This window comes from Dyadobacter sp. CY347 (assembly GCF_021502655.1).
Lineage (GTDB): Bacteria > Bacteroidota > Bacteroidia > Cytophagales > Spirosomataceae > Dyadobacter.
In genome coordinates, this window is sequence record NZ_JAKFFT010000005.1 from 57,672 (window position 1) to 142,019 (window position 84,348).

Annotated in this window: 68 protein-coding genes (1 of these 68 cut by a window edge); 30 read left to right on the plus strand and 38 right to left on the minus strand. The window is 46.1% G+C overall.

What is annotated here, in order from left to right; translation table 11 throughout:
- The 3 genes from L0659_RS14605 to L0659_RS14615 form a co-directional block, all read left to right on the plus strand.
- Window positions 1–284 carry the 3' end of a sugar phosphate isomerase/epimerase gene (locus tag L0659_RS14605; protein ID WP_235126963.1) on the plus strand. The gene continues 595 nt to the left of window position 1, outside the view, so 284 of the gene's 879 nt are visible here — the last part of the coding sequence; the start codon falls outside the window, past its left edge; it ends in the stop codon at window positions 282–284.
- A gap of 84 nt (window positions 285–368) precedes the next feature.
- Window positions 369–2,612: a heavy metal translocating P-type ATPase gene (locus tag L0659_RS14610; RefSeq protein WP_235126964.1), complete on the plus strand. Its 2,244-nt coding sequence runs from the start codon at window positions 369–371 to the stop codon at window positions 2,610–2,612.
- A gap of 118 nt (window positions 2,613–2,730) precedes the next feature.
- Window positions 2,731–3,858 (plus strand): metallophosphoesterase, encoded by a 1,128-nt coding sequence (locus L0659_RS14615; protein ID WP_235126965.1) that lies wholly within the window; start codon window positions 2,731–2,733, stop codon window positions 3,856–3,858.
- A gap of 1 nt (window position 3,859) precedes the next feature.
- Here the strand turns inward: L0659_RS14615 and L0659_RS14620 are convergent, their stop codons facing one another.
- The 8 genes from L0659_RS14620 to L0659_RS14655 form a co-directional block, all read right to left on the minus strand.
- Window positions 3,860–6,685, minus strand: coding sequence for a PQQ-dependent sugar dehydrogenase (locus L0659_RS14620; RefSeq protein ID WP_235126967.1), 2,826 nt, complete (start codon window positions 6,683–6,685; stop codon window positions 3,860–3,862).
- A 58-nt stretch (window positions 6,686–6,743) separates the two neighbouring features.
- The gene (locus tag L0659_RS14625; protein ID WP_235126969.1) at window positions 6,744–7,526 is read right to left on the minus strand and encodes a LytTR family DNA-binding domain-containing protein; all 783 of its coding nucleotides are present in this window, start codon (window positions 7,524–7,526) and stop codon (window positions 6,744–6,746) included.
- Window positions 7,527–7,537: 11 nt separating this feature from the next.
- On the minus strand, window positions 7,538–8,647 hold the full coding sequence (locus L0659_RS14630) for a sensor histidine kinase (RefSeq protein WP_235126970.1): 1,110 nt from the start codon (window positions 8,645–8,647) through the stop codon (window positions 7,538–7,540).
- A gap of 140 nt (window positions 8,648–8,787) precedes the next feature.
- Window positions 8,788–9,831, minus strand: a complete 1,044-nt coding sequence (locus tag L0659_RS14635) for a sensor histidine kinase (protein WP_235126971.1) — start codon at window positions 9,829–9,831, stop codon at window positions 8,788–8,790.
- A 101-nt stretch (window positions 9,832–9,932) separates the two neighbouring features.
- Window positions 9,933–10,472, minus strand: coding sequence for a hypothetical protein (locus L0659_RS14640; protein WP_235126972.1), 540 nt, complete (start codon window positions 10,470–10,472; stop codon window positions 9,933–9,935).
- A gap of 54 nt (window positions 10,473–10,526) precedes the next feature.
- Entirely contained in the window at window positions 10,527–12,632 is a 2,106-nt protein-coding gene (locus L0659_RS14645; RefSeq protein WP_235126975.1) for a HAMP domain-containing sensor histidine kinase, read from the minus strand.
- Between the two features lie 2 nt (window positions 12,633–12,634).
- Entirely contained in the window at window positions 12,635–13,357 is a 723-nt protein-coding gene (locus L0659_RS14650) for a LytTR family DNA-binding domain-containing protein (RefSeq protein WP_235126977.1), read from the minus strand.
- 136 nt (window positions 13,358–13,493) lie between these two features.
- On the minus strand, window positions 13,494–15,311 hold the full coding sequence (locus L0659_RS14655; RefSeq protein WP_235126979.1) for a DUF1420 family protein: 1,818 nt from the start codon (window positions 15,309–15,311) through the stop codon (window positions 13,494–13,496).
- A gap of 137 nt (window positions 15,312–15,448) precedes the next feature.
- Here L0659_RS14655 and L0659_RS14660 point away from each other — a divergent pair, with 137 nt between their 5' ends.
- Window positions 15,449–17,176, plus strand: coding sequence for a serine hydrolase (locus L0659_RS14660; protein WP_235126982.1), 1,728 nt, complete (start codon window positions 15,449–15,451; stop codon window positions 17,174–17,176).
- 12 nt (window positions 17,177–17,188) lie between these two features.
- Here the strand turns inward: L0659_RS14660 and L0659_RS14665 are convergent, their stop codons facing one another.
- Window positions 17,189–17,995: a hypothetical protein gene (locus tag L0659_RS14665; RefSeq protein ID WP_235126984.1), complete on the minus strand. Its 807-nt coding sequence runs from the start codon at window positions 17,993–17,995 to the stop codon at window positions 17,189–17,191.
- 170 nt (window positions 17,996–18,165) lie between these two features.
- Here L0659_RS14665 and L0659_RS14670 point away from each other — a divergent pair, with 170 nt between their 5' ends.
- Window positions 18,166–19,431 (plus strand): MFS transporter, encoded by a 1,266-nt coding sequence (locus tag L0659_RS14670; RefSeq protein WP_235126986.1) that lies wholly within the window; start codon window positions 18,166–18,168, stop codon window positions 19,429–19,431.
- A gap of 18 nt (window positions 19,432–19,449) precedes the next feature.
- Here the strand turns inward: L0659_RS14670 and L0659_RS14675 are convergent, their stop codons facing one another.
- Window positions 19,450–20,253, minus strand: coding sequence for an MOSC domain-containing protein (locus tag L0659_RS14675; RefSeq protein ID WP_235126988.1), 804 nt, complete (start codon window positions 20,251–20,253; stop codon window positions 19,450–19,452).
- Between the two features lie 146 nt (window positions 20,254–20,399).
- Here L0659_RS14675 and L0659_RS14680 point away from each other — a divergent pair, with 146 nt between their 5' ends.
- Both L0659_RS14680 and L0659_RS14685 read left to right on the plus strand, forming a co-directional pair.
- Window positions 20,400–22,106, plus strand: a complete 1,707-nt coding sequence (locus tag L0659_RS14680) for an FAD/NAD(P)-binding protein (protein WP_235126990.1) — start codon at window positions 20,400–20,402, stop codon at window positions 22,104–22,106.
- 98 nt (window positions 22,107–22,204) lie between these two features.
- On the plus strand, window positions 22,205–22,930 hold the full coding sequence (locus tag L0659_RS14685; protein WP_235126992.1) for a DUF1080 domain-containing protein: 726 nt from the start codon (window positions 22,205–22,207) through the stop codon (window positions 22,928–22,930).
- Window positions 22,931–22,950: 20 nt separating this feature from the next.
- Here L0659_RS14685 and L0659_RS14690 read toward each other — a convergent pair whose 3' ends face one another.
- Entirely contained in the window at window positions 22,951–23,727 is a 777-nt protein-coding gene (locus L0659_RS14690) for a sugar phosphate isomerase/epimerase (RefSeq protein WP_235126996.1), read from the minus strand.
- A 285-nt stretch (window positions 23,728–24,012) separates the two neighbouring features.
- Between L0659_RS14690 and L0659_RS14695 the strand changes: the two genes are divergently transcribed.
- Window positions 24,013–24,762, plus strand: coding sequence for an ImuA family protein (locus L0659_RS14695; RefSeq protein ID WP_235126998.1), 750 nt, complete (start codon window positions 24,013–24,015; stop codon window positions 24,760–24,762).
- Here the strand turns inward: L0659_RS14695 and L0659_RS14700 are convergent.
- The 5 genes from L0659_RS14700 to L0659_RS14720 all read right to left on the minus strand — a co-directional run bounded on the left by L0659_RS14700 (window position 24,740) and on the right by L0659_RS14720 (window position 27,966).
- Window positions 24,740–25,609 carry a PHB depolymerase family esterase gene (locus tag L0659_RS14700; protein ID WP_235127000.1) on the minus strand — a complete coding sequence of 290 codons (870 nt, stop codon included), beginning with the start codon at window positions 25,607–25,609 and terminating at the stop codon, window positions 24,740–24,742. The two genes, L0659_RS14695 and L0659_RS14700, sit on opposite strands and share 23 nt — an antisense overlap.
- 93 nt (window positions 25,610–25,702) lie before the next feature.
- On the minus strand, window positions 25,703–26,125 hold the full coding sequence (locus tag L0659_RS14705; RefSeq protein WP_235127006.1) for a VOC family protein: 423 nt from the start codon (window positions 26,123–26,125) through the stop codon (window positions 25,703–25,705).
- Window positions 26,126–26,218: 93 nt separating this feature from the next.
- The gene (locus L0659_RS14710; protein WP_235127007.1) at window positions 26,219–26,728 is read right to left on the minus strand and encodes an SRPBCC domain-containing protein; all 510 of its coding nucleotides are present in this window, start codon (window positions 26,726–26,728) and stop codon (window positions 26,219–26,221) included.
- A gap of 1 nt (window position 26,729) precedes the next feature.
- Window positions 26,730–27,101, minus strand: coding sequence for a helix-turn-helix transcriptional regulator (locus tag L0659_RS14715; RefSeq protein WP_235127011.1), 372 nt, complete (start codon window positions 27,099–27,101; stop codon window positions 26,730–26,732).
- A gap of 91 nt (window positions 27,102–27,192) precedes the next feature.
- On the minus strand, window positions 27,193–27,966 hold the full coding sequence (locus tag L0659_RS14720) for an NYN domain-containing protein (protein WP_235127012.1): 774 nt from the start codon (window positions 27,964–27,966) through the stop codon (window positions 27,193–27,195).
- A gap of 245 nt (window positions 27,967–28,211) precedes the next feature.
- Here L0659_RS14720 and L0659_RS14725 point away from each other — a divergent pair, with 245 nt between their 5' ends.
- From L0659_RS14725 to L0659_RS14735, 3 genes are all read left to right on the plus strand, one after another.
- Window positions 28,212–28,712 carry an SRPBCC domain-containing protein gene (locus L0659_RS14725; protein WP_235127014.1) on the plus strand — a complete coding sequence of 167 codons (501 nt, stop codon included), beginning with the start codon at window positions 28,212–28,214 and terminating at the stop codon, window positions 28,710–28,712.
- Between the two features lie 203 nt (window positions 28,713–28,915).
- Entirely contained in the window at window positions 28,916–30,415 is a 1,500-nt protein-coding gene (locus L0659_RS14730) for a DNA polymerase Y family protein (protein WP_235127016.1), read from the plus strand.
- 3 nt (window positions 30,416–30,418) lie between these two features.
- Window positions 30,419–33,649 carry an error-prone DNA polymerase gene (locus L0659_RS14735; RefSeq protein ID WP_235127019.1) on the plus strand — a complete coding sequence of 1,077 codons (3,231 nt, stop codon included), beginning with the start codon at window positions 30,419–30,421 and terminating at the stop codon, window positions 33,647–33,649.
- Between the two features lie 15 nt (window positions 33,650–33,664).
- Here L0659_RS14735 and L0659_RS14740 read toward each other — a convergent pair whose 3' ends face one another.
- From L0659_RS14740 to L0659_RS14760, 5 genes are all read right to left on the minus strand, one after another.
- Window positions 33,665–34,882, minus strand: a complete 1,218-nt coding sequence (locus L0659_RS14740) for a hypothetical protein (protein ID WP_235127020.1) — start codon at window positions 34,880–34,882, stop codon at window positions 33,665–33,667.
- Window positions 34,869–35,453 carry an RNA polymerase sigma factor gene (locus tag L0659_RS14745; protein ID WP_235127023.1) on the minus strand — a complete coding sequence of 195 codons (585 nt, stop codon included), beginning with the start codon at window positions 35,451–35,453 and terminating at the stop codon, window positions 34,869–34,871. Before L0659_RS14745 ends, L0659_RS14740 begins: the two co-directional genes overlap by 14 nt.
- 55 nt (window positions 35,454–35,508) lie before the next feature.
- Complete coding sequence (locus L0659_RS14750) at window positions 35,509–36,399, minus strand: hypothetical protein (protein ID WP_235127024.1); 891 nt, start codon at window positions 36,397–36,399, stop codon at window positions 35,509–35,511.
- Window positions 36,400–36,528: 129 nt separating this feature from the next.
- Window positions 36,529–37,179 (minus strand): hypothetical protein, encoded by a 651-nt coding sequence (locus L0659_RS14755; RefSeq protein ID WP_235127025.1) that lies wholly within the window; start codon window positions 37,177–37,179, stop codon window positions 36,529–36,531.
- A gap of 95 nt (window positions 37,180–37,274) precedes the next feature.
- On the minus strand, window positions 37,275–38,585 hold the full coding sequence (locus L0659_RS14760) for a hypothetical protein (protein ID WP_235127027.1): 1,311 nt from the start codon (window positions 38,583–38,585) through the stop codon (window positions 37,275–37,277).
- Window positions 38,586–38,818: 233 nt separating this feature from the next.
- Here L0659_RS14760 and L0659_RS14765 point away from each other — a divergent pair, with 233 nt between their 5' ends.
- From L0659_RS14765 to L0659_RS14780, 4 genes are all read left to right on the plus strand, one after another.
- Entirely contained in the window at window positions 38,819–39,211 is a 393-nt protein-coding gene (locus L0659_RS14765; RefSeq protein ID WP_235127029.1) for a response regulator, read from the plus strand.
- Window positions 39,212–39,314: 103 nt separating this feature from the next.
- The gene (locus L0659_RS14770) at window positions 39,315–43,529 is read left to right on the plus strand and encodes a hybrid sensor histidine kinase/response regulator (protein WP_235127031.1); all 4,215 of its coding nucleotides are present in this window, start codon (window positions 39,315–39,317) and stop codon (window positions 43,527–43,529) included.
- Between the two features lie 69 nt (window positions 43,530–43,598).
- Window positions 43,599–43,991, plus strand: a complete 393-nt coding sequence (locus tag L0659_RS14775) for a response regulator (protein ID WP_235127034.1) — start codon at window positions 43,599–43,601, stop codon at window positions 43,989–43,991.
- An 8-nt stretch (window positions 43,992–43,999) separates the two neighbouring features.
- A complete protein-coding gene (locus L0659_RS14780) occupies window positions 44,000–47,020 on the plus strand; it encodes an ATP-binding protein (RefSeq protein ID WP_235127037.1) in 3,021 nt (1,006 codons plus the stop codon).
- 78 nt (window positions 47,021–47,098) lie between these two features.
- Here L0659_RS14780 and L0659_RS14785 read toward each other — a convergent pair whose 3' ends face one another.
- On the minus strand, window positions 47,099–48,118 hold the full coding sequence (locus L0659_RS14785; protein ID WP_235127039.1) for a ScyD/ScyE family protein: 1,020 nt from the start codon (window positions 48,116–48,118) through the stop codon (window positions 47,099–47,101).
- Between the two features lie 195 nt (window positions 48,119–48,313).
- On the opposite strand from L0659_RS14785, the gene L0659_RS14790 reads away from it, so the two are divergent.
- Entirely contained in the window at window positions 48,314–49,174 is an 861-nt protein-coding gene (locus L0659_RS14790; RefSeq protein WP_235127049.1) for a sugar phosphate isomerase/epimerase, read from the plus strand.
- A 48-nt stretch (window positions 49,175–49,222) separates the two neighbouring features.
- Here the strand turns inward: L0659_RS14790 and L0659_RS14795 are convergent, their stop codons facing one another.
- Together L0659_RS14795 and xth are read right to left on the minus strand one after the other, a co-directional pair.
- Window positions 49,223–50,218: an ankyrin repeat domain-containing protein gene (locus L0659_RS14795; protein WP_235127051.1), complete on the minus strand. Its 996-nt coding sequence runs from the start codon at window positions 50,216–50,218 to the stop codon at window positions 49,223–49,225.
- 81 nt (window positions 50,219–50,299) lie between these two features.
- Window positions 50,300–51,082 (minus strand): exodeoxyribonuclease III, encoded by a 783-nt coding sequence (gene xth, locus L0659_RS14800; protein ID WP_235127053.1) that lies wholly within the window; start codon window positions 51,080–51,082, stop codon window positions 50,300–50,302.
- Between the two features lie 172 nt (window positions 51,083–51,254).
- Here xth and L0659_RS14805 point away from each other — a divergent pair, with 172 nt between their 5' ends.
- Window positions 51,255–52,067: a sugar phosphate isomerase/epimerase gene (locus L0659_RS14805; protein WP_235127055.1), complete on the plus strand. Its 813-nt coding sequence runs from the start codon at window positions 51,255–51,257 to the stop codon at window positions 52,065–52,067.
- Between the two features lie 50 nt (window positions 52,068–52,117).
- Here L0659_RS14805 and L0659_RS14810 read toward each other — a convergent pair whose 3' ends face one another.
- Window positions 52,118–52,420, minus strand: a complete 303-nt coding sequence (locus L0659_RS14810) for a hypothetical protein (RefSeq protein ID WP_235127057.1) — start codon at window positions 52,418–52,420, stop codon at window positions 52,118–52,120.
- A gap of 27 nt (window positions 52,421–52,447) precedes the next feature.
- The gene (locus L0659_RS14815) at window positions 52,448–52,597 is read right to left on the minus strand and encodes a hypothetical protein (protein WP_235127059.1); all 150 of its coding nucleotides are present in this window, start codon (window positions 52,595–52,597) and stop codon (window positions 52,448–52,450) included.
- A gap of 283 nt (window positions 52,598–52,880) precedes the next feature.
- On the opposite strand from L0659_RS14815, the gene L0659_RS14820 reads away from it, so the two are divergent.
- On the plus strand, window positions 52,881–53,687 hold the full coding sequence (locus L0659_RS14820) for a hypothetical protein (RefSeq protein WP_235127063.1): 807 nt from the start codon (window positions 52,881–52,883) through the stop codon (window positions 53,685–53,687).
- 42 nt (window positions 53,688–53,729) lie between these two features.
- On the opposite strand, the gene L0659_RS14825 is transcribed toward L0659_RS14820, so the two are convergent.
- The 3 genes from L0659_RS14825 to L0659_RS14835 all read right to left on the minus strand — a co-directional run bounded on the left by L0659_RS14825 (window position 53,730) and on the right by L0659_RS14835 (window position 54,930).
- Window positions 53,730–54,086 carry a type II toxin-antitoxin system HigA family antitoxin gene (locus L0659_RS14825; RefSeq protein WP_235127064.1) on the minus strand — a complete coding sequence of 119 codons (357 nt, stop codon included), beginning with the start codon at window positions 54,084–54,086 and terminating at the stop codon, window positions 53,730–53,732.
- 3 nt (window positions 54,087–54,089) lie between these two features.
- Window positions 54,090–54,398: a type II toxin-antitoxin system HigB family toxin gene (locus L0659_RS14830; RefSeq protein ID WP_235127069.1), complete on the minus strand. Its 309-nt coding sequence runs from the start codon at window positions 54,396–54,398 to the stop codon at window positions 54,090–54,092.
- A 115-nt stretch (window positions 54,399–54,513) separates the two neighbouring features.
- A complete protein-coding gene (locus L0659_RS14835) occupies window positions 54,514–54,930 on the minus strand; it encodes a DUF6157 family protein (protein WP_235127071.1) in 417 nt (138 codons plus the stop codon).
- 97 nt (window positions 54,931–55,027) lie between these two features.
- On the opposite strand from L0659_RS14835, the gene L0659_RS14840 reads away from it, so the two are divergent.
- The 3 genes from L0659_RS14840 to L0659_RS14850 are packed head-to-tail and all read left to right on the plus strand — an operon-like array spanning window position 55,028 to window position 56,484.
- Complete coding sequence (locus L0659_RS14840; RefSeq protein WP_235127074.1) at window positions 55,028–55,783, plus strand: MBL fold metallo-hydrolase; 756 nt, start codon at window positions 55,028–55,030, stop codon at window positions 55,781–55,783.
- A gap of 60 nt (window positions 55,784–55,843) precedes the next feature.
- A complete protein-coding gene (locus L0659_RS14845) occupies window positions 55,844–56,047 on the plus strand; it encodes a hypothetical protein (protein WP_235127076.1) in 204 nt (67 codons plus the stop codon).
- Window positions 56,044–56,484 (plus strand): PIN domain-containing protein, encoded by a 441-nt coding sequence (locus L0659_RS14850; RefSeq protein WP_235127077.1) that lies wholly within the window; start codon window positions 56,044–56,046, stop codon window positions 56,482–56,484. The genes L0659_RS14845 and L0659_RS14850 overlap by 4 nt, the downstream gene beginning before the upstream one ends.
- 92 nt (window positions 56,485–56,576) lie before the next feature.
- Here the strand turns inward: L0659_RS14850 and L0659_RS14855 are convergent, their stop codons facing one another.
- Genes L0659_RS14855 through L0659_RS14865 form a run of 3 tightly spaced genes read right to left on the minus strand, consistent with a single transcriptional unit; the run spans window position 56,577 to window position 60,838 of the window.
- Window positions 56,577–57,344 carry a LytTR family DNA-binding domain-containing protein gene (locus tag L0659_RS14855; RefSeq protein WP_235127080.1) on the minus strand — a complete coding sequence of 256 codons (768 nt, stop codon included), beginning with the start codon at window positions 57,342–57,344 and terminating at the stop codon, window positions 56,577–56,579.
- A 17-nt stretch (window positions 57,345–57,361) separates the two neighbouring features.
- On the minus strand, window positions 57,362–58,381 hold the full coding sequence (locus L0659_RS14860) for a sensor histidine kinase (protein WP_235127081.1): 1,020 nt from the start codon (window positions 58,379–58,381) through the stop codon (window positions 57,362–57,364).
- Window positions 58,382–58,441: 60 nt separating this feature from the next.
- Window positions 58,442–60,838, minus strand: a complete 2,397-nt coding sequence (locus tag L0659_RS14865) for a TonB-dependent receptor (protein WP_235127082.1) — start codon at window positions 60,836–60,838, stop codon at window positions 58,442–58,444.
- 259 nt (window positions 60,839–61,097) lie between these two features.
- Between L0659_RS14865 and L0659_RS14870 the strand changes: the two genes are divergently transcribed.
- From L0659_RS14870 to L0659_RS14885, 4 genes are all read left to right on the plus strand, one after another.
- Window positions 61,098–61,511, plus strand: a complete 414-nt coding sequence (locus tag L0659_RS14870; protein WP_235127083.1) for a VOC family protein — start codon at window positions 61,098–61,100, stop codon at window positions 61,509–61,511.
- A gap of 192 nt (window positions 61,512–61,703) precedes the next feature.
- On the plus strand, window positions 61,704–64,835 hold the full coding sequence (locus L0659_RS14875) for a TonB-dependent receptor (protein WP_235127085.1): 3,132 nt from the start codon (window positions 61,704–61,706) through the stop codon (window positions 64,833–64,835).
- 11 nt (window positions 64,836–64,846) lie between these two features.
- On the plus strand, window positions 64,847–66,742 hold the full coding sequence (locus L0659_RS14880; RefSeq protein ID WP_235127089.1) for a RagB/SusD family nutrient uptake outer membrane protein: 1,896 nt from the start codon (window positions 64,847–64,849) through the stop codon (window positions 66,740–66,742).
- Window positions 66,743–66,804: 62 nt separating this feature from the next.
- Window positions 66,805–67,491 (plus strand): DUF3823 domain-containing protein, encoded by a 687-nt coding sequence (locus tag L0659_RS14885; RefSeq protein ID WP_235127091.1) that lies wholly within the window; start codon window positions 66,805–66,807, stop codon window positions 67,489–67,491.
- 345 nt (window positions 67,492–67,836) lie between these two features.
- Here the strand turns inward: L0659_RS14885 and L0659_RS14890 are convergent, their stop codons facing one another.
- Window positions 67,837–68,064, minus strand: a complete 228-nt coding sequence (locus tag L0659_RS14890; RefSeq protein ID WP_235127093.1) for a hypothetical protein — start codon at window positions 68,062–68,064, stop codon at window positions 67,837–67,839.
- A gap of 84 nt (window positions 68,065–68,148) precedes the next feature.
- On the opposite strand from L0659_RS14890, the gene L0659_RS14895 reads away from it, so the two are divergent.
- Window positions 68,149–69,459 carry a glycoside hydrolase family 71/99-like protein gene (locus L0659_RS14895; protein ID WP_235127094.1) on the plus strand — a complete coding sequence of 437 codons (1,311 nt, stop codon included), beginning with the start codon at window positions 68,149–68,151 and terminating at the stop codon, window positions 69,457–69,459.
- A 17-nt stretch (window positions 69,460–69,476) separates the two neighbouring features.
- Here L0659_RS14895 and L0659_RS14900 read toward each other — a convergent pair whose 3' ends face one another.
- From L0659_RS14900 to L0659_RS14910, 3 genes are all read right to left on the minus strand, one after another.
- Complete coding sequence (locus L0659_RS14900; RefSeq protein ID WP_235127095.1) at window positions 69,477–71,993, minus strand: galactose oxidase; 2,517 nt, start codon at window positions 71,991–71,993, stop codon at window positions 69,477–69,479.
- Window positions 71,994–72,235: 242 nt separating this feature from the next.
- Window positions 72,236–72,952: an outer membrane lipoprotein-sorting protein gene (locus L0659_RS14905; RefSeq protein ID WP_235127096.1), complete on the minus strand. Its 717-nt coding sequence runs from the start codon at window positions 72,950–72,952 to the stop codon at window positions 72,236–72,238.
- Window positions 72,953–73,012: 60 nt separating this feature from the next.
- A complete protein-coding gene (locus tag L0659_RS14910) occupies window positions 73,013–75,565 on the minus strand; it encodes a TonB-dependent receptor domain-containing protein (protein WP_235127098.1) in 2,553 nt (850 codons plus the stop codon).
- Window positions 75,566–75,764: 199 nt separating this feature from the next.
- Between L0659_RS14910 and L0659_RS14915 the strand changes: the two genes are divergently transcribed.
- From L0659_RS14915 to L0659_RS14930, 4 genes are read left to right on the plus strand one after another with little or no spacing between them, the layout of a single operon-like run.
- On the plus strand, window positions 75,765–79,019 hold the full coding sequence (locus L0659_RS14915; protein ID WP_409019102.1) for a DUF1553 domain-containing protein: 3,255 nt from the start codon (window positions 75,765–75,767) through the stop codon (window positions 79,017–79,019).
- Between the two features lie 3 nt (window positions 79,020–79,022).
- Window positions 79,023–80,537 carry a DUF1501 domain-containing protein gene (locus tag L0659_RS14920; protein ID WP_235127100.1) on the plus strand — a complete coding sequence of 505 codons (1,515 nt, stop codon included), beginning with the start codon at window positions 79,023–79,025 and terminating at the stop codon, window positions 80,535–80,537.
- 3 nt (window positions 80,538–80,540) lie between these two features.
- A complete protein-coding gene (locus tag L0659_RS14925) occupies window positions 80,541–81,077 on the plus strand; it encodes a hypothetical protein (RefSeq protein ID WP_235127102.1) in 537 nt (178 codons plus the stop codon).
- Window positions 81,078–82,892: a M64 family metallopeptidase gene (locus L0659_RS14930; RefSeq protein ID WP_235127105.1), complete on the plus strand. Its 1,815-nt coding sequence runs from the start codon at window positions 81,078–81,080 to the stop codon at window positions 82,890–82,892.
- 118 nt (window positions 82,893–83,010) lie between these two features.
- Here the strand turns inward: L0659_RS14930 and L0659_RS14935 are convergent, their stop codons facing one another.
- Window positions 83,011–83,313 (minus strand): hypothetical protein, encoded by a 303-nt coding sequence (locus L0659_RS14935; RefSeq protein WP_235127107.1) that lies wholly within the window; start codon window positions 83,311–83,313, stop codon window positions 83,011–83,013.
- 4 nt (window positions 83,314–83,317) lie between these two features.
- Window positions 83,318–84,082 carry a ParA family protein gene (locus L0659_RS14940; RefSeq protein ID WP_235127108.1) on the minus strand — a complete coding sequence of 255 codons (765 nt, stop codon included), beginning with the start codon at window positions 84,080–84,082 and terminating at the stop codon, window positions 83,318–83,320.
- Window positions 84,083–84,348: the final 266 nt, after the last annotated feature.

The following is an 84,348-nucleotide window of genomic DNA, read 5'->3' on the forward strand; positions in this document are numbered from 1 at the left end:
CAAATCATCCGAATGCCAGGATCTGCTGGAACTGCAACAAAGAAGATCTCATAGGCGACGGCTTTCAGCATAATTTCGACCTCGTAAAAAAATGGTTTGGAGACACCATCCACGTCCGCGAACTGGACCGTACGGATTATCCTTACAAAGAGCTGCTTAGTAACCTGGCAAAAATGAACTACAAAGGCTGGGTTTTGCTGGAATGTCACACGAATCCTGATGACAAAGTGAAAAGCATGATGGAACAGCGCGCCGTTTTTGACCGGATGGTTAAGGAGGTTTGATGCAATAATTATACAAAGCATCGACTGAATTGTGTAAGACTTTGCGGGGCGGGCTGTGATACATTTGTAAAAATGAAAACAGCGATGGCAACGATAGTTGAAAACAATATAAAAGAAACCTTTCCCGTGCTGGGCATGTCGTGTGCGGCCTGTGCGGTGAGTGTTGAGAGCATGCTCAAATCCGTGAAAGGTGTGCATGATGCGGGCGTAAATTATGCTACGCAAACCGCCTGGGCGGAATATGAGGATACGGTCACTCCCCTCGAACTTCAAAATGCGGTGCGCGCGGTCGGTTATGACCTGGTTGTGAATGTTGAAGATCCGCAGCTAGTGCAGCAGGAAGCGCAACTCGCGCATTATAATGATCTGAAAATAAGGACGATCTGGGCTTCTGTGCTATCCCTGCCGATCGTCATCATCGGAATGTTTTTTATGGAAGGATCCGCCCGGGCGCTGCCTTATGGGAACTGGATCATGATGGCATTGGCTGCGCCGGTTGTGTTTATTTTGGGTAGGAGCTTTTTTATTAATGCATATAAGCAAGCCCGGCACGGGAGGGCGAATATGGATACGCTTGTTGCGTTAAGCACGGGTATAGCATTCATTTTCAGTGCATTTAACACATTTTATCCCGAGTTCTGGCATGCACGCGGCTTGCATGCGCATGTGTATTTTGAGGCGGCTGCCGTTGTGATCGCATTTATTTCGCTGGGCAAACTGATGGAGGAAAAGGCGAAGTCCAACACGACTTCGGCGCTTAAAAAGCTCATGGGTTTGCAGCCCAAAACGGTCACCATTATCAGTAGCGGAGTGGAAACGGAAATTCCTGTTGCCAGTGTCAAAGTGGGTGATATCATTGTAATCAAACCTGGTGAAAAGATCCCGGTGGACGGCCTTGCGACGGAAGGAAGTTCTTTTGTGGACGAAAGCATGATCAGCGGCGAGCCGGTTGCCGTGGAGAAAAGGGTAGGGGAAAAGGTGTTTGCGGGGACGATCAATCAAAAAGGGAGTTTTCTGTTTGAGGCCAAAAAAGTCGGAGGCGATACGATTCTGGCGCAGATCATTAAAATGGTTCAGCAGGCGCAGGGAAGTAAAGCGCCGGTGCAGAAGCTGGTAGACAAAATCGCCGGAATTTTCGTGCCCGTTGTGATCGCTATTGCGATTCTTACATTCATTGGCTGGATGGTTTTTGGTGGAGAAAATGCATTTACGCATGCCTTACTAACGTCGGTGACCGTTCTTGTCATTGCTTGTCCGTGTGCGCTCGGTCTTGCCACGCCTACTGCGATCATGGTTGGGGTAGGGAAGGGTGCAGAGAATAATATTTTGATCAAAGACGCTGAAAGCCTGGAACTTGCACATAAAGTGAATGCCATTATCCTGGATAAAACCGGAACCATTACCGAAGGGAAACCAGCAGTAACGCAAATGGTCTGGGGCGAACAAATCCGGGAAAAAGCGCTCTTCGAACAAATTTTATTAGCCATGGAATCGCGCTCGGAACACCCGCTGGCCGATGCTGTTGTGCAGTATTTAAAAAAGGGTGATGTTCAAAAAGTGCCGTTGGTGTCTTTTGAAAGCATTACCGGCCAGGGTGTGCGGGCTGTGAGTGAGGGTGTTACCTATTTTATCGGGAACAAAAACCTGATTTCAGAGTCTGGCGCGGTTTTGGGCCAGGAGTTGAAAGCAACGGCTGAAATGTGGCAAGCCGAAGCGCAGACAGTCATTTATTTTGCAAATAACAGCCATGTACTGGCGATCATTGCCATTGCCGATCAGGTTAAGGCGACTTCAAAGCTAGCCATTGAAAATTTGCAAAAAATGGGCATTGAGGTGTATATGCTCACGGGAGATAACAAGCAAACCGCCGCTGCTGTGGCTGAACAGATTGGTTTACAACATTATAAGGCAGAAGCGATGCCTTCGGACAAAGCGGATTTTGTAAAACAATTGCAAGCGGAAGGCAAAGTGGTGGCGATGGTTGGTGACGGGATCAATGATAGCCATGCGCTTGCGCAGGCAGATGTGAGCATTGCGATGGGAAAAGGCTCGGACATTGCGATGGATGTCGCCAAAATGACACTGATCACCTCCGACCTGAATATGATCCCGAAAGCATTAAACCTGTCCGCAAGAACAGTCAAAACGATCAGGCAGAACCTTTTCTGGGCATTTATATATAACCTGATCGGCATTCCAATCGCTGCGGGCGTGCTTTATTCTGTGAACGGATTCCTGCTGGATCCTATGCTGGCTGGTGCTGCGATGGCATTGAGTTCCGTGTCGGTGGTGGGGAATAGTCTGCGGTTGAAGGCGATGAAACTGTAAGTATTTGTTGCGTAAATGGTTGGGATAATAAGAACCAAAAGTGGCGGTAACCCGTTGTAAAAATGTGCATTTGCTTCGTTGCGATGCACATTTTGAATGTTCAGTTACTCGCACCTTAATGAATTCATTCCTTAGTAAGAAATACGACAAACCGGTTATCAAGAAACATCAGCCGGATGACTCCTACAAATTCCAACCACTGCCTGCGCCGACAGGAAAATATCCTTACCACTTTGATTTAGAGTCAGTTCAAACCTTGAACGACCGCAATAAGCTGGCATTTCACGTGCTGGGTGACACGGGCAGCGTTCGCAATCCGGACTTTCAAAAGCTTGTGGTTGCTGAAATGATCAAACAATATGAGCAGACAGATGGCACGGGCAAAGAACCCATGTTCCTCTATCATCTTGGTGACATTGTCTATAATTTCGGAGAAGCAAGTCAGTATAAAAGGCAGTTTTTTGATCCTTACCAAAAATATCCCGGACCGATTTTCGCGATCCCCGGAAACCACGACAGTGACGTAAATCCGGACAGCCGCGTTTCCTACAAAAGTCTGGACCCGTTCAAGGCCGTATTTTGTGATAAACAGTCTCAAACCGTCAGTTTCAGCGGTGGTGCGGAACGGAAAAGCATGACGCAGCCCAATGTTTTCTGGTCGCTCATAACGCCGGTTGCGCGCATTATTGGCATGTATGGCAATGTAACCAAGTTCGGCGTAGTTACGCCGGATCAGCGGAAGTGGTTATTGGAAGAGCTCAGAAGCGCCGATGCCGAGCGTCCTGAAAAGGCCATCATTCTTTGCATTCACCACGCACCATATTCTGCGGATATCAACCACGGATCGAGCCTGCCTATGATCCAGTTTTTTGATGGTGTTTTTGAACAAACGGGCGTGAGGCCGGATGTTGTTTTCAGTGGTCATGTCCACAACTACCAGCGCTTTTCAAAGCGATATTTTGATGGTAAAACCGTTCCGTTTATCGTTGCCGGAGGTGGCGGTTATGATGAACTTCATCCTGTTGCGTCCGTTTCGGATAGCCGTTTTACCGCCAATAATGCCGCTTTTAATCATGTGACCCTCGAAAATTACTGTGATAACAAGCACGGATTTTTGAAAGTCTCGCTCGAAAGAACAGAAAAAGGAATACGCATTACGAGCGAATTCTATACGCTTCCGCATGAAAAAACGATCGAACCAGGAATGAATGCCATCCTGGCCGACCGTTTTATTATCGAAACCTGATTTACTGCTTGAAAGTGATCTTGGAAAGCGTCATCAATGGTTCGATGGGCTTCGCCGTTTCATTTTTAAACAATATATAAATGTCATGTTTGCCCGTGGTAGGTTTAATGTTCACCAAAACAGGTGCGCGGGTAGGGCGGCGTGGCGGTTTTACGGTCTCACCAGGCTTTTTCTGGCTTTCCAGTTCGGCCATCAGTTTGGCCATATCCACTTCCGGAGCGATATCCACATTCTGTTCACCAACGAGCGTTCCGGTGGGTGAATCCAGGCGAATCTCGATCTTCCCACCCATGGCGCCTTCGCGTTTCTGAGCCGCGGCATTCATTTCAAGTGCCTTAATATCAGTGAGATCTGTTTCTTTGAAAGCCAGAAAACTGTTTGCAAAAGTCACCACACTGAATCCTAATCCCGCTGTTCCCAATGCTTTCATATCTGCACCTTGTACAATAGGCGCTTCGGCAGCATTGAGTTCCGGGCTTCTCAGGACGATCATTTCTTCCGTTGTCTGGGCCGGGATAGCCTTGTTGCCGCTCATAGAACGGTCGGTAAATGCCGCCCTGATCAATACTGATCCTTTTCCGTTGTCCTGAGCAGGAATTTTTGGTGTAAATTCACCCTTAACAGGCAATGTGCTCAATGTTTTATCCGTGCTGCTCAGAATGTATTTTACAATCGTTTCTGCATCCGCAACGGGCAATGCAGGGTGCGCGGGCATAGCAACTTCTCCCCAAACGCCGGCTCCGCCTTTCAGGATTTTTCCTACCAGTGTTTCGTTAACCCCGGGTTTTCCTTTGTATTTGTTGGAAATGTCTGCAAATGAAGGTCCTACGGATTTGGCATCCACCTGGTGGCAGACTTTACAATCGCTTTTTCCGATTAAAACCTGGGCTACCGCAAACTGCGTGCTCGCATCCACGCTGCGCTGACTCTGAATGACTTCGGCATAATCAAATCCTTCGGAAGCATAGTCAATGCTCACTGCAATTTCTTCGGGCTTGATTTTTCCTTCCAGCAAACTTCCGTCTTCTTTATCCGTTACATCAATAGAATAAGGAATGGGTTTTCCGGCGAAAAAGAATGTTTTATTTCCTTCCACGTTCACCGAAACCTTCGGCGGCTCATTACCGGCGATAATTTTAAGCGATTGCGAATTGGAAGCGCCTTTGGCATCACTCACGGTAAGAGTCGCTGTGTAAACGCCCGGTTTATCAAATGTTACGATCGGTTCAGCTGTGGCGAATGTTTTTGCAGCTCCGCCGTTGCCTGTGATCTTCCAGCTGTATTTCAGTTTATCCCCGTCAAAATCTTTGGTTCCGGCAGAGGAAAGCTTCGCCTGAAACGGAACTGTGCCGCCTTTTTTATCCGTAGAAACCTGAACGATCGGTTTGCGGTTGCCGCCATTGTATTCGATGCGTATTAATCTCGAATTTTCGCTCTTCCTGAACCAGTTACTGCCATATTCCAGCACATATAGGTCGCCATTCGGGCCAAACTTAATGTCGATCGGCTGCACGGGATGGTAAGCAGGCAGCACGCGCTCCATGGATTCATAATCACCATTCGGGCTCATGGAAATGGCCATGATCCAGCCGCGGGAGAAGTCCGCCGCGATCCATTTGTTCTCATAGTAAGCGGGCCACGGTCTTTTTGGCGCTTTGAAATCCGAGCGGTGGTAGACTGGCCCGCCAGTAGCGCTCCTTGAACCGGAACCCACTGCAGGGAATTTTTCGGAAATGCCGTAGGGATAGTAAATGAAGCTCGGAGCCGTTGGCAAAAGCTCTTTCAAGCCTGTATTATTGGGCGAATTGTTGACCAGATTTTTTGGATCTTTTTTGGCCAATGGCTTATTAGCAGCATAATCATATACCGGAAATGCCTGATCGTCGCCTACAAACCAGGGCCAGCCGAAGTTACCCGGCTTCCTGGCCTGGTTCATTTCATCATAACCTCTCGGCCCGATCTCCGAATCTTCGCTGGCATCCGGCCCCACTTCGCCCCAATATAAAAAGCCCGTTTTGCTGTCAACCGAAATGCGCCATGGGTTCCTATGACCCATTGAGTAAATTTCAGGACGCGTTTTAGCCGTTCCTTTTGGGTAAAGATTGCCTTCGGGAATGGTGTAGGAGCCGTCCGGTTCCGGATGGATCTTTAAAATTTTCCCTCTTAAATCATTCGTGTTACCCGCATGTCCCTGATCATCCCAGCTGGCGCGTCCTTCGCGCTCGTCGGTCTGTGCGGCTTTCTGGTTTCCGGTGTTGTTTCCAACCGTCAGATACAGGTTACCGGCTTTGTCCCAGGTCATTCCGCCGCCCGTGTGGCAGCAAACTTCACGCTGCGTAACAACCTCGATCACGTCCTTTTTAGAACTTTCAACGAGTTTGTCTTCACGCAGTTCGTAGCGTGAAAGAATGTGTTTCTTCTCCGTAGGATGCGCGTAATAGAGATAAATCCAATGGTTTTTTTCAAAATTCGGGTCCATGGTGAAACCCATTAATCCTTCCTCAGCTTCCCTGGAAACGCCCTCCGCGCTAACATATTTGGTGTTAACCGGGATCATGGCGATCAGGTCGGTGGACTTGGTGGACACATTGTATTTTTTCAAAGCGCCCTTCCTTTCAATAATGTAAGCCGAACCATCCGGAAGCACTTCGAAAACCATAGGTTCGTCCAGGTTCTCGGCCACGACAATGGGCGTAAAGCGGCTTTCATCCGGTTTGGGCGGATTGTCTTGAATGGTAAATGCTGCGATGAGCAAAAAAGCGGGAATTTTGGCCGTGTTTTTAAGGACGCGCGAAATTCGCCGAAAACGGGGGGAAAGGTTTGTCATAGGTCGTAAACAAGAGTTTACTGGAAATATAACAAATTATCGTTAAAAATTCTTATTCCTATTTTCCCATCCAATGTTTAAAATCGCCCACTTTTTCACGGCTTACCAGCGCTTCCTTATTATGCGAGGGCCGCAGACTTAAAGCCAGACGATTTCCGAAATATGGGTCAATTTTGTCGACCGCTTTGTGCGTCACCATCATGCCACGGTTAATGCGGAAAAAACGAGCCGGATCGAGCACATCTGCGAGCTCATCTAATGTATAATCCACGAGCAATTTCTGGTTGTTATCTGTTACAAAAAAGCTGTAACGCTCTTCTGTGAAGAAATACGCGATCTCATTCACCTCAATTGATAGCATTTTTTGCCCTTGTTTTACCAAAAATCGTTGCCGGTATTCTTTTTTGGTGGTTTTTTGAAATCCTTCCAGCAGTTTCTTTATTCCTTCCAGCGAGTCTTCGGAAGGCAGGGCGCGCATATTTTCGTATTTCTGCAAGCTTCGCTGCAAGTCGTCGCGGTGCACGGGTTTCAGCAGATAATCAATGCTATTCAGTTTAAAAGCCTGCAATGCATATTCATCATAAGAGGTCGTGAAGATGATGGTGCTGGTCACCTGCACGCGGTTAAATATCTCGAAACTCTGTCCATCCGACAATTCAATGTCCAGGAAAATAAGGTCCGGATCTGCATTTCCGGCCTTCTGGTTGCTTTGAAGCCACTCCACGGTTTCTTCAATGCTGTCTGTCACGCCGCTGATGAGCAGGTCGGGCGCAGTTTCATTCAATAACTTTCTTAACCTTCTGACAGACAGGTCTTCGTCTTCTACGATCAGTGCGTCCATAGTTTGTGATTTCAGGCTATTAATGGCAGTGTTACGGTAAAAAATTCATGGTTACTCTCCACCACAGGTTGCGAAATGTCCTTTTGGTGTTCATTCAGGATTTTGTATTTGGTGATAATGTTGACCAATCCCACGCCGGTTGATTCCAGGTTCTCGGCACCGGCGGTTAATGTCTTCTTTTGCAGATTATTACGCACCATTAGATTTCCTTCCTGCGTGCTCAATATGAAAATAGTGAGCGGCCGGCTTGCGCGGATCACATTGTGCTTCACGGCATTCTCGACGAGTAGTTGCAATGTTAACGGAGGTATCCTGCGGTTCATTAAATGTTTCTCAACATGCACGTAAAGCTTCATACCGTCGCCGTATCGTGTTTTTAACAAATGTCCGTAGGATTCAATGAAGGAAAGTTCTTTTTGTAACGTGGTCAGCTGGCTAAAATCGCTGTCGTCCAGGGAGGCATGATTGGTTTGCAGCAAATAGCGGTAAACCCGCGCCATCTCGTCCACAAACTGCTCGGCTTTCTGCGGATCTTCGGCAATCAATGTAGACAGGGAATTTAATGTATTAAACAAAAAATGCGGGCTGACCTGCGCTTTCAAACTTTCCAGTTGTCCGTTAACATTCTCTTTCATCAACCTTTCGCGGTTGACTTCATGGTGTTTCCACCGTCCAATGGCCTTAAAAGATTCCTGAATGCCCATAACCAGCATGATTGCGCCCATATTGATCAGGTAAATCGTCAGGATTTTTTGAATGGTGAGCGTGGATCCGAAGAGCTTGAAACCAATATATAACCATGCGATGAGCACTAAGAAAATTCCGGAAAGTCCTGCGTGCGCGGCTATGGATACGAAAATGCGCCTGATGGTCTGATCCAGTTTCGGATAACGGTGGGCGATGTTTTCATTGATTCCGGATTGGATAAAAAACGTTACGGTCAGCAACGAACCATTCAGAAATGTGCTTCCAACGAAAGTTTTCCAATTGCTGATGAACGCCGGGCCTACCGTCAGATAATTGAAAAAAAGCAGGAAAACAGGCATGGTCAGCACGTACGACCAGCGTGTTTTGGGGCTCAATGCACCCGACAGTCCTGCTGTTAATTTTCCTTTGTTCATTTTGCGCCGGCCGGGGATTTTGGCCGCGATTTCCAGTTTGTTAATGTATTCAAAAATATATCTGCAGCACCAGACGCAGAAATGCAAGTTGTATCAATTGAACTAATAAATACATGAATTGTACAGGTTCAAACCATATGTCAGGCACGAACGCGCGCAGAAAGCAAAGGCACGGTGACCGTAAAATATGCCTCTGTTTCTTCCACGCGCAGCTCGCGATTGCTTAGCGCGTGATATTTCGCCCGCAGGCCCGCAAGTCCGCCGTGGTCGGTTACCATTGTCCTTACTTTGCTTTGCACATTGTTTTGGACCAGAAGCCGCTGGCTGAAAGCAATTTCAACCTTAATTGTAAGTGGTTTCGCTTTGCTCATCGTATTGAATTTGATCGCATTATCAATCAAAACCTGTAACACCAGCGGCGGAACGAGCAATTCGCCCGCGTAAGGCCCGGGCTCAATGATATGCAGGCTATCGCCATAGCGCGCACCCAACAGCCGCGCATAGGTATGCAGGAAAGTAAATTCAGCCTGGACCGGGACAAGCTCAATCTTGGATGCCTGTAAAATGTAGCGGTAAATTTTGGCCAGATCCTCCACAAATTCTTCGGCTTTATCCTGATCATCGCCGATCAATGCAGAAAGTGTATTGAGGCTGTTGAACAAAAAATGCGAGTTAACCTGTCCTTTGAGCGCGTCAAACTGGTGTTGCAGCGATTCCCTTTCCAATTTTTCGCTTTCAGTCTGGTTCTTTTTCCACTGTTCCAAAGAGTAAAAAAGGCCCAGCATGGAACAGAGAAAAATGTCAAAAAAGCCGCCCAGGATCATGATCGGCCAAATGTTTTGCCAGGTGAATCGGACATCGAGACCGGGTGTAATGCTGTAAGCCCACACATCAAAGGCAGCAAGTCCCATCGTAAGCGTGCCCACAGCCATCAACATGGTCAGCAAGCGCGGTCTGGTTTGGTCAACATCTGGGAAACGGCTGATGATCCAGCGGACCACAAGGGTTAGCGCGACGATCGAGAACCAGTAGAGCGCCAGCACCAGCAATGTAGCTTTGATGAAAACAGGAAATTCCTGAAAATAGGCAGTTCCTATAAAGTAATAATTACCGACAGCGCAGAACACGGGCATTATGGCCAGATGATACCACCATTCATATTTCGAAAAAAAGCGCGGCCTCACGATAATTCAGGAAGGGTTTTGCAAGATAAATTCAAAAATAAGCAACCCTAAATAATTACTTATCAGCCCGCTGCTGTTTTTTGTAGTCCATCGGGTTCTTTTCAGCGCCAGGCCATGGCGAGCCCCACGCCTGCATGGGAAGCGATTGGATTGGAAACTAACGGTGGCGTGTATCTGATCTTTAAAATGTATATCCATCGGTCGGTTACGAGGTTGAAACGCAATCCCGCAATTCCCGATGGTGTTAATGCTGGCTGTCCGTTGACTCCCGAATGCAACCCCCGGTCATAGCGATCTACGAAAAAGGAAGCTAAACCCGCTTCTAAGTAGGTTTCGACGGCATAATGGTCGGGATGCGGCGTGCAGGAATTTCGCTTATAAGGATTTAAGATAAAGCAATGCGTTAATGCTGCCGAAAATGCAGGACTGCGAAAATCCGGCTGGCTTACCGCACCAATTCCCGCCTGGATATCCCAAAACGCCCTCTTAGTATATCCAAATGCTGCCTCGGCGACGAAAGCGCCTTTGGGGGCAATGCCAAAAATTTCCGCACCAAAAGCCCCGCGAAAGCGCGTGTAGTAAGGCTGCGCGACAGCGCATGATGCACAAAGGATGAAGATCAGTAACAGTCTGGTGAACACGGAGTAAGGCTTTGCCTTTCAACGGTTGAATGTGTAAAATAAGTATGTTAAAAGTTACATTTGAAATATAACCATACTTCGCGTCACCGATTCCCCCGGATTTTCGAACCGGACCCCAAGGCCGGTTTTTACGGATAGTTCATCCACAAGTTTCAATCCCAAGCCGGAAAGCCCTTTTCCGACGTCTTTTTGAGCCAAAATAACTTCGTAATCTTCCTGGCTGAATGCTCGGCCACCGTTTTCAATGAAAAACGTGAGCTGATTTTCGAGGTCCTTTATTCCAAGCCGGATCAAACCATTTTCATCAGATGCTTTCACGGCATTTTGCAGCAGGTTACGGATAATTGCCTGCAAATAGTAAGGATCAGTCCTAACCATTGTGTCGGCTGGAACATCGTTTTCGATCCGAATATTTTTTGAGTCAATGTTCAGTTGCAGCAATTTTAAGCTTTGCGAAGCAATGTAGGAGACATCAACGGGTTGAATGTCAGCCTTGAACTGGTTCATCTGGGTTTTGGACCAAAGCAATAGATCTTCCATTGTTTCCAGCAATGATCCCGTGGCCGTCTGGATTTTTTCACTCAATTCGGCCTTTTGCAGATCAGAAAGCAGCTTGGGGTTGAGCTGTTGTAATTTCAAAAACTGGTAAACCTGGCTAATCGGTGAACGGAGATCATGGCTTATAATGCTGAAAAGTTTGGCTTTGGTACGATTGGCTTCTTCCAGCTCAGCGATCAGCTTGGCCAGTTCTTTGTTCTTATGATCTAAAATCTCTGCATTTTTTTTCTTATTCCTGTATATAACGCCCAGCAAAACCAACGATAAGGCCAGCAAAGCTAGTCCGGAAATGAGCCAGATCAGCTGCTTTTTTGCTTTATCGATCTGAATGTTCTTCATCTCGATCTGCTGCTGCTTGTCCTTATTCTGATATTGCGCTTCGGCATCCGCAATGCTTTTCCTGGACGATTCTACGTATAGCGAATCACGGATGGGCGCATATTTGTCATAATATGCATATGCTTGCTGCCATTGACCCGTGGCGGCGTAGCATCTGGCAAGGGATTGTAATAGTGAAGCATGGATTTCGAAGCCAAATGCCGTGCTGTTCGGTTCTGCTGCTTTCAATAACGGGAGCGCCTTAGCATATTGCTTCTGGGCCATATACAATTCCCCCGTCATGTAGTTAACCTGAGACATTAGGAATTCACTTGCCCATTTCGGCGCGAGGTCGTTGGCCCGTTTGATAAAAATGGCTGCGCTATCCAGTTTTTTATTGGATAAATAGTAGTCTGCAAAACCAAGATCAGCCGCTATTTTATTGGTGCGGCGGCCTGCATTCTGGTTGTCGGGAGTGATCATTCCGGCCAGACTGTCGTAGTAAATTTTTGCCATTTCCGGTTGTTTCAGCAAGATGTAAACATCCGTCATGTCTTTGTAATGATGATTGAGATAGGGTTTGTAGGCCACAATGTATTTTCTACCTTCTTTGGCGTAGTAAAGGCCTTTTTCTCCCTGTGCCATCTGAATATAGATCTCTGAAAGGCTCATCAGGTCCACCACCACATCTTCCCGGTCTTTGGTCACACCTTGCTCAATGAGCTTCTTTTTGATGGCAATGCTTTTTAACAAATATTGGATCTGCGTGTTGTACTGCCCCTTCACCGAATAATAATTGCCTATCGTGGCATATAGAGCCACTTTTGTGTTTTCATTTTTGGTGGTATCAATGCTCGCCAGCATTTCCCGGAGGGTGTTTTCGCTTTTATGCGTATGGCCTGCCGTATTATAATAGGAAAACAAAAGCCGTTGTAAAACCATGACAATGCGTGTAGGCAACTTTCCTTTGCGGGCATCTGCCAGTGATTGTTCGTTAAAATATATCGAGCTGTCCGGATCAGAGCTTTCATAGGTGAAACCCAGATTGTAATGGAAAACCGAACGAAAGTACCAATCGTTGGCGGGAGCGAGCTGCAATGCGTATTTGGAAATCGCTTTCTCGCGTTCCACATCCTCCGCAAGGGCCAGGCTGTCGCACAAGTCGGCAAGCGCTTTGAGTTTTTCTTTGGTGGTTTTATAGCGGGACAGGTCAGGGATTACCTGCGCGTAAATATTTGATAATAAAGTAGTTGAGAGAAATAGAATCAGTAGAATTTTTTTCATATTCAAAGTCTGAGCTTTGCAATGGCTGATCGATACGTTTTTCCAACGGGGATAATGGTGTTATTGCAGACCACTTCCGAATGCCGCAATTCTTTAATCTGATTCAGAGAAACGGCATAACTGCGGTGCACGCGCATGAAGCGGTCCGAGGGAAGCTGCTCCATGAAACAGGTAAGCGTGGATAATGTAATGTAGTTTTTTTGTGGTGTAATGATTTTGGTATAATCCTGCATGGCTTCCAGATAAATGATGTCTTTTTGCGACAATTTTACCTGGTTATGGCCTTCTTTAATCATCAATATGTCTTTCTCAAAAAGCACTTCGTAAGCCTCGGAACGGTGCTTCATCAACGCATACTCCCGGATTCTGCGCGCCGTTTCGTCAAACCGCTCTTTGGTAAGGGGTTTCAAAATGTAATCCAATGCTGACAGTTCGTAACCGTGGATTGCAAATTCCTGGTGCGAAGTGATGAAAACCGACATATCAACCTCTGCCCGGACTTTTCGCAAAAGTTCCAGTCCGCTGAAACCAGGCATTTCAATGTCCAGAAAAATAAGGTCGGGCTTAATGTATTGCTGTGCCTCATAACCTTCCAGTGCGCTCGAAAAGGCCCCGCAGTTTTGCAGGAAAGGAAATGCTTTGGCGAATTCGGTTACAAAAAGAAGATCAAGCGGATTATCGTCAATTGCAATAAAACGTACATTCGGAAGCGTACTGCCGTTCATAAAGGAATTAGTAAATAACGATTCAATATATGCAAAAGGATCGGCCTGCAATATCCACTAAATAAAAAAGGTTGGAATCGGGAACGCTGGCTGCGCTGAGAGATCGAATGCCGGCTTTTTTTTAAATTTATATCATTTATTTAGCACGCTCTGTGCCGCGAGAAGTCGTGTCTGTTCTGAATATGGAAACGCTGTAAACTTTTCGGTTGAACGGATTCCTGGTTGCAAGCGGGAATGTTTTTCGAACGAACGGTGGCCCTTCCGCGAACTCCGATTGTATTGATTCAGCGCCTCTTTCCGGTAAAACGATATAGTCAATGCCATAATTAACCAGCTTTTTTCGAAGCAGCAGCATTTCTTCCGGCTTGTGGGTTGAGGTAAAAACCAGATATTCCCAGGGGAAAAACGGCCTGTTCAGAAAGGCCCGTGCGTGGCTCGTCGTAGCGATTTTTGCATTATTGGGCAATTCCTGATCCAGCCAGACGCTTTCTGAGTAGCCATTGGCTGAATTCAATAATACTTCCGTTCTCCGGGAATCTGAGAAAAGGGAAGGGCCTAACGAATATAATCCCAACGCAATAAATGGTAATACGCATAGCAACTGCAATCTCGAAAACCAGACAAAAAACCTGAAATTCCGGACCTGTGAATAGGCCATTGCAAATGGGGGAATTGTCCATAAAATCGGTTCCATCAAAAAACGGGACGACAATTGGCTTCCCAGCGAAATAGCAGCGATCAGGAAAATGATGCTCACAGTTTCAGCTTTGGCATTTCGAAAAAGAAATGGCAAAAATCCGAGGACTAGAACACCGGGACCCAGGATCGTGGAAACCTTTCCCGGGCTGTCTGTCAGGGTCAGGTTAGCGGGATAAGGCATTGACGACTCCCGGAAGGTTTTGATATAATGATAAAATCGTTGAACAACAGGATCAGGATCAGCGAAGAGGCCCTCAAATATCGGTGAAAACGGATCATGAAAATGCAGCCACCGGAAAACCAGTTGCGGCCCTAACACACATAATGTGAGCAAGGCGAAGTTCAGCGCGACTTTTGGAAGCGAAACGTCATCTTTTCTTTTAAGTAAAAATAAGATAATCAGCGCAATGCCACTGATCAGGAATGAGTATTTGATCCCCGATGCAAAAAGCATAACCAATATGAGCAGTCGTATGCGGGACAATGTCAGGCCCGCTGAATTACTGATAAAAAGAAAGCATACTGTCGTACAGAGGATGCCCGTTAACTGGTGTTTTTGATTTGGTAAAAGGAATAATAATGTGGGAATTCCAGCTACAAAAGCGCCAATGGTGAGTTTCGGGCCGATCTGCAAACGTGCTGTTAATGCATTCAATGTATGCCCCAATGCAATCATTTGTATCACCGAACCCAGTTGCGGACACCCGTTCGCGACACCCAGCACATTGATCATTTCCCCAAAACCTGCCAGGCGATAATGCAAATTGTCACGGTTAAACCACAGGCTGCCTTTCTGCAACATTTCAACAGGTAAGGCAAGATGATAGTTTAAGGAATCGGAATCTGTTGGGACTGTCAGAGAAAGTAAAAGGTAACCGACCATTGCGACGAGCAATGTTAGCGCGGTTAATAATTCAAAGGATTTTAGATTTTTTAGTACGGATAATTTCCTATCAAAAGGGCTCCAAAATTTGGCAGGGTTCGCCGCAGCAATGCCAATTCCACAAAGAATAATAGACCAGAAAATGACTTTGAGCAAAATCACAGAAACCATTCCAGCAAGACTGATCAGCCAGATTAGCCAGGATATGGCCAGCAATCCTGCAAAGAAATACAACGCGCTATGGACTGGTTCCTCTGTTTTGAAAATCCATTTCCCAATGCGGTCACTAAGCAGGGCAAGGCTTATCCCCAGGCTCAGCGTTAGCAATGCGGAGAGTGGAGCCGAGATAAAATAGTCGCTTAGCGAGGTCATGGGTCATTTTTGAAGCAATATAGGATTAATGCCTTACCGGTGGTTATTAATATTGTGTACAGAACTTCAATTTTATTACTTTCATACGACCATAAATTGATTGGTTCGATCCTTCGCAAAAAATACATTCATTTGAAATGAAATCTTTACTTTACCCGATGATCCTGGCGCTGCTTTTTGTTGCGCAAATCTCACCTGTATCTGCCCAGCCAGACAAGCTTTCGGCCAAACTTTCGGCCAGGGCCGATTCGCTGTTTTCGGAATGGAACAAACCTGGCAGCCCGGGGGCGGCGGTAGGAGTGGTGCATCAGGGGAAATTGATCTATGCCAAAGGTTTTGGTGAATCGGATGTGGAAACCGGCGCGAAAAATGGTCCGGAAACGATCTTCCATGTGGCGTCTGTGTCCAAACAATTTACGGCTTATGCTATTGTTCTGCTGGCGCAGCAGGGGAAGATTTCGCTGGACGACGACATTCATAAACACATTCCCGAAGTCCCGGACTTTGGCAAAACCATCACGATCCGACACCTTATCCACCACACGAGCGGCCTGCGCGACCAGTGGAACCTCTTGTGCATGGCAGGCTGGCAGCTCGACGATGTCATTACCAAAGAACACGTTTTCAACCTTATCAAACGGCAAAAAGAGCTGAATTTTGAGCCGGGATCGGCCTTTGCTTATTGCAACACGGGTTATACTTTACTGGCTGAGGTTGTCAGCAGGGTTGGCAAAAAGCCATTTCCCGAATGGATGGAGCAGGAGGTTTTTAAGCCGCTGGGCATGAAAAATACATTGTTCTACGATAACCAGGAGCAGATTGTAAAAGGACGTGCCTACTCCTTCCATAAATCGCAGGAGAAGGCGGGCAGTTTTGAAAAGGCCATTCTGAGCTATGGGAATGTGGGTGCAACGAGCTTATTTACAACGGTTAATGATCTTTTGTTTTGGATAAATAATTTCCGCACTTCAAAAATCGGCGGCCCTGCGGTAATGAAACAAATGCTGGAACGAGGCCGCATTACTAAGGGCGACACATTGCCCTACGCTTTCGGCCTGGCGCATGGAACCTACAAAGGATTGGCTTACTATGGCCATAATGGTGCCGATGCGGGTTTCCGGTCATCCATAACATACTTTCCGAAAGAGGATTATGGTTTTATTGTGCTGAGCAATCAGGCGGAGTTTGCGCCTGAGAAAAAGGCATTTGATGTGGCGGGAATTTACATGGCATCTTTGTTTAAAGAAGATAAAACCGTAGCCAAAAAACCTGCTGAAAGTCCGAAAAATGAAAACTATAAGTTTGATTCCACACTTTTCAGGCAGTACGCAGGCTCTTATGAACTGTCGGAAGCGCCGGGTTTTATATTGAATTTCAGAAAGGAGGGCGACCGTTACATGACCCAGGCAACGGGGCAGCAGGCATTCGAAATGTTCCCTTCTTCCGACACGACCTTTTATCTCAAAGTTGTGGAAGCATCCATTGTTTTTCACAAGCCGAAAGAGGGGAAGGTTACCAAAGTGACATTGCGGCAAAATGGCGAACATCCGGGAAACCGCGTGGAGCCAAACCAGAATAAGGATGTGAAGAAAGCGGATTTTGCGGGTCAGTATTACAGTCCGGAACTGGAAACAATTTACACCATTAGCTTCAAAGATGACAAGTTAAAGCTCGTTCATGTGCATCACGGCGAAGTAGACCTGAATGTGGTTAATAAAGACAAGCTCAATGCGCCATGGTGGTTTGTCCAGAATATAGACATGGTGCGTGGCAAGGCCGGCGAGATTACCGGGCTCCGCATGACCAACGGACGTGTAGTGAATTTATGGTTTAAAAAACTACCGGAGAATTTCGCTAAGGACTGAGCCGGACGGCATTTATTTGCATTTATACTGCATAGCAAGCGCCCGCTGGTTCATATAAAATCCATCTTTTGGATAGCCGGCCGCATTGTAATTGAATGTGTAATCCAGCACCGTAATCTTCCCGCTCATGGCGTTGGTTACGGTGACTTTTGTCCTGTTATTGTTGGAGAGCAAATGTTCCTGATCGTCGAAAAAGGCCGCCTGGATTCTGTATAGGTTTTTAAATGGGTTCGGATTATTGTCATATGCGTATTCGCTCACTGAAATGAGCTCATTATTAAACGAATATCGTTTAAGTTTCGCGAGATTTCCTTTTGTATCCATTTCCAGTTCAATGTAGTCGTGCGCTTTCTCCGTGTAATTTTTGGGGTCGCCAGCGTTGCCGTTTAGCTCAAAAAGGCTTCTTTTAACCCGGACAAGCTGGCCGTTTGACCATTCCAGATTGACCCTTTGCCGCGGGATCGTTTTCTTTTCGTACCAGGTTTTTTGAGCTAAAAACCCTTCACCGTTATATTCAAAACGAATGACATTTTCATTGTCAGAATTACTGATCGAGGACGGCTTGTCCTCATTGTAATAATAACTGATGGTGCTTTTTAATTTTGTTGTATCCCCAAAATAGCCCGTATACGCAAATGTGGTTCCGGTAATGAGGTTTTCTTTGTCATAATTGATTTCAAATTTCGCCCCGCTGCCGGTTGTATCAGTTACATAGCTCAGGAGCTGACAGGGATCATTTTCAACAGATGTTTTGTCAACTTCCTTGTCCTTGCAGGCAATGAATGTAATTGTCAGGATGATCAGAAAGAGCGTTTTCATCTGCGGCAGGATTAGAACTGATGGAGTTAGCACACAATTAGTTAACAAAGACATTCAACACATTGATATACCATTCCGGATTTATGACAGCGGCTGTTCAGATAGTATAATCCTTCTTATGGTGACTTAACGTTATTGATAAAATTCATTAAGTCCAGAAATAAAGACGCATGAAACCACAATTGGCGCAGGTAAGATGGTATCGGATCATTCCGGTTGTTTTTATAACATATAGTCTTGCTTACCTGGACAGGGCCAATTTCGGATTTGCGGTTGCGGGCGGGATGGCCGATGACCTCAACATTACTCCCAACACGTCCACATTGCTGAGCTCGCTGTTTTTCCTGGGTTATTTCTTTTTCCAGATCCCGGGTGCACAATACGCAGCGCATAAGGCAGCCAAGAAATTGATATTCTTCTCATTAATCCTGTGGGGCGGATTAGCCGCGGCCACGGGAATCGTGAATGATACAACCACGCTGATCGTGATCCGGTTTATGCTCGGCGTTGTGGAAAGTGCGGTTATGCCAGCCATGCTAATCCTGCTGAGCCAATGGTTCACAAAAGAAGAGCGCTCCCGGGCAAACACTTTTCTGATCCTCGGAAATCCCGTTACCGTGCTTTGGATGTCGGTGCTGTCGGGTTATCTGATTGATTCGATGGGCTGGCGGTGGATGTTCATCATTCAGGGTGTGCCGGGGATTCTCTGGGCTTTTATCTGGTGGAAACTCATCGACGAACGTCCAATGGAGGCAAAATGGCTTTCAGAAGATGAAAAAACAGAGTTGGAGAGACGTTTGCAGGAAGAACAGATCGGCATTAAACCGGTCAAAAACTATGCGGAGGCGTTTCGTTCGCGGAAAGTGATCTTATTGTCGTTGCAATATCTTCTGTGGAGCGTGGGCGTTTACGGATTTGTGATGTGGCTACCGTCGATCATTAAGGCTGCGCCAGACATGAATATGGTGACCACGGGCTGGCTGTCATCCGTTCCGTATTTGCTTGCTGTTATCGGTATGCTGAGCGCTTCTTATTTTTCTGATAAATCCGGCAACAGAAGTCTTTTCATCTGGCCGTTTTTGCTGGTTGCGGCCATTTGTCTGTATGCAACAGTGTGGCTTGGTCCGGAGAAATTTTGGTTGTCATATGTGCTGCTGGTGATCGCGGGCGGAGCCTTATACACGCCATACGGGCCATTTTTCGCTGCTATTGCCGATGTTCTGCCCAAGAATGTCATTGGCGGGGCCATTGGGCTTATCAATAGTTTGGGAGCGTTGGGTTCGTTTGCAGGATCCTATCTGGTGGGTTATCTGAACAGTGAAACGGGAAATTTCAATGCTTCCTATACATTAATGTCCGGGGCGCTGGTGCTCGCGACGATCATCACACTGCTTGTAATCCCGGCTCCTAAAAAGGTGCATATTGTGCCTGCCTGAGAATTGCCGGATATGCATTTAAATGTTCAAGGACAAGGTTACCGCATCGCCCTCGCGGACAACGCCTGTTTCCAGCCCGACGACATTTTGTCCGAAAAATATATCCTTACCCTCTTTGCGATAGCCCATTAATGCTTTCAGCGTCTCCGGGCTTTTGTTCCCGGTGTTTGGGTCAATGTTGACCATTACGCAGCGTTCGCAGGGTTTGGCAACCTCAAAACGTGTATCTCCAATCGTTATGCCTTTCCAAAGATCTTCCTCATAGGGTGTGGTGCCGCTAATAACAAAGTTGGGGCGGAAGCGCTTCATTTCCACGGATTGTGAAAGTCGGCTGTTCAGATCGTCCAGCGATGCCTGGGAAATCAGAAGACAAGGGAAGTCATCCGCAAAGCTCACCGTGCGGTCAGTGTCGGCATAGAGCGAGCCCATTTTGCGATGTGTATCGGGGGTCATTTCCACGATCCTGACGATCTTGCCGAGCCTTTCCGTTAACCATTCGTCTGCCAGTTTTGAAACCGTTCTTGCAGTGACAACATCATTCCAAATCTTCACTTCCAAATCCTCGTCGTCTTCACGCAAAAATGGGACAAGCATTTGATTAACAGGGTCGTAACGGTGTGACAGCATGAGTCCTTCGTCCGAAAATGCAACATCCAGCAAAGCCATTTGCGCATTGGTCCGCTGCGTCAGAAAAGTGCCTTTTTCGTCAACGATCACCCAGCGCCTGTCATATTTCAAACCACGTTCTTCAACAAGCGATTCTCTCAAACGGATTCCTCCTAAGGACTTGACGGGATATACCCATATTTCGGATAAATGCATTGGTGAAGGTTGGGTTGTGTGAGCTGAATTTTGGTTTAGTCATGTAATCCAGCTAAAAAACCATTCCCAGAATGTTATTGGTACAATTGTTTATTACATTCAAAAAATTATAATCGGATTAATTACACCTAACATTTTATAAAGCATTGAAGACGCGTATCGCTATCCTCGGCGGAGGCCCAAGTGCATTGTTTGTTTTTAAAAGATTTGTAGAGGCGGGTCGGAAAGATCTTGAAATACACATTTTTGAAAGTAAAAAACTATTAGGCGCCGGGATGCCTTATAGTTACGAAGGCTCTAACCAAGAGCATGTTACCAATGTATCAGACAACGAAATTCCCGAAATTGTAACTTCAATCCAGGATTGGATCCAGACTGTTCCTGAGGACGTCCTGATCCGTTTCGGTGTTGACCGGGAACGGTTTAATGAGTACAAAGTGTTGCCCCGGCTGCTGTTTGGGCAATATTTATCTGCACAATTTGATCTGCTCCTTAAAAAAGCCGAACATATAGGATTGCAAACCCATGTTCATAAAGGTTGCAGGGTGATTGACATTATCGACGTTCCCGGCGAGAAGAAAGTGGATGTTGAAATTGAGCGGTCCGGCCTGTCGCGTTTTAACCGTGTCATTATTTGCACCGGGCATAACTGGCCAGCCAAACATGAAGGAACAACGCCCGGCTATTATGATTCCCCATATCCGCCTGCAAAGCTCAAACTGGTCCTGAATCACCCAATAGCAATCCGGGGATCTTCCCTGACGGCCATTGATGCCATGCGCACGCTGGCCCGGAATAACGGATCATTTCATACGGATGAGGATGGAAAGGTCGTATTCAACCCGTCGGAAGAAAGTCCGGATTTCAGGCTGGTCATGCATTCCCGGAATGGCCTTTTGCCCGCTATACGCTTTCATTTGGAAGATCCGCTGCTTTCGGATGAAGCCTTGCTGACAGAGGAGGAAATTGAGCAGAACAGAAATCAGAACGACGGTTTTCTGGAACTGGACTATATTTTTGAAAAGGCATTTAAAGACTTGTTCCGTGAAAAAGATCCCAAATTTTACGAAAGGATCCGGGAGCAGAACATTGAGCAATTTGTGGAATCCATGATGGCTGCGCGGGAAAAAATGGAACCGTTCAAGCTTTTCCGTAAAGAATATGCTGAGGCTGAAAAGTCGATCCGAAATGAGGAATCGATACATTGGAAGGAAATTCTGGCTGTTTTGAGCTATGCGATGAATTATCCTGCCAAATATTTATCGGCTGAGGACCGGTTGCGGCTGCAAAAAGTGTTAATGCCGCTCATTTCGATCGTTATCGCTTTTGTCCCGCAAAGTTCTGCTAAGGAAATGCTGGCACTGGATGATGCCGGTAAACTGGAAATTGTTTCGGTAGGAGATGACAGCGAGGTCATTCCGGAAAGCAAAGGTGGGATAACCTACCGCTATACGGACGAGGCGGGGGAAGAAAAGGCCATTTATTACAACACATTTGTTGATTGCATCGGTCAGCCGCATTTGCCATTTGAGAGTTTTCCATTCAAAACCCTGATCGCCGATGGGACTGTAAGACCAGCCCATTTAAAATTCAGGTCTTCGGCGGAAGGCGGTGCAGCCATTGCAGATGGGAACGAGAATGTAGAACAGACGGCGCGGGAAGATTTTTACCTCAAAGTGCCCGGCATTGCCATAACGGATCATTTTCAGGTTGTGGAGCGTTCAGGCGGTATCAATCACCGCATTTACATTATGGCTGTTCCTTATATAGGCGGCTATAACCCGGATTACTCAGGCCTGGATTTCTGCGAAAACGCCTCATCAACGATTGTCGACAGCATTTTTAAAGAATAACGCGCCTTATGGAAGAATGTCAGTCAAGTATTTTTTGAACAAATCAGTATTTTACTTGCGCTACGCGCTTGTTCTTTCACAAAAATTCCAAATTTATCATGTTCAAACCCGCCTTATTTGCCCTGTTTTTGAGTTTTACTTTCGTAAGTGCAAATTCACAAGCGCTTAACACACTGTCTGCCACTGAAAAGAAAGACGGCTGGAAACTTTTGTTTGATGGAAAGGACTTCAAAGGCTGGCATGCCTACGGAGGCAAACAGGTCGGGACGGCATGGATCATTGACCAGGGGGCCATTAAACTGAATGTGCCGGAGCGGGCAGGTAACAAAGCCAAAAATGGCGGCGATATTGTTACCGACGAGGTGGTAAGTGGAGATTTTGAATTTAAGGCCGAATGGAAAGTGAGCAAATACGCTAACAGCGGCATTTTCTTTTTCGTGACAGAAGCAGCCAAATATCCGAATATGCATACAACGGGGCTGGAATTGCAGGTAATCGATGATAAAATTTATGAAGGCGCTAAGGAAAATACCCATCGCGCCAGCGACTTTTTTGGCATTGCGAATGCTCGTTTACGCGAAGGAAATCCGGAAGGCGAATGGAACAAGGTCCATTTTATAGTTAAAAAAGGCAAGCTTACCGTCTATCAGAACGAATTCATGGTCCAGGAACACGACCTGAACAGCACCGACTGGAAACAAAAAGTTGCGAACAGCGGCCTGAAAGCTGCCCCTATTTCCACTGGATCTTATGCCGGACGGATCGGATTGCAGGATTGGGGCAGCACGGTTTGGTATCGCAACATTAAGTTGAGAAAGCTCTGATTATCAGTAAGGAGCGTTGTTTATTTTAAGCCGAGGGTTTTGTTGTAATACTGGACCGTCTGAATAACCGATTGCAGATTGCTCGGCTTTTCCTGGCGGTCGCGCTCGATAATGATGTGGCCGTTGAATTTTTGTCTTTCCAGCTCTTTAAACACCGCCGGAAAGTCGATTACACCGGTTCCTACCACCACATCCACAAGTTTGGGGTCATTATAAGCGGCGATGTCTTTGAGGTGGATTGCAATGATGCGGCCTTCCAGTTTTTTCAACGCTTCCACGGGTTTAATGCCGCTTTTAGGCATATGCCCAAGATCTGCACAAACGCCGAAATTCGGGTGACCTTTTAATGCGGCCAGCACGGAATCGGGATGCCAGTATGCACTTGTTCCTTTCCAATGATTGTGAATGGCCAGTTTCACGCCATAAACGCCGGCAAGGCTGTCGAGGCTATCCCACATTTTTACAGGCGGCTCGGCAGTCACATATTTCACATTAAACTGTTTGGCAATCTCAAATTCCTTTTTCCAATCATTTACCGTCGCGCCGCCCACGAGGTAAATGCTTTCCATTTTCAAATCTGATTTATCCAGTATCGTTTTCAGTTTTGCGATCCCGGAAGGGGATAATTTCATCATGACTGAGTCCTTCAATTCCGGGCCGGCTTTGGCAAATGTGAAACCCTCCACATATTTAAGGCCGGCGCTATCGGCTTTTGCCAGTTGCCCTTCGAAAGAATATGGATTGAATGTATAGAGCGCCACACCCAGCTTCCAGTCACGAGGCCCAAAATGGCTCATTGCCATCCATGTAAAACAAACAACAAGTAGAATAGCAGATTTTAACAGTATAGATCGGGTCATCGGATTAAGTTTATTTGAGTAAGCACATTCTTTGTGGTTTTTACTAGTAAGGTTGTATTCAAATATGATAATGCTTGTTTACAGCCTGCAAACCTGGTTTTGGATTAAATGCGTTTATTATGCAAGTATAAAATTATAAAATATTTTGCGGTTATAAAAGTTAATTGGTACTTTTGGAATCATAAAATTGTTACTTAAAATAACAATTACTCAACTTCCATCATGAACCAACCGACGCCTAAAAGCGATCTTGCTAAACGGCTGCAAAAAGAGATTCTTTCTTTGCAGGGTTTTAAGACGGGTTCTGAAGGGCCACAGCGTTCATTTGATTTTGGCGCATTGGAAACGGCCTTTCCGAACCAGGTTTTTCCAACCGGGGCGGTTCATGAGTTTTTAAGCAGCGCCAGGGAGGACGCAGCGGCGACAACCGGTTTTATGATGGGGTTGCTGGGTAAATTATTACAAAAGGGTGGGGCGTGTCTCTGGATCAGCATGAACCGTACATTATTTCCACCGGCGATGAAATTTTTCGGCATCGAGCCGGATAAGGTTATTTTTATTGATCTGCTGAAAGAACAGGATGTATTATGGGCGGTGGAAGAATCATTGAAATGCGAAGCGCTTACTGCTGTGGTAGGAGAGCTCAACGAAATTACTTTAACCCAGTCCAGGCGACTGCAACTGGCTGTGGAACAGAGCCGCGTGACTGGCTTTCTCCATCGATGCAACCCCCGGAGCCTGAACACATTAGCTTGTGTTTCGCGATGGAAAGTGACACCCATTCCCAGTCAGCTGGAAGACGATATGCCAGGAGTAGGCTTTCCCCGCTGGCACGTCCAGCTCTTGAAAGTGCGCAACGGGGAACCCGGTGAATGGAAAATGGAATGGTCCGATGGACAGTTTAATTACTTGGAAAAAGAAGTGAAAATTGCAACTGAGTTCCGCAAATCTACTTCACCATCTGCCGCTTAAAAAATGCCCAGGTTTCTTCAAAAATGTCGAAATCGGTCAGGAATTCGTGTTTGCCGTTGATGACTTTTAATAATGTCACTTCTGGTTTTCCTTTCTTTTGATAAGTGTATTTTTCTACGGTGATATTGTTGGTTTTGTCATTATCCGGCATGATGGATTTAACCGGCTCACCACTGTAACCATCCAGCTTTGCCCAGTATTGAAATGACTGATCCGTCGCGCGTACAGTGCCAAGCGTTACCCCGGATGTTTTCACTTCGCCGCCATCATACGGGTTGGTTTCATCCGCAGTTCCGTTGGTGATCATTACGGGCAGAGGTTTGTTCATAGCTGCACAATCCATGTTTTCATCCGTCGGAAGATTGGCGACTATAGCAGAAATCGCCCGGATTTTGTCAGGCATGGTCAGCGCCAACTTATACGACATATGCCCGCCTCCGGAAAAGCCGGTTGCAAAGACGTTTGCTTTATTAATCTTGTATTTTTCGGAAAAGAAGTCGATCATTCCGGAGAAAAACGCTTCTTCATTCAAATTTTCCTTGTTCGCAACTGCTGTTGAGGCTTTTCTGCATTCATTCCAATATCGCTTATAGCCGGCCGGATATACCAGAACCAGGTTTTCGGCCTCAGCTCTGGCCTGTAATTTTGCAGCTCTCGGCGCAAATCCCATCGGCTCACCACCCGAGCCGTGCATTAAAAAAATAAGGCTCGCGCCAGGCTTGACCTTGACTGATTTGTCATAAACAAACACGCGGTGATGGCCTTCAATCAGCAAAGAATCGGAAACTAATTGTGCATTTGCAGTCAGCGAAATAGAAAGCAGCGTAGGAAGAATGAACTTCAACATGTTGGAAATAGGGGCTAAAATGTTTTGCGCAAGTTACCTTTTAGCCGATATTTTCACTATAAATCCGTCAAATAAACTCAGGAAAGCCATGTACTAGGCGTTTTCCAGCGCAGCAATATCAAACTTCCTCATCTGCATAAATGCCTCGATCACGCGAGGTGCCCGTTCGGGATCCGACAATAATTTGGACAGAACACTCGGCACAACCTGCCAGGACATCCCGAATTTATCATCCAGCCAGCCACATTGGTTGTATGAACCGCCTTCACCCAATTTCTCCCAGTAGTAATCGATTTCTTCCTGCGTATCACATTCAACCACGAAAGAAGTAGCGGGCGAAAACTTATAATGCGGACCGCCGTTCAACCCCATAAATTTAAACCCATTTAGCTCAAACGTCACCACCATCGGGTTTTCGGAAGTGATTTTTGAACTTTTGAAAATAGAGCAATAGTAATCCGCAGCTTCCTTCGCATTCCCGTCATACCAAAGGCAAGGATAAAGTGGCTTGATCATGTTTTTTGGCGTTTTAATGGTTTATACGTTGTCGTTTTACCTTATTAAGATGGAAATTGGATTTGCTACTGATCGATTGTGAATAACCTTCCTTCACGCTTGCAGCTTCGCAAGATACGTTTCCAACTGATCAAATGTTCCGTTGAATCCTTGGTGCATACTTTCCATAATTGATAGGTAAGTTTCTTCCTGTGCAGGTGTAGCGTTGATCGGATGACCCTGGATAGTTAATGTTGTGACGCCGTCTTTTTCTTCTAATGTAATCTTATTGGATATCTCCAGTGGAAAATCCATGGGAAAGGGTGAAGTAATGATGTTTCCTTCGGCATCGGCAAATGAGCTGATGAATTCCAGCAGATCGGCACGCTGAACGTTTTTGTATTGAAATAATCCCCACATCACATGTCCGTTTCCTTCCATTTTGTAATGCGTGCTCCCGCCTGTCTGGAAGTCGAAACGCTCCACAGATAGCTGACTGCCAGCCGGTCCCCACCATTCCGCAAATGCTTCGGGTGATGCAAATGCGTCGAATACAAGCGTCTTAGGCGCTCTAAACTCCCTTACAATTTTCAATCCTTCTTTTTTTGTTGTTTGCTGGTCCATATTATTGATTGTTTGATTGGTTCGTGTTTGCATCTTCAATTGACTGATCATTCGACTGCATCCGGTTCAGATAGCTTCCCAAAGAATCCAATTTCTCATTCCAGAACTCTTTGTATTGATCAACCCAAGTAGACACTTCGTTTAGCCCATCCAGCTTAGCCTCGCAAAATCTTTCACGTCCTTCCTGCCGCACAACCACCATTCCGCATTCCGTCAGGATCTTAATGTGCTGAGAGACAGCCGGTCTGCTAATGTCAAAATTGTCAGCAATAGCATTAAGATTCATAGATCTATGAGCGATCAGGCTGATGATCTGGCGTCTTGTAGGATCTGCTATGGCTTGGAAAACATCCCTTCTTGCTTCAATAGACATATATGTAAGTATTTACTTACACAATATTATATGTAAGTATTCGCTTACGCAAATTTGTTTAAAAAAATTGGAGGATATTTTTTTAAATCGGCTATTTTAGCTTAATCAGCGGATGATTAAGCCCGTTGATCTCGTTATTCACGATTTTATATTTGGATAGGCTTTTGAGAAGTTGGGTTAAGGTTTTGAAACCATAAGTGCGGGAATCGAAGCTTGGGTCAATTTTACGGAGGGATGATCCTAATTTGGAAATCAGCGCTTCCTCTTCTTCGTTCGTGGATATTTCGAATGCCTTATCAATGATGGTCATATCAATTTTCGGATACTTGATCTTCGTTTCCGGCTTTTTAGCGTCCTTTTTAACTTTCTCCTGGGGCGTTACATCCACCTTTTTAATCTCTGCTTCTTCTATGATCACGTCCAATTCCTCGATCAGGTTTTCGCTGAAAGTGAAGATTTCGCATGAATTTACGAATGCAATCGGAGTGGTTTTTCTGCCGATGCCCATGACAAAAAGTCCTTCTTCTCTGATCCTTTTAGCCAAACCGGTGTAGTCGCTATCACTGGAAACGATGCAAAACCCATCCACACTTTTGCTGTGGAGGATATCCATGGCGTCGATGATGAGCGAGCTGTCGGTTGAATTTTTGCCGGTTGTGTAGGAAAATTTTTGGATCGGGCTGATCGAATGGTTGTTGACAGTTTCTTTCCAGCTATTCATGTGAGAGCTTGTCCAGTCGCCGTAAATCCTTCTTACCGTGGCTTTTCCGTACTTAGAAACTTCTTCCAGCATTTCCTTCATGAACTTTGCCTGTGCATTATCGCCATCGATCAATACGGCAATGTTGAATTTCGTTTCGCTCATTCGTTTCGACTATTTTATGGATGATCTTGCTTGGTAAAATGGTTTTTGTGGCCTACAAGTTAAGATTATTTGTAAGTAAATAAATGACACCGAATGCTTTGGCAGAACATTTTAATACATGTAAACGGGCAGTTTCAGAACATATAAAAATTTTACCGAATGCCAGCAGGTAAGGTAAGAATCATCTGGCAGGGAAATTTATGATCAACTACATCAAGTATCAATTCACTTAAAGCCAAATGATTATGAACACTAACCTTTTGTTGAATTTCACGGTTGACAAAGAAACTAAAAAGATCCGCGTTGAACGGGAATTTGCTGCTTCCGTGGTGAAAGTTTGGGCAGCCTGGACACAAAAAGAGCTCCTGGAACAATGGTGGGCGCCAAAGCCCTGGAAAGCCAGGACCAAAGAAATGGATTTCCGGGAAGGCGGGCATTGGTTATATGCCATGGTCGGTCCGGAAGGCGAGGAACATTGGGCGCGTACTGAATACAAATCGATCACGACGCAAAAATCCTATTCCGCTTTGGATCATTTTTGCGATGAAAACGGAACACCCAGTGATTTTCTCCCAGGCTCGCAATGGCTCTTATCTTTTAATGAAAATAACAGCAACACGATCGTGGATGTTTTAATAACATTCAACGAACTTTCCGATCTGGAAAAACACCTGGAAATGGGTTTCAAAGAAGGTTTCCTGATGGCATTCGAAAACCTCGATGAAGTGCTGGAATCGCAGCAGTAACAAACCTATATCTGTTCAGAAGCTCCTCAATCGGCATATCCGGTTGAGGGGCTTTTTTGTTGATTACTACCAAAAGAAAAAAGAGAAAATCCTTGCGACTGTTCGTTAGATTTGATATCATTGTGACCAAATAATAGATATCTATAATATCATTCATATATTAAATTGTTGAAAAACAAATGATTATGTGATAAACTACAATTATGCATCAGCGCTTTGCAAACATATGGTTCCGACATTTAATCACCGACTGGGTCGTTAGTGAACGTCCTGAACTTGCAGGCGAGCAGTTTGTTTTGGCGGCACCAGAGCGTGGGAGAATGGTGGTTAGAGCAGCAAGCCCGAAAGCTATTGAAAGCGGAATCGTGATGGGAATGGTTGCTGCGGATGCCAGGGCTCTTTTTCCTGCTTTGGAAGTGATTAATGATGATCCCGGGAAGGCAGCCGAGTTGCTGAACGGGCTGGCGGAATGGTGCATACGCTTCACGCCCATTGTCGCGGTTGACCCTCCTGACGGCCTGATCCTGGACATTACAGGCTGTGCGCATCTGTGGGGAGGTGAACGGGCTTATTTAAAGGATATTATTAAAAGGCTTCGGCACAAGGGATATGATGTAAGCGCCGCTATTGCGGATACGATTGGCTCGGCTTGGGCGGTTGCACATTATGGTCAGGATAAGCGCATTGTGCCGCCGCTTTCGCTGTCGGAAGCATTGTTGCCGTTGCCCCCCGCCGCATTGCGGCTCGAAGCGCCGGTTTTGGAACGCATGCATAAACTTGGGTTCTATCAGATCCGTGACTTTATCAAAATGCCGCGTTCGGTTCTGCGCAGGCGCTTTGGGCAAACGCTTCTGGATCGTTTGGATCAGGCTTTTGGACATGCGATAGAGGTTATTCAATCGGTTAAACCAGCGGTTCCATACCAGGAAAGGTTACCTTGTATGGAACCGATTGTAACGGCAATCGGGATTCAGATCGCTTTAAAGCGACTTCTGGAAATCATATGCCGCCGTCTGGTCAAGGAAGGAAAAGGCTTACGGACAGCTGTTTTTACGGGATATCGCGTGGACGGGAAAATAGTGCAGATTGACATTGTAACAAACCGCGGATCATTCCATGTAATGCATCTTTTTAAGCTTTTTGAGCTGAAAATATCCACCATCAGGCCGGGAATGGGTATCGAGTTGTTTGTGTTGGAAGCCCCGGTTACCGAAGATGTTACCGAGGTTCAGGAGAAGCTTTGGAATACAGAGGCGGGTTCGGAAAATGTAAACCTGGTCGAGTTGCTGGACAGGCTTGCAGGCAGGGCAGGGATGGGGACAATCCACCGGTATCTTCCGGATGAACATTACTGGCCGGAAAGATCCGTTAGAATCGCTGCTTCACTGGTGGAAACGCCCCAAACCGCCTGGCGTGTTGACAGGCCGAGGCCGATCACTTTATTGGCCAAACCACAAGTGATCGATGTGGCTGTGCCTGTGCCGGATTATCCGCCTGTCCTGTTCAAGTTTAAAGGAATAGTGCATTACATGAAACGGGCCGACGGCCCGGAGCGCATTGAAAGGGAATGGTGGCTGGAACAAGGCATGCATCGGGATTACTATTGTGTTGAAGATCAGGATGGTGCGCGATTCTGGATTTTCAGGCTCGGGCATTATGATCATGAAGGTTCCCAGTGGTTTATCCATGGTTTTTTTGCTTAAAATATGTGCTACACGGAATTACAGGTAACGACCAATTTCAGCTTCCTGCGTGGTGGATCGCATCCGGAGGAATTGGTGCAGCAGGCATTGACATTTAAGTATAAAAAAATTGCCATAACAGATCGGAACAGCCTGGCTGGAATTGTTCGTGGCCATGCGGCGGCGAAGGGGAAAGACATCCGTATCATTCCAGCTTGTCGCCTGGATTTGCTGGATGGCCCGAGTCTGCTCGCTTACCCGACCACGCAACAAGGTTATTCTCAGCTTTCTTCTTTATTGACGGAAGGTAACCTGAGGGCCGAAAAAGGACAATGTCATTTGTATAAGGCGGATGTTTTTCGCTATGCCGGCGAAATTAAGTTCATAGTGGTTCCGCCCGCCGCTTTGAACAGCCATTTTGATTTTGAACCTGAATTTAAACAAACATTAAAAGAATATAAGAGGGCATTCGGGAAGGACCTTTACATTGCCGCAACCCGTTCCTATCAGGGTGATGACACCAAAAAGCTGCACAGGATTTCACAGCTGGCAAATCAGATGGATGTTCCTATGGTGGCCACGAATGATGTGTATTACCATAATCCGGTCCGGAGGGAATTGCAGGATATCCTTACTTGCATCCGGGAAAAATGCACGATCCACAATGCAGGTTTTAAGCTTTATCAGAATGGTGAAAGGTTTTTGAAGCCCATTGATGAAATGCAACGGCTTTTCAGGCAATATCCGGATGCGATCCGGCGCACCCAGGAGATTGCGGACGCCTGTCAATTTTCACTGAATGAGCTCAAATATGTTTATCCTGAGGAAATTACGAGTTCCGGCAATTCCGTAATGATAGAACTTGAAACGCTTACCTGGATAGGGGCAAGGGAACGTTTCGGAGATTGCATCCCGCAAAAAGTGGAAGATGCGATAACATATGAAATGAAATTCGTGGAGGAAATGGATTATGCGGCCTATTTCCTGACAGTTTATGACATTGTCCGGTTTGCCCGTGAGCAAAAAATACTCTGCCAGGGCAGGGGATCTGCGGCCAACTCCACGATCTGCTATTGCCTCGGCATTACGTCCGTGGACCCTTTGGAAATAGACCTGCTTTTTGAGCGGTTTATCTCTTCCGCGCGCAATGAACCACCCGACATTGATGTGGATTTTGAGCATGAGCGCAGGGAAGAAGTGATCCAATACATTTACAAAAAATATGGCCGTGACAGGGCCGGTATAGTGGCTACGGTTACACAAATGCACCAACGCGGCGCCATACGCGATGTGGCGAAGGCAATGGGCATGTCCCTGGATGCAATCAATCGGCTCGCTAATTCTATCTGGGAATTTACGGATGAATGGTTTGAGGGAAACCGTGTTGCTGAACAGGGATTTAACCCCAACGATCCGCATCTGCTCAAAATCCTGGACCTGACCAGGCAATACGTTGGATTTCCACGACAGCTGGGGCAGCATACCGGAGGTTTTGTCATTACGCAAGGCAAACTTTCCGACCTGTGCCCGATCATGAATGCGCGTATGGTGGACAGGACCTGCATTGAATGGAATAAAGATGACATTGATACGCTCGGTTTTCTGAAAATTGATGTGCTCGCACTGGGAATGCTGACGTGTATCCGAAAGGCTTTTGATCTTGCTAAAAAACATTACGACAAAGACTATACGCTTGCCACCATTCCCGCTGATGACTCGGAAGTGTATGATATGATCTGCAGGGCAGATACGATTGGGGTGTTTCAGATCGAAAGCCGTGCGCAGCAGTCCATGTTGCCCCGGTTGAAACCAAGATGTTTTTATGACCTTGTTATTGAAGTTGCTATTGTGCGTCCTGGGCCTATTCAAGGCGATATGGTGCATCCTTATTTACGCCGCAGAAATGAGGAAGAAAAAGTGACATATCCTTCCAAAGAACTGGAAGCCATTTTAGGCAAAACGCTTGGTGTTCCTTTGTTTCAGGAACAGGCCATGAAAATCGCCATTGTGGCTGCCGGTTTTACACCTGCCGAAGCGGACGAATTACGCCGGAGCATGGCCACTTTCAAAGTAAAAGGAATGGTGACCCGGTTTGAGCAGAAGCTTGTGGCCGGTATGACGGCACGTGGATATACCGAGGAATTTGCTTTACGGGTTTTCAGACAATTGGAGGGATTCGGGAGCTATGGTTTTCCGGAAAGCCATGCCGCGAGTTTTGCATTGCTGGTGTATGTTTCCTGTTATTTGAAATGTTATTATCCCGACGTGTTCGCAACGGCATTATTGAATAGTATGCCCATGGGCTTTTACCAGCCAGCGCAGATTATCATTGATGCCAGGAAGCATGATGTAGAAGTGAGGCCTGTCGATATTAATTATTCCGAATGGGATAATTTGCTGGAAGCCAAAACCGGGAAATATTGCCCGATCCGGCTCGGTTTCAGGCAGATCAAAGGGATGCGGGAGGAAGATATCCAGGCGTTGCTGGCCGCACGGCAAAAGCCATTTATCAATATTCATACTTTACGGGATGCAGGCGTTTCGCAAGCCGCCCTCGAAAAATTAGCCGATGCCGACGCATTCAGGTCCATAGGGCTGGATCGGAGGCAGGCGCTTTGGGAAGTATCCGCAATGAGTGACCGGCCCATAGGGTTATTTGAAGGCCAGCCTTCGGAAAGCACGTCGGAAGCTGCGGTCAATTTGCCTGTTATGAGCGCGTCGGAGCATGTTGTGCAGGATTATGCTTCTACTTCATTGTCGTTAAAAGCGCATCCGGTAAGTTTTGTAAGGGAGAAACTGGATATGCTTAATGTGTACTCCACCAAAAATCTGGATCTCATTGGCAATACGAAAATGGTGAAAGTGGCAGGCTTGGTAATGGTAAGGCAACGGCCCGGAACTGCTGGCGGCGTTTGTTTTATTACCATTGAAGACGAAACTGGCTTTGCAAATCTGGTCGTTTTTAAAGGTCTTTTTGAAAAATACAGAAAAGAGATCCTGTATGCCAGACTGTTAATGGTCGAAGGGAAATTGCAGCGTGAAGGAGATGTGACTCATGTCATTGTTCAAAAATGCTTTGATCTTTCCATTCTATTAAAAAAATTAACCGCTATTGAGGATGAAAAACCAAACATTCTGACCCTTTCCAGAGCAGATGAGAAGGATGAGTATGCGACAAAGGCAGTGAATAGAAGCAGACAAGACCGAAAGGATGTGCAGACGGAGATTTTTCCCAATGGACGAAATTTCAGGTAGCATTAGGAAAACAGCTTATTTGCCAAACCTCAAACCTGCCGAAATACCAACCCGGTAAGGTTGGTAAAAGAATGGATCGCCCGATCCGGTAAATTTTACCGGACTAAATTCCGCATAGGGGCCAATGTGCAGGGACGTGTTCCGGCTGATCGGGAATTGCTTGCCGATGCCAGCATTCACCCAGCCAATGCTTTGCTTCCTGATCATTCCATACGAATATTCCAGACCTGCGGAAGCATAATATTTGCCTACCGAGGCATTTCCCCATTGCACCTGCTTGTTAACGCCTATTCCCAAAAGGCTGAATTGATTATCCTGGCTTACCCGCGTTCCCTGACGGATTACGACAAATTTATCCTGATCCACAGTATGTACAATGTAATCGCTGCCCGCGATCTCATAAGAATAAGATTGCCGAAAACGGCTGTAATGCAGCATAAACTGAAACCCTTTTTTCTCCGCACCCATACTGACCTTGAATCCCAGAGAACGCAACGAAAATGTAGAAGGAAATTCAAAATTCTGAAAACTCTGACCACCCGCGGGCACCGTCAGGATTTGATAGGATTGCAGCACAGCCGCATTGACAAGCCAGTTGAATTGGCCAATTTGCTTTGGTACAACCGGTTTAATGTCAGCCTTTGGAATATCAATTTTAGGTAAACCGGAATGATTAGTTTCGAATTTATATTGTTGATTAGCAAGCGTATGGGCAGCAATGGCCATTGCCTCATCACCGGATTTATCAGCAGCCGGCTGTCCGCTTTCCGATTCTTCAATGTCGGCTGATGTAACGTTCTCCTCTATTGAAGCTGCCAGACTGTTCTGATTAGCATTATGTGGATTTGGTGTAAATGTTGCTTTTGAGACTGGCACTGTTAAGGCTGGCTTTTCTGATACAGGCTCAGCTAACGCTCGTTCCACTACCAACGGCTTATCCATAACCACCACTTCAACAGGCGATTCCGCTACGGTTTTTTTTACGTCAGCTGAATAGACAACTCCTGTCTTTCCAGCTTTGTTGTCCATGAAATGTTGGTCTGTAATGATGCCTGTAATGGCCAAGCCAACGAATAACAGGCTGAAAAACAGATATCTCCACTGCGGCGCGGGTTTGATATTAGCGCGTATTTTCTCAAATGCAGACGGGTCAGGCGCATTTTCAAAGTTATCAAATTTGCGTTTAAGGGCCGACCGCAGTGCCTCATTGAGTTTATTCTCAGAAGTTTTCATGATGCACGATCCCTTTTAGTTCTAATTTTTTTAAAAGCAAATTACGCCCTCTCATAAACTGCGACCGTGAAGTCGCGTCCGGAATGGACAGTAATTCGCCAATTTCAGCATGTGTATAGCCATCGATGAGGTGCAGGTTAATGATCGTCCTGTATTTGTCGGGCAGATCATTGATGATCGCCAGCAAATCTTCCACATTCAATTGGTCGACGATCTTTTCATAATCGTCGGATTCCAGCTGAATATCCATATTGTGTATAGAACCATTCAGGTCCTGTTGCTTTGTGGTGCGATGATAATAGTTAATCGCCGTCCTGACGACCGTTACCTTAACCCAGCTGTCCACTGAATCCGGGTCTTTCAAATCCTGAAGGTTGTTGAAAATCTTGATAAATGCTTCCTGAAAAATATCTTCCGCCTCCATTTTTGTCCTTGCATAACGCTGGCAAACTCCCGTTAACCGCCCTTTGTAACGCTCGTAAAATGCAGTCTGCGCACTTGGATCCTGCTTTTGGCAAGCTTTCACCAAGGATGACAGATTACTGTATTTCTTTGAGAGAAAAAACTTCATAAAGTCCGGGACGTGAACGCGTTATGAGTAAATTTATAACTATATAATGAAAATTTTACTGGAAATAAATAAAGTATGATTTGCCGACCACGTTTCCGTCCTTATCGAACTGTAAATCGCAGAAATCGAATGTGGTATTATTAAGATATCGGATCCAATAGCACTTTTCGCCACGATATTCGGACATCCACTGCATGGCGGCGATCGGCTGGCTGGAAAACCCTGCAAGCTCAGGCGAAGCGTCCAGATATTGTTGCATTGCATCAGGCAACTTATCATAGTTGGGTGGCCCGGTAAGATCCTGCGGTTCATTAAATGCCCTGCTAAACCACTTTAAATCACCACCTTCACTAAAAATAAAATTTGCATAAGTTTTTACCCCCGCCTGATCAAAACTGACCAGTACATTGTAATACTTTTTGAAATCCAACTCTACTTTTAGCTCCAAACTTTCAAATTTCAGCAGCGGATCAGCATGAATGAATGCTTGGGCTTTTTGGGGCAACAGGCCCATGTCAGAATATAAAATCCAGTAAAGCGTCTCCTCAAATGCTGCACCTGCGACCCGGTTGTCTACAAAAACCCAATTAAAAACATAATCTGTGCCGTGCAGGTTATAAATGAGCCTGTTTCTTTCGTCGGGAGCAACAGTGCCAATCATGTCCCGGTTGGCACTAAACGTTCCGCCTTTGAATGCGCTTTTTTCAACCATCGCCAGCATTTTCGGAGGTGCACTTTCCGCACTGAAACGATAAGTTTCCCAGATTTTCGTGCTGTCGGCAAGTGATGAATGTTTGAATGCTCCTTCATCAAATTTCACTTCCCAAACCAGCTTTTCAAGCAGTGGCTTAAACACCAGATTTTCCGCATTCGGATACCATTGTTTTACTTGTGCAATCACTTTCGAAGGCACTGGTTCCGGTTCAAGTGGCTCTAAATGATTCACTTGGTTACAGGAAACAACGGAAAGCAAGCAAATGACGCACCATACAACCACTCTCATACCAACTATAATCTATAATCTAAAATTGACTTCTAAAAGTTACCGATAAATCAGGCAATCGTTATACCGGCATTAGAACATCACAAAATGCTGATATGCTTGGGCAATAGAATCCCTTTCATAAGACCAAAGCGGCCGCATGGTAATGTGGTTCGATACGGCCCCGAGTTTGGAGTCTACGTCGTCATATATAAATCTGATTTGGCCAGTTCTGTTTGAGGCCTGCGCTTCCTGTATGCTCTTGTGTAAATACACACCTGTTGTGTCTATATATGCTTCTTTTCCGTCTGGAATGATCGGGAAATAGCTGGAAGAACCGGACGACCGGATAATCATGGTTTGTTTCTCCGTGTCCCAACGATAGCTCATGTTGGTAGGGAGCATTATTTTAGTATTTAACGAGAATGTTTGGGCGGGCGCCGGAAATTTGGTGCTCGGATAATTGCTGCTGCTGTAGAAATAGACACGCCCTTCCACAAAAGTCAAGCACACGGCGTTTCTATAAATTCGAATGATTGAGTCGGCTAGCAGATTCACAGAATCTCCGCCAACGATCCGGTAGGCATCTGTTACCCGCATCGGGTAATTTTCAAACTGGGATTGCTGAAAAGGGCCCTTGGCATTTAAAACTATGGGCTCGACCGTTTCAGTATTCACATTGGTACACGAAAAATGCAGGAGCGCAACGGTAAAAAGCGTCAGGAATGTAAATGTTCTCTTCATGGAAATGTAATTTTTTTCGTTTTAGGAATCGTTGGTTTATGTCTTCAAAACCAGAGACACAGGATGAAAGCCAAAGCGTTGCACTGGTGAGCACATTAGCGGATGCTGTTATGAACCCAGTGCATGGGTTCGTTCAACCGGAATGGTTGGGTTTTCCTGCGTAACAGAATGCGCAGCGAGTCGTTACCGCTTTTCCCGGAAAGCAGCATTCGCGTGCTGTCAGGATTCGTGTAATGCAGTATAAAGTTGCGGGTTGAATCCTTGTATTGCATTTCGAATGTCTTTTTGGCCGTATCCGCCTTATATGAGAAATATTCGCGTCCGTATCGCATCAACGGGCTGTCGGCGGGTTCCCGCTTGATGCTGCCGTTATTCCATTTTTCAAAAATAATGTTGTCCCAACGGGTTGTATCTCCATACAGCGTGAGCGGTTTTTGGTTTACTTCAAATGACTCGACATTGAAAAATCCCTCAGCAACAGTCGGTTTGTTTACCGCCATATAGCCACCCGCTAAGTATGCCGACATATTTTCGTAAAAAGAAACCAGGCAGAAAACAATGATGAACAACATTTTCAGGGCGATCCGGGTGATGCGCTGCCAGTTTTTGGTAAGGTTTATAACCGGAATGTTGAGTTTAACATATTGATTTTGAATAAAGAGCGCCCAGAGTTTCTGTATATGCGGCACTAAAAGAAAGATCGCCATGAGCAGCAACGCGGTGCTGTAAAGTTTTACCTGAATATCAAAAAAGAAATTAAGCGCGACTACATGCCCGATCACACCCACCAGGATTATGGCGCCCAAAGCCGTGGTGCGCCGCGAGAGCATCAGCAAGCCTCCAAGCGCTTCACAAATGCCGGAAAATACTTCGTAGGAAGGAGAGGAGCCTATAAAAAGCCAGGCAAAACGCATGGCCGTAAACTCGCCCAGCGGCGTCGCGAGCTGACTGATGCTTGGCTCAGGCATTTGCATCGGGAAAATTTTGATAAATCCATAAGTGAACATGCTCATCGCCAGCTGGTAACGCACAATCACTTGCAGCCACGTGAAAAGTGCATTATACTCGCGTCTTCGCGCATCCGCCACTGACCAGATCAGCGTTCCCAAAACTGCAAACGAAAGCATGATCCCATTCCAGGTCCAGTCGTCAATGGTATCGCCGCTGCCATTGGGTGCGATCTTGATGTCTGTGTGCAGGATATGTTTTTTGGCCAGCTGGATGAGCCATTCGGCCGCACCCCAGTGCAGGTCGTTGAAAAAACTAAGCAAGTCGCCGGTGAAAGGAATGCTGGAAGGCCACGTCCAGGGGGCAATGTAGAGAAGAAAAAAAATGAAGAAAAAACGGAATGCGACTTTTTCTTCCCATTTCCAGGAACGTTGAGTGAGCGTAGCAGAGGCGTCCATAATGAGCTGTTAATATGTGCCGCAAAGTATGCTACCGGGTGGTATTACAACAAATGTTTATGGATATTTTTTAGAAAAAATTTACTACGATAATTCACTGCGAAAAGTTACCAAGTAACTGAGCGGGTACTATAATGTAACTACGTGTAGATATTTTTAGAAAATGGAATTCCTGGGAACAATTATTTTACAGGACAGCATTGAAACTGTGTGTGGAACGGATTACACTAAAAATGAATAACAGTATATTGCTTATCGACGATGATCCGGATGATCATGAGATATTTGAATTTGCACTCGGAATGGTTTTTCCGAAAGCAACTTGCGAGCATTCTTTTAACTGCCAGGACGCAGTTGAGAAAATAAAGGAAAGGCTTTCTCCGTTGCCGGATAACATCTTTCTAGACTTTAATATGCCGAAAATGGAGCTCCCCAAATGCTTATTTGCAATTAATGAGGCATTAGGCGTGAATCACGTGGACATTGTTATTCTAACCGGCCTGAAAGCTGCCGACCTTCCTAATTTCAAGTCTTTTGGCGTAATGAAGGTAATTTCAAAGCCGAGCACCATCGAATTGCTGGCAGAAGAAATCCAGGATGTGATGGGCTATAAAGCCAGCGCCTGAGGTTACCTCAACATCTTTGCCGTTTATTTACAGAATATCTTTGCAGAGTTATAAATTACATTTAATTTACGTAGAAATAGTTGTAAATTGAATGTTACCCTGCATGCGTAGAAATTTTATCTTCCTTTTTGCCCTTCTTTATTTAATTACCCCATTAATTGCCCAAGAAAAAAAAGCGATCTTCCGACATTTAACCACAGGGAATGGCTTATCACAAAACAATGTTACCTGCATTGTAAAAGACCGCCGCGGTTTTATGTGGTTCGGGACGCAGGACGGGCTAAATAAATTTGATGGGTATAAATTCACAGTTTACAGAAACGACCCTCGTAACCCGCAGACACTCAGCCATAATTATATTCATGCCATTTTTGAAGACAAACAAGGCAGGCTCTGGGTTGGCACCGATGATGGCGGATTGAGCCGGTTTGATAGTGAGCAGGAAACCTTCACGAATTACCTGCATAAAGCAGGAGACAACAACAGCATCAGCCATAACAAAGTGCACGCTATTGACCAAGATAGGGATGGCAATCTGTGGCTGGGCACCATTGGCGGCGGCATCAGCGTCTTCAATCCTGAAAAAAATACTTTACAAAACTATTCGAGCAATACCGGCATTGCCGGAAGCCTGAGCCATAACGTGGTGAGCGACATTACAGTGGACCGGAAGGGGAATGTGTGGGTAGCCACCAGCGGCGGCGGGCTTAACCGCTATAATGAGGCAACTAAAAAATTTATCAACTACAAAAACAATCCGCAAGATCCAACCTCGCTGAGCAACAACGATTTAAATGAGATTCTGGAAGATTCCCACGGCAGACTTTGGATTGCTACGGAGGGCGGGGGGCTTAACCGTTTAAATGCAGACGGGAAAACATTCACAGTATTCAAACATAACGATCAGCAACCGGCCGGCCTTTCTCATAATGATGTGATCTCACTGGAAGAAGATAAAACTGGGAAAGTATGGGTAGGAACCAGGAATGGCGGCATCAATGTGTTGCAGGCCAACGACCGGTTTGTTCATTTCAATTACGACAAAAATGATGCTGGCGGCTTGAACAACGGCTCTATTTATGCCATGTTTTGTGATCCGCAAGGCAGCATGTGGATAGGAACGTACAGCGGAGGCATTAATGTAATGGATTCTGAGCCCCTGAAATTCGGCTTGGTTAAAACCAACATTAATGATCCGAAAAGTCTAAATAACGACAATGTACTTACTGTTATAGAGGACTTTGACGGAAAAATATGGGCCGGTACAGATGGGGGCGGTGTGAATGTGATCGATCCTAAAACCAATCAGACGATTTATTTTACACACAATCCCAAAAACGAAAACAGCATTGCCAGCAACTATGTTATCTCAATTTGTGAAGACGAGGCACGGAATATTTGGATAGGAAATTATAAGGGTGGTTTGAGCTTGTATGACAAAAAAATAAACGCATTCAGGAATTTGAATCAAAGCGAAAACCCTGCATCCTCTATTTATGCCAACATTCACGTCATGATCAATGATGAAAGCAGGCGCTGCCTGTGGATCGGGACTTCGAGAGGGTTGATGAAATATGATAAGGCTTCGGGTAATATAGTTGAATTCAGGGCCAATGCGAATGTCAGTGGCTCCATCAGCAGCGACATGATTCTTTCGCTGCTGGTGGATTCACATAAAAATCTCTGGGTAGGAACCGAGGGAAGCGGAGTGAACCTTTATGACGAGAAAACGAACCGGTTTACAGCATTCCATTCGGATCCGACAAAGGCTAAGAGCTTGTCTAATAACCATGTCAATGCGATCTATGAAGATAAAAACGGGCGTATCTGGCTCGCCACGAGTAGCGGACTAAATTTGTTTGATAAAAAGGCTAATACTTTCAAGCATTACCAGCAATCGGACGGGCTGCCGAATAATGTGGTTCAAGGAATTACAGAGGACGGCCGGGGATTACTTTGGGTAAGTTCTAATAAAGGCCTTTCGAGGTTTAATCCAAAAACCGAGGAGTTTCGCAACTTCGATTTCAGCGACGGCTTACAGCAGGGTTCTTTCAACCGTCTCTCGGTTTTTAAAAACAAGGCAGGACTAATATACATCGGAGGGCAGTATGGACTTAATTTTTTTCACCCGGACAGTATTAAGTACAATGCATTTATCCCACCCGTTTTTATAACCGATTTTCAGATTTTCAATCAACCGGTTAAAAATCAGGAAGAAGGATCACCTATAAAAAGTCACATTAGTGCAGCCAGGGAAATCGTTGTTTCCTATGCCCAGTCAATGCTCTCCTTTGAGTTCACTGCGCTGAATTATACGCTGGCTGAAAAGAACCAGTATGCGTACCAACTCGTAGGATTTGATAAAGACTGGATTTACAGCGGGACCAACAGAAAGGCAACTTACACCAACCTTGATCCGGGAAAATATGTCTTCAAAGTAAAGGCCTCCAACAATGATGGCGTCTGGAATGAGCAGGGGACGAGCATTGTCCTGCGCGTGACACCGCCGTTCTGGAAGACGCTTTGGTTCAGGACACTAGCGGTTTTGTTGATAGGAGGGCTCATATACTGGATCTACCGCTGGCGCATCGGAAGGATCAAAGAGCAAAAAGATCTGCTACAAAAACAGGTTGAAGAACGGACCGTTGAGGTGATACGCCAGAAACACGAACTTGAACTGCAATCCGCTGATTTACAAACCATGAATTCCCGTTTGCAAAACCAGCACGAGAGGGAACTGGTAGCGAGGCAGGAAGCGGAGAAGGCCAATATGGCAAAAAGCGTTTTCCTGGCCATAATGAGCCATGAGATCCGTACGCCGATGAATGGGGTGATCGGAATGGCGCTGCTCCTCGCGCAAACGCCTATGAATGAGGAACAAACGGAATATACAGACACCATAATCAAATGTGGCGACAGTTTGCTTACCGTAATTAATGATATTCTGGACTTCTCGAAGATCGAGTCGGGCAATATGGAGCTGGAAAACATCAGTTTCAATCTTCGCGACTGCATTGAGGCGGTTTTGGATATATTTTCTTCCAAAGCTGCCGTCATAGGCCTGGATTTGGTTTACCAGATCGGTCCGCAAGTCCCTAACCAGATTATTGGCGACAGCCAGCGGTTGCGCCAGATCCTGATCAATCTCGTCGGGAATGCCATTAAGTTTACGCATCAGGGTGAAATTCTGGTGATTGTAAAACTGGTCAAATACATGAGTGAAGACGAACTGGAAATCAGCTTTCAGATCAAAGACACGGGCATCGGCATTCCTGCGGATAAGCTCGACCGCCTGTTTGTAGCGTTTTCGCAAGTTGATTCTTCTCATACGCGCAAATATGGAGGCACGGGACTCGGGCTGGTAATCAGCCAGCGACTTGTAGAGCTGATGGGCGGGACAATCGGTGTCGATAGCGAACCGGATAAGGGCACGAGCTTTCATTTTTCTATCCAGGCAAAGGTCAGCCATGAATCGCAGAGGCAATATGTGCATTTCAACACTTCCGAAAATGATGGAAAGGCAGTTTTGGTCGTGGATGATAATGAAACGAATCTGCGGATTTTTCATGCGCAGATGGAACAATGGAAGCTGGTGCCTACGCTTGCATCATCTGGAAAGCACGCCCTCGAAATCCTGGACAGCGGTATGAAGTTCGACCTCATCATTACAGACCAGCAAATGCCGGAAATGGATGGCGTGACACTGGCTGGGATCATCAAAAAGCGGTTTCCAACATTGCCGATCTTCCTGTTGAGCTCGGTAGGCGACGACAAGCGGCATACATTCAAAGACCTATTCGCTGCTATTCTGACCAAGCCAGTCAAGCATCAGCAACTTGGACAGCTGATCCAGATGGAACTCAAAAATCAGGGTGATTCGGGCAAGCAAGTCCTGCCAGCGGTGCAATCTCCGCTTTCTGAGGAATTTGCCATCCAATATCCCTTGCAGATCCTGATTGCGGAGGATAATCAGATCAATGAAAAGCTTTTTGTCAAAATCCTCAGTAAACTGGGTTACAGCCCGATCGTTACCCGCGATGGGGTGGAGGTCGTTGCCAGAACATTTTCGGAAAGGTTCGATGTCGTTTTCATGGACGTCCAAATGCCCGAAATTGACGGCCTGGAAGCCACACGCCTCATCCGCAAACAGCAGATCGACCAACCCTACATCATCGCCATGACCGCCAATGCCATGAAAGAAGACCGGGAAGAATGCCTCGCCGCCGGCATGGACGACTACATTTCCAAACCCCTCCGCTACGACGACATTACCTCATCCTTGAAAAGGGCCTACCTGGCCTGCATTTCGGCTGAGTAGGGCGGAGGAGCTTACAGGAATTTTATTATCTTGCGTCGCGCGATTTGCGCTCTCCTGAAACTTTCGAAAATGTCTGAAAACGTGACCGTGTTTCTGATTGACGATGATATCGACGATCAGGAAATTTTTTCCATCATGCTGGAAGATGCTCTTCCCGATGCAAAATGTGTTTTTGCCAAAGATGGTATTCAGGCGCTCGAAAAACTGGAACAACCCGCATTCTCCCCCGATGTCATCTTCATAGACATCAATATGCCCAAAATGAATGGTATGGAATTTTTAGCAGAGATGAAAAAAAGGCCGTCGCTCATTCATATCCCTGCTTTTATGTATTCGACCTCCGATGAAAAGGCTATTGTGCAGCAATGCAAGGCGCTCGGAGCATCAGGGCTTATAAAGAAACACGCCAACACGGATGAGGTAAAGGAAGAAATTAAAAGAATTGTAACGACCCTTATCTAGTCATTTTCATGGTAGACAATGAGTTAAAAAAGCTGGAATTCCTCGCAGGAGGAGGCGAAATGGGCGAACGCATCCGGCAATTTGAATGGGAAAAAACAAATCTTGGTAACCCCGAACAGTGGCCGCAAAGCCTTAAAACGTGCGTAAGGATCATGCTCAGTTCCAAACAACCGATTTGGATCGGCTGGGGCGATGATCTGGTCAAATTCTACAATGATGCATATATCGATATCGTTCGCGGAAAACATCCGGTTGCATTAGGGCAGCCGGCGTCGGTAGTTTGGAAGGATATCTGGAAGGATATTGAACCGTTGCTTTCCCGGGCAATGAAAAAAGACGAGGGCACATATGTGGAGTCGCAGCTGCTGATCATGGAGCGCAGCGGCTTTCCCGAAGAAACTTATTACACTTTTTCCTACACGCCTGTCTTGGGCGCGGACGGGCTTCCTTCCGGCATAATTTGCTATAACACAGCGGATACAGACCGGATCATTAATGAAAGGGCACTGAAAACAATGCAGCTGCTCGATACGGTTGCTCAGAAGAAAAACGAGCAGGAAGTGTATGCTCAGGCAACAAAAGCACTGGCCGGCAACCCGCAGGATTTTCCGTTTTCAATGGTTTATAAAGTGAAAATGGATGGCAACAGTGCCGAAATCGTTGCTTACTCCGGCTTTGCGGAAAAACCGGAGCATGGTATCATCGACTTAACCAATCCTGAAATCACCACTCCCGGCATCTTGAAGGCCATTCACGAAAACTATATTGTGGAGTCGGACGTGGACGGGCAATTTAACGAGGTTCCAAAAGGGGCATGGGATATCTCCCCACGCGTTTTTGTGGATATTCCGATCAGGTCTGCCAACCGACAGTTTCCCCTGGCAGTGCTTACAGTAGGACTGAATCCATACCGTAAATTCGATGATGCTTATCGGAATTTTATCCAATTGATTGCAGATCAGATCTCGCTGGGCGTGAACAATACGCTCGCATACGAGGAAGAGCGGAAGCGCGCTGAGGCGCTCGAAGCACTGGATAAGGCGAAAACGCTTTTTTTTACCAATATAAGCCACGAGTTCCGAACGCCATTGATGTTGATCCTAGGGCCGTTGGAAGAACTTTTGAATAAACCAGTTAGTAATCTGACAAATGCTGAGAGGCAGAGTGTTGAAGTGACGCACCGGAATGCGTTGCGGCTATTGAAGCTGGTCAACGCATTGCTGGATTTCAGTCGCATTGAAAGTGGCCGCCATCAGGCGCGTTTCGTATCGACAGATTTAGCGACTTATACCCGAAACCTCTCGGCGAATTTCCGGTCTGTGATTGAAAGTGCTGGTCTTCAATTGAATGTCATTACGGATGATCATATGCCACCCGTTTATCTGGACCGCCAGATGTGGGAAAAAATCGTCTTCAATTTGTTATCGAATGCATTCAAATTTACACTGGAAGGCGCCATTACTGTCAAGCTTTTCGCTGATGGTGAAAATGCCGTGCTGACAGTAACCGACACCGGGGTTGGTATTCCCGAGCCTGAATTGCCGCATATGTTTGAGCGTTTTCACAGGGTCCAAAATGCGGCAGGACGAACGTATGAAGGAACAGGCATCGGGCTTTCCTTGATCAAAGAACTGATTTTGTTGCATAACGGAAGTGTTAGTGTCGAAAGTGTTGAGGGTCAGGGAAGTTGCTTTACTGTTTCTATTCCATTCAGCACAGCGCATTTATCCCAAACACACATTTTGGAAGACAGTGATAGCCTGGAAATAACGAACTCAAATGCCTATTTGCATGAAGCGGCGGCACTTGTGGAAAAGCAGGAAGTGTTGGCAGCTGTTAACAGTGATGATATTGAGTCAGAATCCGGAGAAGCCAGTGAGCTCGTCCTGATCGTCGATGACAATCCGGATATGCGTCAGCACATCGAATCCCTCGTTTCGACAAAGTACGATACGATCACGGCAACAAATGGTCAGGATGCGCTTGATAAAATCAAAAAATATAAGCCTACATTGATTTTAAGCGACATTATGATGCCGGAAATCGATGGTATTGAATTGCTCAGGCGGGTGAAAGCCAATCCGGAAACTAGTCAGCTGCCGGTAATCCTGATCACGGCACGGGCTGGCGAAGAATCAAAAATCGAAGGTTATGAGATCGGCGCGGATGATTATTTGGTTAAACCATTTTCTTCCAATGAAATGCTGGCCAGGATCAAGTCGCAGATCAAGATGCACAGGGCTAGGAAGCGGATCGAGGAAAGCCAGAAGTTGTTTACGGAGGAGTTGGAGCAGCAGGTGCAGCAACGCACGAAGGATCTTTTGCTGGCCAATAAGGAGCTCGAATCATTTAACTACATCGCGAGCCACGATTTGCAGGAACCGTTGCGTAAAATCCAGACATTCATTCATTTAATTCAGAAAAATAAGGCGGATACCGATGCCGTAGATGTGTATTACCAAAAGATCTCATCGTCGGCCCAGCGCATGAGCGAACTGATACAGTCTGTGCTGACATACAGCCGCCTGGCCAAGACGGGCGATGACTATTCGGCTGTGGACCTTAACAAAATCGTCCAGAACATTGAGGTAGATTTCGAATTACTGATCGCGGAAAAACATGCCGTTATATATTATGAAGACCTTCTGGTCATCAGGGCAAATGGTTTTCAGATTAACCAATTGTTCTCAAACCTGATCAGCAACTCAATCAAATTTTCAACCGAGAATCCGGTCATAACGATTACAGCCGAAATTGTTGACGGAGCCAATGTTGCTGCTCCTGCCGGTGTTCATTTGGATCAGCAGTATCATCACATTACATTCTCGGATAACGGCATTGGGTTTGAGCAGGAGTTTAGCGAGAAGATTTTCAGTCTGTTCCAAAGGCTTCATGGCAAGCACGAATATTCCGGAACCGGGATAGGGCTTACCATTGTGAAAAAAATCGTGGAGCAGCATAGCGGCTACATTGCCGCGGAATCGAGCCCGGGAAATGGAGCGGTGTTCAACATATGGCTTCCAGTGTAGCATTTATTTTATTTGAGTAAAACAAAAAAATCGCCTCCCCATTTAGGAAGGCGATTTTTTATGATCTGTCAATTCTGATTAGTATGTAAGCTTATAGACTTTACTGTTTCCAAGCGAAACAACATAGTAAGTATTGGTATAAACCTTTACAATGTCCGTAGGCATATTTATTCCGCCTAAAACAACGGTGCCGTCCTCACTGCTAATCTTTCCTTTATTAGGCTCAAACATGAAAGATGAGGAAAAAGGGGCGAAATGTACAGCCAATGGCTTATTGCTGTCCGTAAGCTCAACATCCACCAATGTAGTAAATCCCTTCTTATGTTCGGAGACATTTCCCATATGATCAACTATCTTAATTTCAGCCAGCCCCTCATTGAAAGGAAAGCCAGTTAAAGACGTTACATAGAACTTGCTGCCGTCCCATGCAATTCCGGTAGGAACGAAATCAACCGTCATGCCACCCATAGGCTTTTTAGGATTGTCAAAATCTTCAAAAGTGGTAAATAAGCTTTTGGAACCGTCGCTTTTTCTGCGAATGATCAAATTTGTCGCAGCATCTGTAATAAACAGGTCACCCTCAGGTCCCCAAGCTAAATTATACAAGTTAGAATGCGCATCCGTCGTGTCTTTGAGCTGTGCTATTGAAAAGCTGCCAAGCTCTTCAAAGGCAAGGTCAGTTGCTTTTAGAGGAGTGTCGCCAGGGTTCCAGGATGAAACATTGGCTTTGTAAAGTCTGCCTTCAACACCGTGAAGAATGTAAAGCATACCATCTTTATATAAGAGGTGCGTGAGGCCACTGGGCATTTTTTCTTCGCTGCTTGTTGACAAAAAACCGGTAATAGCGGGGTAAACCGTACCATCAGGTCCTATCAGGGATACCTGGCCGTCGTATGTGTCATTGTTTTCGGTTGCACTGCCTTGTTCGGTCACCCAAAGCCTGTTATTGTCGCCTTTAGTAATGGCAATTGGGGCTCGCAGAGCACCTTTTGAAAACTCAACGGAACTGAATTCAGTAGGATCCGGCGCGTGGTCAGTGCAACTGAGTGCGGAAGCAAAAAGGAAAAAGCTGAGGCCAAGTAAACGAACGGTCTTCATAAGAAAATGTTTATAGAATTGTGAGTAAAATTAGAAGCTGCAATATTACTAAAACGGGCTGCATACGGACTATTCCCACATTGACTACTTATTGAATGGTATTTCCGCCATCATGTTCAGCCGGATAACTTGCCTGTTTGCAGGGTATGAACAGCGATGATTCGTCTTCAGTATTGAAACTTCTTATCCGAAAAAATGAAAATCAAAAGAATCCTGGTCGCGACCTTTGCCCTGGCGTTGGGTGTTAATACGCTGTTTGCCCAAAAAACAAAACCGCTCTTTCCGGACATGCCCGGGATGGTTTCTTACACCTTCCGCAAGAGTCTGGCCAAAGATCCGGCGGCTACCCTTGACACCTTGCAGAAGCTGGGGATCAAGGACATGGAATTTTCGAGCTTATTTGGTAAAACGGCCGCCGAGCTGCGCAAGTTGCTGGATGAGCGCGGGATAAAATGCTCGTCGTTTGGCGTGCAATATCCAGATGCACTCAATAAGACAAAAGAGGTGGGAGAGAATGCTAAGGCGTTGGGGGCCAAGTTTGTCCGCGTTGCCTGGATTCCGCATAAAGGACCTTTTACATTGGAAATGGCCCAGCAGACGGTTGCCGACTTTAACAAGATCGGAAAGCAACTGAAAGAGGAGTTTGGCCTCACATTCTGCTACCACAACCACGGTTATGAGTTTGAAAAACATGAAGACGGCACGCTGATGGATTACCTGATCCAGAAAACAGACCCAAAATACGTCAGCTTCGAAATTGATTTACTATGGACCTTTTTCCCAGGCGCAGATCCGGCTGCATTGATTGCGAAATATCCTAAACGCTTCAAATTGATGCACATGAAAGATTTGAAAAAAGGCGTCGCCGGCAATATGTCCGGCGGAACGCCAGTGGAGAATGATGTGGCATTAGGAACCGGTCAACTCGACATTCCGGGCATTTTGAAATCCGCAAAAAAATCGTCCATTGAGCATTACTACATTGAAGATGAAAGTCCCAGCTACGCAACCCAGGTGCCGCAAACCATTGCTTACCTGAAAAGTCTTACTTACTAGGACAAAACGAAACCGGGCCGCTTGCGGCCCGGTTTCGTTTTGTAATGCTTATGGTAATGAGCTCAGCCTTTCTTTAAGCAATGTGAATTCCGATGGCGGCACTTTCCCCCAGCTATTGAACTGCTTGTCCTGATAGGCCACTGCCTTGCGAATGTCCCAGCCGCCATTGGTCTGGTAAGTTGGTTTCGCGCCGTGGTTGAGCAATGCATTGCAAATTTCCCAAAGTTCCGAACCAGCCGCCGCGCACAGGACGGATGAAGCGATCACATTCTCATCATATTTGGGCGAAAAAGCATTCGGATTGGCGCCGTGTTCCAGCAGTAAGCGCACTTTTTTCACCTTGAACGGATCTTTAACATCCAGATATATCGCCGTGAAAAGAATCGGATATTGGCGTTCTGTTTCAATTGCATTGGGATCGGCTCCGTTTTCTAAGAAAAATTCCAGAAATGCCGGATCATCTTCGAGAACCAAAAAATGCGTTGGTGAGCGCATGGAGTCCGAAGTTTGAATAGCGGCCCCGTGATCCAATAATAGTTTCAGCGATTCGAGCACCTTCTCCTTCGGATTTTTCTTGGCCTGCATAGCGGCAAAATCGAGCAGTGTTACATGTTCTTCTCCGCTGGCATTCATGTTCGGGATCGGCTGCCTGAGTGCGGCTTTCAGTTGTTCAATGTCCGCATCTGCAAGCGCTTCGGCCAGATTGCGCCTGACCGGATCCGGGAAATAGTATGTGCCGTTCGCTTTTTCGCTTAATTCAAGATCATAGCTTTTGGATTGATAATGTGTGATCACCTGGCTCAGGCCCAGATAAAAAAATCCCATAACCAACGGATAAATATTGATCACCAGGGCAATGATTTTGGTCGTTTTGTAAGGCAGGTAATTCAGCAGTGCAAGAATGGCAAGCGGTATGTAGATCATCATCAGCATGCCTCTCGCCATCATCTGGTCCGTTTGCGTTTTTACAACGAGCAGCGTCCATAAGATCCCAAGCGCATACACACCCACAGCCACCCAGTTGAATAGTGTTATTGTTTTCATGCGGGCAAAATAAGCAATCTCGTGCGCGGCGAAATGTGTACTTATTTACAGGCAGGACAGGATGAGTAAGCGGTTAAATTATCATTCTTCCGGATCTGCAATTTCGATCCAGGTAGGCGCATGGTCACTTGATTTTTCCCAGCCGCGCACTTCCTTGTCTACACCTGCCGCCAGCAAGCGCGCATCCACGTGCGGACTCAGTAAAAAGTGGTCAATACGAAGGCCTGCATTGCGGCCGTAAGCATTCCTGAAATAGTCCCAAAACGTATAAATCACTTCGTCAGGATGGAGTTTTCTGATGGCATCCGTCCATCCCTGGTCAACAACTTTCTTGAAAGCTTCGCGCACTTCGGGGCGGAAAAGCGCATCGTCCACCCATCGTTCGGGCTTGTAAACATCCAATTCAGTGGGCATTACATTATAATCCCCGGCTAGCACAACAGGCACATCGAAAGCCAGCAATTCGGCCGCATGTGCAGCGAACCGCTCAAACCAGCGCAGCTTGTATTCAAGTTTCGGTCCAGGTGCCGGATTGCCATTGGGAAGGTAAAGACAGCCCACGAGCATCCCATTCACAATGGCCTCAATATAGCGGCTATGAAGGTCATCCTCGTCGCCCGGAAGCGACCTGCGCACTTCTTTCAGCTCCATCCCGCGTGCCAGGATTGCTACGCCATTCCAACTTTTTTGTCCATGCCAGATCGCATTGTAGCCCGCGTCTGCAATGGCTTTTTCAGGAAATTTCTCCTGCGGCGCTTTCAGTTCCTGCAAACAAACGACATCGGGTTTAGTCATTTTCAGCCAGCGCAAAAGCACTGGCAGACGGCCATTGACTCCATTGACATTATAGGTGGCGATTCTCATATCAGGTTATCAGGTTTTTGGGTAAATATGAATATAAAAATCAGTCCTGGTAAAGGTGTTATAATAAAAGTAAAAAAGCGTTTTCGAAATCCTTATCAATTGGCCTACGGACTAAGCCGGTAGATTAGCGCCGGGCCAGGTCTTTTTCCAATAAATTCCACCCGATCAAGCCATGAAAATCAAGTTCTATGCGCCACAATGGGGCAACACACTTCCTTTTGATACTTTTTGCAGTAATGTAAAATCAGCCGGTTATGATGGCGTGGAGATGGCGCTGCCTTTCGAGAAGAAGGAAACAGATGAAATTCTGGAAGCATTGGCAAAGCATGGCCTGGAACTGATCGGTCAGTATTGGCAGTCGTTTGAGCGGGATATTGACGTGCATGCGGCCAATTATGAAAAATATCTCAGAAATCTGATCGCAGCCAAGCCGGTATTTATCAATTGTCAGACAGGAAAGGATTATTTTTCTTTTGAGCAAAATAAGCGGCTGTTTGACCTTGCTGCTTGGCTTGCGGCGGAATCCGGCATCCGCATTATTCATGAAACCCATCGTGGCAAAAGTCTTTACGCCGCGCATGTCACGCACCAATATCTATCACAAATTCCGAATTTGCGCATCACACTGGATATTTCACATTGGTGCAATGTACATGAATCCTTGCTGGAAGATCAGACGGAAGAAATTGCACTGGCCATAGCACATACAGATCACATTCACAGCAGGGTAGGCCATCCCGAAGGGCCCCAGGTAAACGATCCGCGAGCGCCCGAATGGGAAGAAACATTGCAAAAACATTTAGAATGGTGGGACCAGATTGTTGCAGCACATTCAGCAAAACAAACGTCCCTAACCATCACAACCGAGTTCGGCCCAGCAACCTACATGCCCCTGTTACCTTACTCGCAAATTCCCGTCGCCAATCAATGGGACATTAACGTGCACATGATGAATTTGTTGAAAGCCAGGTACGAGGGCAAATAGTGATTCTGACTGATCATAGGAATGTTGTAAGTATTCAGTATGTGGCAGATTTACAAAACCTTCGCGCCACGGACCGCATAGGGCATCGCTTTGATCAATTTTGTGTGGTTGAATTCGTCAACGATCATTACATTTTCTTTGGGAACAATGCCCCTGCTGATCCAGTTTAAGACAGTTTCTACATTCTTGATCCCAAACCGATGGCAATATTCCTTTATGGTAACCCACTCAGACAGGTCCACCAGTTCTCCCTGACTTATCAAATAGGAACGGGCATCCTTAATCGCCGCGTCGCCCTCAGCCAGTAACGCCTCAATTTTCTGGCTCAAATCATACTTTTCGTCGATTTCCATACCACATTATTTAGTAAAAATTCAACTTCATTTCTTCTCCAACTGCTCAATAAGTTTGACCAACACGGCAATCTGATCCAGCAAACGGTCAATATGATCCTGGGACATTTCCTTAGACATATCCCGCAACAGTTGTCTCCTGGCAGCAAGGAACATTCTCAGATGAAAAACATTCATTTTATAATAGTGTGTCAACAATCAAATATAACATTTGTTAGATTACCTAACAAAACGCAGTGATTGTTCGGGTGCTGCCATTTATTTCCCGGCTGATAGTGGACTATGCCGCATAAGGGCAAATAGGCGAGGCTATCATTGGCATGGCTACACCGTGTACACTTACAAGGCGCCCGCTTTGGCGAATGCACACCAGCAATGATCTTCCGAAGGATATCATAGAAAGGTAATTTGTCCGGAATTATATTTGACTAATTTTATTCGTCAAATAGCTCTAAACCTCATGATCATACGCAGTGCGCCTTTCTGGCTTTGGTTTGCATCCAGCATTCTTTTTTCTTCATTTTGTTTTTCACAAACTATACATGAAGTCCGGTCGTTCCAGGTGCAGGAGGCAAAGCAGGCCGTTGCGGTTGATGAAAACCATTTTTATGTAATTAATAACAGCACAATTACCAAGCACACCAAATCGGATGGCAAGCAAATTGCGGTTTGGGATGGCTCAAAGGAGGGCATTAAGCATTTGAACAGCGGGGTGGTGATTAAAGGGAAAATGTATTGCGCCAATACAAATTATCCCGAAATCCCGATGGCCAGCTCCATTGAAATTTTTGATGTGAGTACAATGCAACACATTGGCAACCATAGTTTTGGTATCGCCGAGCATGGCTCATTGACCTGGATCGACCAGAAAGGCGGATTTTGGTGGTGCGGGTTTGCACATTATGCCGGCAAAGAGGCCAGCGAAGGCAGGGACACGCGCTGGACGTCCGTTGTAAAATACGATCCCGAATGGCGCCAGCTGGAATCATGGATTTTCCCCAAGCAAATCGTAGATCTTTTCACACCCAAAAGCAACTCAGGCGGCGCCTGGGGCAACGACGAGCTATTGTATTGCACCGGTCACGACGAGCCGGAACTTTACGTCATGCGTTTACCAAAATCAGGATTCACACTCGAACACGTCAAAACGCTGCACGCGCCAGTGCACGGTCAGGGCATTGCCATGGATCATTGGGCAAAAGGTAAGCAGGTCATTTACGGCATCAACCGCGCGGAAAACAAGGTGATTTCGGCTGAGATAAGGTAGGGGAGGCAATTAGAAAACTTCGCACAGGTTAGCGTGAATAGACTATCCAAGAAGCACTTGTGCCGGAATTCCGAGCTTTTCGTGAAATAACTTTGCCAGTTTCAAGGTCAAAGGTTTCTTCCGGTTCAATATTGCAGATACATAACTTTTGCTGCCAACCCAATCAACCAGATCTTTGCTTTTCAGCCCTTTTTCATCCATTTTGAGCTTAATAGCTTCGATTGGATCAGGAGAAGGGATTTTATAATGTTCGTCCTCATAAGCTTTGATCAATAGCAAAGCAATTTGAAGGTCATTCCCTTCCCTGCTGTCGGGATGCGGCTTTTTATCAAACTGCTCATCGATCCATTCAAGCATCAGCTCGTATTCCGCATCGTTTTTTATTAGTTTTAATTCCATTTGTCAAGGTTTATATTTTATTGATTTCACATCTACTTTATCATACTCCGAATGGTTTCCGAACCATTTGATCTGGATCGTTTTATATTCAAATACAATTCTTATCACCAGCCGGTAATGGTTGCCCATAATATTAAAGACCACCCGGTCGTCTCCGACCAAACTCGCTTTTGCAAACACCGCTTTCAATTCCTGAAAACTGCTAAATTCCGCATTAACCATTTCTTCATACCATTCTCTTAATGCATTGGAAGCCTGCGGATACATGGCACAATATGCTAAAAGTGTTTTGCGTGCGATAATGTTAAACATGGCAAAGTTTACTAATAGTGAACAAATTTACATCTTAATTTTTGTTTTACAAATCATTAGACGTAACATCTGCGCACTGGTCACAGGAAATCAAAAAGTACAGATTTTTAAATCCCTATGCCCGTTTGGATCGCATTGCTTTTACGGTTTCTAGCTTTTCGTCGGAGGTGAATTTTTGGTATTCTTCGGAATCCAGGCCGTATAGGGCTACTTTTCCTTCGGAGTTGCTGTGGATGCCCCAGCCGTATCTTTTGGTGAGCGGTGAAGCGCGGAGGCAGGGTTGGCCTTTGGAGAAGAATTTCTCTCTTTCTTCGTCGAGCTCACTTTGGTCGAAACCTTGGCGGATGGCGTAGGTCTGGAACAGGACGTCGTCGGATGTGTATTGATAAGGATGGTCGCTGATGATTTCGAACTGAATGTTTGCAACAGATTTTTCCCATCCCTTTACTGGCGGAACTTCACCAGTTTTGGCCGGGCTGTCTTCGGCAACCTGAATAAATGCATCGAAGTAATTGGTTGTATGTGTTTTCATTTTAGTCTTAACAAAATTTTTAGGTATAATGTGAACAATTTAAATGGTCTTGAAGTAATTACAAAAAGTTAACTTTGAACAAACAAACCAATATGAAATGAAAGCAACATTTGCACTCTTATTTTTACTGATTTCGGCTCCTTTATGGGCACAACTTCCTGCTGCCGATGACCTCGCAACGTCGAAAGGGCCGCTGAAAATACAGCCGCTCAACCACGCCACCATGGCCTTGACCTGGGCCGGAAAAACCATCTACGTCGATCCATATGGCGGCGCGAAAACATTCAAAGGAATCGCTGCCCCGGACCTCATCCTTATTTCAGACATCCACGGTGACCATTTTGATCCTAAAACCCTGGATTCTCTGGATTTGAGCAAAGCCATCATTGTGGCGCCAAAAGCTGTCATTGATATGATGTCGGAAAAGCTTAAAGCGAAAGCTGTTGAAGTGAACAATGGTCAGACTATCAGCAAACTGGACATTTCCATCATGGCCATTCCGATGTATAACTTGCCGGAAGCTGCGGATGCAAAGCATACCAAAGGCCGTGGCAATGGTTACGTGCTGAAATTTAGTGATAAAACGATTTACATCAGTGGCGACACAGCCGGAATCCCTGAAATGCGCGCATTGAAAAACATCGACGCAGCATTCGTTTGCATGAACCTCCCATACACCATGGACGTGCCCGAAGCCGCTTCCGCAGTCCTGGACTTCAAACCAAAAATCGTTTATCCATACCACTACCGCGGCCAAAACGGCCTAAGCGACACCGAAGCATTCAAAAAGCTCGTAAACGCAGGTGATAAGAAGATTGAGGTGAGGCTGAGGGATTGGTATTCGATTAAGTAAGGCGATCATATTGCATTGACTCTTGACCATAACTGTGTTATATTTGAAAAAAGCACAGCTATGGTCATTACACGTCAGGATCGGAATATAATTATTGAAGCTAGCGATTCCATTAATATGGGCGCGGTTCAGAAGGTTATTGATTATATTAATATCCTTGAAATAGTTGCCAAAAATCAGGGAACTGAGGAGCAGGCTTCTGAGTTGGCAGAATCGGTTAACAAAAATTGGTGGGCTGAAAACAAATCACGTCTTCTTCCATGATTGTTGTCATCGATACCAACATATTATTTAGCGCTTGCATTTCTCCAAACAATCGAATTTCTGAAATTCTATTTAGTCCGCTGCCAAACATAGAACGCATCAGTTGTTACTACGCCATGGCAGAGTTGTTTAAACATCAGGCAAAAATCGTTCAACTTTCCAGGCAGCCGGTTGAAGCAGTAAGCACTTTGCTTTATACAATAATGAAGCAAGTGGATTTTCTGAATGAGAAGATGATAGCAACGGAACACTTTATGGAAGCGGATCGATTGACCGCTGGCGTTGACTCAAATGACCTTGCTTTTGTTGCACTCAGTTTGCAGAAAAACGCGATGCTCTGGACGGGCGATAAAAAGTTATCTACCCACCTAAAAAGCCTCGGATTCGATCGCGTGATCAACACGAATGATCTTTATGAGTTGCTGAATATAGGCTGATACGTCCAACGCAAACGGCTTTCCTTTGTTTGACTCATCATATCCTAACAACAACATTGGGTAGCCAATCGTAAAAGTCAAAGTCTCAACTATCAACTTTCCAGCCAGGATTTAAATGCAGGTGCTTTTTCGCGGCTTACTATTACTTCCTGGGCGGTTTCGGGGTGGAGTTGGATTTTTAGTTTGCCGTTGAAGTACGTGTGGATTTTTTGGATGGCGGTGATGCGGGCGATGAATTGCCGGTTGAGGCGGAAAAAGCTTGCGGGATCTACCAGTGTTTCCAATTCCTCTAATTTGTAATCTACCAAATACTGCCGTCCGTCCGTTCCGACGAGGCAGGCGAGTTCATTTGCGGTGTAAAAATAGGCGACCTGGTCCTGGTGAATCGGGATCAGCTGTTCGCCATTTTTGACCAGGAAGCGGGTTTTATGCGCTTTTTTGCTCATTTCAAGGCTGTCGAGAAGCGACTCCACTTTTCGCGCATAAGCTTTTGGCGAAAAGTCCTGTTTCAATTCATCAAACTTTTTAAGAGCGTCGGCCAATTCCGGTAACTTGATGGGTTTGAGTAAGTAATCAATGCTCTTTACCCGAAATGCTTTGATCGCATATTCGTCATAAGAGGTTGTAAAAACAATGGGGCTATGCGCTGGAAATGCTTCGAAAATCTGAAAACTCAGCCCGTCGGAAAGTTGAATGTCTGATAAAATCAAATCTACCTGATGCTCGGCTCCAAACCAGCGTTTAGCGGATTCCACACTATCCAGAACCGCAACGATTTCAATTTTAGGATCAAGCTTTTTGATCAGTTTTTCCAGTCGTTCGGCAGCCGGATATTCGTCTTCTATGATGACAATTTTCATAAATATTGAGGCTAAATCTAAACCAGCTGAGCCAAAAGAGGGATTTTTACACTAAACTGATTATCAGTCCTGGAAATCTCAACCCGCCGCTCCGTCAGCAGGCTGTACCGGTTAATGATGTTTTGAAGCCCGACACGTGTTGACTTTTCAAGGACGGTTTTTTCAAGAATATTATTAGAAATAACCAGGTAATTTTCAACCTCGCGAACGGTAATTTTCAACGGATTTTCCTTAGACGCAACATTGTGTTTGATAGCGTTCTCGATCAGCATTTGCAGGCTCAGCGGGGTGACATGCTGCTGGTAAGTGTCTTTCGACAAGTCCTTTTCTACCAGCAGATTATCACGGAAACGGATCTTATTCAAATACACATATGCATCCACAAAAGCCAGCTCTTCTTCAACCAGCACCGTATCCTTATTGCGACTGACCAACACATATCTGTAAACGTCGGACAGCCTTTCAAGATAATCCTGCGCATCCGTATTTTCATCGTCGATCAGTGCGGCCAGCGTGTTCATACTGTTGAATAGAAAATGAGGATCTAGCTGATTTTTAAGCACTTCTAGCTGCGATTGAACGCCTTCGCGCATGAGTGATTCGGTTTTGCGAACATTGGCTTTCCAGGCTTCGAAAAAGTAAACCGCCTCGTAAACCAGGTAAACCAGCAGGGTAGGGATAATGCTGATCTTGAATCCCAGCATGGTCCCTTTTGATTGTAAAAATATTTTGCAAAGCAGCTCGTCGAGGATCAATGTGACTACCAAAGTGTAGATGAGCGCCAGCAGGGCTTCGGAGAGCAGCCGTTTTTCGGTCTGGCTGTAATCAGGGAAAACCCGGCGCATTTTGACGATGATAAAGCGGTTTCCTTCCCAAAGTGCAATGGTAATCACCGCCGAAATCAACACATTATAAAGAAAATTTACATTGAACTGCATGAAATTCTCTACATGGATGACCACCGGGATCAGCAGTGAAAGCAAGGGGATCCCCACCAGCCGCATCTTACCATCATTCAAAGTATACAGATCTTTCATAAAATCAGAGGCAAAGGAGCTGCCGCGGCTTTCAAGCCGCGGCAGCAGTGCAAAATGCAATTAAAAAGTATATCGGAAAAGAGGGACTGGGAAAAAACCTTGCTGATACTGAGTCGCCAAGCTGTTTGTCCGCGGGTTGTAGGTTTGCTGAAACACATTCTGATTGGCTGTAACATTTTGCAGATCCAGCGCGAATTCCATGGTGCTCCGGCGATACTCTTTCCTGAAAGAGAACCGCAGATCCGTGCGGAAATAAGGATCCTGCCGAAGCGAAAATGCCTTTCTTTCATCATAAACTGCGTCTCCACGAACCCGCGAGGCTTCCAGGTTAAGCGGCGAAATGTATTTCCCTCCCACTAGCGTCGACCGGATGCTGGCGCTCAGCACATTGTTTTTGTTCCTGCCGATCTTGATTTCCTTGCCGGCGAGCACATTCAAAACATATCGGGTGTTGAAAGCCGTATTACGCTCGATTTTATCACTTCCTTTATATTTTGATTCAAATAAAGAGCTGGTAATCAGAAAATAATAGCCCTTATTGAAATATCTTTCCAATGTCAGCTCGATCCCCACATTCTCTCCGGTTCCTTCATTTACCAGGCTATCGCGATCCGATGGGCCAAAAGAACTGCCGATATTGAGTGCTGAAAATGACGACTTCCTTTTTTCGACAGGCGCATTATTAATCGTTTGAAAATACGGTTCAATTTTCAGTAACAAGTTCTCCGTCAGCCTGTTTTCGTAGCTTAATACCAAATGATGACTTCTTGTGAAACCCAGATCTTTATTGGTATACACCGCACCCGAAGGGGTTTTTGTTTGAACAAAATAAGTGTAAATGTCCTGCGCCTGACTATTCATGCCATAACCGGCGCTGAGCGACTGACCATTATTGAATGCATACTGAAAGCCAAACCTCGGTTCAATAGCAACTTTATCATTTAAGCTATAATGCTGAAAATGAACGCCTGTGGTAAGTAGTACGCTCCTGTTAATCCTGTATTTCCATTGTCCGTATGCTTGTGTCAGCAAGGAATTTTCACCTTTCACATCCACCCGCACCGTATCAAATTTTCCAGCCTGATACATGTTCCGGTTATATAGGTCAAAATTGAGTAAATCCGTAGTTATGCCGCCGTAAAGGCTGTTTTTAGCATTGATCTTATGACGGACATTGAGGGACGCCGAATATTTCTGTGTTTTAAAACGGCCTTCTGAATTGGCAAATGCCTCCCGCGTCACTGTGCTGATCGAATCGCCGTTGAAATTCTGATCAGTCGTGCTAATGCCCAGCGTCAGTTTTGCGAATGTTTTGGCCGAAAGACTGTGTTCATATGAAAGGCCCAGAATGTTCGTTGCGTATCGAACTTTGGTGTTGCTGTTTTCAGTCCCGTACAGGTCTGTAACGGTTGTATCTACATCATTACCAAGGAACTGCACATCGCTTGCGCCGATAATTCCGAACAATGTGATCTTGCCTTTCGCACTGGTAGGAACGGCCACCTTGAAATTAAGATCCTGATAATCAGGAACAGCATTACCAGTTCCAAAATTAATGCCTAATGCCTTGAAGACGCCAAGTGTCGAATATCGGTAATTGAAAAGATAAGATGCTTTCGATTTTTTGGAAAAAGGCGCTTCTGCACCCAGCTCAAAACCATTAAATCCAACCTGGCCGAGAAACTCCGATTTCTCATTGTTACCTTCCCGCATCCGGAGGTCGAAAACAGCTGATAATGCATTTCCATACTGCGCTGGGAAGGCACTGGTCATGAAGTCTGATTTCGCCAAAACGTTGTTATTGAGCAGGCTAACCGGGCCGCCCGTGGCTGATAATGAGCCGAAATGGTTTGGGTTTGGTATGTTAAGACCTTCCAGCTGCCAGAGCATTCCGGTGGGCGAATTGCCGCGTACAACAATGTCGTTTCGCGAATCATCGCCGGACACAACGCCTGCATAGTTCGCCGCCATCCGCGACGGATCGCCCAGCGAACCTGCGTAACGTTTTGTGTCTTCAATGTTGAAAGAGCGGCCGCTCACGAGCGATAACTCGTTGTTTGTCTTCGTCTTATCATTGCTCCGGTCGGCGGTGACCACCACTTCGTTCAGCGCCTGCACATTCTCGGTCATCGTCACGTTCACGACCACTTCTTTGCCGGAAGTCAGCAGGACATTGGAGAGACGCTGCTCCTCGTAACCGACCGACGTAATGCGAAATGTCTGCCTTCCCTGTGGCACACCGGTGATTTTAAATGCACCATTCACATCCGTAATCGCGCCAATCGGGTTTGCACCTTCCGGCTGAATGAGCATCACCGAGGCACCAATGACCGGCGTTTGTGAGACTTCGTCGCGGATCACGCCCCTGATCGTTTGTGTGGCCTGCTGCGCAAAGAGCGACAAGGAGAAGAGCTGCGCCGCGGAAGTAAGAATAAAAAATAATAATAATTTTTTCATGGCTAACATTTTTATTGAATGCACAAATCTGGCTGGATTTTGATTGCCAAAATAGCGTATGCCGGTCGAAGCGTACGTTAACAAGGGCGAAACGTTAACGATAAGGGGCCAAGCGTCTCGTTGGTGGCCAACCAATTACAATGTTCAACTCAAAGTTCTTTTGCTGATTGTCGCAAAGCACCCCTCGATTTGTCGTATTATCCCTGTTACAGACAGCCGCTCAACCTTATTTTTGTTTAAGCACCGATTGGTTTGAAAAATGGCAACGCGTATCTCACCCTATCTGACATTCAATGGCAATTGCAAAGAAGCAATGCATTATTACAAGGAATGTTTTGGTGGGAAACTGACGCTCGAAACAATTGGCGACACCCCTTTCGCCATTGAATTTCCCGAAGATATGCATCATCAGGTGATGCATGCCATGCTTACCAACAGGGAATTTACGATCATGGCAACCGATTTCATGGGTGCGCAAGAATTTATTGCGGATACTGATATTTCTATCGCATTACTATTCGACGATCAGCAGGAAATCATACGCTGTTTTTCCAAACTGGCGGCGGATGGAAAGGTCATCTATGCTTTAAATCCTGAATCCGCCAACACGCTTTTCGGTGTAGTCCAGGATCAGTTTGATATCATATGGATGTTTAATTATGATATCAAATAGTTAGAAACCCCTCTCGCAATGTTCAGCTTAACCTTATTGGATTATTTTATTTAATAATTAGATAAAAAAGTTGCCAGGTAAGGTTTGGTTAATGTTTTATTAATCTTTTCTTAATAAGCCCCCCGTTACTTTGACCCATGGTTTGGCCAACCTGCTACACTTGAATTGCTGTCACCGACTTTAAATGATTCTATGGAAAATCGACTTTTATTAAAACGGGAAGTATTACGAAGCTTCCAAAAATACCTCTTGTACTTCTGCCTTGCAATGACCTTCACGTTGCTGACGGGACGGGTTGCCATGGCGCAGGAGACCAACATTTCGGGTGAGATTAAGGATGAAAAAAACAGTGCTATCCCCGGCGCGAGCATTGTTTTACAGGGCACGGCAAAAGGAACCACAACGGATGCGGACGGACGGTTTTCATTGAGTGTTCCAAGATCAGGTTCCGTGCTGATCGTGAGTTTTTTGGGTTACAAACGCCAGGAAATTGCGGTAGGCAGCCAAACCGAATTTCAGATCAGACTGGAACCAAGCACCGACGATTTACAGGAAGTGGTGGTTGTAGGATACGGAACGCAGCGGAAACAAACGCTCACCGGCGCGATCTCGAACATTATTTCCGAAGACATTAAAACTACGACGCATACGAGTTTGGCGCAGAGCTTGCAGGGAAAGGTGGCCGGGGTGCAGATCCGCCAGAATTCGGGCGAGCCGGGATCTTTCAGCACGAGCATTAACATTCGCGGGTTTGGCGAGCCGCTATACGTTGTGGATGGTGTTGCGCGTGACGGTGGTTATGAGTTTCAGAAGATCAACCCGGACGATATCGAGAGCATTTCTGTGTTAAAGGATGCTTCGGCCGCGATTTTCGGGATCCGGGCGGGAAATGGCGTAGTGATCGTTACGACCAAAAAGGGAAGCAAGGGAAAACCGAAGTTTAGTTATAATGCAGTTTACGGCCGCCAGAGTCCAACAGACGTTCCTAAGATGACCTCCGCATTGCAATGGGCGGAAATGCGGAATGATGCCGCCAGAAATCTGGGAGAAACGGCGGTTTATACGGCCGAAGAAATCGAGAAATTCAGATCAGGGGCGCCTGGTTATGAGGGGACGGATTGGTATAAAACGGTTTTGAACAAATCTGCTTCCCAGCAGCAGCATTTTCTCTCCGCTTCGGGTGGGGAAGGGGCTGTCACGTATTTTACCAGTTTTGGTTTTCAAAATGAAAATGGTCTTTTAAAAAGTAAGGATATGGGTTACAAAAAGTACACATTCCGGGCGAATGTGGGCATTGATTTAACCCAAAACCTGAAAGCAGACCTGATCCTTTCCGGACTGTTTGACAAAAGAGATCAGCCTGGCGACAACTTTTTCAACATTTACAAAGGAACCAGGATCGCACTGGCAACAGAGCGGCCTTATGCCAATGACAACCCAAAATATCCTTCCCTGCTGAGCGGTGGCTACAATCCTGTTGCACTTGCAAACGGAGACCTGACCGGATACAATGAGGAAGCGAACAAATTTTTCCAGTCCACCTTTGCATTAACCTATTCGGTTCCGTTTGTTCCGGGTTTGAGATTGAAGGGTTTAGTGGCTTACGACAGCAACAATTATCGAAATAAATCTGTCTCTAAAAGCTACAACCTGTACACTTACGACGCGGCGACCGATAAATATACGGCGCATTTGCAGCGCAATCCTTCGCGCATCGGCAATAACTTTTCGGATAATAACCGCGTCACGTTTCAAGGGCAATTGTTTTACAACACGGTGATCGCCAAGAATCATAATGTGGGTGCAACATTGGTTTACGAGCAGCAGGAATCCAAAAACCGCTGGGCAGGGTTGGGCCGGGAATATGCTTTCTATACCAATGACCAGATCGACCAGGCCGGACTTAACAACCAGACTACCAGCGGTTCCGAAAGCGAATATGCGAGCCAGTCATTTGTAGGAAGGCTGAATTATGATTTCAAAGAAAAATATTTGCTTGAAGTAGCGGCCCGCTATGATGGCTCTTACCGCTATCACCCCGATCGTCGCTGGGGTTTGTTCCCGGTGGTTTCGGCGGGCTGGCGCGTTTCCGAAGAGCAATTCATGGACCAGATCCCGTTGATCTCCAATCTAAAACTGAGAGGTTCTTACGGCCTTGTGGGTGCTGATGCAGGCGCACCATTCCAGTATGTGCCCGGATTCTCGCTCACAGGAGGCGGCGGTTATGAGTTTACGAACGGTAATTATACAACCGGAGCCGCTTCTCCTGCCATTGTGAACGAACAACTAACCTGGTTTAAATCAAAAATCAAGGACGTCGGCATTGACATTGGGCTTTGGGACAACCGCATTGACCTGACTTTTGATGTGTATCAACGCGACCGTAAAGGCTTGCTGGCCAGACGAAATGTATCATTGCCAAACACTTTTGGCGGAACATTGCCGGACGAAAACCTGAACAGCGACCGTGTACAGGGCATTGAGTTTTCAGCTGCCTATAATGGTCAGATCAGGGATTTCAAATATGGCATTTCAGGAAACTTCAACTTTGCCCGCACCATGAACCGCTATGTGGAAAGGGGCGATTTCCTGAACAGCATGGATAAATGGAAAACGGGAACAACCAATCGCTGGAACGACGTCGTATGGGCTTATCAGTTAGAAGGCCAGTTCCAGAATAAGGACGAGGTGATCTACGCCCCCATTCAGAACGGTGACCTGGGCAACACACGTGAGCTTCCGGGTGATTTTAAATACAAAGATGTGGACGAAAATGGCGTGATCGATGGTAATGATGCGTTGCCACTATTCTTCGGCGGCGATCCTAAAATGTATTACGGTGTAACATTGAATGCGTCCTGGAAAGGTTTTGACTTCACAGCATTGTTTCAGGGATCGGGAAAATACAGCGTGCGTTTTCGGGAAGTATATGCTGAGGTGTTTGCCTTCCGTGGTAACACACCCGAGTATTTCTACGACAGATGGCACCTGGATGGTGATAATGAGTGGATTCCTGGAAAATGGCCGGCTTCCCGCTTTAATTATAATGTCGGAGCAATGTATGCGGAAAGTTCGGCATGGCGGAAAGATGCTTCCTATCTGCGGTTTAAAAGCGCACAGCTGGGTTACACATTCAATTTGGCTTGGCTCAAAAAGATCGGGATCGATGATGTCCGTATCTACGGAAACGCACACAATATTTTCACCTGGGCCGATCCGTTTGTAAAGCCATTTGACCCTGAAAAAATTGAAGGATTGTTCGGCGCCGGGCTTACTTATCCGGTAACCAGAAGCTACAACTTTGGTATTAATGTTACATTCTAATTGCTGAAATAATGAAATTGACCAAACATATATTCATGCTCCTTGTGCTGCTAACGGCCATTAGCTGCGACAATGTGCTCGATAAGCAGCCACTGGATAAGTTGCAGGGGGAAAACCTTTTTTCCAATCCGGAAGGGGTGAAATTATACATGGCAAACCTGTACTACCAGCTGCCGGTCGAGGATTTTACCTTTTTCAGACAGGGTTTCAACTGGAACACCGGCGACCCGAACAATGGCGGATTTGCTCCGGCCATGATCACAGACGAAGCCGTGCATACGGAATTCGGCGATTTTATTGGCAACGATGATTTTCAATGGTGGGACCAGGGCTACAAACTGATCCGCGACACAAACATCCTGATCGACATTATCCCGACACTGGACGTAAGCGAGGATGAAACCAAAGCGCTTGTGGGCGAAAGTGCATTCATCCGTGCATATGCGTATTTTGCATTGGCTAAAAGATACGGTGGCGTTCCCTTAATCACGGCTGTTCAGAAATATGAGGGCGATGTAGAAGCACTCAAAGTGCCGCGCAGCACGGAGAAAGAAACATGGGATTTTGTATTAAAAGAGTGCGATACAGCCATCGCAAACCTGGCTGATTCGTGGCCGGGCGGTGAAAGAAGGGCGACCAAATGGGTTGCTTATGCACTCAAATCCAGGGCTGCATTGCACGCTGCATCATTGGCAAAATATGGAGAAAGGGCTCCTATTTCCGGCACCGCGGTAGATCAAAAACTGGTTGGGCTGGAAAAATCAGCTGCTGCGGAATATTATAAAGCGGCCATTGAAGCTTCTGAGGCCATTATTTCATCGGGTAAATTTGCGCTTTATAAACCTTCACCTGCTAGTCCGGAAGAAGCAGCTGAAAACTACCGCAAGCTTTTCGAAGATCCGAACATTGCGCCTACGGAAGCTATTTTTATCAAAGGTTATGCACGCCCGGGTTCAGGAACGGGACATAATTACGGCATCTGGTTCCAGCCCAACCAGACTGCAAACGGATGGCCGCACCCAGGCCGCATGAACCCTACGCTAGACCTGATCGACGCTTATGAAAGTTATACAAATCCGGGCCAAAGCGCGCCGGTGACGACAACTGTTGCGGGCAATGATGTAAGCGACTATAATGGTTTTGACCCTGCCAAAAATTACAAACGTTACGATGATCCGGCGGGAATTTATAAGGATAAAGATGCGCGTTTATGGGCAACGGCTATCCTGCCGGGAACTGCCTGGAAAGGTCAGAAGATCATCATTCAGGCCGGTTTCGTAAAACCTGACGGCAATGCGCAACTATTTGGCGGTGAGCCGATCAAGGTCGGCAGCGCGACCATTTATCCTTTCGGTGCTGCGGACAGGACACAATATTCCGGTTTTGACACCTGGGGAGGAAACAACACCCGGACAGGCGTAAGCTTCAAGAAATTTCTGAACGAAGGCGTGAATGTTGCGCCGGGCTGGAACCAGACCGTCTCCGATTGGGCCGACTTCCGCTATGCCGAGATCCTGCTGAATTATGCCGAAGCAATTGCTGAAAGCGGAACCGGAACGGCCGCAAAAGGCGCACAGGCATTGAACGACATTCGCCGCCGCGCGGGCCATACAAAAGACATTCCTCTGACGATTGACAACGTGGTGCGGGAAAGAAGGGTTGAGCTGGCTTTTGAAAACAAACGTTTTTGGGACCTGATCAGAAGGCGTGAATACCACACGCTATTCAACAACCGCGTGCGCCATGCACTCATTCCGGTGCTGGATCTGCGCGTAACGCCTGCAAAATACATTTTCATCCGCCAGAACATTGCACGTCTGAACCCTGCGACATTCGATTACAAGAATTACTACCGCTATGTCCCGGGCATTGGTGCGAATGGACTCGTCCAGAATCCGCAGTATTAAGCCATTCCCGCAATTCGTAAGCTGGCTTCTAACATTAATCTTGAACTATAATTTTAAAAATTGTGAAATCACAGATATACATCAGCGCGCTGGCAATGCTGCTCTTTGCGGCGGGCTGTAAAATAGACAATTACCCTGCGCCTGATGCGCAGCTTTATGGAACCTTCCTGGACGCAGAAACCAACGAGCCGGTGGAGCAGGACATTATCCGTGGCAGCACCATTGAATACATTGAGCACGGATATACATCTCAGACAAAGCAGGTTATGATCGTCAAAAATGACGGAACATATCGCAATAACCTGATCTTCGCCAATCAATACACCATTACGCCAGTCAGAGGCAACTTTGTCCCTACGGAGCCGCAGGAGGTAACCGTTGCTGGCGAAACCAAGCTGGATTTTAAGGTGCAGCCTTACATTCGTTTGAAAGATGCGAAAATCGAGAAGTCAGGATCGAAAGTGATCGCGACGTTCAAAATCCAGCAGACTGTGATCAACAATGTGCGGAAAATTGGTCTTTATGCGCATCCTGAGCCTTCGGTAGGAGAGCCTATGCGGACAGTTTTGTCCGAAATGGAGATCAACGGTGCAGCCGACCCCAATAAGGTTTACCAGCTGGAAATCGACATTCCATCGAATAGCAACAACCTCAAAACGGGCAACCAATATTTTTTCCGGGTAGGAGCGGTCATAGATGCCCCGGAGTCCAAGTTCAATTATGCAAAAGCCGTTCGGCTTGCTTTGTGATGGAGAGATGAGAGCAGTCGGGCGTGAGAGATAAGAGGTGTCGGGCTGTGCGAGATGAGAGATGTCGGGGCTGTGCGAGATGGGAGCTGTGGGGCTGTGTGAGATGGGAGCTGTGGGGCTGTGTGAGATGATAGCTATGGGTCTGCTGTGCGAGAAGAGACCCGTGAGTCTGTGGTGTCCCTGGGTTAAAATCCAGGGTTAGGGTGTCTTTCGAGCCTGACGGCTCTTTTGGGGAGAAACCTGCTTGGGCAGACAAGAGCCGTCAGGCTCGACCATTTTCTTGCGATGGATTTCAATCCATCGAATGCAGTGGTGATCTTTTAAGCCCTGGATTAAAATCCAGGATTAGGGTGTCTTTCGAGCCTGATGGCTCTTTTGGGGAGAAACCTTCATTGAGCAGAAAAGAGCCGTCAGGCTCGACCATTTTCTTGCGATGGATTTCAATCCATCGAATGCAGTGGTGATTTTTTTAAGCCCTGGATTAAAATCCAGGGTTAGGGTGTCTTTCGAGCCTGACGGCTCTTTTAGGGAGAAAGTTGCTTTGAGCAGAAAAGAGCCATCAGGCTCGACCATTTTCTTGCGATGGATTTCAATCCATCTACTCGATGATATTTCAATTCATTAAATGATAAGATTTTTAAAACTAAACCTTTAACCATGAAGTTTTTTTCATTCCTAATACTCTTGCCTTTTCTTTCATTCAGCTGTCATGGCTCGGATGATGTTAAACAACCTGTTGATCCTAAACCAATTGAAGAAGTAAAGTATGATGAAACTGGTGTTCTTTTCAAGAGCTACAAAGGGCTGGTAATGGCCGGTTATCAGGGCTGGTTTACTGCCGAAGGGGATGGTGCCGGCCGCGGCTGGCATCATTACCAAAAGGGCGGCAAATTCGAGCCGGGTTCCACTTCCATCGACTTCTGGCCGGATGTAACCGATTATCCGAAAACTTACAAAACGTCTTTTAAATACAAAAACGGCGAAGCAGCGCCCATTTACAGCCCGTATGACGAAGAAAGTGTCGATCTGCATTTCAAATGGATGAAAGAGCATGGCATTGACGGCGTTTATATGCAGCGCTTCGTGTCGGAAGTGAAAGGTGAAAGCGGCAAAAAACATTTTAACAAAGTGCTGGCCAATGCATTGAAAGCATCTAAAAAATATGGCCGGGCAATTAGCGTCATGTACGATCTGAGTGGCTCGACGTCAGCAGATATGGACTTTATTGCCAAAGATTGGGAGGAGCTGCAAAGCACATTTAAGCTTTTTGATAACAAAGAAAATCCCCAATATCTGCGCCATAACGGTCGCCCATTGCTGGCGATCTGGGGTGTGGGATTTAATGATGGGCGTAAATACACGATATCGGACATTCAAAAACTCGTTGAAAAAGTAAAAGGGCCGACCAAAAAGGCCTCTATAATGCTGGGCGTTCCCTACTATTGGAGAAGTCTGGGGAAGGATACGGAAAACTCCACATTACTGCATACGGTTGTTAAAAGTGCCGACGTGGTAATGCCCTGGGCGGTTGGGCGCTATAATGCGTCCACGTATACGGGCGTTGCGGGGCCTAACTTACCTGCCGACATTGCCTGGTGCAAGGCCAACAATGTGGATTACGCGCCGTTGGTTTTTCCGGGTTTCAGCTGGGGTAATTTAAAGAATGACAAATCGCTCTATAATGAGATCCCCCGCGGAAAAGGGGACTTTTTATGGCAGCAGATTGCTGGCGCCAAGCTTTCTGGGGCAGAAGCTCTGTATGTAGCCATGTTTGATGAGGTCGACGAAGGCACGGCGATTTTTAAATGCAAACGTGAAGGTGAATTGCCGGAAAACGCAGACGGAAAATTCGTCGGGATAGAGGCCGATCTGAAAACGGATCACTATCTATGGCTGACTGGGCAAGGTGCAAAATGGTTTCACGGTGAAGCGGGATTCAGCGCCAAAAAACCTGAACGACCGAACTAAACCTTCGAAATGGTCGGTCAGGAATGTAAAACTTCCGGCATGTCCTTTTGAAATTCTTCGCCGTAGATCCGGCTGTATTCCCTGGCGAAATTCTCAAAAGTCGTTTTTGCCAGGGAATGCTTGCCTAAAAGCGCCAGGGCCTTGCATTTAATGGTCATCGCTTCTTCATTAACCGGGTCAAAATAAAAGATGTAGTTGGCGACTTTGATCATAAATTCCGGGTCATCGGTGATTTTAACCGAAGTAGCATACCGCAAATATGCATCGACGATTTCGTTGGAAATCTCCGATTTGAAGCTGTCCAGCCATTCGTATTCCAGGTCGGCCAGGAACGTGCCGCGCTTGCTGATCTGCGATAGGTCCACAATGTCCTGCCTGGAAAGCACGCGTTTATCCGAAACCAGCTTCAAATACTCGGCATAGTCGACATGAATTTGCTGATAATCAATGCTCACGCGCCAGTAACCGCTTTCTTTCGAAATGTGGCACCATTTAAGTTTGTCCAGAATCCCTTTCAATTTCGCAATATTAACAGCCCGGTTATTCCGCGCACTTTCCGATGACTTGTCAGACCAAAGCAATTCCTTCAATTTTTCGGAGCTGATCCCTTCACGCCGCACCGAATGCAAGAGGATCACTAAAAACAGTTCTTTAAGCAAAGGCGTAAACAACCTCGTGATCTCCGTCCCCTGGTCATCAAATAATTGCAGATTTCCAAAAAGCATAATGCTGCTGTGCAGCGGGATGATCCTGGCTTCTATGCTTTTTTCCTGAACCTCAATAACCGGAGCCGGTGGAATGATGGCTTCCGTCACCGGATGTTTCTCAGCAGCGACAGGAATGGTTGCTGGAACTACATCGAGCGGTCTGCGCCTTTTGTAAAAATAAAACACTGCAACGACCGCAATCGCAGCACCAATGATCCAAAACACATTTCCGGACTTAGCAGAAGCCTGTACAAGCGTTGGAACCGTCGCTAAGGGCGGCGAGAAAAGGGAATAGATCGAAACTTTGGTCTGGTTCTTATCCGTATGGAACAATGTTACTGCGACAAAACGGCCGGTTGATTCATCGAAGAAAAGGTCTGCAAAGGATTCCGTGTCAATGAATTCAAAAGGAATCTTGGAGCCGACGGGCATATATTCCGGCTTGGAGAGCGAGCCGGTTATGAGCTGCAATTCGGAGTTGAATTTGTCTTTTGGAAATATGAGCGCATAATAGGAATTTTCCTTTTCCCGGACAATCATGGAGTTGGCAAACACAAAATCTTCCTGCGGAGCTTTCAGGTCGTATATTTTCTTGAAGGTACCCGTTTTCGTATTGAAATAAATAAGGTCATACCAGTTTCTCGGGTTCAGGATTTGCCTGCCCGTAATGCTGCCATAACCGCCCATCATGTACGCTCCGCCTGTTGCCTCACCTGCGGCTGCCAGATATCTGGGTGAGAAAACGCTGTCCTGCTGGCTGGTCTGCGACCATTGACCGGTTGCGGGCTGATATTTCTGGATGATGTTTTTGTATTCAAGATGGCCGTAACCGCCCAGTATATAAATCGTTGAGTCTGTTTTGGAATAAAACTTATTGGCATGCAGGAAATGTGTTTTCAATTCCGGCTTAACATTGTTTTTGTCCCATTTGCCACTGATCGTGTCGAAACTGGCAACCTGTTTTTCATTGATAAAAAGATTATAGATCCGGTTTTTTGACTTTTCATAAAACACCTGATTGTCCATCAAAAGCGACTGGCTCTGATATGGCATGTGCTTAACCCGGTTATTCGAAATGCGGTATGACGTCAATGTGTCCGTGCCCACAACATAAACGATCCCCGTTGCTTGATCGCAAGTGACTCGGGCAGGGCCTTGGACAAGAAATGTTTGCAATGGCTGCCATTCGTAATGCATTTTCTTGATCCAGAGTGGGTTGGAGACCAGTCCGTCCGTGTTTTTCTCGGCGCCGATCGCTCTTGTGCCGCTCATTTCATCGAGGTTCCAGCGATATTTTTCTTTGCCATTCTCGGTAATAGCCACATTCCGGACCTTCATCGGCGGAACGTCTGTTGTGTTAAAGTTTTTGTATTTGTTAGCCCCGAAAAGAATCTTGTAACAGCCGTTTTTCTCCAATCCAACCGCCTGCTTGAATTGCTGCGATCCGCTGAAAACCGTAAGCGTGCCTGCACTTTTATCAAATACCAGCCTTATTTTATTCCAATGCTGGTATAGATCATTTTCGCTGATGTCAAAGGCGATCTTAGAAAATTTATCGCCGATAACGACTTTGAACCGGTCTTTATTGAGAGAAGAATTATCATAAAGAATGTCAATGTTTTTCTGGTCGTTTTCGATGAGGCGGACGATGTAGCCGAAATAGTTCTTTTTGTGTTTGAGAAAAGAAACTTCAAAGGAAAGCTCGAAATTCTTATCAAAACACAACGTCCCGTCCGGTGAGAGATCCAGGCCGGTCCTTTTATCCTGCACCGATTCAAAACTTTCAAAACCAAGCCCGTACGACTGGGCAGGGCACAAATTGATCATCCCGTAAAAAAACTGGACTGCAAGCAGGATGAAAACGACTCTTAAACATTTACACATATTCAAACGACCACGATCTGGCAGGGTACTAATATTGGCTTAATAAGTAAATATTAAGATTTTTTTGTCTCTATTTTACTTTGCGCGACATTTATTTGTTTCACCAACAATCCAGCCGGGTTCGCCGGAACCAAAAAAGGCACCGGAGAAGATCCCGATGCCTTAGCATGCTAAAACTTAAAGTTCTATTTAACAGGTTTTTTGAAAACAGCCGCGTCCACAGGTGTATTTACAGATACTTTGCTGGTAATGAACGACATGGTGCCCATTTGCGCATTGGTAATGTCCATCGTGTTAGGAAATTTAACGCCTTCCACTTCCTTATAATCGGAAAGCTCGATTTCGCCGCTCTGGCCGTTCATGTCCACTTTAACTTTGCTCACCAGAAACGTTTCTGCGTCCAGATATTCATCCATGGATGTGCCTTCTTTTGAGGTCACTTTCAAATGATAGACATCTTTTTTGTCCATTTTTTCTTTGCCGACAAGCTCCACTTTGTTGCCCTTCTCCTTATAATTTACAAGTCCGCCAAAGGGATCCAGCGATGCAATTTGTTGTTTCAACTGGTCGGCAGGCATGTCCTCTGGCTCGCCGGTCCCGCCCATTTGTGCCGGACGGATCATCCAGCCTTTGGAATCGTCCACCACCTGCACCATGGAGTTACCCATAATGGTCGATTCATTGCGAAGTGACTTGCCCACCACAAGGATCGTTTTTGTAGGAATTTCCATTCCCTGTACAGCCAGCGAACGTTCTGTGATTACAGTGTTGACAGCCTTAATTTTATCCATGCCGCCGAGGGCAGCCACATGCTTATCCACGATTTCATCAACAGTTTGTGCAAAGGAGCCTGCCGAGATCAATGCCGCTGCAACAGCGACGAACAATTTGGTCGTTTTCATACGTAGGTTTATTTGGAGTAAGTAGTTTGTTATTTTCTTAAAGCATTGATAGTGAAATTACTACCGTGGCGTGCCGCCGCCTGCCGGGGCCGGGCCGGATTGCTGGCCGCTGCCTTCACTTTTCACGTCGTCGTTGTTAACCGACTTCGCTTTGCGTTTCGGAGCGTCCATGGTCATCTTTCCTATTTTGTATGTAAATGTCAGCCTGATGCCGCGGTTGTACATGTAAATGTCATTCACCTGGTTGAATTCGAGTGATTTCAGTTCGGTATGCATTTTGAAACGTCTGCTCAGGAAGTTTTCGGCAGCCAGTCCCAAGCTTGCCTTTTTATCCGCAAATTCTTTTTTCACACCCACGGTATAAAATCCGAACCCGCCCTGGTAACCTTGCAACTGGACCGTATTTCCCTGCATAAACCCGAATGCCTGTGCTCCCCAGCCGTTTTTGAATGTCGCCTGCGAAAACAAACCGCCGCTAACCACAAACCCTGAGTTTTCCAATGTTCGCGCAACGCCTTTTTCAAATGTCTGCCCGGTCAGCGTAGCATAATACATGTTTGAGAAAATCCCGAAGCTGATCTTGGAAGTTGCCGCAACATTCGCGAAAATGTTAACACCATAAGCGTGCTGTTTTCCAATGTTTTCATACGTGGTAATGATGGCGCCTTCGAGCGTATCCGACGGCTGGCGCACTTGTGAGATCGCATTGTTGGTGATCCGGCCAAAGAACGTAGCATTAACGAACGTTTTCTTAATGTTTTTACTAACGCCCAGCTCAAAGTTGTTGGTCAGTTCGGGTCGCAGCTCCGGGTTACCAATGGTAATGTTCTGCGGGTTAGCCGAGTTGAAGTTCGGGTTCAGCTGCTGTAAACCGGGACGCTGGATCCGGCGGTTGTAACCTAGTTTCAAGGTTGTCCCTTTGAATGTTTTGGAAGCATTTACACTCGGCACAAGCACTCCATAATTACCTACTCCTACTGTTCCTTCATTCGTGCTCGCGTCAATAAATGTATGCTCGTAACGCAGACCACCCTTGAAAGTATAGCGCTTTTTGGTCGTATAAGTATAAGACGAGTAACCTGCCGCAATGTTTTGATGATAAGTCAAATCTCCCGCAGGCTGGTCCAGTTCGGGACGGAAGTCGCCCGTTGGCTCAGCGATCAGGAAATTGTATGCGCTGGTAACCTCTCTGAAAATCGCTTTACCGCCAAATTCCAGTAACTGGTTTTTCTTGATAGGCGTCTGATAATCAGATTGAAATGTAAACTCTTGGTTAATGCTCTTGTTCAGGTTGCGCTGACGGTTAATGAGCTCGCTGCTGCCGTTCAGGATATCAGCATCGAAATCATTGGTGAGGTCGTTGCGGCTGTAAAGCGTTGAAATGCTCCATTCCTGTTGTGGTTTAAATGTATGCAGATAGTCAATGTTCGCATCAATCGTTCCTGACAGGTTTTTTGCATCCACATTTCGTGCGGAGTTAAAGTCTGTTTCGCCTGTTGTCATAATGCGTGTGATCAGATCCTGCTGGCTGCGAAAGTTCCGTACACCATAGCGAACTCCTGCTGTAATGCTTTGATTTTTAGCCAGATCATAATCAAATCCAAGGTTATAGTTTCCGAATAAACCACGGCTCGATCCGTCGCCGGTTTGACGCGTAACGGTAGAAACATTGTCGACAATGCTCGTTTGTTCCAGGGTTGTTTTCGTGATCGTGTTATACATTCCGCGGCCGAAACCACCGATGGTGAAACCGGCTTTTCCTTTGCGGTAACCACCATTCAGTGACAGGATGGATCCTCTGTTTCCGATTCCGGAATCAACATTCAGGTTGAGTCCCTGCAAGCTGTTTTTCTTGGTAATAATGTTAATGATCCCGCCGGAGCCTTCGGCATCGTATTTCGCCGATGGGCTTGTGATGACTTCCACTGTTTTAATCTGGTCCGCAGGAATTTGCTTTAATGCATCCGCAACGCTGTTTGCAATGATCGTACTTGGCTTGTTATTCACCAGCACGCGGATGTTCTGGCTTCCGCGCAGGGATACATTGCCGTCCAGATCGACCGTCAGCAATGGCACTTTTCTCAGAATGTCCGTTGCGTCGCCGCCTTTTGCAGTAATATCTTTTTCAGCATTATAGACAAGTCTGTCCACTTTTTCTTCGATCAAAGCGGCTTGTCCTGTGACGGTAACTTCGTTTAATGTTTTGGTGTTGGACGACAAAGTAATGACGCCCAGGTCCAGTTCCTGGCCTTTCGCGATCGCAATGTTGTCTATGGTTTTATTCACAAATCCAATAAACGAAATCAGGACTTTATAATCGCCTGCTGCGAGCTTGGATAATGTGAATTTGCCTTTTTCATCTGCCACGGTTCCGTCAACTGCCGCGCCGGTTGCTTTGTTGTAAAGCGCAATGCTTGCGAATTCAATGCCTTTTGCAGAAGAAGAATCAACGATAGAACCGGATAATTTTGAATTTCCTTTCGGAGTTTGATCGCCCGCAGTTCCGGGCAGGGCCTTGGGCTGGGTAGTTCCGCCGGCACCTGGAAATTGTGCAATTGCAGGAGAAACGAAGGTGGCCAGAAAGATGATTGAAGCGAGAAAAAGTTTATTCATTGTTATGGGATTGTATTTTCACCATAAAAATGCAACGGAATAAAAAAACCTTATAGTAAATTATGATAAAGGCTTGATTAAACGGGATGGACGAAGCGCTGGCGTAGATAGAGCGTTGCGTAGCCTGATTTGGATCCTAGATCGTAAATATAGGGATTGCGGAAATTATTAGGATTAAACTTTGAATCCTAGTTTAAAAATGCTTAAAATCGGTATGACTATCACGGTTAGGGTTATATTATTTGCTTTATGCGGCGTTGCGATGCTTTCCTGCGGGCCCGACCTGCCCCGGGAGGTGCAGGTTGCGTACGACGAACTACCTGAAAAGCTCGATTATAACCAGCACGTAAAACCGGTGCTATCCGACAAATGTTTCGCTTGTCACGGACCGGATAAAGCCAAGCAAAAAGCCGGGTTAAGGCTTGATATCCAGGAAGCTGCATATAGCGATCTTCCTGAAAATAAAGGAAAGGTTGCGATTGATCCGGGTAATCTCAAAAACAGCGAAGTCTTCCACCGCATTCTTTCCGGTGATCCCGAATATATGATGCCAACGCCCGCTTCACATTTAAGTCTGAATGCGAAGGAAAAGGCAATTTTGGTCAAATGGATCAAAGACGGCGCTGCTTATAAGCCACATTGGGCATTTGTAAAACCTGAAACAGCTGAAATTCCGGGCGTAGAGCATGAAGATTGGATCAGAAACCCGATCGACAATTTTATATTGACCAAACTTGAAACTGAAAAACTCAAACCGTCCGCCGAAGCGGACAAAGAGCTGTTGCTACGCAGGTTATCTCTCGACCTGACCGGACTGCCACCTTCAATCGCTGAAATGGATGCTTTTTTGAATGATAAGTCAGCCAATGCATATGAAAGGCAGGTTGACCGGCTTATGAATTCACCGCATTATGGAGAGAAAATGGCAGTTGATTGGCTGGATCTGGCGCGTTTTGCGGATTCGCATGGCTATACCGTGGACCGCCTCCGTGACATGTCGCCTTATCGCGATTGGGTTATTAGCGCATCCAATCGGAATTTTCCCTACGATAAATTCCTGCACTGGCAGCTTGCCGGCGACCTGATGCCGAAGCCCACGAAAGAAATGCTGATTGCAACTGCATTCAATCGAAACCACCAGCAAAACATGGAAGGAGGGATCATTGAGGAAGAATTCCAAACCGAATATGTAGTAGACCGAACAAATACTTTCGGTGATGCAATGCTCGGACTGTCAGTGGGTTGTGCGAAATGTCATGACCACAAATACGACCCGATTTCACAGAAAAACTATTACGAGCTGTTTAGTTTCTTCAATAATGTAAAAGAAGCAGGACAGATTTCCTGGGATGATGCGCTTCCAACGCCAACATTGATGTTACCAACGGATGAAGAGGAAAAAATGCTCAAATTCCTGAAATCAAGGGAATTGGAACAGGAAAAAACGGTTAGACAAAATAGAAATAATGACCAGTCAGGTTTTGAGAAATGGCTGGGCAGTGCTGGTTTTCAACGATTGGCAAATCAAAAAATCCCGTCAGAGGGCCTGCAAGCGCAGTTTTTATTTGATAAAAATAACATTTCCGGCAACAGTTTGGTGAATGACATTAATCCAAAAGAAAAGGGGATAATGAAGCGCGAGTCGGGTATGACGGGGGATAAGCCTGTTTTTGTAACGCACGGCCAGGGATATGCCATGCACTTCAACGGGGATGTATTTTTGGATTTAAATCAGGTTGGTGTTTTCAGGAGATCGGAGCCATTCAGCATTGGGATCTGGGTCAATGTGCCTAAGGAGTTGAAAGAAGGCGTGATTTTGCACAAGAGTCAGGCCGAGCGGCTTTACAATTTTCGGGGCTATCATTTGTATTTAAAAAACAATAAGCTCGAACTTAACATGGCGCATACAGCGCCTTCCAATGCCATTACCAAAGTTTCAAAGGCCCATTTGCCGAGAGACAAATGGGTCCAGCTGACGATCACTTATGACGGATCTTCCAAAGCAGCCGGCTTTAAGCTGTTTCTCGACGGTGCAGAAATGCCTATGGAAACGGAAACGGACCAGCTAACGAAAGACATTTTATTTAAGTCCAATGTTCAGCCAGGATTACAAATTGGCGCCTGGTGGCGGGGAAACGGCTTTAAAGACGGGTTGGCAGACGACATTCTGGTGTATCACCGAGCTTTGACGCCGTTTGAAATTGGAATTCTGGCCGGTCAAAATGAATGGAAGTCAGTCGTTTCTTCTGATCGAAGTCAATGGTCGGAGAAGCAGCGGAATGTGCTTAGAGAATATTACTTAACAGTTGTTTCTCAATCGGTTACCAAAGCCGAAGCTGAGCTTAAAAAGATCCGGACGGTGCTGGCGGATTCTGCGGAGCATATTAAGGAACTCATGGTGATGCAGGAAATGCCGAAACGCAAAAAGGCGCACATTCTGTTGCGCGGGAATTATGATTCTTTCGGGGAAGAGGTCTTTCCTAACACACCCAAATCAATTTTGACATTCCCTGAACATTTGCCCAAAAACAGATACGGGCTCGCGCAGTGGTTGACTAGCAAGGACAATCCGCTGACTGCCCGGGTTGCGGTTAACCGGTTTTGGCAGAATTTCTTCGGAACCGGGCTTGTGAAAACCACGGAAGACTTTGGTAATCAGGGAGAAATGCCCAGTCATCTTGAATTGCTCGATTGGCTGGCAATGCGTTTTCAGGAATCGGGCTGGAATGTGAAAGTACTTAACAAGCTGATTGTCATGTCGGCCACTTACCGGCAGCGGTCGGATGTTTCGAGGGAAATCCGGGAAAAAGACCCTGAGAACCGGCTGCTTTCGCACAGTCCTGCCAACAGGCTTACCGCTGAAATGATCCGTGATAATGCATTGGCAGCGAGTGGATTGATTAATAAAAAAGTGGGTGGCAAAAGTGTCAGGCCTTATCAGCCGGATGGGCTTTGGGAAATTAACAATACAAGTTATCAGCGCGATTCGGGCGACGCCGTTTACCGGAGAAGCTTATATGTGATTACCAAAAGATCCGTCCCTAATCCCACGCTCGCCACATTTGACGCGACTTCTAGAAGTTTTTGCGTGGTAAGGCGGCAAAAAACCAACACACCACTTCAAGCGCTGGTCACGTTAAATGATCCTACATTCAATGAAGCGATGAAAGTCATGGGGCAGCAAATGGCTCTCAATAAGAATGTTAATGATGCGATCACGACCAGTTACCGGAAATTAACTGGCAGAAGACCTTCTGCGAAAGAAGTCGTTTTGTTGTTGGAATTACAAAAAAAGCAGGTTGAGAAATTCAGAAAAAAACCGCAAAAATCGGCGGGCTGGCTGGCAGAAGGGCAGTTTGTTGTCGATAAAAGTTTGGATGCGGCACAGATAGCGGCTAATACGGTTGTTGCAAGCACAATATTGAATTCGGATGCATCCTTAACCAAGCGATGAACCATGGAAAACCATCACGAAGAACCATTCAGGATCAACAGCCCTGAATTTGATATACTGAACAAAAAGCTGGAAAGGCGGAATTTTCTCGTCAAAACGTCGCTGGGGCTCGGCGCGCTGGCAATGGGATCACTGTTTGGCGCACAAAAATTATTTGGTTCAGGCGCAGCCGCAACAACCGAAGGCGCAGCGGCATTGGAAGAGAAAGTCCTGAAAGCATTGCCGCACATCGCGCCGAGGGCAAAAAGGGTTGTTTACCTGTTCATGGCCGGTGGTCCGTCGCAGTTTGAAACGTTCGATTATAAGCCCAAACTGGTTAATATGGCTGGTCAGAACTTGCCTGATTCGGTCAGAAAAGGCCAGAGACTCACGGGCATGAGCGCGAACCAGAGTTCGTTGCCGGTGGTTCCGTCGATCTATGGATTTAACCGGCATGGCAAAAGCGGGACGTGGGTGAGCGAGCTCATGCCGCATACGGCGAAGGTTGTGGATGAGTTGTGCATAATCAAATCTGTTTATTCTGAGGCTATTAACCACGATCCGGCGATCACATTTTTCCAAACGGGCAACCAGCTTCCGGGCAGGCCTTCAATTGGTTCATGGGTTAGTTATGGTTTAGGGACTGATAATCAGAATCTTCCATCATTCATTGTTCTAGTTTCGAAAAATGGTGCGAAGGATCAGCCTCTGTATGCCAGGTTATGGGGAAATGGCTTTTTGCCGTCAAAACATCAGGGCGTCCAGTTCAGGTCCGGAAAGGATCCCGTGCTTTTTTTAAATAACCCCGAAGGATACGACGGCACTGACCGTAAGGAAATGCTGGATTACCTGGCAAAACTAAACCAGCTTCAAAATGAACCCTACGGCGACCCCGAAGTGGACGCGCGGATTGCGCAGTATGAAATGGCTTTCCGGATGCAGACGTCCGTGCCCGAAGTGATGGACACGGCCGGAGAGCCTGATGAAGTTTTTGATTTGTACGGACCGGATAGTCGGGATTCGGGGACTTATGCGGCCAATTGCATTCTTGCCCGCAAGCTTTTGGAGAAGGATGTCAAGTTTGTGCAACTGTATCACCAGGGCTGGGACAACCACGGCGGATTGCCCAAAAGCATTGCGCACCAATGCAAAAATACGGATCAGGCAACAGCGGCGCTTATTATGGATTTGAAACGCAGGGGTCTGCTGGACGATACATTGGTTGTTTGGGGAGGAGAATTCGGGCGCACGGTTTATTCACAAGGCAAACTCACCGCCGAAGATTACGGCCGCGACCATCATCCGCGCTGCTTCACGATGTGGATGGCCGGGGCAGGGGTTAAGCCTGGAATCAGCTTTGGTGAGACGGATGATTTTAGTTATAATATTGTAAAAGATTCCGTGCATGTGCATGATTTTCAGGCCACATTAATGCACCTAATGGGCGTTGACCACGAACAGTTAACTTATAAATTTCAGGGAAGAAGGTTCCGGCTTACCGATGTGCATGGTCATGTTGTGAAGAGCATTCTTACATAACCCATGCGCACTGCAACTGTTTTCAGGGATTTTGTGTCACAAGTTATTATGTCCAAAATAGGCTTTTTACTTATAATAATGGTTGGAATTGCGCTGACAGGTTGTAGAACTTCTGAATCGACATTGTCTATTCAAAATGTAAGAAATTATGATCCGAAAGCTGCAAACCACATTCTTTTCCTGGATTTCAAGATCACCAAACGGAATGGAAAAACGGAAGCCGTCGAGCTGGTTAATGCGGTTTCTGGAAGTGGAACGCTAAAAAACAGGACTGCGCCTGTTCACAGTCCTTATCAGATCAATGTGATCCCACGATATTCGGTGGGTCACATGGAGGTCCCGCTGATTTTTGAGCATCCGCTTTATAAATCGGTTGAGTTGGCGAGCGAGGATGGGAAGTTGAGTAAACAGGATTTGAATTCAAAAGAAGGCATACTATCTGTTCGTATTCAAAAAGATAATGGCCTGGAAAAGATTGAATTACATAGCATTACACCTGAAAAAGGCGACAATAAAATTTACACACTAAACTTACAATAGATGGCCAGATTTTTTACCCTCGTACTTTTCTTATTCTCTTCTTTTAGTTGTTTTTCTCAGACTTTTAAGGTCGACACCCTTTATAAACATGGCGCTATCGACAACCGGGTTAATGTTGTCATTTTGGGTGATGGTTTCACGCAGGCCGAACTTCCGAAGTTTACAGAAGAGGCCAAGAAATTCGCGGATTTCTTTCTCAACTATGCCCCGTATGATGTTTACCGAAACTATTTTAACTTCTTTTCTATTGCTACGCCTTCGAAGGAAAGCGGCGTAAGCAATCCCGGCAATGCTCCCGACGCATATCCAGATCAGCCGGTCGGCAAGAAGGACACTTACTATGGCGCGAGTTTCGGCGAATACATACATAGGCTCGTCGTTGTTCAGAACTATCAAAATTTAACCGATGTGCTGGCCTTCAACTTTCCGACAGCTGATTTGGTCGTGATGCTGGTCAATACACCATTTTATGGCGGTTCGGGCGGCGGCATTGCGGTTCATACATTGCATTCAGCAGCGAACACCATTGGCGTTCATGAAATTGGCCATACATTTTCGGCTCTGAATGATGAATACTGGGCCGGGCCGCAATACGGCTGGGAGGCGCCCAATATGACTGCCATCACCGATCCGGCTACAATCAAATGGAAAAACTGGTTAAACGAAACGAACATTGGCATATTTCCGCACGGGGAAGGCGAGGCAGCAAAATGGTTTAAGCCAACACATGCCAACTGCCTGATGGAATATCTGGACCGGCCGTTTTGTGCAGTTTGCAAGGAGGCAACGGCTGAGCGGATCCTGCAAGTTGTGAGCCCGATCGATCGGGTTATGCCGGAACCAGCGCAGGCAATCGTACTTTCGGAGCAACCACAAACATTTAAACTGAACCTTGTTGAGCCCGAGCCCAACAGCTTGAAAGTGGAATGGAAATTGGACGGAACGTTGATCAAGACCGGAAGCGAAATTACCTTGAATGTGACTGATATGCAGGACAATACGGGCAACTTGGTCGCTTCTGTGTTTGACTCAACATTACTTAGCAGGCGGGAAAACAGGGAAGATGAGCGCACAAAAACAATTCAATGGACTCTGGCTAAAAGCAACGCGCCGCTGGTATTCAAGGTGAAAATTTCTGATCCCGGCATTTGTCCGGGCGAGTTTAGTTTGCTTACCGCATCGGGTTGCGCAGGAACCGTTTCCTGGTCCACAGGCGAAACTGGTTTATCTGTTAAAGTAAATCCAAAAGTAACAACTGATTACGCCGTAACCTGCAAAATGCCCGGCCAGCCTGATTCAACATTAAAAGCAAAAGTCACCGTTTTCGCACAGCCCGAAGCCACTGCAACAAACACCGGCCCCTATCTTGAAAAAGAAACCATTGAAATTTCAGCCGGCGGCGGCATCAATTATTTCTGGCAAGGACCGGAAAATTTCAAATCCGAAACCCAGGTATCTTTAATCCAAAATGCAACGGTTAGAAATTCCGGCGTCTATGAAGTGCGGGTCGTCGACACAAATGGCTGCGCCGACACAGCGACAACGGAAGTAAAAGTGTCCCCGATATTAGCCATTGAAAATCCATCTAACGCACTCGTACAGGTTTCACCCAACCCGGCAAGAGGTTTTGTAAAAATCACCACAAAACTTTCAGGAAAATCACTTTTCACACTTTTTGATATTCAAGGCAGAAAAGTGCTTGATAAGCATTTCGAGCAACAAACAGAGCTGAACCTAAACAAGAGCACGGGACTGTATTTATACCGTTTCAGCAATGGAGGGAGAGAAGTCTCCGGGAAGCTGCTGATTGAATGAAATGATGAGTTGTTTAAGCTGCTGTCAGCCTGAGCGGACCGGGCCGCCGGGCGGTCGAAGGCGCGCTACTCCTCGGTAACGCGCCTTCGACTCCGCTCAGGCTGACAGGGCTAGCATGTCACTCACTAACCGACTTCGGCTTGCGGCCTACTTTGGTGCGATTTCTGATTTTATCTGGTCTTGGGCGGATTTCTTTGTCCTGGAAATACAGCTTTAAGGATTCGAGAATGATGTCTTTTTGCGTCAGGCCTTCCCAGTAACCGTAATCCTTCATGTTTTCCATTAAAATGTAATCACAATCGAATGTTACTTTGGTTGGCGCTCCATCTGCAACCTCATTGGGCTTGTTGTTATCAACCTCCTCCTGAATGTCAGCAACCCGCGGAAGCGGCGCAAAATCAAATTTCCTTTCCTTAGCCATCGTGTCAGTTATTGATTCGTTCTAAAATTTCTCGTGTCAGTTTGTAATAATCTTCGGCACCATTGCTGTTCGGTGCGTAATCAAATATGGTTGTTCCGTTCGCCTGCGCTTCGGAAAGCGCAATGTTGTCGCGGATATATGATGCCATGAATACATCGCCCAGTTGCTCTTTCGTGGCGCTGATCAGTTCATGGCTGATCTTTTTTCTGATCTTCGGGTTATATCTCGTTGCAAAAACACCCCCCAGGTTTGTACTCGGACTAATTTTCTTGATCTCCGCAGAATACACCAAAAAATTCCTCAGACCTTCATAACTCAAAAACTCAGCCTGCAAAGGAACATAATACTGGTGGCACGAAACCAGGGCCAGCCGCGTATTCCCATACAATGCAGGCGGGCAGTCAATGATCACAAAATCGTAGCGGTCCTTGATTTTTTCCAATGCAATTTTCAGGTTGAACGGAAACACCGGGGCCGCTTTGATAGTGTCTTCACGGTGTATCAATTCTGCCGATCCCGGCAATACATCAATATCCCCAACCCGCTTGACGATCTCATCAAATTCATATTCGCCGGTGATGAACGAGCCGCTGTCTTTTTTAAGCCCGGCATGTTGAATACCGAAACTCTTGGTAAGACTAGCCTGCGCATCCAGGTCAATAACCAACACTCTCGCATTGGCAAATTTGCTGAGACCGGCTGCAATACTCTGAGCCGAAGTGGTCTTTCCCACACCGCCTTTGTTGTTCACAATACTAATGATTTTCATTTAAAAGTATTATAAGTATAAAAAGATAATAGTTTATTTCAAGTTTGATACGTAAATAAACATAAAATAATTTTATACCTAATCCATATAAATAGAAAGTCTCAAAAGTTTTTTGTGTTGTAAATGTATCAATCTTTTTAAAAGAATAATATGTATTAAATGAATTTATTTTTGGTTGATTTGTAAGAGATTAATATCCAATGTGTTAATAGCCCTGTCAGCCTGAGCGGAGTCGAAGGCGCGTTACTCCTAGGTAACGCGCCTTC

Coding starts and splice junctions, on each gene's coding strand:
- L0659_RS14610 (WP_235126964.1), top strand. CDS start 369: ATGGCAACGATAGTTGAAAACAATATAAAAGAAACCTTTCCCGTGCTG.
- L0659_RS14615 (WP_235126965.1), top strand. CDS start 2,731: ATGAATTCATTCCTTAGTAAGAAATACGACAAACCGGTTATCAAGAAA.
- L0659_RS14620 (WP_235126967.1), bottom strand. CDS start 6,685: ATGACAAACCTTTCCCCCCGTTTTCGGCGAATTTCGCGCGTCCTTAAA.
- L0659_RS14625 (WP_235126969.1), bottom strand. CDS start 7,526: ATGGACGCACTGATCGTAGAAGACGAAGACCTGTCTGTCAGAAGGTTA.
- L0659_RS14630 (WP_235126970.1), bottom strand. CDS start 8,647: ATGAACAAAGGAAAATTAACAGCAGGACTGTCGGGTGCATTGAGCCCC.
- L0659_RS14645 (WP_235126975.1), bottom strand. CDS start 12,632: ATGAAAAAAATTCTACTGATTCTATTTCTCTCAACTACTTTATTATCA.
- L0659_RS14650 (WP_235126977.1), bottom strand. CDS start 13,357: ATGAACGGCAGTACGCTTCCGAATGTACGTTTTATTGCAATTGACGAT.
- L0659_RS14655 (WP_235126979.1), bottom strand. CDS start 15,311: ATGACCTCGCTAAGCGACTATTTTATCTCGGCTCCACTCTCCGCATTG.
- L0659_RS14660 (WP_235126982.1), top strand. CDS start 15,449: ATGAAATCTTTACTTTACCCGATGATCCTGGCGCTGCTTTTTGTTGCG.
- L0659_RS14665 (WP_235126984.1), bottom strand. CDS start 17,995: ATGAAAACGCTCTTTCTGATCATCCTGACAATTACATTCATTGCCTGC.
- L0659_RS14670 (WP_235126986.1), top strand. CDS start 18,166: ATGAAACCACAATTGGCGCAGGTAAGATGGTATCGGATCATTCCGGTT.
- L0659_RS14675 (WP_235126988.1), bottom strand. CDS start 20,253: ATGCATTTATCCGAAATATGGGTATATCCCGTCAAGTCCTTAGGAGGA.
- L0659_RS14685 (WP_235126992.1), top strand. CDS start 22,205: ATGTTCAAACCCGCCTTATTTGCCCTGTTTTTGAGTTTTACTTTCGTA.
- L0659_RS14690 (WP_235126996.1), bottom strand. CDS start 23,727: ATGAGCCATTTTGGGCCTCGTGACTGGAAGCTGGGTGTGGCGCTCTAT.
- L0659_RS14695 (WP_235126998.1), top strand. CDS start 24,013: ATGAACCAACCGACGCCTAAAAGCGATCTTGCTAAACGGCTGCAAAAA.
- L0659_RS14700 (WP_235127000.1), bottom strand. CDS start 25,609: ATGTTGAAGTTCATTCTTCCTACGCTGCTTTCTATTTCGCTGACTGCA.
- L0659_RS14705 (WP_235127006.1), bottom strand. CDS start 26,125: ATGATCAAGCCACTTTATCCTTGCCTTTGGTATGACGGGAATGCGAAG.
- L0659_RS14710 (WP_235127007.1), bottom strand. CDS start 26,728: ATGGACCAGCAAACAACAAAAAAAGAAGGATTGAAAATTGTAAGGGAG.
- L0659_RS14715 (WP_235127011.1), bottom strand. CDS start 27,101: ATGTCTATTGAAGCAAGAAGGGATGTTTTCCAAGCCATAGCAGATCCT.
- L0659_RS14720 (WP_235127012.1), bottom strand. CDS start 27,966: ATGAGCGAAACGAAATTCAACATTGCCGTATTGATCGATGGCGATAAT.
- L0659_RS14725 (WP_235127014.1), top strand. CDS start 28,212: ATGAACACTAACCTTTTGTTGAATTTCACGGTTGACAAAGAAACTAAA.
- L0659_RS14730 (WP_235127016.1), top strand. CDS start 28,916: ATGCATCAGCGCTTTGCAAACATATGGTTCCGACATTTAATCACCGAC.
- L0659_RS14735 (WP_235127019.1), top strand. CDS start 30,419: ATGTGCTACACGGAATTACAGGTAACGACCAATTTCAGCTTCCTGCGT.
- L0659_RS14740 (WP_235127020.1), bottom strand. CDS start 34,882: ATGAAAACTTCTGAGAATAAACTCAATGAGGCACTGCGGTCGGCCCTT.
- L0659_RS14745 (WP_235127023.1), bottom strand. CDS start 35,453: ATGAAGTTTTTTCTCTCAAAGAAATACAGTAATCTGTCATCCTTGGTG.
- L0659_RS14755 (WP_235127025.1), bottom strand. CDS start 37,179: ATGAAGAGAACATTTACATTCCTGACGCTTTTTACCGTTGCGCTCCTG.
- L0659_RS14760 (WP_235127027.1), bottom strand. CDS start 38,585: ATGGACGCCTCTGCTACGCTCACTCAACGTTCCTGGAAATGGGAAGAA.
- L0659_RS14765 (WP_235127029.1), top strand. CDS start 38,819: ATGAATAACAGTATATTGCTTATCGACGATGATCCGGATGATCATGAG.
- L0659_RS14770 (WP_235127031.1), top strand. CDS start 39,315: ATGCGTAGAAATTTTATCTTCCTTTTTGCCCTTCTTTATTTAATTACC.
- L0659_RS14775 (WP_235127034.1), top strand. CDS start 43,599: ATGTCTGAAAACGTGACCGTGTTTCTGATTGACGATGATATCGACGAT.
- L0659_RS14780 (WP_235127037.1), top strand. CDS start 44,000: ATGGTAGACAATGAGTTAAAAAAGCTGGAATTCCTCGCAGGAGGAGGC.
- L0659_RS14785 (WP_235127039.1), bottom strand. CDS start 48,118: ATGAAGACCGTTCGTTTACTTGGCCTCAGCTTTTTCCTTTTTGCTTCC.
- L0659_RS14790 (WP_235127049.1), top strand. CDS start 48,314: ATGAAAATCAAAAGAATCCTGGTCGCGACCTTTGCCCTGGCGTTGGGT.
- L0659_RS14795 (WP_235127051.1), bottom strand. CDS start 50,218: ATGAAAACAATAACACTATTCAACTGGGTGGCTGTGGGTGTGTATGCG.
- xth (WP_235127053.1), bottom strand. CDS start 51,082: ATGAGAATCGCCACCTATAATGTCAATGGAGTCAATGGCCGTCTGCCA.
- L0659_RS14805 (WP_235127055.1), top strand. CDS start 51,255: ATGAAAATCAAGTTCTATGCGCCACAATGGGGCAACACACTTCCTTTT.
- L0659_RS14810 (WP_235127057.1), bottom strand. CDS start 52,420: ATGGAAATCGACGAAAAGTATGATTTGAGCCAGAAAATTGAGGCGTTA.
- L0659_RS14815 (WP_235127059.1), bottom strand. CDS start 52,597: ATGAATGTTTTTCATCTGAGAATGTTCCTTGCTGCCAGGAGACAACTG.
- L0659_RS14820 (WP_235127063.1), top strand. CDS start 52,881: ATGATCATACGCAGTGCGCCTTTCTGGCTTTGGTTTGCATCCAGCATT.
- L0659_RS14825 (WP_235127064.1), bottom strand. CDS start 54,086: ATGGAATTAAAACTAATAAAAAACGATGCGGAATACGAGCTGATGCTT.
- L0659_RS14830 (WP_235127069.1), bottom strand. CDS start 54,398: ATGTTTAACATTATCGCACGCAAAACACTTTTAGCATATTGTGCCATG.
- L0659_RS14835 (WP_235127071.1), bottom strand. CDS start 54,930: ATGAAAACACATACAACCAATTACTTCGATGCATTTATTCAGGTTGCC.
- L0659_RS14840 (WP_235127074.1), top strand. CDS start 55,028: ATGAAAGCAACATTTGCACTCTTATTTTTACTGATTTCGGCTCCTTTA.
- L0659_RS14845 (WP_235127076.1), top strand. CDS start 55,844: ATGGTCATTACACGTCAGGATCGGAATATAATTATTGAAGCTAGCGAT.
- L0659_RS14850 (WP_235127077.1), top strand. CDS start 56,044: ATGATTGTTGTCATCGATACCAACATATTATTTAGCGCTTGCATTTCT.
- L0659_RS14855 (WP_235127080.1), bottom strand. CDS start 57,344: ATGAAAATTGTCATCATAGAAGACGAATATCCGGCTGCCGAACGACTG.
- L0659_RS14860 (WP_235127081.1), bottom strand. CDS start 58,381: ATGAAAGATCTGTATACTTTGAATGATGGTAAGATGCGGCTGGTGGGG.
- L0659_RS14865 (WP_235127082.1), bottom strand. CDS start 60,838: ATGAAAAAATTATTATTATTTTTTATTCTTACTTCCGCGGCGCAGCTC.
- L0659_RS14870 (WP_235127083.1), top strand. CDS start 61,098: ATGGCAACGCGTATCTCACCCTATCTGACATTCAATGGCAATTGCAAA.
- L0659_RS14875 (WP_235127085.1), top strand. CDS start 61,704: ATGGAAAATCGACTTTTATTAAAACGGGAAGTATTACGAAGCTTCCAA.
- L0659_RS14880 (WP_235127089.1), top strand. CDS start 64,847: ATGAAATTGACCAAACATATATTCATGCTCCTTGTGCTGCTAACGGCC.
- L0659_RS14890 (WP_235127093.1), bottom strand. CDS start 68,064: ATGGTCGAGCCTGATGGCTCTTTTCTGCTCAAAGCAACTTTCTCCCTA.
- L0659_RS14895 (WP_235127094.1), top strand. CDS start 68,149: ATGAAGTTTTTTTCATTCCTAATACTCTTGCCTTTTCTTTCATTCAGC.
- L0659_RS14900 (WP_235127095.1), bottom strand. CDS start 71,993: ATGATCAATTTGTGCCCTGCCCAGTCGTACGGGCTTGGTTTTGAAAGT.
- L0659_RS14905 (WP_235127096.1), bottom strand. CDS start 72,952: ATGAAAACGACCAAATTGTTCGTCGCTGTTGCAGCGGCATTGATCTCG.
- L0659_RS14910 (WP_235127098.1), bottom strand. CDS start 75,565: ATGAATAAACTTTTTCTCGCTTCAATCATCTTTCTGGCCACCTTCGTT.
- L0659_RS14915 (WP_409019102.1), top strand. CDS start 75,765: ATGCTTAAAATCGGTATGACTATCACGGTTAGGGTTATATTATTTGCT.
- L0659_RS14920 (WP_235127100.1), top strand. CDS start 79,023: ATGGAAAACCATCACGAAGAACCATTCAGGATCAACAGCCCTGAATTT.
- L0659_RS14925 (WP_235127102.1), top strand. CDS start 80,541: ATGCGCACTGCAACTGTTTTCAGGGATTTTGTGTCACAAGTTATTATG.
- L0659_RS14930 (WP_235127105.1), top strand. CDS start 81,078: ATGGCCAGATTTTTTACCCTCGTACTTTTCTTATTCTCTTCTTTTAGT.
- L0659_RS14935 (WP_235127107.1), bottom strand. CDS start 83,313: ATGGCTAAGGAAAGGAAATTTGATTTTGCGCCGCTTCCGCGGGTTGCT.
- L0659_RS14940 (WP_235127108.1), bottom strand. CDS start 84,082: ATGAAAATCATTAGTATTGTGAACAACAAAGGCGGTGTGGGAAAGACC.